We start from the raw sequence: 115343 nt of genomic DNA, 5'->3' as shown, positions 1-115343 counted from the left end.
AGTGTCTATCTGGCGGCAAGGTGAACCGTTGTGCCTGGCTCCCTTACCATCACGGCCAGCTTGGCAGGCTCCCCAGGGTAATCCGAGTGAGGAACAGCAGGCCATTTTGGCCCGCTTGTTGGCGGCCGAGTCTGGGATCTGGGTATTAACCGCTGCCCGTGGCCGGGGGAAATCAACGGTGGCGGGGATGTTGATGGCCAGCAGCCCGTTAACCTGCTGGATCACCGGCCCGAGCCGCGCCGCTACTGACGTTGCCAGCGAGTGGGCCGCAGGGCGGGCCCAGTTTTGGGCACCGGATGCTTTGCTACAGCATTGTGCTGAACAGGGTGCAGAGGGTGTTGGCTGGCTGCTGGTGGATGAGGCCGCCGCGATCCCTGGACCTTTACTGCAACAGTTAATGGACTATTTCCCACGCGTATTGCTGACAACTACGGTGCAGGGATATGAAGGAACGGGGCGCGGATTTTTACTCAAGTTCTGCGCCACCTTGCCACAGTGGCAGCCGCTAAGCTTGCAGCAACCGATGCGTTGGGCAGAAGGCGATGCCCTGGAGCGGATTATCGATCATGCCTTGCTGTTCAACGAGGAACCGGTATGGGCAGTGGCCGGGCAGTTAACCACTTTTGGTGCTATTGAACAGGCTGAACTGTGCGCCGATCCGCAACGGTTACGGCGTTTCTATGCGTTGCTTTGTAGCGCACACTATAGAACCTCACCGCTGGATTTACGCCGCCTGATGGATGCGCCCGGGATGCACTTCAGTACGGCGTCGCTGGGGGATGAGGTGGTCGGGGCGTTATGGTTGGTAGATGAGGGCGGCTTATCGGTTGAACTGGCCCACGAGGTGTGGGCGGGCCGCAGAAGGCCACGTGGCAATCTGGTCGTTCAATCTTTGGCGGCACATAGCGGCCAATGGTGGGCACCTACGTTGCGTTCCCGTCGCATTACCCGTATCGCCGTGTTGCCGGAGTTACGCCAGCAAGGGATCGCCAGCCAGTTGGTGAAACAGCAAAAACGTGACTCTCAGGGGGTGGATTTTCTTTCCGTTAGCTTCGGTTATACCGAGCCGCTGTGGCGGTTTTGGCAATCTTGTGGCTTCACCCTGGTGCGGATTGGCAACAAACCGGAGGCCAGCAGTGGCTGTTACACCGCCATGGCGGTGCTGGCCATTAGCGAGCAAGGAGAGGCACTGTGCCATGCGGCGCATAAGCACCTGGCACGGGATTGGCGCTGGTTGCGGCAACGTAGCGACCTGTTGCTGGAGCTCGACGATGATACCGATCCGCTATTAAATGAAGAAGACTGGCGCGAGCTGGCCGGTTTTGCCTTTGCCCATCGCCCCTTGGAGGCTAGCCTGGGGGCACTACAACGTCTGTTGTTGAACAGCTCATTGCCCTGTGCGGCATTGCGTGCGCATTTGCAGCAACAACAAACCGTGGCCCAGTGCGCTGCCCAATATGGCCTGAGTGGCCAAAAAGCCTTGCTGCGGCTTTGGCGGCAAGAGGCAGGGCAGGCGTTGCAACAGCTTAATGCGCAACAGTGCCGCTACTGGCAGGAGTGGGCGCAGTCGTTGCAATAAATGGAAAGAGTTGTTCAATAAAACCCGATTTTCCTGATTTCTCCGCGGCGTATAGTAAGGGCAGTTGCCGGGTCTGTCCCGGATGTCTCTAACCTGAGGAGTCCCCTATGAAACACTCGCATTTCGTTGTCCAAAGCCCCGCAACACCGGCAGAGCAACTGATACTGTTGTTTCATGGCGTGGGGGATAACCCGGTGGCGATGGGGGAGATCGGCAGTTACTTCGCCAAAGATTTCCCACAGGCCTTGGTGGTGAGTATTGGTGGCCCATTCGCTTTTGGCAACGGTGAGGGTCGCCAATGGTTCTCGGTTCAGGGGATCACCGAACACAACCGCACGCAGCGCATTGCCGAAGTGATGCCAACCTTTGTTGAAACCGTGCGCTACTGGCAGCAGCACAGTGGTGTGGGCTACGCGGGCACTGCGCTGGTTGGTTTTTCGCAGGGTTCGATCATGGCGCTGGAGGGGCTAAAAGCCGAAGCCAAGCTGGCCGGGCGGGTAGTGGCCTTCAGCGGTCGTTTTGCCCAGTTACCGCAAGCCGACGTTGGTGACAGCGTGGTACACCTGATCCATGGTGAGACAGACGGTGTGATTGCTGCGGAACATGCGCAAGCGGCTGAGGCTCAGTTACAGGCCGTTGGCGCAGATGTGACATTGGATATTGAACCAGGCGTCGGGCACGCAATCAGCTCGGGCATGATGAACGCTGCTCTGGAGCGTTTGCATTACTACGTGCCGCAGCGCTACTGGGAAGAGGCGATGTTTGGTAAACGGGGCGATCTGATCTCCTTTAAATAAACAGCAGGGCGCTATATGCGCCCTGAGCTTATGGCTTTTTCGGCCAGTCGTCTTCGTCGTCCCACTTGGCGTTGTTATCGCGGTGGGGCGGCAATTCAGGCTTGTTGGCCAGGAATTTTCGATGATCCAGGCGGCGTAATTCCTTGATCCCGCTAATGATAATACCTGCCAATATCACCAGGATTATCCACCAGTAGTCAGCTAACCAATGCATGTTTACACCTTTCCTTCAGGGCGAACAAAACGCGAGAATATCGCGGGCAGATGGCTTGCGAGCCAAGCTGCACCAGCAACGTCCTTATCTCGCCAGGCCGCCAGCAGCAGCTCGGGCGTCAGTAAATGCTCGGCCTCTTGCGCCAGCGGGCGATAACTTAAATGCCAGGGTTCCACCGCCACTCCACCTTGATCGGCGGTAAACGGGCGATAGAAGCCAAACTCGGCCATATGTGCAGTCAGCCAAAGATTTAGCGGATGGAAATAACCACCGGCTTCATATTCCCACGGCTCTAACTGCAACTTTTGCCCAACGGGCAGCAGCGACGGATCGTAAACATCCAGATCGCTGCCCCAGTGGTGACGGCTGGCACCCGGTAGGGCCGACCAACGCAAAATGGCTTCACAACGCTCGGCGGCAGATAGTGGCTGGATATCCATCGGTTGGCTATTGTGATCCAATACTGGCCGCTCTCCGCAGAACTTACCATTCCAGATCGCCAGCTGCCGGTCAAAATCGCGAAAGGTGCTGGCCGGTTGCAGATCGAAGCCTGCCGTTTTAGCCGCCTGTTGCATGGCCTGAAAGGCCACCACCGCAGCGGGTTGCAGCCGGTGATTGCCGCTCAGTACGGTAAGGTGCTCCGTCGAGCGCCCGGTGAGCATTTCTGCGCTGATCATGCGACCAGTTGCTCCATGATACGCTGATACATGCGGCTCAGTAACTGCAGATCGGCCGCATGTACGCATTCATTCACTTTATGGATGGTGGCGTTGACCGGCCCCAGCTCAACCACCTGTGCTCCCATCTGAGCGATAAAGCGGCCATCAGAAGTACCGCCGGTAGTCAGTAGTTGCGGGGTGAGCTCGGCATAGTGTTCTACCGCATTCACCACGGCATCGACCAAATCGCCTCGAGCGGTCAGGAAAGGCTGGCCAGACAGCCACCAGTCGATGCTGTAGTTCAAGTTATGGCGATCCAACAGTTCCTGCACCCGCTGCTTGATCAGGGTGTCGGTAAGCTCGGTGCTGAAGCGGAAGTTGAACTGCACGAACATTTCACCGGGGATCACGTTGTTGCTGCCGGTCCCGGCCTGCACATTGGCAATTTGCATGCTGGTTGGCGGGAAGAATTCGTTGCCCTGATCCCACTCAATGGCGACCAGTTCGTTTAACGCAGGCATAGCCCGGTGAACCGGATTATCGGCCAGATGTGGATAGGCGACGTGACCCTGGACGCCATGAATACGCAGATTGGCGGTGATCGAGCCACGGCGGCCATTTTTCACCACGTCTCCGACCCGTTCGGTGCTTGAAGGTTCGCCGACCAGGCAATAATCAAGGCGCTCGTTGCGAGCCATCAAGGCTTCCACTACCTTCACGGTACCATGAGTGGCGCTGGCCTCTTCGTCTGAGGTGATCAGAAACGCCAAGCGGCCCTGATGGTTGGGGTTGGCGGCCACGAAGCGTTCTGCGGCCACCACCATGGCGGCCAGGGAGCCTTTCATATCGGCGGCTCCACGACCATAAAGCATGCCGTCGCGGATGACGGGCTCAAACGGCGGGTTATCCCAATTTTTCTCGTCGCCGGTTGGCACCACATCGGTGTGACCAGCAAATGCCAGAGTACTGCCCTGACCGCGCCAGGCCCAGAAGTTTTGCGTATCGCCAAAGTTCATTGGTTCGACGGTAAAACCGATCGCTTTCAGGCGGGCGATCATCAACTCCTGACAGCCTTCGTCATGCGGGCTGAGGGAAGGGCGCTTGATAAGCTGTTGTGCCAGTTCGATAACAGGGCAGATCATGAGTTTACCTCGGTAATAAATTGCTGATAGCTTTCGCTGCTGAAGCCTAGCAGGGCATGTCCTTTACCATCATCCAGCAAAGGGCGTTTGATCATGGCCGGTTGCTCCAGCATAAGGGCGATGGCGGCATCAGCATTGTCGCAGGCATTGCGCTGGGCTTCATCCAGTTTACGCCAGGTGGTTCCACGAGTATTCAACAAGGGTTCCCAACCCAGGCGCGCGACAAAATCACGCAACAGCTGCTCGTCGAGCCCGTCTGCGCGATAGTCGTGGAATTGGTAAGCCACTCCCTGTTCTTCCAGCCAGCGGCGGGCTTTTTTGATGGTGTCACAATTTTTGATGCCGAACATGGTCAGCGAGGCGTGCTGCGGTTTGTCTGTCATGGCGTAAAAGCTACCTTTTAATCGTCAAAATCTGTACTGAGTGGCAGACTGGGTCACAATGTTATACCACTCGGTTATAGAACAGATAATGCGGGAAAATGGAGTTTAAATCCAGACAACGATGTGTTCATCATTGACAGGGAGATACCTGTATTTTCAGGTCCGCAGATGAGTAACACATTTGGTTTTGACCTTCTCTGTAAAGCGACGAGATACTGCCCCACTCAGTACTAATTGTTTGTCACAGACGGGGGAAAGTAATTATGCTGCGAATATTAATTTACCAAGACAACCTCCAACAATTTTTGATAATATCATCTGGGAATAGATGATGTAGTTTCGTATGACTTGTGCAACATATTATTCTTTATTTTATATTACAACATGGAAGTGAAAATGAATGCGAGAAAACTAATCCTAACAAGTTGCTTTTCATATAGGGATCTATTAGAAATAAAACGCTCGTATGCTAAAACCGTGCGTAAGGTTTATGGTGGAGAGGGTAGGGTTTCGAGTGAAGAGACATTTGAGAATTATATTTTTGTTCTTGCCGACATTGTAAGTAGCACTGTTTTCATCTTCTCGGCTTTAGGTATTTTAAATACAGGGATTCTTATATGCCTCCATGGCTTAACTAGAGGGCCATTTGTCATGTTTATTATAAGCATAGCATTCGTGGCTTGTGTGGTAATTAGGAATAGTAAAGCAAGTAAGTTACAGATAAAAACCACAATAAAGTTAATTAACTTAAGGTTGAGGGTTTTTATTTTAGGCTCAGCCTACCGTAGCACACAAATGAATATTGTTTTTTTGTTATTATGAATTATTCACTATCATGATATTTGTAGTCATTGTCATAAAGTGTGGCTTTAAGTGTATTAAGGGATAAGCCTGCTTGAAATGTCCTCATGGCAGTATTTTTATTTTCTCACTTAATAATTAGCAGTTTGATGTTCAACGCACATACCCGCTATTTTGTAACCTTTCCAGCGCGCTCCCATCGGCGTACACCATGCCGGTAGTCAGATCGTGGAAGCCATATCGCTTATAAAATGCCAATTTGTCCGGCACCGAGTAAATAAACACTTTACCTAATGGGGCCAGATCATGCATGACGCGATCCATCAACTGCTGACCATAACCTTGCCCCTGGAAGCGCGGATGGATGGCGACATCGGCCAGATAAGCTACCGAGGTCATGTCACTGATGGCATGGGCGGTGGCCATCAACTCACCCTCAATAAAGCCCCAATAGCAGAATTGGCTATTTTGGTATACCTTCTGTAAGACCTGTGGATCACGCTCGCCCAGTCCGGCAGCGGCCAGCAATTCGCCCAACTGTTGCCAGTCGATATTACAGTTACGCAGATCGGTGATGAGCTCCATCATTCTCCCCTTAACCAATACGATCCAAATCCGCAGCATATTGCTGGATCGCACGCTGGTAGCTGCTGATCTCCGTATGTGCCGAGGTCTCTGCCAACAGGATCAGCAGGTCCGATACCGCCTGTTTGGTTTCCCCCAGATTGTAGAGCGTCATGGCGCGGAACAGCGTGATCTCCTTGGCCTGCGGGAACTCGTTTAGCCCGTCGTCGAAAGCGGTTAGCGATTTCTGGTATTCCCCCAATGCGCGATAGGTGCTACCCAGGCCCAGCCAGGCTTCCTGGCGTAACTGTGCAGGCAGGCCGTGCTGCAAGGCGGCGAGATAGCAGGGGATCGCCTGCTGTTCAAAGCCCTGCACATCGTAAAGGCACGCCAGCTGGTAATGTAGCGAGCCATCCAACGGTGCCTGTTGCAGCATCTGTTGGGCCAGCTCGGTGGCTTCCGGATAGCGACCTTGTTGTTTCAACTGCTCGATGGTGATACTCGAAGACATGATTTTCCCTTTCAACGGTGTTTCGCTAAATCCTGTAGCAACGTTACTCCTTCACTATTCATCCGCAAAGAAATATATACCCGGATAGATCTCTGATGAGTTTGCAATGGTGAGTTCACTCATTCTGATGGATAATGTCCTATGATTAAACAGGTTTTTTTTGACGGTAACCCGTGATATTTTTCACAAAAAATGCCTGCGGGCATACCAGTGAGTAAAAAATGACACCCCACGTTCCATCATATGTTCGACAACTTTTCACCCTGCTGCTATGGGGGATCATCTATTACCTCGCCGGATTGATCTCATTAAAATTTGACGATCCCGATTCGCCGATCGCTATCGTGTGGTTTCCCTCCGGTGTTGCGGTTGCCGCCTTTCTTTTGACTCGCTGGCGCAGTTATTTATCCCTGTTCGTCATCTTGACGTTGGCGGACTTGTTGTTGACGGAAAGCTGGCAGAATAATCCACTGATATCGCTGATCTATACCCTGCTATCCATGCCAGCCAACGTCGCGATCGCCTGGGCCGTTCGCCGCTTTGCACGGCTTAATGACGATCTCCATACAATCTTAATTTGTATCACCGCAACCGTGGTCTTCAGCGGTCTGGATGCGCTAATTATCGGTGGAGGTTATGCACTAATCCACCAGCAGCCTTTGTTCAGCTTGTTCTGGCAGAATTTTATCGCTGATGTTACCGGTATTATCTTTGCCACAGCCGTTATCATGGGGGTTGTCAATCGGCGTTTGGTTGCCGCCAGTTGCAATCTGCAAATGGGCCTTCTGGGAGGGGCACTTTGGCTGCTGCTGTGTGCTTCGATCTGGTTTATCTTCGGCTACCCACTTCTCTGGCTGCAACACAACGCCGCTGCGCTCTACTTTGCCTTGGCATGCCTCCCCATTATTCTGGCTATTATGCTGTCTGTGGCCTGGGGGAATCGTGGGGGATCTCTAGCGCTTCTCACTCTTGGGTTGGGAGTGATTTATTATACCGATAATCAGCATGGACCATTTTTTATCAAGGGGTTACATCTCAATGAGTCTCTGTTATTAGCCTTGAGCTACCTTTCCGCGACGGCGTTGTTGATCGTGTTTATCAGGGTGTTGAAGCACTCTACCAACAGTTTTAACCCAGACACTGGCCGGATAACCGGCAAGGGGGTGATTTATAGCCTCAATCCGCGGACCGGGGTTTTGCACTGGGAGGATGAGCTCGGCAGTTTGTATGAGCAGAAGGTTCCCAGCAAGCTAGACACCGTAGATGACGTGATGCAATGGGTTCACCCGCATGATCAAGGCAAACTGCGTGACCATTGGCTCCTCAATGATAGTCCTCAACCCCGTGCCCCGTTGATATTCCGTATCCAGATGCCACAGGGAGAGTGGTTGACGTTGGTGGATAACAGCTGTGTTCTGCTGGATGAGGAAGAACAGAGCATTATTGTCGGCAATTGGCAAGCAAGCCACTATCACCAGGACAATTAAATGAACCTATTATTTGCGTATTGTGGAGAGTTGCAGCAGTGATCCAGATTGCCTTGTTATTATTCGGCGTTGATTTTGTGCGCTCCAAAGCCAAATTTTTGGGGGTAATCGGAATTATCTGGGGGCTTATGGGGATCGGTATCTTTATCGATGGCCTTGATGGTGTGCTCTATTTTCCCTTACAGGTTTTTGGTGCCCTGATGCTTCTGGAGAGCCTGGTCACGTTGAGTATTGCCTCCAGCGGGGTTGGGGCGCAGAAAGCCGTGCTCTACTTCAAGGGGGGGATCTTTTGTGTTGTCGCACTGTTGATTTTGGCGAACAAACCCTACAGTAATCTGCTCCTGGCAATTCTATTTGGTTTCTCCTATTTCGTTATCGGCTTGTTTATGGTCGCTTCTGCCTGGATCGTCCGGTTTCCACGTTGGAGGAATGCGCTGGTCAGCGGCATTGCTCAAATACTGTTCGCCATGCTCTTATTTAGCCCTTATCCGGCGCACTATAAGGCCACCATATCGTTTTTCCTGGGCACATTGATGGTTTTCAGTGGCATCAATATCCTGAAATTAGCCAGGCGGGCCAACCTGTTAAGGGAAGGCACCTCGGTGTTTGAATTGTTGGCACCCACCGAGATGTTATATGCCTTTGGAAAGAAATCGGCGGCTCGGCCAGCCGAGGTGGTTGCCCCCAGCATTGATTTTAAACAGCCTTTAACCGTCCATATCTGGACTCCGGAAGGAACGGCGAGTGCGGCCCCAATCCCCCGGCCAGTCATTAATCGCTATATCGCGGCAGTAGATGCTCAAGGGGTTATCTCTACCGGGCATGCTGCATTGGAACTGGTACCGAGCATCTACATCAGTCTGTATCCAGCGGCAGATATCGATCGTTCTCCTTCAGAGTTTCTCAATGTGTTGAAGGCGACGCGAGAAAATGACGTGCCCGGCACCTTCCAGCCGGACTATGTTACCGAGGCGGCCAACTGGTGCGATTCGAATCGGCAGATCCAGTTTCACCGTTATAACAGCTCGGCACTGCTACGTTTTTGGAGCGGCTATCAGCAGACAAAAGTCTACAACCTGACGTCGCGTAACTGCTCCAGTAGTGTTGCCTATGCCTTGGAAGCCTCACTGGATGGCGTGCTTGCCAAACAGAGTAAAAGCTGGCTGGGTACCTTACGTATTTTGACCATGCCGGAACTGTGGATTGCCGCGCAGGTACGCAGACGGGCACTCTCAATGGCCTGGACGCCGGGGCTGGTGATGGATTACGCCCGAGCGCTGCGACATATTGTTCACCCCGTGCCTCAGCCATGGTATCAGCGTATTCTCAAGCGCAGGCAGCCGGAAAAAGAGGGATAGCGACGCGTCATGATTATTTTACAACAATAATCAGCCACACAATTGTTTTGGCTAAGGCAGACCGCGGATCATCCAAATTATTCGGCGGGTTTCGTTAAAAAAGTAACATCCGGGTAGGTTTTTGATTAATCTGAAAATATGCTCCGCTCCTGGGTTTTGTTAACTGGCATCGTTCCCAAAAGGCTTCACTTGGTCAAAAAACAGGCGTAGAATCCCTGCATCCAATAACTGGAGGTTATGAAGTATCATGGTTGATCGAGAGTTAACAAATTGGAAAGACTTTATTGATGAGATGTTAGGTAACTAACACCATATAGGGTTTAAAGCTTGAATAAGGCTGTTGGGTTTGTTTTTATTTAAAGCACCTAGGGTAACAATATTAAGTCTTTAGCAAAGCAGCCTCGGTTTCCCGAAGCTGCTTTTTTTACGCCTGCTATTGGCTATCGTGATGGTGAGGCAGCGCCTTACCAGGGAACCGGCGGCGTACCAATACGAAGAACAGCGGCACAAAGAAAATTGCCAGAACGGTGGCTGAAATCATACCGCCCATCACTCCTGTACCTACTGCATGCTGGCTGCCAGAACCCGCACCGGAACTGATGGCCATTGGCAGAACGCCGAAGATAAACGCCAGTGAGGTCATCAGGATAGGGCGCAAACGCTGGCGCGAGGCTTCCAGCGTTGCCTCCAGCAAATCCTGGCCTTTACTGTTCAGTTCGTTGGCAAATTCCACGATCAGAATGGCGTTCTTGGCCGACAGCCCGATAATCGTCAATAGTCCCACCTGGAAGTACACATCGTTTTCCAGCCCGCGCAGCCAGGTGGCCGTGACGGCACCGATCACCCCCAGTGGTACCACCAACATGACCGAGAACGGGATCGACCAGCTTTCATACAGGGCCGCCAGACACAGGAATACCACTAACAGCGAGATGGCATACAGCGCCGGTGCCTGGGAACCGGACAGGCGTTCCTGGTAGGACATTGCGGTCCATTCCAGACCGAAACCGGTCGGTAGCTGGCTGACGAGTTTTTCCATTTCATCCATCGCGGTACCGGTACTGACGCCCGGGGCAGCCTCGCCCACGATTTCTACCGTGGAGTTACCGTTGTAGCGTTCCAGACGCGGTGAACCATATTCCCAATGGGAGGTAGCAAAGGCGGAGAAGGGCACCATCCCACCGCTGTTGTTACGTACATACCACTTGTTGATGTCCTCCGGCAGCATGCGGAAGGGCGCTCCGGCCTGGACGTACACTTTCTTCACTCGCCCGCGGTCTAAAAAGTCGTTGACGTAGGTGGAGCCCCAGGCGGTTGACAAGGTGCTGTTGATATCGTCAATCGACACGCCCAGCGCCTGCGCCTTGCGTTGGTCGATATCGATCTGCAACTGCGGGCTGTCATCAAGACCATTATGGCGCACGCGCGATAGCTGCGGGTTTTGCCCAGCCAACTGCAGTAATTGATCGCGAGCCTCCATCAGCTTGACGTGCCCCAGCCCGGCGTGGTCTTCCAACTGCATATCGAAGCCCGAAGAGTTCCCCAGCCCGGTGATTGCTGGCGGGCTGCTGGCAATAACGCGCGCTTCGTTGATATTGCTAAAGGCTTTGGTAGCTCGCTCGATGATATCGAACGAACTATTGGCTCCCGAACTGCGTAGATCCCAGTCCTTCAGGCGCAAGAACAGGCGTGCGACGTTCTGGCCGTTGCCGCCTGGCCCGGCACCGATGGTGGAGAACACTGACAGCACGTCGGCTTTCTCTTCGGTCAGGAAGTAGTGCTCGACCTTTTCCACCACCTTGGTGGTTTGCTGAAGTGTGGAGCCTGCTGGCAGCTGCACCTGCACGGTGAACACGCCACGGTCTTCCTGCGGCAGGAACGAGGTCGGCAGTTTGATAAATAGCACCGCCATACCGGCCAACAGCAACAGGTAGATCACCATGTAGCGGGCACTGTGGTGCAGCACGCGCGCTACCCCACGTTCATAGCGTTCGGTATTGCGGTTGAACATGCGGTTAAACCAGCCGAAGAAACCGCGCTTGCCGTGATGATGGCCTTTGGCGATCGGCTGGAGAATAGTGGCGCACAGCGCTGGGGTGAGGATCATGGCGACCAGCACCGAAAGCACCATTGCGGAAACGATAGTGATCGAGAACTGGCGATAAATGGCGCCGGTGGTGCCGCCGAAGAAGGCCATAGGAATAAATACCGCCGAAAGCACCATGGCAATCCCCACCAGCGCGCCCTGGATCTGCCCCATGGATTTACGGGTGGCGTCCCTGGGGGAGAGACCTTCCTTGCTCATCACGCGTTCCACGTTTTCCACCACCACGATGGCGTCATCCACCAATAGGCCGATCGCCAGCACCATGGCAAACATCGTCAGGGTGTTGATGCTGTAGCCGAAGGCCGAAAGGATGGCAAAGGTGCCCAACAGCACCACCGGAACGGCGATAGTGGGAATTAGCGTGGCGCGGAAGTTCTGCAAGAACAGGTACATGACTAAAAACACCAGCAAAATGGCTTCCAGCAGGGTTTTTACCACATCATGGATCGATGCCTGCACGAACGGCGTCGTCTCATAGGCGATCTTGGCTTCCAGCCCGTGGGGGAAATAGTGTGAAAGCTCGGCGATCTTGGCTTTCACCAACTGGTCGGTTTGCAATTCGTTGGCACCGGAAGCCAGCTTGATGTTCATCCCGGCGGCCTGCAATCCGTTGTAACGGCTAAGGTAGTTATAGTTTTCCCCGCCCAATTCCACCGTGGCAACGTCACCCAGGGTGACCAGCGAACCGTCCCGATTGACACGCAGCGTGATCTGGCGGAACTGCTCCGGCGTTTGCAACTGGGATTGAGCGTTGATGGTGGCGTTTAGCGCCTGCTGATCCACGGAAGGGGATCCGCCCAACTGGCCCACCGCGACCTGGGTGTTCTGCGAACTGATGGCGCTGACTACATCCTGAGTGGTCAGCTGATAGCTGGTGAGCTTGTTCGGATCCAGCCAGATACGCATGGCGTATTGTGAACCGTAAACGTCCATGCTGCCCACGCCGTTAATGCGGCTGAGGGGGTCTTGCAGATTGGAGACGATGTAGTCCGCGATGTCCTGCTTATCCATGCTGCCATCGTTGGAGACAAAGGCCACCATCATCAGCGTGGTATCACCCGATTTTGACACCGTTACGCCTTGTTGCTGTACCGCCTGTGGCAACCGCTTGATGGCGGCTTGCAGCTTGTTTTGTACTTGTTGCATTGCCTCGTTGGGATCGGTGCCGGCATCAAAGGTCAGCGTAACCGAGGCCTGGCCGGTATTGGTGCTCTGGGACGACATATACATCATGTTGTCGAGGCCGGTCATGTTCTGTTCGATAATCTGGGTAACGGTATTTTCCAGCGTCTGTGCCGATGCGCCTGGATAGGAGGCGCTGATACGCACGTTTGGCGGAGCGAGGTTCGGATATTGTTCGACAGGCAGAGAAAAAATCGCCAACGTCCCCGTCAGGCAAAGAATAATTGCCAGAACCCAGGCAAAAATCGGGCGATCAATAAAAAAATTGGCCATGCGGCATGAACCTCGTTGTGACTTATTCTATTTTTGACTGCATCAGTTATGCTTACGCCTGGCACTGACTGGTGGCCGGGCTGTCGCAGGATTTGATTGTACCCAAAGGTGCTACTGCACTTTACTCGTCGAGCGCAGATAAAGCGTGGAGAAAAAAAGGAGATAATGTAAATAACAGTAGTAGAAATCTACAGTTACACATTGCATCGCCACGAAACGCGCCATTATGGCGATTTTATTGCGTTACGGTGAAATAATCAGGATGTTTTCCTCAGCAGGAGTTAAGCATGGAAATTAACTCGGTATTTGCTCGTCGTCTTTATCTGTGTTGGCTGATCAGCAGCAATGAACGCCCTAACGTTCCGCGCCTGATGGAACTGACCGGTTGGCCGCGCCGTACGTTGCAGGATGTACTCAAAGCTTTGCCAGGCCTGGGCCTGGAGTTGCAGTTTGTGCAGCAGGGGAAGCGTAATAATGATGGCTATTACCAGTTGGTAAACTGGGGCCCGTTAAGCCAAAGCTGGGTTAATCAGCATCATGAGATGCTGCTGGCGGCCATTGGTTGAATGTTCCCCGGCGTGCCGGGGAAGCATTACTGGCTTTTCGCTTCCAGATACATCACGGTCGCTGCCACGCGTGAGCGCACGTTGAGCTTGCGCAGCATATTGCGGATGTGCACTTTCACCGTCTCTTCAGAAATATGCAACTGCGCCGCGACCTGCTTGTTTGACATGCCACGCGCCACTTCCTGCAACACATCCAGTTCACGCTCGGTGAGAGCGGCAAAGGGATCGTGTTGCTCGCTGCGTGACGAAAGATAGTCCGCTACCGCATCGCTAATCACGTTCTGGCCCTCGGCAGCCTGGCGAATATGCTCCAGCAACTGTTCTGGCTCGCTGTCTTTCAGCAGGTAGCCATCGGCGCCCGCATCGATCAGCGCATAGACGTCGCTGCGGGAGTCGGAAACGGTCAGCACGATAATGCGTGCATCTACCCCTTCATCGCGCAGTGCTTTCAGCGTATCCAGCCCGGAAAGACCCTTCATGTTCAGATCGAGCAGGATCACGTCTGGCGTGAACTGCACGGCCAGGGCGATCGCCTCAGCACCGCCGCTGGCTTCTGCCACCACGGTGAAAGTAGGATCTAGCCCCAGTAACTGTTTGATACCACGGCGCATCAATGGGTGATCGTCCACGATCATTACTCGGTAATTATTCATCACAATAAAACGTGCTCCCTGTAGCGAGTAAAGCCACTGCCTACTGCCGGCAGTAAAGCTGACTCTTAAAATATAGTAGTAATTAGCATTGTCGCTCGGCTCGAATGGCCGCCGTGCAATGCTGTTAGCCCTTATGGCGGGAAGCTAAGACAGACCTCCGTGCCCCCGGCATTGCCACGCCTGATATGTAACGTCCCGTTCAGGCGCGATGCGCGTTCGCTCATAATGGTTAGCCCGTAATGGCCTTCCGGTTCATCCAGGCTGTCGATGCCGCAGCCGTCGTCACAAATGGTGATCTCGTTGTCGCCGCTGGGGGAGACTTCGCAATGGATCACAATTTCCTGTGCATCGGCGTGTTTGATGGCATTAAGCACGGCTTCACGCACGATCTGTAGCGCGTGAACCTGTTGTTGGGCATTCAACGCCTGTGAGGCTAACCGACAGTGTAACTGAATCCGCGCGCTGGTCAGCAGTTTTAATGGTTCCAGTACCTGCTGCAACGCGGCGTTCAGATCGGCATCCTGAATGCTCAACCGGAAGGTGGCCAGCAGTTCGCGCAATTGGCGATAGGCATCCGCCAGCGCGCGATCAAAATCATCAATGATCTCATCTGCCTGCGATGAATGGCCTGTCAGGGTACGTTTGAGCAAGGTAAGCTGGATGCGCAGGAAAGTGAGGGCCTGGGCTAACGAATCGTGCAGTTCACGGGCAATGGTGGCGCGTTCCTCCATCAGCAGGAACTGCATATGCTGCTTTTGTGCGCGGTTAAAGTAAACCCCGCGGCTGAGCATATTGGTCACGCTTTGCATCAGGTGCGGGTGGGGCGGCTGTTGCTCATGTTGCCAGCTCAGGCTACCCAAGGGTTTGTTGTCTTGCATGATCACCTGTGAGTGCCAGGCCAGTTCCGCCACGGGTTCACCACTGCTGACCTGCCATTGGCTTAGGCTGTCTTCCACATTGAGCCGGATACAGTGTAATTGTTCGCTTAGCTTGATGATATGCAAGACCTTCTCAAACGCCCGCTGATCCAACTGCCCAACGCTCAGCGCCTGGGAGCAGCTGTAGAGCACCTCCAGCGTGCGGTTGGCCTGCTGTAGGCGCTCGGTTTTTTCCTGCACCTTTTGTTCCAGTGACTGGTAGAGCTTCGCCAATTCGCCAGACATGGTGGTGAAGGTTTGCGACAGGACGCCCAGTTCGTTTGGCAATGAAACGTCGAGCGGCGGATGATTAAAGTCACGTTGTTGCATACGCAGGCTGGCGTCCACCAGGCGTTTGAGCGGGGTGACCACTTGGCGGCGCATAAAGCGGATGCAGAACAGCACCAGGGCAATGATGGCGATGTAGCCCATCACGCTGATCGTCGCTACGATGGTCAGTTTTTGTTCGGAGTAGCGCTGCAAAGCCAAGACAAAATGGTCGATCTGGTTAACATAGCTGGCCACGTTGGCCTGATAGTTTTCCGGGTTCCCGGCCAGGATCTGTTTTTCCAGTATCAGCCAGGCCTGGCGCAGCGTCAGGTATTTTTGCCGCACATCGTCAGGCACATAAAATCGATCGAGTTTAAGCAAGGCCGGAGCCATCAGCGACTGCTGATACTGCACCAGGTGCTGCTGCACTTCAGCGGAACCGTTAGTGAGCTCATACGCCAACCGGTAGCTCTGCATGCGCAACGATCCCGCGATATTGATCGCTTCGGCATCTTGCAGGCTGCCGGCCACGGTAGTCAGTGCCAGTCCGGTGGACAGCACGGAAAGGATCACGATACTTATCAGCGCCTTCGCCAGGCTGCCGGTCACTGAGCGTTTGACGAGCAATTAAGCGTCCTTCTGGTTATAGGCCTGAGTGTTATGCGCCGTCAAATTATAACTTTTGCTGGCAAAAAGCATGGCGATTTTGAGCAAACGGCCGATTTAGCGCCAAACAAATCTTCGCTATATAATCAATTAAATAGCGATTTGGCGGTCTACCGTTGGCAAAATGCCCTATATCGGCTATCAGTGATTGATCTGGCGCAAGTAATACCTACTTTTACCTATTTAGGGTGATTATCTACCCCCTCCGATAAGCCTATTTTATCCTTGCCTCTTACCCGAGGTGCGAGACAAACAATAATAAAGTCACACTATAATAATTTTTTACACGCGCGCGTGTTGCCAACTTTGAAGGATAACCCGAATGGCCGAATTGTCGCGACGCAGATTGCTCAGCGGACAATGGCGTCATCAAACTGATGCGATCCGTCCCCCGTGGTCGCGTGAAGCCCCTCTCTTCCTTGCAGGTTGTACCCGGTGCCAGGCCTGCGTTAATGCCTGCGAAACCGGCGTATTGATCAGTGGCAGTGGCGGTTATCCCGAAATCGATTTCCAACGCGCGGAATGTACCTTTTGCCGACAATGCGCAGATGCCTGCGAAGCCCCACTGTTTTACCCACCCCAGCACCAACCCTGGCAACAAGTGGCCTCGTTTTCGGCCGTTTGCCTGGCGGTGCAGGGGGTAGAGTGTCGCAGCTGTCAGGACAGTTGTGAAACGCAGGCAATCCGTTTTCGGCCACGGTTAGGCGGCATAGCCCAACCGGCGCTCGAGGCGGCGGCGTGCAATGGTTGTGGTGCCTGCGTTGCCGGTTGCCCGACCTCGGCGATTGCAATAACCCGGAGTGAAAATAATGAGCAGTGAATGGCACGTAAGCGGGTTGATGGTGCAGGCCCGGCCTGACAAATTCCCGGCGCTGATCTCGGCGCTGCTGGCAATCCCTGATACGGAAATTCCGGCACAGGATCAACAGCAGGGCAAACTGGTCGTCGTTATGCAAGCAGCACGCTCCCAGGCGTTGCTGGAAAAAATTGAGTCGGCGCGCAATCTGGAAGGCGTGTTGGCAGTGTCGCTGGTTTATCACCAGCAGGATGAGCAAGGTGAGGTAATGCCATGAAACTCAGTCGTCGAGACTTCATGAAAGCGAACGCTGCCGCGGCTGCTGCCGCAGCTGCCGGGCTGACGATCCCAACGGTCGCCCAGGCCGTGGTCGGCAGCGGTGACGAAATCAAATGGGATAAAGCACCTTGCCGTTTCTGCGGCACCGGGTGTGGCGTTCTGGTCGGCACCCAAAATGGCCGCATCGTGGCTTCGCAGGGCGATCCGGATGCTCCGGTTAACCGGGGCCTGAACTGTATCAAAGGCTACTTCCTGCCTAAGATCATGTACGGCAAGGATCGACTGACACAGCCAATGCTGCGCATGAAGAACGGGCAGTATGACAAAGAAGGTGAATTTACTCCCATCACTTGGGAAAAAGCCTTCGATGTTATGGAAGAAAAATTCAAAGGGGCCCTGAAAGAAAAAGGGCCAGAGGCGGTAGGCATGTTCGGCTCCGGCCAGTGGACGGTATGGGAAGGCTATGCGGCCTCCAAACTGTTCAAAGCGGGTCTGCGTTCCAACAACCTCGATCCAAACGCTCGCCACTGTATGGCTTCTGCCGTGGTCGGCTTTATGCGCACCTTTGGCATGGATGAACCGATGGGCTGCTACGATGATATCGAGCAGGCCGACGCCTTCGTGCTGTGGGGCTCCAATATGGCGGAAATGCACCCGATCCTGTGGTCGCGCATTACCAACCGCCGCCTGGGCAACGATAAGGTCAACGTCTCGGTACTTTCCACCTTTGAACACCGCAGCTTCGAGCTGGCGGATAACGGCATGGTGTTCACCCCGCAGACCGATCTGGCGATCATGAACTACATCGCCAACTATATTATTCAGAACAACGCGGTTGACCAGGATTTCCTCAAGCAGCACGTCAATATCCGCAAAGGGGTGACCGATATCGGTTACGGCCTGCGCCCAACCCACCCGTTGGAGAAAGCGGCGAAGAACCCAGGCAGCGATGCTTCGGAGCCGATGAGCTTCGAAGATTACAAGGCCTTTGTGGCGGAATACACGCTGGAAAAGACCGCCGAAATGAGCGGCGTGCCAAAAGACCAACTGGAAGCGCTGGCAAAACTGTATGCCGACCCGAATGTGAAAGTCGTCTCTTACTGGACGATGGGTTTCAACCAGCATACCCGCGGGGTCTGGGCCAATAACCTGTGCTACAACCTGCACCTGCTGACCGGCAAGATCTCCAAGCCGGGCTGTGGGCCGTTCTCACTCACTGGCCAGCCTTCTGCCTGTGGTACCGCGCGTGAAGTGGGGACGTTCTCCCACCGCCTACCAGCGGACATGGTCGTGACCAACGAGAAGCATCGCCAGATTGCCGAACAGAAATGGCAACTGCCAGCTGGCACCATCCCGGAAAAAGTCGGGCTGCATGCGGTTGCACAGGACCGTGCGTTGAAAGACGGCAAGCTGAACGCCTACTGGGTGATGTGTAACAACAACATGCAGGCCGGGCCAAACATTAACGAAGATCGTATGCCGGGCTGGCGCGATCCGCGCAACTTTATCGTGGTTTCCGATCCGTACCCAACGGTGAGCGCATTGGCCGCCGACCTGATCCTGCCTACTGCGATGTGGGTAGAGAAAGAAGGGGCTTACGGTAACGCCGAGCGCCGTACTCAGTTCTGGCATCAGCAGGTGAAAGCGCCTGGCGAGGCCAAGTCTGACCTGTGGCAGTTGGTGGAATTTGCCAAACGCTTCAAGGTGGAAGAAGTGTGGCCTGCGGAGCTGATTAACCAGAAGCCGGAATACCGGGGTAAAACCTTGTACGACGTCCTGTTCGTTAACGGTGAAGTGAACAAGTACAAGCTGGAAGAGATCCCGGCCGACCAGTTGAACGACGAGTCGCGCGACTTCGGTTTTTACATCCAGAAAGGGCTGTTTGAAGAGTATGCCGGGTTTGGCCGTGGCCATGGTCACGATCTGGCGGCCTTTGATATGTACCATAAGGCGCGCGGTTTACGCTGGCCGGTGGTGGATGGCAAGGAAACCCTGTGGCGTTACCGTGAAGGGACCGATCCTTATGTGAAGGCCGGTGAAAGCGTGCGCTTCTATGGCAAGCCAGACGGCAAAGCCGTGATCTTCGCACTGCCGTTCGAGCCAGCGGCGGAAAGCCCGGATCAGGAGTTCGATCTGTGGTTGTCCACTGGCCGCGTGCTGGAACATTGGCACACCGGTTCGATGACTCGCCGGGTGCCAGAATTGCACAGAGCCTTCCCAGAGGCGGTGCTGTTTATCCATCCGCTGGACGCCAAGAGCCGCAATCTGCGCCGTGGTGACAAGGTGAAGGTAGTGTCACGCCGTGGTGAAGTGGTGAGCATCGTCGAAATCCGTGGCCGTAACCGTGTGCCGAAAGGCCTGGTGTATATGCCGTTCTTTGATGCCGCGCAACTGGTCAATAATCTGACGCTGGACGCTACCGATCCGCTGTCGAAAGAGACCGACTTCAAGAAGTGTGCGGTAAAACTGGAGAAGGTATAAGGCCAACGGAATGAGCCAGCAACGAGATAAAACACCGGCCCGGCGGCGCTTCCTGCGGGATGCTGCGCGCAGCGTGGCCGGGTTGGCAGGGATAGGCGTACTGCTGGGGTTGCAACAAAAGCAGTCTCAGGCACGTGATGGCCTGGCCCTGCGGCCGCCGGGAGCACTGGCCGAAGGGGCGTTTGATAGCGCCTGCATTCGTTGCGGTCAGTGTGTGCAAGCCTGCCCGTACCAGACGCTGAAACTGGCGACGCTGCTGTCGCCGAGAGCGGCGGGAACGCCGTACTTTGTGGCGCGGGATATCCCTTGCGAGATGTGTGAAGACATCCCGTGTGTGGTGGCCTGCCCGAGCGGTGCGCTGGATCCGAACCTGACGGATATCGATCAGGCGCGGATGGGGCTGGCGGTGTTGCTGGATCATGAAAACTGTCTGAATTGGCAAGGGCTGCGTTGCGATGTGTGTTACCGGGTTTGCCCGCAGATCGACAAGGCCATCACCTTGGATCTGCAACACAACGAGCGTACCGGCAAGCACGCCATGTTTCTGCCGACGGTTCACAGCCAGGATTGTACCGGCTGTGGTAAGTGTGAGCAGGCTTGTGTACTTGAGCAGGCGGCGATCAAGGTGTTACCGATGGAACTGGCGCGTGGCCAATTGGGTGAACACTATCGCTGGGGCTGGCAGGAAAAGCAGCGTGCAGGGCATTCACTGGTGCCGGAAGGCCTCACATTGCCGGCACGCGGCGTAAAGGGAGGTGAATGATGGCTAATCCAGTCGCTGAAGCGGGGCGTGATGCCCGTTCGCGCCATGGCTGGTTGCGTAGCAACCGCTTCCTGATCCTGCGCCGTTGTAGCCAACTGCTGATCTTGTTGATGTTTCTCTCCGGGCCGCTGTGGGGCATCTGGATCCTGCGTGGCAATTACAGCGCCAGCCTATTGGCGGAGACGGTACCGTTAACGGATCCGTTGATGATGCTGCAAAGCCTGTTGGCCGGGCATTGGCCAGCTTGGTTGGTGTGGGTAGGCGCGGTAGTGGTGCTGATCTACGGCCTGATCGGTAATCGGGTGTTTTGCGGCTGGGTTTGCCCGGTCAACCCGGTGACCGATCTGGCGGCCTGGCTGCGGCGCAAGTTAGGTTTGCGTCAATCGGCCAGCCTGCCTCGTTCCCTGCGCTATGGCATCTTGCTTGTCGTACTGGTTGGCAGTGCCGTGAGTGGCACGCTGATCTGGGAATGGATTAATCCGGTGGCCCTGATGGGGCGCGGGCTGATCCATGGCAGCAGCGGGGAAGGGGTATTAGCCTGGCTGAAAGGGCTGGGTGCCGCATTTGGTGCTGGCATCTGGCTGATTGTGGCGCTGTTCCTGTTCGACCTGCTGGTGGTCGAACACGGCTGGTGTGGCCATCTTTGCCCAATGGGAGCGCTGTATGGCGCCATTGGTAGCCAGGGTGTGGTGCAGATCAGCGCGGAGAAGCGTGACAACTGTACCCGCTGCATGGATTGTTTTCATGTTTGCCCAGAACCGCAGATCCTGCGTGAGCCGTTATTAGTTAAAAAAGGCACACCACGGGTTGCCAGTGATGCCTGTATTGCCTGCGGACGTTGTATCGACGTTTGTGCAGAAAACGTATTCGAAATTAAGAGCAAATTTCATTATTCGGGAGCCAAAAAATGACCAGCAATGTCCTGAAAAAGCAGCTTTCCCTGTGGGGCGCGCTGTTAACACTGGTAGTTGCCAGTGCCGCGTTTGCCGCCAGTGATGTCGATCTCAAGCAATCGCCAGAGGTTTCCGGCACGGCTGAAGGGCAGATCAAAATGCCCAAGCAGCAGGAAAAGATGGCGCTAAACTATGTCAACCAGCCGCCGATGATCCCACACAGCGTCGACGGCTACCAGATTAGCAAAAACACTAACCGCTGCTTGCAGTGCCACGGCGTGGAGCACTATCGCACCACCGGAGCACCGCGTATCAGCCCGACACACTTTATGGACAGCGATGGCAAAGTGCTGGGGGAAGTCGCTCCACGTCGTTATTTCTGTCTGCAATGCCACGTACCACAAACCGATGCGGCACCAATCATCGGCAATGATTTCAAGCCTATGCAGGGCTTTGGGCACTAAGCGGGGGAGCTATGGCCGAACGTAATACCACAACATCCGAGAAAAAGGCCGGACCGATCCGTCGTCTATGGCGCTGGTGGCGCAGGCCGAGCAGGCTGGCCCTGGGGACTTTGCTGCTGTTAGGCTTTGTCGCCGGGATCGTTTTCTGGGGCGGTTTCAACACCGGTATGGAAGCGGCCAACACCGAAAAATTCTGTATCAGCTGCCACGAGATGCGTGAAAACGTCTACGAAGAGTATATGGAGACGGTGCATTACAACAACCGCAGTGGCGTCCGTGCCACCTGCCCGGATTGCCACGTCCCGCATGAGTGGGGGCCGAAGATGCTGCGTAAGCTGAAGGCCAGCAAAGAGTTGTACGCCAAGGTGTTTGGCATCATCGACACGCCGCAGAAGTTCGAGGAGCATCGTCTGACCATGGCCAGCAACGAATGGGCGCGTATGAAAGCCAATAACTCGCAGGAGTGCCGTAACTGCCACAACTTCGAGTATATGGATTTCCCCGCGCAGAAAACCGTGGCGGCCAAGATGCATGACAAAGCCATCACCGAAGGCAAAACCTGTATCGATTGCCATAAAGGGATCGCACATAAACTGCCGGACATGCACGGAGTCCCTACCGGATTCTAACTCTGGTAGATATCAACCCCGCAGCGTTGCAAGGCCTGCGGGGTTTTTTGTTGCAAATCCGCCGTGGCTGCGCTTTGCTAGTGGCCAAAGGTTGCGGTGCGTTGGCTTACGGAAGAAGAGAATATGTCGTCAAAAATAGAAAATATCAGAAAGCAGCTGTTATCGGACAACTGGTACGTATTGAATAAATACACCTTTGAGTTAAAACGTAAAAACGGCGGAACCATCGAACAGGTGCGCGAGGTCTATGACCGCGGTAACGGGGCGACCATTTTGCTGTATAACCGGGCCAAGGGCACCGTGGTGCTGACCAACCAATTCCGTATGCCAACCTACGTCAACGGCAATGCCACAGGCATGTTGTTGGAAGCCTGCGCCGGGCTGCTGGATGACGATCAGCCCGAACAGTGCGCTCGCCGTGAAGCGGTAGAAGAAACCGGTTTTCAGGTTTCGAAGGTGCAAAAGATCTTTGAGGCCTACATGTCACCGGGCGGCGTGACGGAAATACTCCACTTCTTTATTGCTGAGTACCAGGATAACGAACGCCAAACCAGCGGGGGTGGCATTGAGGATGAAGATATTGAAGTGGTGGAATTGCCCTTTGGTGAGGCAATCGCGATGATCGCCGACGGCCGCATCAAGGATGGTAAAACCATCATGCTGTTGCAGTATTTGCAGATCCACCGGGTGATGGAGTAGTTTCCCTCACCCCAACCCTCTCCCACAGGGAGAGGGAGCTGTTAGCCCCTACTCGTTTGAAAATAAAGAAGTCATTTTAGCTAGCGTGATCGCCCTTAGCCAAAGTGAGTCACTACATTTAAAACACACTCGATCGGTCCCCTCTCCCACAGAGAGAGGGAGCTGTTAGCCCCTACTCGTTTGAAAATAAAGAAGTCATTTTAGCTAGCGTGATCGTCCTTAGCCAAAGTGAGTCACTACATTTAAAACACACTCGATCGGTCCTGAAAATAAAGCAGTCATTTTAGCTAGCTTGATCGTCCTTAGCCAAAGTGAGTCACTATCTTTAAAACACACTCGATCGGTCCCCTCTCCCTGTGGGAGAGGGTTAGGGTGAGGGGCAATTGCTTTGCCGATCTCACTTATTTATCATCGTCTTACAGCTGTGCGATCAGCATATCTTCCAGCTTCTGCTGGTCGACGGCGAACAGGCGAATGCCTTCGGCCAACTTCTCAACCGCCATGGCATCCTGGTTATGCAGCCAGCGGAACTCCGCCTCGGCCAGTGGTGCTGGCTGATAAAACCCTTCGGTAGACGGCGTCAGTTTACGTTCGATAGGCTGATTGCTTTGCTTCAACTCTTCCAACAGGTTTGGCGCAATGGTCAAACGGTCACAACCCGCCAACGCCAGGATCTGCTCAACCTTACGGAAGCTGGCGCCCATGATCACGGTCTGATAGCGGTGCTGTTTATAGTATTCATAAATGGTACGAACGGACTTCACGCCCGGATCCTGCTCGGCATCGTAATCGGTCATCGGCTGTCTGGCCTGATACCAGTCGTAGATACGGCCAACAAACGGCGAAATCAGATAGACACCGGCTTCGGCACAGGCACGGGCCTGAGCAAAGGAGAACAGTAGCGTCAGGTTGGTGTTGATGCCTTCTTTTTCCAGCTCTTCGGCCGCCTTGATCCCTTCCCAGGTGGCTGCCAGCTTGATCAGAATGCGGGATTTATCGATCCCCTGGTTTTGATACATGCCGATCAGCTTGCGTGCTTTAGCCACGCACATACCGCGATCGAAGGATAGACGGGCATCCACCTCGGTGGAGATTCGCCCTGGTACGCTTTTTAGAATTTCGACCCCAATATTCACCGCCAGTCTGTCACTGGCGTTAATCAGTTGGGTTTCTTTGCTGCCGCCTTGCTGGCGGGCGTACTCCAGCGCTTCGGTGATCAGTGACTTATACTGCGGCAGCGCCGCGGCCTTGAGGATCAACGAAGGGTTGGTGGTGGCATCCTGCGGTTCGAACTGGCGGATGGATTCGATATCACCGCTGTCGGCAACAACCACGGTCAACTGTTTGAGTGCGTCTAACTGGTTCATTTATAAGCTCCTTGCCCAAAGTCATAACAGTAAATGAGAACGTATTTCATTATGGTTAACACCATGCATCATATGGCTGATGAATGAAATACGCTTTTTCTGATTGTTGCGATGGATAGAAACAATGGGGGCAGAAATACCACATGGGCCCCCCAAGCCGTGACCCTCTGTCGACGTTGGTTCAGCGTTGGCCAACAACCTGTTCGTAATAGCCGATCCTTGCCACCTTAGGTGCCGATCCCCCTCCTTCAAATTCAGAGCTCAACCAGGCTTCGACGATCGATTTTGCCAGTTCCGGGCCAATGACGCGTGCGCCAAGCGTGATGATTTGTGCATCGTTGCTTTTACGTGCGCGCTGTGCCGAATAGGTATCATGGCACTGTGCTGCGCGGATCCCCGGGACCTTGTTGGCCACAATGCTCATGCCAATACCGGTGCCACACAGCAAAATGCCACGTTGGTGTTTCCCATCCTTAATGCCTTGCGCCACCTGAAAGGCGATATCGGGATAGCCGATGGGGGGCGTATCGCTTCCCGGTGAGTAGTCGGTAACCTGAATATCGCGCTGTTGCAGAAACGCAACGATCACATTCTTCAGTTCAATGGCGGCATCATCGGCGCCAATCGCAATAGGCTGCATAACACATCTCCTGTTGATCAAGGGTAAGGCTGACGATCCCCGCTGGCGCGTCATGGCGAATACCATAACCATGATTTATCAAATGTTCAATTGATGTTCATTTGTTTTTGTTTTGACTAAGGGATTATGGCCGATAAAGGTGATGAATATCACAAATAAATCGACTTTATGGCCTGTTAGGTGACTTTAAGGGGGCTTCTTGAGCAGGATCACAATTTCAAAGGTTGGTGGTGGGCAAACATGTTGAGAGTATGTAGTGTTTATTTGTTCTTTGTGTGTACTTATGATCATAAAAATAAACCCTACCCGAGGATAGAACTATGTGTCAGAACTGCGTAACAGCGGCAACCATGGCCGAAGGCATTCCTGAAACCATGAAAGCGGTGGTGGCTTATGCCCCGCAGGATTACCGCCTGGAGCTTGTGGAGGTACCGAAAATTGGCCCGCACGAGATCCTGGTGAAAGTTGAAGCCTGTGGCATCTGCGCCGGTGATGTTAAAGCGTTTGAAGGAGCGGCTAGTTTTTGGGGGGATGAAAAACAGCCGGCTTACATCAAAGCGCCGATGATCCCAGGCCACGAATTTATCGGCCACGTGGTGGGCTATGGGGAGGGCGTTGAAGGATTCAAGTTGGGCGATCGGGTGATTTCAGAACAGATCGTTCCCTGCTGGCAATGCCGTTTCTGTAACCGGGGCCAGTATTGGATGTGTGAGAAACACGATCTGTACGGCTTCCAGAATAACGTTAATGGCGGCATGGCGGAATACATGAAGTTCACCAAAGAGGCCATCAACTATCACGTTCCTGCGGATATGCCGATCGAAGACGCCATTCTGATCGAACCCTATGCCTGTTCTTTCCATGCGGTACAGCGCGCCAACATCAAGCTGGGGGACGTGGTGGTGCTGGCCGGGGCCGGAACGCTGGGCTTGGGGATGATCGGTGCGATTAAAAAATCCGGTCCATCGAAGCTGGTGGTGCTCGACCTGTCAGACGAACGCCTGGCGCTGGCGAAAGAATTTGGTGCTGACGTTGTGCTGAACCCACTGCGCGATGATGTGATGGCGATCGTTAAGGACATGACCGAAGGCTACGGCTGCGATATCTATATTGAAGCCACCGGCGCGCAGCAATCTGTCGAACAGGGGCTGATGCTGATCCGTAAGTTGGGCACCTTTGTCGAGTTCTCGGTATTTAAAGATCCGGTGACCGTCGATTGGAGCATTATCAGCGATCGTAAGGAGCTGGACGTATTGGGATCGCACCTGGGCCCTTATTGTTATCCGTTGGTGATTGAAGGGATACGCAATGGCGATCTGCCCACCAAAGGCGTCGTCACCCAAACGTTGCCGCTCGAACAGTTTGCTGAAGGCTTCGCCATGATGAAACGGGGCATCGGCTCAATCAAAGTGGTGCTCAACCCAAATCTGTAATGCCTGCATCATTCTTCGGGTGCGGGCTAGCCTGCACCTCCACAATTCAATGTGCTGGGGTGTTTTATGCTGAATGGACTGATTCATCGCATTGGTCTGTCACCAAAATTAATGCTCGGTTATGCCGGTGTGTTGGTCTTTATGATGGGGGAGGGGCTGGAACAAGGCTGGCTTTCACCTTATTTGATCGGCAAAGGCTTAACCATTCAGGAATCTGCGCTGCTGTTTAGCGTTTACGGTTTTGCTGCGGCAATCTCCGCCTGGTTTTCCGGCGTTTTGGCAGAAATCTTTACCGCTCGCCGCGTCATGCTGGCTGGATTGTTGTTGTTCCTGCTGGGCTCAGTGTGTTTTCTGGTGTGGGGATTACCCAGTAACAACCTGTCGGTGATGATACCGACCTATGCGCTGCGCGGGCTGGGCTATCCCCTGTTTGCCTATGGTTTTCTGGTATGGGTCGCCTATGAGGCTCCGCCGGAAAGGCTGGGTTCCGCCGTGGGGATTTTCTGGTTTGTCTATAGCGGTGGGTTGAGCGTACTGGGCGTGCTCTATTCCAGCATCATGCTGCCGTTCCTGGGGGAAATTCACACCTTATGGAGCGCATTAATCTTTGTGGTGCTCGGGGCGATGATCGCACTGATGCTTAACCGCACTCCTGGCCATAGCGACGTGGGGGACAGGCAAAAAGCCTCCCTCAGCTATGTGCTAAAGGGGATCACCATTGCGTTTGAGAACCCGAAAATCGGCCTGGGTGGCATTGTCCGCACCATCAATACCTCTGCGGCGTATGGCTTCGTGGTGTTTATGCCGATGTACATGATGGATATCGGGTTTAGCCGCACTGACTGGCTACAGATGTATGCGGCACTGTGGACGGTGAACATTATCTTCAACCTGATCTTTGGGGTGATCAGCGACGGCTTGGGCTGGCGTAACGTCGTCATGTGGTTCGGTTGCGTCGGCTGCGCTATCACCACGCTGATGTTCTATTACGTGCCTTACTTCCTCGGTCCCAATTATCTGCTGACCGTCGTGGCCGCCGGGCTATTCGGTGCTTGCCTGGCGGCCTTCGTGCCTCTTTCGGCCATTATGCCAACGTTGGCCCCGGAGAATAAAGGTGCCGCCATGTCGATCCTGAATCTTGGCGCGGGGTTGAGCACTTTCGTTGGCCCGGCAGTGGTAGGGTTATTTATCGGCAGCTTGGGGAGCAGCGGGGTGATTTGGATTTTCACCGGCCTGTATTTGTTCAGCGGCGTCTTGATGAAATATGTCACCTTGCCTAAAGCCGTGCCTGCCGCCGTGGAAGAAAATCATCACAGCTTGGCGTAACTAACCGTTTGAGGGAGTTTTCTATGATTACTGGTCAAAGCAAGGGAGCCTTGCAAGGGAAAGTGGCGTTGATAACCGGCGGCGCGGCGGGAATAGGTCTGGCTATTGCCAAATGCTATCTGCAAAACGGCGCGCAGGTCGTACTGTTGGATCGTGCTCCACAGGTGGTGCAGATTGCTCAGCAGCTGGATCAGCGACAGGCGTTAGGCATCGTGATGGACGTCACCGACAAAGCCTCTGTAGAACAGGCGGTTGCGCAGGCTAATGCCCATTTCGGGCGGCTGGATGTGCTGGTCAATAGCGCCGGGATTGTCGCGCTGTATCCGGCGGAAGAACTGCCCGAAGACGCTTGGGATAACACCATGGCGGTGAACCTGAAAGGGGTGTTTCTTACCAGCCAGGTCGTGGGCCACTATCTGATCCGTCAGGGCAGTGGCAGCATTATCAACCTGGCCTCGCAGGCCGGCGTGGTCGCCTTGCCCAATCATCTGGCTTACTGCGCCAGCAAAGCCGGCGTAATTGGCTTGACCCAGGTTCTGGCACTGGAATGGGGGCCGCACAACGTGCGGGTAAAAGCCATTTCGCCCACGGTGGTGCTGACCGAGTTGGGGCGCAAAGCATGGTCTGGCGAGGTTGCAGAACAAATGAAGCAGAAAATCCCCCTGAGGCGCTTTGCCGAACCCGAGGATATTGCCGCCAGCGCGCTGTTCCTGGCGAGCGATGCGGCCAGCATGATCACCGGCAGCAATCTGGTGGTTGACGGCGGTTACACCATTCAATAACTCGATACTCAGGCAAAAGAGAGGCCATGATGAACAGAATCATTAACGATCCCGATCGCGTCGTGGAAGATGCCATTCAGGGCTATCTGAAGGCTCATCCGGAATATTTCACCGCGACCGATAATGCACGAGTCCTCAAATACCCTGCCGCACCGATCAAAGGCAAGGTGGGTATTGTTACCGGTGGGGGCTCGGGGCATGAGCCTGCGTTTCTGGGCTATGTTGGCAAGAACATGCTCGATGCTGTGGCCATCGGTGAGATTTTCTCTTCGCCAACGGCGGGGGCATTTCTGGATGCGTTCAAGGCCGCGGACAGCGGGGCGGGGGTCGCCTGCCTGTATGGCAACTATGCTGGCGATAATATGAACGTCAAAATGGCGATGAAGAAGGCCAGCGCCGCCGGTATCACGGTAAAAACCGTGGTGGCAAATGATGATGTTGCTTCTGCGCCCGCCAGTGAAATTGAAAAACGTCGTGGCGTTGCCGGTGAGATTCTGATGTGGAAAATCGGGGCTGCTGCCGCAGCGCTGGGTTACGATCTTGACGGGGTGATCGCTGCTGCGCAAAAGGCGATTGGCAATTGCCGCTCGATCGGCGTCGGGCTCAGTTCTTGCACCATCCCGGCGGTAGGTAAGCCCAACTTCCATATCGCCGATGGCCACATGGAGATCGGGATTGGGCATCACGGTGAGCCTGGGATTGAGGTATCACCGATCCAGTCGGCGTCCGCGATGGCTGGCACCATGCTCGACTTTGTGCTCAATGATATGCCGTTGAACAAGGGGCAGGAAGTTGCCCTGTTGATTTCCGGCCTGGGGGCCACGCCGGTGATGGAGCTCTACATCTATTATGCCGAGATTGAAAAGCGGCTGACGGAGCGTGGTATCAAGGTTCACCGCCGTTATGTGGGTAACTATTTTACCTCGCTGGAAATGATGGGGGTGACGTTAACCTTGATGAAGCTCGACGACCAATTGAAAACGTTGCTCGATATGCCCGCTCATTCATTGGGCCTAACTCAGGTGGAGTGAATCATGACCACACAAATTTCTACGCAGTATGGCAATGAGATCGTCGCGGCGCTGATTGGCGTGATTGTCAGCAATCGCGAGTATCTCAGTGAAATAGATGGAGCGATTGGCGACGGCGATCACGGCATTAATATGTCAAAAGGCTTCACCTTATGTGGTGAGGCCATCAAGGGCCAAAAACTGACGTTGGCGCAGGCTTTTGACGCGGTAGCGGACGCGCTGATGGAAGGGATTGGTGGCTCGATGGGGCCGCTGTATGGCAGCCTGTTCATGGGCATGGCCGACAGCGTGCGTGATAAAATGGCGCTGGATAAACAGGTTTTTCTGGCCATGTTGCGCAATGGGCTCACTGAACTGCAGGACATCAGCAGCGCTGGCGTAGGCGACAAGTGCCTGATGGATACGCTGATCCCTGCTATCGAAGGGTTTGAGCAGGCGGTTCGGCGTGGCGATAGCTTCAGTGAGTCGCTGGAGCAGTTGAAACGGGCTGCCGTTGCCGGGCGTGATTCAACCCGCGATCTGGTTGCCAAGATTGGTCGCGCGAGCCGATTGGGGGAACGTTCGCGCGGCGTGCTGGATGCCGGTGCGGTATCCTGTTGTCTACTTTTATGCCAACTGGCTGATGCGGTGGAACAACGCTTGAATACCGTTGCCGCCTGAACAGGTTATACTAGCGGGCAATGCGATAAGATGGGTTCGGCATGCTGAACCCATCTTCTATTGAAAAAGACCAATCTGCCGTGGGGAAACGTGTAACGGATGGAAAAAAAAACAGGATCCCAGGATAACGAACTGCTGACTGAAATTGCCGTGGCGTATTATCAGGATGAAATCACTCAGGAAGAGATTGCAAAAAAGTTCGGTATTTCGCGGATTAAGGTCGGGCGTTTACTCAAGCGGGCCAAAGAAGAAGGCATTGTTGAGATCACCGTCCGCTATCATCCGGTATTCAGTACCCGGCTGGAGCAGCAAATGCTGGAGCGTTTCTCCCTCAGCCGTGCATTAATCGCGCTGGATCATCAGGATGAGGAAGAACAGCGGCGTCAGGTAGCAGCATTGGTTTCCGGTTATCTGGCCATGTCCCTGAAAGACGATATGGTCCTGGCGGTTGGCCAAGGGCGTAACGTGGCCGCGATCGCCGATCATGTGGGCAGCGTGGCCCCCAAAAATTGTAAGTTTATCTGTGGCATTGGGGGAACACATCGCCCCGGTGACGCCATCAATGCTGACCACATCAGCCGCCGTCTGGCGAAGAAGTTTGGTGGTAGCAGCGAGACGCTGTATGCCCCGGCATATGTAGAAAACCGGGCGCTGAAAGAAGCGTTTATGCAAAACGGCACCATCAAGGAAACCCTGGATCGGGCGCGCAAGGCCGATGTGGCCCTGGTGGGCATCGGTGATATGAATGAAAACAGCTATATGGTCAAGCTTGGCTGGTTTACTCCCCACGAGATCATTGATGCCAGTCTGAATCAGGGGGTGATCGGTGATATCGCCGGTTATGACTTTTTCAACGCGCAGGGGATGCATGTAGATACGGTGATGAACGATCGCGTCATTGGCCTGAGTATTGATGAGCTGCGGAAAATCCCTTGTGTGATCGCCATTGCTTCTGAGAATACCAAAGCGTTGGCTATTCTGGGCGCGCTGCGTACCGGGGCGATCGATATCATCGCGACTAGCGCCCTCAATATCCGCACCATTCTTAATATGTCACAGTAATCGCTGTGGTAAAAAAGGGTTTAACTGCGTCAGGTTGAGCCCTTTGCCATTTCCCCTCTCACTCACATACACCTACGAACCTTCGTGGTAAACGGTTGACGCAGGCATAATAAAACTGCTGCTTTTCTGTTCGCTTAACTTCCTTTTAACTTTTATTTACGAATTTTACCCAAGGTTATGGCACGCTTCAAAGTTTGTGACGATTCTCTCACTATACTGGTTCAGCGATAAAGCCTTACCTCAACATAAAAGAAGAAAGCAAAGGAACCCATAATGGACGAACAGCTCAAACAGAGTGCCCTTGATTTCCATCAGTTTCCGGTCCCAGGGAAGATCCAGGTATCGCCGACTAAACCGCTAGCGACACAGCGCGATCTGGCCTTGGCCTATTCGCCGGGTGTGGCTGCCCCCTGCCTGGAAATTGCCGCCGATCCGCTGGCCGCTTATAAATATACCGCCAAGGGTAACCTGGTGGCGGTGATCTCCAACGGCACCGCGGTGCTGGGATTGGGGAATATCGGGGCGCTAGCCGGTAAACCGGTCATGGAAGGTAAAGGGGTTCTGTTTAAGAAGTTTTCCGGTATTGACGTGTTCGATATCGAAGTCGATGAACTCGATCCTGACAAGCTGATTGACGTGATCGCCGCGCTGGAACCGACCTTCGGCGGCATTAACCTGGAAGATATCAAAGCGCCCGAGTGCTTCTATATTGAGAAGAAACTGCGTGAGCGCATGAAGATCCCGGTGTTCCATGACGATCAGCACGGCACGGCGATTATTACCACCGCTGCGGTGCTCAACGGCCTGCGGGTGGTGAAGAAAAACATCTCCGACGTACGCCTGGTGGTATCGGGAGCCGGTGCGGCCTCCATTGCCTGTTTGAACCTGCTGGTCGCGTTGGGTCTGAGCAAGCAGAATATCACCGTTTGCGACTCGAAAGGCGTGATCTATCAGGGCCGCGATGCCAAGATGGAAGAAACCAAGGCGGCGTATGCCATTGCGGATAACGGCCAGCGTACGCTAGGGGATGCCATTCCCGATGCCGATATTTTCCTGGGTTGCTCCGGCCCTGGCGTGCTGACGCAGGACATGGTGAAAACCATGGCCAGAGATCCGCTGATCATGGCGCTGGCTAACCCGGAACCGGAAATTCTGCCGCCGTTGGCGAAAGCGGTGCGCCCAGATGCGATCATCTGTACCGGCCGTTCTGATTACCCCAATCAGGTGAACAACGTGCTGTGCTTCCCGTTCATCTTCCGTGGCGCGCTGGATGTGGGGGCCACGACCATCAACGAAGAGATGAAGCTGGCCTGCGTGCACGCCATTGCCGATCTGGCGCTGGCAGAGCAGAGCGACGTGGTGGCTTCGGCGTATGGCGATCAGGACCTTTCCTTTGGCCCGGAATACATTATTCCCAAACCGTTCGATCCGCGCCTGATTGTCAAAATCGCCCCGGCGGTAGCCAAGGCAGCCATGGATTCTGGCGTGGCGATGCGCCCGATCGAAGACTTCGATGCCTACGTGGAGAAACTGACCGAGTTCGTTTACAAAACCAACTTGTTTATGAAGCCGATCTTCTCCCAGGCGAAGAAAGAAGTGAAACGCGTGGTAATGGCCGAAGGTGAAGAAGAGCGCGTCCTGCATGCTACCCAAGAGCTGGTATCGCAGGGGCTGGCTTACCCGATCCTGGTGGGTCGCCCAAGCGTGATTGAAATGCGCCTGAAGAAACTTGGCCTGCAGCTGACGCCGGGTAAAGACTTTGAAGTGGTGAATAACGAGTCCGATCCGCGTTTCAATGAATACTGGGGTGAGTATTACCAGATCATGAAGCGCCGTGGCGTCTCCCAGGAGCAGGCTCGCCGTGCGGTGATCGGTAACCCAACGCTGATTGCTGCCATCATGCTGCACCGTGGGGAAGCCGACGCCATGATCTGTGGCACCATCGGCAGCTACCACGAGCATTATGACGTGGTGGAAAAGGTATTCGGGTTCCGTGAAGGGGTACATGTGGCAGGAGCAATGAACGCCTTACTGCTGCCGAGCGGTAACACCTTCATCGCCGATACCTACGTCAACGATGATCCAACGCCGGAACAGCTGGCGGAAATCACCCTGATGGCGGCAGACACGGTAAGGCGCTTCGGGATTGAACCGAAGGTGGCGCTGTTGTCCCACTCCAGCTTTGGTTCTTCCAACTGCCCGTCGGCGAGCAAAATGCGTAAAACGCTGGAGCTGGTCAATCAGATGGCACCAGGATTGGAGATCGACGGTGAGATGCACGGTGACGCCGCGCTGGTGGAAAGTATCCGCCACGATTTGATGCCGGACAGCCCGCTGAAAGGCTCCGCCAACATCCTGATCATGCCAAGTATGGAAGCGGCGCGGATCAGCTACAACCTGCTGCGTGTCTCCTCTTCCGAAGGGGTGACGGTAGGGCCGGTATTGATGGGCGTGTCCAAGCCGGTACATATCCTGACGCCGATCGCTTCGGTGCGCCGTATCGTCAACATGGTGGCATTGGCCGTAGTGGAAGCACAAACCAAACCGCTGTAATAGCGTGAAAGTGACCCCCTGCGGCTTCGGCCACAGGGGGCTTTTTTATGCGTGGCAGCGTTCGGCAATTGCCTGAATGTCGGCAGGTGTGGTTCGGCAGCAGCCACCAATCAAGCGGGCACCGGCATGCTGCCAATCGGCCAACTGATTGATCAGATGCTGCTGGTGGTTACCGCAACTGTGCCAGGTTTTGCTCACCGCGTCGTAGTGTTCGCCGGAGTTTGGGTAAACCAGTAACGGTTTATCACTCAGGGCGGCAAGCTGCTGCAACGCCGGGGTGACGTTTTCCAACGCGATACAATTGACGCCCACTGCCAGCACCTGCGGGTTACTGTTAAGCTCAGCCATGACGACGGCCAGTGGCGTTCCATCGCTGAGATGCTGGCTATCGCGCAGAGTGAAAGAGAACCATCCACCCAGCGCTGGGAATTCCGTCAGCAGCGCCAGCAGGGCCTTTAATTCCGCGTACGAAGGCAGCGTTTCACATGCCAGCAGATCCACGCCAGCGTTGGCCAGAGCCGTGATGCGAGGGCGATGGAACGCGATCATTTCTGCTTGCGGCAGATGATAGTCGCCACGGTATTCAGAGCCGTCCGCCAGGTAGGCACCATAGGGGCCGACCGAACCGGCCACCAGCAAAGGCAATCGTTGTGGGTGCTGGGCCAGATAATCGGCGCGCGCCTGCTGCGCCAGGTGGACGCTTTGGGCGATCAGTGCCAACGATTGCGGCTCATCCAGACCCCGGCGTAAAAAACCTTGGGGCGTGGCCTGATAGCTGGCGGTAATAGCGCACTGTGCTCCTGCTTTGAAGTAATCCAGATGCACCTGATAAATCAGCTCCGGGTTTTCAATCAGCACCTTTGCCGACCATAGCGGATCGGTGAGATCGCAACCTCGGGCCTCCAGTTCGGTGGCCATTGCCCCGTCCAAAATCAACGTGCGGTTATCGGCCAGCAAGGCGGCCAGAGGGTTGTTAACCGACATGTTCTTCTCCGGTGTTCAGTAGATTTTTCTGCCCGGAACGCCGGGTCAGGTAATAGGCCAGATAGCAGATCGCCACAAACGGCAGGCCGCAATATAGCGCTACGCGTTGCTCTGGGTCGAATGCCAGACCGATACAGGCCAATAAACACAGCGCAAAGCCGACAATAGGCGTCAGCGGATAGCCTGGTGCTCGGTATTTCAGCCCTTCAATCGGTTGACCGCTGCGCAGGTAGCGGCGGCGAAAAACGTAGTGGGCGGCACAGATGCTCAGCCAGACGGCAACGACCGCAAAGCCGGAAATGGCAGACAGTGCCACAAACACCGTATCGGGCGCGATCACGCTGGTCAACAGGGCCAGCACGCCGCCGAGCATGCTGAACGTCAATGCATTCATCGGGATCCCGCGCGCATTCACCCGTGAAAAATAGGCAGGCAGGGTGCGCTGATTGGCCAGCGACCACAGCATGCGTCCCGAGGCATACAGCCCGGAGTTGGCGGCCGAGAGAATGGCGGTCAGGATCACGAAGTTGAAAATGTCGGCGGCATAAGGCACTCCAATGCGTTCAAAGACCAGGACAAACGGACTTTTCACAATCCCGGCCTGCTCCATAGGGATCAACGCTGCCAGGATAAATACCGTTCCGATAAAGAATACCATCAGGCGGATCACCGTGGTGCGGATGGCCCAGGGCACCACTTTTTCCGGATTTTCGGTTTCGCCCGCCGCAATGCCGATCAGTTCAGTACCGGAGAAGGCGAAATTGACCGCAACCATGGTCATCAGGATCGGTAACGTTCCATTGGGCAGCCAACCCGATGAGGTCAGGTTACTCAGGAAGGGCGCTGGCGTGCCGTCTTTCATCGGGATCAGGCCAAACATGGCCGCACCGCCCAGCACGATGAATGCCAGAATAGTGATCACCTTGATCAGCGAGAACCAGAATTCACTTTCGGCAAAGAAGCGGGTGGTAATGACGTTGAGCAGAAAAATGGCCAGACAGAAAATCAGACACCACAACCAGACCGGTGATTGTGGAAACCAGTATTGCATACAGAAACCGGCGGCGGTCAGGCTGGAGCCCAACGCAACGGTCCAGGTCAGCCAATACAGCCAGGCAACGGTATAGCCGGTTGCCGGGCCAAGATAGCGTGCCGCATAGACGTGAAATGCGCCGGTTTCCGGCATGGCAACGGCAAGTTCCCCCAGACACAGCATGACCAGATAGACCACGACAGCGCCAATCAAGTAGGCCAGCAGGGTGCCTAGTGCACCGGTCGTGGAGATGATATAGCCGGTGTTGAAAAACAGACCGGTACCGATCACGCCGCCCAGCGACAGCATCACCAAATGCCGGGCTTTCATGGTGCGTTTGAATTGCCCTTCAGCGGCAGGTTGCATAACAATCTATCCATATGGACGTCTAAATGGCTATCAGTTATACCGGTTCCATTACGCGAAATCAACGTAACTCAAAACAAGGTAACGAAAAAACAGCTGTCAGCCACCAGGTGCTGCCAATTTCTATATGCAAATGATAATTATTCTCTATAATGTCGCCACTTTTGTGTAAGGAAAGACGACATGAAATTTCTGATAGTGTTTGCAACGCTGGTGCTTACAGCCTGTAGCCAGGGGCCTGTCTCCCCCCCGAAAAGCGACATTACCACGCTAGGCAAGATTGTTGATTTACGCAGTGGCGAGACGTTGACGCCGCAGCAGTTACTGACGCGCCTGGCAGAACAGCCACGGGTGATCGTGGGTGAAAAACACGACAATCCTTATCACCACCAGATCGAACTGTGGCTGGTAGAGCAATTACCGCAACAGCGGCCACAGGGCAGCGTGCTGATGGAGATGATCACGCCCAGCCAGCAAGGCAAAGTGGATGAAGTAAAACAATGGCTGCAAACCGAACCTACGGTGCGTGATAGCCGCGTAGCTGAACTGACCGCCTGGCAAGCCAGTTGGAAGTGGTCACTGTATGGCGATGTGGTAATGGCGGCGATGCGCGCACCTTATCCTCTGTTGTCTGCCAACCTCGATCGCAGCGAAATCATGGCGTTTTATCAACGGCCCGAATTCCCCAAAGGCCAGCTTTCGGTGCGGCCAGAAGTCCAGCAGGCGCTCGCTGCCACCATCCGTGATTCCCATGACGGCAAAATTGATGCGGTGCAGCTGCATGCCATGCTGGCTATTCAGCAGCAACGCGATCGCCGTATGGCCGAAAGTTTACTGGCTGCACCCACCCCGGCACTGCTGATGGTGGGCGGTTATCACGCCTCCAGAACGGTCGGTGTGCCACTGCACATCCAGGATCTGCAGCCCGGTGCCAAATTTACGGTGCTGATGTTGGCAGAGCAGGGCGTGGCCATCGATCGGCCTATGGCGGATTACCTTTGGGTCACGCCAACCGCAAAATGATTACGTCAAGATAGCGAAAAGATCTGTCATTAACATTTACAAATGATTATCATTAGCAGATGTGATCTGCAATCATTCGCAATTAGGTAATCTACTATCCCTATGTTTAGTCAGCCTTGTGGCCCTCAGGCGGCAACTCTGCCGCAGCCGCGCTGGGGGCGTGGTTTACTGTATGCGCTAGGCATTCATCTGGCGCTGGTATGGCTGTTTTACTGGCCGCAAACTTCGCTGCCGCCGGTGCTGATGCCACCACCGGCGATCATGCTCAGTTGGGCGGCGAAGATCGAAGCGCCAAGCCAGCCCAAGCCGTTGCCGCTTGGGTTGCAGCAACAGGCGGATAGTTCGGCGGCACAGCCTGTGCAACAGCAGAGGGAGCCAGAGATGCCCGAACTGGCACGTGCCGAAGCGGCAAAAATTGTGGTGGCCGAGCGCAGTAAAAATGCGCATAAGCAACAGCGTAAAGCACCGCCAAAGCCGCTAACGCCTATGGAGAAAGAGCAAGACGTCACGCATTCCGCAGCGGCCAGCACGGCGGCACCCAAGGCGCAAAACCTGGCACAGCGGGTGGCGGCACCGTTAAACAGCGATTCTACCGCGCAGGCACAGGCCAAGCTTTCTTGGGAGAGTCAGGTTAAAGGGATGCTCAACCGCGTGAAGCGTTATCCGGCAGACGCCAAACGGTGTCAGCGTTCGGGGGCACCGGTGGTGAGTTTCGTGGTGGATGCTCAGGGGCGAGTGGCCGATGTCGCACTGAAAACGTCCTCAGCTACCGCGTCGTTAGATCGTGAAGCGCTGGCGGTGATATTGCGTGCGCAGCCGTTACCTACGCCACCGGCGGAGATGCTACGCCAAGGCAAGGTTGCCGTGACCATGGCAGTAGATTTTAACCTGGCGCTGTTGTAAGCCAGCCAAAACGTATTTACCCATCAGGCTTTATCTCTTGTTGTGCGCAACAGGAGAGGGGTTTGCTACGCTCAAATTATCGTGAGGGGTTATGACATTACCTGTTCAATCGGCTCGCTGCCGCAGGCCTTTGGTGACTTATTTACTGATTTTTATGGGGTTATTAAGCTTTACCACCAAGGCGGCCGTACAGCCGCCCCAGGCTGAAATTATTCCGCATAAATTAACCGCCCAGGGCGAAACGCGAATCGATAATTATTATTGGCTGCGCGATGATGGCCGCCAGAATAAACAGGTGTTGGCTTATCTGACGGCGGAAAACCGTTATACCGAACAAGTGATGCAGCCATATCAGACGCTGCGCGATCGGTTGTATCACGAGATGCTGGGCCGCATGAGTCCGGAAGATCGCTCGGTTCCCTATCAGCTCAACGGCTACCGCTATCAAGAACGCATTGATGCGGGTAAAGAGTTTGCCGTCTACCAGCGGCAGGCCGTGGCAGATGGCTCCGCCTGGCAGACGCTGCTGGATGGCAATCAGCGTGCCCAAGGCCAAGATTATTACCGCGTGGGGGGATTGGCAGTCAGTGAAGATAACCGCCGCCTGGCCGTCGCGGAGGATACTCAAGGGCGCAGGCAATACCGCATTTCCCTGCGCGATCTGGCTAGCGGCGCTTGGGCCAAAGAGGTGATTGAAAACACCTCGGGCAATATGGTGTGGGCCAACGATGGCAACAGCTTGTTCTACGTGCGCAATCATCCCCAAACGCTGTCACCCTATCAGGTCTATCGCCATCAATTCGGTACGCCGGTGGCTGCCGATAAGTTGGTGTATCAGGAAAACGATGGGGCCTTTTACCTGAGCCTGGATCGCTCCTCTTCGCGGGATTACGTGATTGTCACCATCAGCGGGAATACCACTTCCGAAGTGCGCCTGATCGACGCCAACCGGCAGCAAACTCCGGTGCAACTCTTTGCCCCGCGTCAGGCCGGGCGCGAATATTATCTCGACCATTATCGCGGTGAGTTTTATCTGCGTTCCAATCATCAAAGCCCGCACTTTGGTTTGTACCAGACGGCATCCGCGAACCTGCCTTGGAAGCCGCTGATCGGTCCTCAGGAAAACAGTGAGTTGGAAAGTTTTGCCCTGTTTCGTGACTGGCTGGTGGTGAAAGAGCGCAGCGAAGGCTTGGTGCATTTACGGCAGATTGCCTGGCAAGGGGGCGAGCAACGCAGCATTCCGTTTGATGATGCCAGCTATATGGCCTGGCTGGGCTACAACCCGGACCCGGAAAGTGACCGCCTGCGCTATGGCTATTCGGCCATGACCACGCCAACCAGCACCTATGAATGGGATCTCAACAGCGGTAAACGCGAGTTGCTGAAACGGCAGGAGGTGAAGGGCGTAGAACCAGGCTTGTATCACAGTGAGCGCTTGTGGATCACCGCCCGCGACGGGGTAAAGGTGCCGGTCTCGCTGGTATACAACAGTGCCAAATTCAAACCAGGCAAAAGTCCGCTGGTGGTGTACGGCTATGGTGCCTACGGCATGAGCATGGACCCGGCGTTCAGCGCCAACCGCATTAGCCTGTTGGATCGCGGTTTCGTCTATGCGCTCATCCACGTACGCGGCGGCGGTGAGCTTGGGCAAGACTGGTATCAGCAGGGCAAACTGGCGAACAAGGCAAACACCTTCAATGACTTTATCGATGCCACCCAGGCGTTGATCGAGCAGGGCTTTGGGCAGCCGGGGCGTGTCTATGCCATGGGGGGGAGCGCCGGTGGTCTGCTGGTGGGGGCGGTGATCAACCAGGCTCCCCGCCTATACAACGCTGTGGTGGCACAGGTGCCTTTTGTCGATGTGCTGACAACGATGCTGGATGACAGCATTCCGTTGACCGTCGGCGAATACGAAGAGTGGGGCAATCCCAATCAGCCGCAGCCCTATACGCTGATCAAGTCCTACAGTCCGTACGATAATGTGCGCGCGCAGCACTACCCGAATCTGTTGGTCACCAGTGGGCTCTATGATTCGCAGGTGCAGTATTGGGAACCCGCCAAATGGGTGGCGAAACTGCGCCAATTCCAGCAGGGGGATGCGGTGTTATTGCTGTCCACGGATATGTCGGCGGGCCACGGGGGGAAATCGGGCCGCTTGAGTCGGTTGGAAAATAGCGCGTTGGAATACAGCTTTATTTTAGCAATGGACGCAAAAACACAAAAATAAGGATCTTGGCCGCGCGGCTTAATGGCTGCGCGGCAGATAATAACCATAATTAATTTCCGCCTACCTGGCGGTATTTTCTGCTGAGCATTGATCACTCACTGATTTTGATAGCAATACTTTAGGGGATATATGAAATTTAAACTGCTTATTGGTGCGGTTGGCACCGGTATGGTTTTGGCTGGCCCGCTGTTGGCTGCAGAAAATAAAGGCCAGGCGGTATTCAGCCCGCTGAACGTTTCGGCGGCGGCTAATAACAGCGAACAGGAGGCATTGGAAAAGCCTGGGGCATTCAGTTCGCGCGATGAAAATAAAAATCTGCAGTCGATAGATAATATCCTGCGCAGCATGCCCGGCACTTTTACTCAAATCGATCCCAGCCAGGGGGCGGTCAGCGTCAATATCCGTGGGATGAGCGGTTTTGGCCGGGTAAATACCATGGTTGATGGTATTACCCAGAGCTATTTTGGCACCTCGACCTCTGGCGTGATGTCCCATGGTTCCACCAACAATCAATCCGGCGTGCTGATCGATCCGAATTTTATTGTTGGGGTCGATGTGGCGCGTGGTGAGAACAGCGGCGCATCTGGGGTGAACGCATTGGCGGGCAGCGCCAACTTCCGCACTATCGGCGTGGATGATGTGGTGTTTGCCGATAATCCGTTTGGCGTGCGCACCAAGTTCTCCGTGGGCAGTAACGGCATTGGCCGCAGCGGTATGATCGCCGTTGGGGCCAAAGGGGCGGCGTTCACCGATAGCGGCAGTTTGGGCGTGATGGCTGCCATTAGCGGCAGCTCCATCTATTCCAACTTTAACAACGGCGACGGCGTGAGCAGTGAGGACTTCGGCTACGACGAGTTTATGAAGCAAAACCCCAAATCGCAGCTGTTCAAGGTGGATATCAAGCCCAACGAATATCACAGCATTGAATTATCTGCCCGGACTTACCAGAATAAATTCTCGCGCCGCGATATCGCCAGCAACGATTTTTATCTCAAATATCACTATGCGCCATTTTCCGAGCTGGTGGATCTGAATATGACCGCCAGCCACAGCAAGGGTAATCAGAAGTATGACAGCGATTCACTGTTCACTTTCTTTAATACCAATGCGGAAAACCGCTCCGACGCGCTGGATATCAATAATACCAGCCGTTTCAGCCTGTGGCAGACCGACGTAGCGTTCACCTACGGCGGCAAACTGATGCGCAACCAGTACGACAAGCACGTCGAATCGCAGATTGAGGATCCGCAGACGGCGCATGAGGCGATCGAGAACAACACCTTTGCCCCTTCGGGCGACCAGCGTATCGCCAGCCTGTACACCGGATTGCAACTCAACCGTGATATCTACCAGCTCGATCTCAATCTCAATTATGCCAATAACAAGCTCACCGGCTTTAAACCGGCCTGTGATTTGCGGGTGGAGTGTTTTCCGCAGGGCAGTGCCAATATCGATCTGAAGGAGCACGGATTTAACCCGTCAGTGATGCTGTCTGCGCAGGTCACGCCTTGGCTACAACCTTTTGCCAGCTACAGTAAATCGATGCGCGCCCCCAACATCCAAGAGGTGTTTTTCTCTAATTCCGGCGGCGCTTCGATGAACCCGTTCCTGAAAGGCGAACGTTCAGAAACCTGGCAAGCGGGCTTTAACCTCAGCGGCAACGATCTGCTGTTCAAGCAGGACACCCTGCGCTTTAAGGCGGTGGTTTACACCAGTAAAATCAAAAACTATATCTTCAGCGAGTCTTACATGGTGTGCCGAAATGGCCGCAAGTGTAGTTTGGGTGAGAACTTGCAGAATGACTGGAGCGATGCCAGCGAAGCGTTCTCGGATAACATGTATATCTACGTCAACTCCCTAACGCCGGTGCGTACCCACGGGGTGGAGCTGGAAGCCAACTATGATGCTGGCCGCGGTTTTGCCCGTGCCTCATTTAGCAAACAGCACACCGACCAGCCTACCTCTATCGCCAGTAGCTACTTTGGCGCGGGAGATATCAACGAACTGCCGGATATGTATTTCACATTGGATAGCGGGTTACGTTTCTTTGACGAAGCGTTGACCGTGGGCAGCATCATCAAATATACCGGCAAGGCTCACCGCCTTTCTCCAGACTATGAAACCAGTGAGCAAACCGGGAAGCTGATGAAACAGGAGATGCCAAATATTCCCACCGTAATCGATCTGTACAGCACCTATCAGATCAACCGTAATGTTTTGCTGAAATTCAGCGTGCAAAACGTGATGGACAAAAGCTATTCCGACGCGCTTAACAAGCTGAATATGCTGCCGATCCAGGGAGATGAGGCAACCGCGGCCAACACCGCCCGCGGACGGACTTATCTGTTTGGCGGTGAGGTGCGCTTCTAAGCTGATGGAGGGGGCCCTCCGGTGCTAACTGGCCCGTTTCGCCTGCTGCAGCCACTTGTCCAGCTCATTGGCAAACTGCTGTCTATCGCGCTGGTTGAGAGTGTTCGGCCCTCCGGTCTGGATCCCGCTGGAGCGCAGGGTATCCATAAAATCACGCATGTTCAGGCGTTCACGTATGGTGTCTGGCGTATAACGCTCACCGCGAGGATTCAGGGCGATAGCGCCTTTTTCTATCACTTCGGCGGCCAGCGGGATATCCGCGGTGATCACCAGATCGCCTTTTTCACAGCGGCGCACGATTTCGTTATCCGCCACGTCAAATCCTGCAGCAACCTGCAAGGTGCGGATAAATTTCGAAGGGGGCGTGCGCAAAGGCTGATTAGCCACCAAGGTAACAGGCATTGCCGCACGGTCTGCGGCACGGAACAGCACTTCTTTGATCACGTTTGGACAGGCGTCAGCATCGACCCAAATCTGCATTATTGTTGCTCCTGTAGCCAGTCGCGCACCGGCAGAAAGTCACGGTATAGCGCGGCTTCCGGGCTGTCGGTTGCGGGCTGGAAGTTATATTCCCAACGCACCAAAGGCGGCATCGACATCAGGATCGATTCGGTGCGGCCACCGGTTTGCAGGCCGAACAGCGTACCGCGATCCCACACCAGATTAAACTCGACATAGCGGCCACGGCGATACAGCTGAAACTGGCGTTCGTTGTCGCCCCAAGGCTGTGCTTTACGTCTTTCCACGATCGGCAGATAGGCCTCCAGGAAGCCTTCACCTACCGCCTGGGTAAACGCGAAGCAGCTTTCGAAATCCGGGGTATTCAGATCGTCAAAGAATAAGCCGCCGATACCGCGGGCTTCGTTACGGTGTTTGATAAAGAAATAGTCATCGCACCACTTTTTGTATTTTGGGTACACATCGTCGCCGAAGGGGGCGCAGAGTTGTTGCGCGGTGCGGTGCCAGTGAACAGCGTCCTCGGTAAAACCATAGAAGGGCGTTAGGTCAAAGCCGCCGCCAAACCACCAAACCGGCTCTTCGCCGGGTTTTTCCGCGATAAAGAAGCGCACGTTGGCATGGCTGGTCGGTATATAGGGGCTGAGCGGATGGATCACCAGTGATACGCCCATCGCCTGAAAGCTGCGCCCGGCCAGTTCTGGACGATGCGCAGTAGCAGAGGCGGGCAGCGTGGCACCGGAAACGTGGGAAAAGTTTACTCCGGCCTGTTCGAATACCGCACCGTTAGTCAGCACCCGGCTACGGCCACCGCCGCCTTCTTCACGCGTCCAGCGATCTTCCTTAAAACCGGCGCCGCCATCGGCCTGGGCCAACTGCTCACAAATCTGGTCTTGCAACGCCAGCAGGAAGGATTTTACTGCGGCAATGGTGGGTAAACTCATACGGGATATTCGCAATGGGTAACTGAACAGGGCGGCAAGTATACCTTCTCGCCCCGTATTTTGCAGGTCTAGCGCGGCTTGCGTTGGTGAACGTCGTAATAGTGGAAAAAATTGATCACGCCGTCGGCGATGGCGCGGGCAATTTTTTCGCGAAAGGCGGTGGTACCTAACAGGCGCTCCTCACCGGGGTTGGTGATAAACGAGGTTTCTACCAGCACCGAAGGAATAGAAGGGGACTTTAATACGGCAAACGCCGCCTGTTCGGTGCTTTCGCTATGCAGGCGGTGAACCGGGCGGATCTGGCCCAGCACGTGGCGGCCCAGGGTCAGGCTGTTGTTGATGGTGTTGGTTTGCACCAGATCGAACAACACCTGCTGTAGATAGTTGTCCTGATTTTTGTATTTGCCCCCCGCAACGTCATCGGCGGCGTTTTCCTTATTGGAGAGATAGCGCGCCATCGCGCTGCTGGCTCCGCGATTGGAAAGGGCAAACACCGAAGCACCGGCGGCATCCGGGCTGGTAAATCCATCGGCATGGATCGAGATAAACAGATCGGCCTGGTGCTGGTGGGCGATCTCCACGCGCTGGAACAGCGGGATAAACTCATCCTCCTCACGTGTCAGGCGGGCTTCAACGTGCTCGTGCTCATGCAAAAAACGCCGCACATGGTTGGCAATTTCCAGCACCACGTGTTTTTCCTGTGAGCCTTCATGCCCCACTGCACCGGAGTCAATACCGCCGTGGCCGGGATCGATCATCACTACTCTTTTGCTCCCAGTGGCTTTGGGTAGCGGTTTGCTGTGCGGTTTTGGTTGCAGCATATTGGCCTGGGTGGCTGAGGTTTTGCCCCCAAGCAGGGCCAGAGCCAGGCCGGAGAGCAGCAGTTGGCGGCGGGTTGATGAAGCGGTGAGGGGGCTGAAATTGAGGTAGGTTTTGCTCTGTTTCTTCATCACGCGCGGCTCCAACTCGATCAATCTATTTCGCGACGTTATAGCGTATTGATCCTCATTAATCGACTTGATAACTATTGCCATTTATTACCTGGCAAAACGCTGCGGCTTGAAAGACTGTGGGTATCAGTTAATAATTACGCAATAATCAGAAAAAAGTTCAATTAACAGTAGCGAGCAACGATGGAAATTCGCGTATTTCGGCAAGACGACTTTGAAGAGGTCATCACCCTGTGGGAGCGTTGCGACCTGTTACGGCCATGGAACGATCCCGAGATGGATATTGAACGCAAACTGAACCACGATCCGGATCTGTTTTTAGTGGCGGAAGTGGGCGGTGAGGTGGTTGGCTCGGTGATGGGCGGTTACGACGGCCACCGTGGTTCTGCGTATTACCTGGGCGTTCACCCAGACTATCGCGGGCGCGGCATTGCCAATGCGTTGATTAGTCGGCTGGAGAAAAAGCTGATTGCGCGCGGCTGCCCGAAAATTCAGCTGATGGTGCGTGAAGACAACGACACCGTGATCGAAATGTATGAAAAGCTCGGCTACGAAATTCAGGCGATCACCAGTCTGGGGAAACGCCTGATCGAAGATCAAGAATATTGATCGTCAGGGCGGTGGTTGCCACCGCCCCAAGCCCTGGTTTAAGGCAGTTTTTTGATGTTTTTCACATCGACTTCCACGTTGTTCCAGTCCTTATCCACTTTCCCTTCCAACTGTACCTTGTCTTTTGGGGTGATGGTCTGGCCGTTCCAGCGCTTTCTGTCGATCTCTACCGTCAGCGTACCGGTGGCGTCGCGGAAGGTGTAGGTGTCATCACCCACGCGCTGTTCGATATTGCCCTGCAACATCACCCAGGTATCATCGCTCAACGATTTGACCTTATCTACCGTGGTCAGCGTGGCGCTAGGGCCGGAGAAACCACCTTGCGGGCTGGTTTGCGTTTGAGCCGGTGTCGCGTTGGGGTCGATGAACCCGCCCTGTTGAGCTAGAACCGGTGCGCTGCATAATGCGATGAGTGTAAGTAAAGCGATCTTTTTCATCTGGATTTTCCTTATCAGTGGTCTGAATGATTTCCCGTTAGCGGGACATGACCTGATTAAACCATAAGGATCTTAAGAGCTTCTTAAGCTGCAGATTGAAAATGGTGGCCAGCGTCGCCATTTGCAAGGGTAATCATAACATCGGCAAGGAAAAGTCTTTGAAGGCGTCAACACACCGGTTTTCACCGGACGATTACGATCAGCACGGTATGTTACGGTTGCCGCTGTGGTTTTGGGGCGTACTGATCTTACAGGCCCGTACCTGGCTACTGTTTGTGATGGCGGGTACCTCACGCGATCAGGGCGCTGGCTTGTTACAACTGTTCTATCCAGATACTCAGCGCTTTTGGTACGGTATTGCGCTTGGGCTGCCTGCGGCGCTGGCCTTTTTGATTGCTGGCCGCCGCCAGCATTGGCCCCGTCTATGGCGTTGTTGGCGTTGGGTACTGGTAGTGTCGCTGGCGGCAGCGCTGCTCGGATCGCTTTATAGCCTATGGCAGCAAGACAGCAATGAACCTCCGCTGGATCTCCTACTGGTGCTGTTGGATGTGCTGGCGATGGGGTATCTGTTAATGAATCGGCGCTTGAAAGCCTGTTTTATCCCGCAGGATGAGGCGGGTTAATTGTTAAAAGTTGCGGCACTTTTCCCAATTTACGTACTCCAAGCTGGCAATTGATGGCGCAGCCCCAGCGGTTATGAGAGGCTGCATATCGCCGATGTCTTTGATGTTAAGGAGCTATGAATGAATATTCGCCCACTGTTGTTAGGGCTACCGCTGTTGTTGACCGGGTGTTCGGCCATGTCAAACTTCTCCTGGTCCAGCCTGTCGCCGTTCAACTGGTTTGGCGGCAGCGTAGAGGTTAGTGCCAAAGGCGTCGGTGATGTGGGGGCAGGTACTCCCATGACGGAGGCGGCGATTGGCAAGGGCCTGAATAACAACTACCGCATGCGTGGTGGGATGGCGACCAACCAAGGGCAGATCGTTTCCTACTTCCAGGCATTGGACGGTGATGACGTTAAGCTGGTGATCACCGGAGAACCTAAAGGCCACGTGCAGCGCGTTGACGTAATGGACGCCAAGATCGCCACTGAATGGGGCAGCAAGCTGGGTACGCCGTTTAGCGAACTGTTCAGCAAGGCCTATGGTGCCTGTAAACCGGCCGACGGCGAGGATATTGGCAAGGTCGAGTGCGTGGCGCAGCAAAGCCGCAATGTCAGCTATATCTTCAGTGGCAAATGGGCTGGCCCACAGGGTCTGATCCCACCGGACGATACTCTGCAAAACTGGACGGTGAGTAAGATCGTCTGGCATGCCAAAGCACAATAATTCTTATTGCGGGCGCTCCTTGCGGTGTGCCTGCCTCGCTTGGCGTTAAATCCCTATTTTCTTTGCGTTCGGGCAAGGCAATCAGCCTGCTGTGCGTTATGATATTGCGCGTTTATAACAGGGCAACCTGTTACCCGATTCAGGTCTTGAGGAAATCAACATGACACAGGTTCAGAGCGGCATCCTGCTGGAACACTGCCGTTTTGGTATTTTTATGGAAGCTATGGTGCAGGGCGAATTCGTCGATCTGCGCCAGGGTTGCAAACAGTTCTGTCAGGCGCTCGGTGAGTTGCAGCAACAGTTTCCAGATGCCCACTTGGGCGCGGTTATCGCTTTTGGCTCCGACGTTTGGCATGACCTTTCCAATGGCCAGGGAGCCAAAGAACTGAAGCCTTTCGCACCGCTGGGCAAGGGGCTGGCACCGGCCACCCAACGCGATATGCTGATCCATATTCAATCGCTGCGTCATGACGTTAACTTTACCCTGGCGCAGGCCGCACTGGCCGCGTTTGGTAACACCATTCGTATTGAAGAAGAAACGCACGGTTTCCGCTGGGTAGAAGAGCGCGATCTGAGCGGCTTTATCGACGGTACCGAAAATCCACAGGGTGAACAACGCCCGGAAGTCGCGGTGATTGGTGCTGGCGAAGAAGACGAAGGTGGCAGCTACGTGCTGGTTCAGCGTTACGAGCACAACCTGCGCCAGTGGCAGCGTTTCACCACCGAACAGCAGGAACAGATCATTGGCCGTACCAAACAAGACAGTGAAGAACTGCCGCCGGATCAACGGCCAGATACCTCGCACGTCAGCCGTGTCGATCTGAAAGAGGACGGCAAAGGGCTGAAAATTTTGCGCCAGAGCCTGCCTTATGGCACCGCCAGCGGCAAACATGGCCTGTATTTCATCGCCTATTGTGCGCGCCTGCACAACATCGAACAGCAGCTGTTAAGCATGTTCGGCGAACTGGACGGCAAACACGACGCGATGCTGCGTTTCAGCCGTGCGGTGACCGGCAGCTACTACTTCGCACCTTCGTTGACGCGTCTGTTGTCACTTTGAGGCGTCTCCTGGGGCCAGTTCCTCTGGCTCCGGGCTTTCCTTCCCTCTGCGGTGAACCGCTCCCCTCTTGGCTTATAGCGTTTGATGCTTGAAAATCACTAAACGGTATATAAAAGCGTTACAGGTCTGCATCAAGTTATAAATACACTGGTCAATATCAGGGCATCAGCCCGGCGGTAAGACTCAGTGATAAGGTGCAGAATGAAACATTCCCGGGTTAAAAATACGCTGTTGCAAGGTTGGCTGGTGGCGGCATTGTTAGCCTGCGGTACGGCTTCGGCGGCAGAATTGCTCAACAGCTCTTATGACGTCTCCCGCGAACTGTTTGCCGCGCTGAACCCAGGCTTTGAAAAGCAGTGGGATCAGCAGCATCCGAACGACAAACTGACCATCAAACAGTCCCATGCCGGTTCTTCCAAACAGGCGTTGGCGATCTTGCAGGGGCTGCGTGCCGATGTGGTCACCTATAACCAGGTCAGTGACGTGCAAATCCTGCACGATCGCGGCCAACTGATCCCGGCAGATTGGCAGCAACGCCTGCCGAACAACAGCTCTCCATTCTATTCCACCATGGCGTTCCTGGTGCGCAAGGACAACCCGAAAGGCATCCACACCTGGAGCGATCTGGTGCGTGATGACGTGAAGCTGGTATTCCCGAACCCGAAAACCTCCGGCAATGGCCGCTACACCTATCTGGCCGCCTGGGGCGCGGCCAGCCAGGCTGATGGCAACGATCAGGCCAAGACCCGTGAGTTCATGACCCGTTTGCTGAAAAACGTGGTGGTGTTTGATACCGGTGGCCGTGGCGCAACGACGACCTTTGTCGAGCGTGGCCTGGGTGACGTGCTGATCAGCTTTGAATCCGAAGTGAACAATATCCGCAAGCAGTACGGTGCAGACAAGTATGAAGTGATCGTGCCGCCGGTCGATATTCTGGCGGAGTTCCCGGTGGCCTGGGTGGACAAAAACGTTGAGAAAAACGGCACCGAACAGGTGGCCAAAGAGTACCTGAACTATCTCTATAGCCCGGCGGCCCAGAAGCTGATCACCAGCTTCTATTATCGCGTCAATGATCCGCAGGTGATGGCGGCGGCCAAGAGCCAATTCCCTGAGACCAAGCTGTTCAGCGTGGAAGATCAGTTCGGCGGCTGGCCGCAGGTGATGAGTGCCCACTTTGCAACGGGCGGCGAATTGGACCAACTGTTAGCGGCAGGGCATAAGTAATGTTTTCAATGGCCAGCAAGCGGGTTCTGCCTGGGTTTACTCTCAGTCTGGGAAGCAGCCTGCTTTTCACCTGCCTGATTTTGCTGTTGCCGCTCAGCGCGCTGGTGATGCAGCTGGCGCAAATGAGCCTGGCACAGTATTGGGAAGTGATCACCAATCCGCAGGTCGTGGCCGCTTATAAGGTGACGCTGCTGGCGGCCGGAGTCGCCAGCGTTTTCAACGCGGTGTTTGGCATGCTGATGGCCTGGATCCTCACCCGTTACCAGTTTCCTGGCCGCTCCTTACTGGATGGCCTGATGGATTTGCCGTTTGCATTACCTACGGCGGTGGCCGGGCTGACCCTGGCGGGGCTGTTTTCTACCACCGGTTGGTACGGCCAATGGCTGGCTCATTTTGATATCAAGGTTTCCTTCACCTGGTTGGGGATTGCGGTGGCGATGGCCTTTACCAGCATTCCTTTCGTGGTGCGCACGGTGCAACCGGTACTGGAAGAGTTGGGGCCAGAATATGAAGAGGCCGCCGAAACCCTTGGGGCTACCCGCTGGCAAAGTTTCCGTCGCGTGGTGTTGCCAGAGGTTGCGCCAGCGCTGCTCGCCGGTACGGCGCTGTCGTTTACCCGTAGCCTGGGGGAGTTTGGGGCGGTGATATTTATTGCAGGCAACATTGCCTGGAAAACCGAAGTGACCTCATTGATGATTTTTGTGCGCTTACAGGAGTTCGATTACCCGGCCGCTAGTGCGATTGCCTCGGTGATCCTGGCAGCATCACTGCTGTTGCTGTTTGCCATTAACACCTTGCAGAGCCGCTTTGGCCGCCGTATTGGAGGGCACTGATGGCTGATGTTACCGCCCTGAACGGCGCAGAGCGCCCACGCGTGAATTGGGGGAAATGGACGCTGATTGCCATCGGCGCGCTGTTCTCCATCCTGTTGCTGGTCGTGCCGATGGTGATGATCTTTATCGAGGCATTCTCCTCTGGCGTGGGCGCCGTGTGGCATAACCTGTCGGACCCGGACATGCTGCACGCCATTTGGTTGACGGTGCTGGTGGCGCTGATCACCGTGCCGGTCAACCTGGTGTTCGGTACTTTGCTGGCCTGGCTGGTGACGCGCTTTACGTTCCCTGGCCGCCAACTGCTGCTCACGCTGTTCGATATGCCGTTTGCGGTGTCGCCGGTGGTGGCGGGGCTGCTGTATCTGCTGTTTTACGGCACCAACGGCCCGATCGGCGGCTGGCTGGATGCCCATGACATTCAACTGATGTTCGCCTGGCCCGGCATGGTGCTGGTGACGATATTCGTGACCTGCCCGTTTGTGGTCCGTGAACTGGTGCCGCTGATGATGAGCCAGGGCAGCCAGGAAGACGAGGCCGCGGTGCTGTTGGGCGCTTCCGGGTGGCAGATGTTCCGCCGCGTCACCTTACCGAACATCCGCTGGGCATTGCTGTATGGCGTGGTACTGACCAACGCCCGCGCGATTGGCGAGTTTGGTGCGGTATCGGTGGTGTCCGGCTCTATCCGTGGCGAAACCTATACCCTGCCACTGCAAGTGGAATTACTGCATCAGGATTACAACACCGCCGGGGCGTTTACCGCCGCGGCACTGTTGACCCTGATGGCGATAGTCACCCTATTTCTGAAAAGCGGACTGCAATGGCGCCTGGCGCGTCAGGATGCGCGTCTCGAGCGGGAGGAAAATCATGAGCATTGAGATTAACGGTATCAACAAGTCTTTTGGCCGTACCAAGGTATTGAACGATATCTCGCTCGATATTCCTTCCGGTGAGATGGTGGCGTTATTAGGCCCATCCGGTTCGGGCAAGACCACTTTGCTGCGGATTATCGCCGGGCTGGAAAGCCAGAGCAGCGGTAAGCTGGGCTTTCACGGCACCGACGTCAGCCGCGTGCATGCGCGCGATCGTCGCGTCGGCTTCGTGTTCCAACACTATGCGCTGTTCCGCCATATGACGGTTTTCGACAATATCGCCTTTGGCCTGAGCGTGCTGCCACGTCGCGAACGTCCGAATGCGGCGGCGATCAAACAGAAAGTGGAGCAGTTGCTGGAGATGGTGCAGTTGGGTCATCTGGCTAATCGCTACCCTTCACAGCTTTCCGGCGGCCAGAAGCAACGTGTCGCCTTGGCGCGCGCGCTGGCGGTGGAGCCTCAGATCCTGCTGCTGGACGAGCCGTTTGGTGCGCTGGACGCGCAAGTGCGTAAAGAACTGCGCCGCTGGCTGCGTCAACTACATGAAGAACTGAAGTTTACCAGCGTGTTCGTCACTCACGATCAGGAAGAAGCGATGGAAGTTGCCGATCGCATCGTGGTGATGAGCCAGGGGAATATCGAGCAGGTAGGTTCACCGACCGAGATCATGCGTGAACCCGCCACCCGCTTCGTGCTGGAGTTTATGGGCGAAGTTAACCGCCTGAACGGTGAAATCCGCGGTTCACAGCTGTTTGTGGGCGCTCACCAATGGCCGCTGTCGTTCCAGCCAATGCACCAAGGCAGCGTCGATCTGTTCCTGCGCCCGTGGGAAATGGAGATTGGCACCGATTGCAGTGCCCGTTGCCCATTACCGGTACAGGTGTTGGAAGTCAGCCCGCGTGGCCACTTCTGGCAGTTGACCGTGCAGCCGATTGGCTGGCATCAGGAGCCTATCAGCGTGATTATGTCGGAAGGCCATGCCGCACCGGCGCGCGGGGACCGTTACTACGTTGGCAGCCTGAATGCCCGCCTCTACGCCGGTGAACAACTGTTACAACCGGTTGCGTTAGCTAAAAGCGCCTGATAATTTCTAACCATTCCCATTTAAGGCAACCCTGGGTTGCCTTTTTACATTATACGCAGGCAAAGATTGTGACCACGCTGGAACAATGCATCGGTAATACACCGTTAGTAAAACTACAACGACTGGCCGAAGGGCTGGACAGTGAAATCTGGCTCAAGCTGGAGGGCAACAATCCGGCGGGGTCGGTCAAGGATCGGGCCGCGCTGGGGATGATCCAGCAGGCGGAGCTGCGCGGTGAAATCCAGCCGGGAGATACGCTGATCGAGGCCACCAGTGGCAATACCGGCATCGCGCTGGCGATGATTTGTGCGATGAAGGGCTACACGCTGAAGCTGCTGATGCCGGAAAACATGAGCATGGAACGCCAGGCGGCAATGCGTGCCTATGGTGCAGAACTGATCCTGGTCAGCCGTGAACAGGGGATGGAAGGGGCGCGTGACCTGGCGCTGGAGATGCAGCAGCAGGGTCAGGGCAAGGTGTTGGATCAGTTCAACAATCTGGATAACCCCTACGCGCATTTCACCACCACCGGCCCGGAAATCTGGCAGCAGACCGCTGGCCGTATCACCCATTTCGTTTCCAGCATGGGCACCACCGGCACCATTACCGGCGTTGGTGGCTACCTGAAAAGCCAAAATCCGCAGGTGAATATCATCGGTTTACAGCCTGCTGAAGGCAGCAGCATTCCGGGCATCCGCCGTTGGGCACCGGCCTATCTGCCGGGTATTTTCCGCCCTGAGCTGGTGGATCAGGTGTTGGATATGGCACAAAGCGAAGCCGAACAGACCATGCGCCAACTGGCTCAGTGGGAAGGTATTTTCTGCGGCGTCAGCTCCGGTGGTGCCGTAGCCGGGGCACTGCGCGTTGCTGCGGCCAATCCTGGCAGCGTCATTGTCGCCATTATCTGCGATCGCGGTGACCGCTACCTGTCTACCGGCGTATTTTCCTAGCTGAGTAATAATCGGTAGGGAGGAGCGTGACTCTCTACCTATTCCCCAACCTCTGCCATTTATTCCCTCAAGATCGATTATCCCCTGAGCCTTAAAGCCCCGTCTTTCATTTGTGTCGGGAGAATGTCAATGTGTAAGGATTAGGTAAAACCGGCTGCGTACAGCGACAATAGACGCGAAAATGGCGGCAAATCAGCGGAGGAGTGGGCATGAAAATTTTATTGGTCGATGACGATCTGGAACTTGGCACCATGCTGAGCGAATACCTGACGGCTGAAGGATTCAACGCGTCCCTGGTGCTGACCGGCAAGGCTGGAGTAGATGGTGCACTTTCTGGCGAGTATATCGCGATGATCCTCGACATCATGCTGCCGGACATGAGCGGTATCGACGTGCTGCGCGAGGTACGCAAAAAAAGCCGCTTGCCGATCATCATGCTGACGGCTAAAGGGGACAACATCGACCGGGTAATCGGGCTGGAGATGGGCGCCGACGACTATGTCCCCAAACCTTGTTACCCACGCGAACTGGTGGCACGCCTGCGTGCGGTGCTGCGCCGGTTTGAAGAGCAGCCGGAAGCGGTGGATAAGGTTTCTGTCCTGAGCTTTAACGAATTGACGCTCAACCCGTCCACCCGCAGCAGTGCCTGGCAGGGTAAGACGTTCGACCTCACCGCCTCAGAGTTCAACTTGTTGGAGTTACTGCTGCGTTCGCCAGAACGAGTGGTGTCGAAGGATGAACTGTCAGAGAAAGGTCTGGGGCGGCCACGTGAGGCTTACGATCGCAGCGTGGACGTGCATATCAGCAATATCCGCCAGAAGCTGGGCGCGCTAACCGATAACCGACTGAGCATTGAAACCGTGCGCAGTATCGGTTACCGCATCAGGTAATGCCGATGCGCGGAAGACTGTTCTGGAAAATCCTGCTCGGTTTCTGGCTGACGTTTATCATCATGACCCAGGCGCTGTGGGTGACGTTTACCTTTTATGGTAATCGCCATGAGGTCCCGGAAAACAGCATGACCTGGCGTATCGCTAATCTGCAACTGACCTCTGCGGCCTCGGTGTTGCGCAGCAGTGGGATGCCTGCGCTGAACGCAATGGTTGCCAAATGGCCTGAAACCGAACGCCGCTTCTTAAGCGTAACGCCAGCCATTAAGCCATCGGCTGATGAGTCAGGCCAAAACCCACAGACCAACCAGCCAGCGAAAATGATGGTGGAATGGGTAACCGGTGCAGATAACCAGAGCTACCGGTTGAGCTACGATCTGGCAGGACTGCGTGCCGAATATCGGCCACCCAAACGCTGGCGTCTGCTGAACATCCCGGAGCCAATGGTGTGGGTCGGTGGGCTGGGGGGCTTGCTGTTCAGCGCCATGTTGGCCTGGAACCTGACGCGCCCGATGCGCCAACTGCGCGCCGGTTTTGAGCGGGTAGCGCAGGGCGATCTGGCGGTGCGGCTGTTCCCGGCGATGCGGAGGCGCCATGACGAGCTTTCTGAGGTGGCTCGTGACTTTGACAGCATGGCGGAGCGGCTGGAGGTACTGGTCAGCGCCCGTGAGCAATTGCTGCATGATGTCTCCCATGAGTTGCGTTCGCCATTGGCCCGCTTGCAGCTAGCCATCGGCCTGGGGCGGCAAAATCCGGAGAACGTGGAGAACTCGTTGCAGCGTATCGAGCACGAAGCCGGGCGGTTGGACAAGATGATTGGCGAACTGCTGGCGCTGTCGCGCACCGAGAACAACGGCCTGTCCAATGATGAAGAGTATTTCGATCTCTATGGACTGGTGGAGGCGGTGGTTAACGATGCGCGCTATGAGGCGCAGATCCCTGGCGTAGAAATCGTGTTGCAGGCCAGTTCCGACGAGGAATACACCGTAAAAGGTAATGCCGAACTGATGCGCCGGGCGGTAGAGAATATTGTGCGTAATGCCCTGCGCTTTTCCAGCCACGGCCAACGGGTGACCGTGGTGCTGACGCGTATCGACCAGTTGTTCCAGATCCAGGTCAGCGATCAGGGGCCGGGCGTGGAGGAGTCGAAGCTGTCCAGCATCTTTGATCCTTTCGTCCGGGTAAAGTCGGCGATGTCTGGCAAAGGTTATGGCCTGGGTTTGGCGATCACGCGCAAAGTGGTGCTGGCCCATGGTGGGCAGGTTGAGGCACACAATGGCGAACAGGGTGGCCTGGTGATCACGCTTCGGGTACCGCGCTGGCACACTCAACGATAATGCTGCTTGTCCAGATCGTACTTTTTCATCCGCAGGTAGAGCTTTTTACGCGGGATCTGTAAATACTCGGACACCTCGTTAATCCGTCCCTGATGCAGGTTCAATGCCTCGGTAATGATCTGGCGCTCATAGTCTTCGATACGCTGATCCAGCGGAGCGGGATCGGAGCCGTGCAACAGCGGGTTGGCGGTCTCTGCCAGTGGCATCACCCCTACGGCAAACAGCTCTGCAGCATTGGCCAGCTCGCGCACGTTATTTGGCCATACCCTTTTGACCAAACGCTTAATCAGCTCGGCTGGCAGATCCGGCAGCGGATGGTTAAGGCGCAGGCAGGCCTGCTCCAGGTAATGGCGGAATAACGGCTCTATATCGTCAGGGCGCAGAGAAAGCGGCAGGCAGGCGATTTGGGTCATGGCAAAGCAGTAATAGAAATCGGGCAGGAGAGTATGCCCGGCGGCCAGTTCCACCAAGGGTGCAGTCCCAATGCCGATCAGCCGGAAGGGCAGAGGGTCTTGTCCCTGGAGCTGGATCAACCGCGCCTGCTGGGTGATAGACAAGTGCTCGAGGTGGCGTAAAATCAGCGTCCCGCCGCTTGCCTGCTCAATCCATTGTTCTAACGGTGCCTCACCCCCTGGCGTCAATTCACCTACGATCAACGGCTGTTCGCTGCGATGGCTCATGCGGTGTAAATAACGGGCTGCCAACGTCCTGCCGACGCCTAATTCCCCTTGCAGATAAACCGCTAAATCGGTTTCGGCTACCTGCTGCAAACGCACCCGCAGCTGTTTTATCCACTCACTACGCCCAATCAGATTGCTCTGCAACTGTTCCTGCTGCCAACGGCGACGGGCAATGTAAGAACGTCTCTGGGCCAGCGCGGTCGCGACCTGTTCGAGTAGCTGGGCCGGGTTGACCGGCTTTTGCAGAAAGTCCCAGGCCCCTTTTTTCACCGCTTCAACCGCCATCGGCACATCGCCATGGCCGGTGATCAACAACACCGGCAAACAGGCATCGTGAGCGAGCAGTAGCGCCATCAGCTCAATCCCGGAACAGCCAGGCATACAGACATCGCTGATAACGATCCCGGGCCACTCCTCCCCGAGCATTTCCTGTGCCTTAAGCGGGTTATTGCAGGCCTGAACCTGATAGCCTGCCTGGTTGAGCAGCATGGTATAGGCATCGAGGACGTCGGCATCGTCGTCGATTAACAGAATTTGCGCTTGTTGGCTTAACATGGTTGATCCACCGGTTGAAACTGTAAAACGACGCAGGCGTTCTGCGTCAGCGTAGAGGCCAGATGCAGGCTGCCGCCCATTTGCTGCATCAGCGAAAGCGAGATGGACAGGCCAATCCCCAAGCCCACCGATTTGCTGGTGGTGAAGGGTTTGAGTAACGATTCAGCCCGCGCCAGCGGCCAGCCAGGCCCATTATCCCACAGCAAGACCTGCCAACCGGACGCCTGGCGTTGCCAGCTTATCTGCAATAGTGGCCGCTCCTGGCAGGCATCCAGAGCGTTGCTCATCAGATTGACCAGCACCTGCTGAATGCGTACCTCGTCACCTAACACGTTTGGCGCACTGTCCGGTAGCCGCAGTTCCCCCCGCAGCGGTTGGTGGCGCAGAGCCAGCAACTCCCACGCGGCAATTAATGACTGGCGCAAATCAACGGGCTGAGAGGGGCTATCCTGTTCCGTTCGCCGGGCGAATTGCCGCAGCATACGGATGATGGCATCCATGCGGCCAATCAGACCGTCGGCTTTGGTCAGGGCCAGCGTGGCCGCCTCTGGCTGTTGTTTCTCCACCGCATGACGAGCGGTAAACAGATACATCGACAGGGCGTTCAGCGGTTGGTTGATCTCATGGGCCAGCGTGGTCATGGTCTGCCCAACCACGGCCAGTTTGGCGGCCTGCACCAGCTCATCCTGTGTGGCTCGCAAATGTTGCTCAATGCCCTTGCGCTCGGTGATTTCCTGCTCCAGTCGGGATTTTTGCTGGTTCAACTGGCCTAGGGTGCGCCGCAACAGACGGGCGATGCGGCCCAGTTCATCGCCACCGTAAACCGGGATCGCCGCGTTGGTTTCCCCAAGGCCGATACGCACCACCACCTGGTTTAGCAGGGTAAAGCGCTTGACCAGGCGGGAACGGATAAAATAGTGATTGAGCAAATATACCAATAACATCGCCAGCAGGGTGGCGATCACAATTAGCCTGCCGCTGACGCGGATAATCTGCTCCAGACGGTGGTTAAAGGTTTGCATCTGCCGGTGGCTGTTACTCAGTTGCGATTCCAGCTGTGTGCGGAAGCGTGCAAGCGTCGCCTCCTTGGCCTGAGTGGCCAACGTAAGTGCTCGTTGTGCCTGATGATAGTCTTTCATCGCCGCAGGCATACTGTTTTCGGCAATGCCGGTCTCCAGCAGTTCGTCGATGGTTTGCCGCAGCGTGATGGTGCTGGGGTGAGCCTGCAACCCCTGCATATTGTCGTTTGCCGTTTTTTTCAGGTAGGCGAGGTAACGTACGTGCTCGGCAACCGAAGTGGGCTCTTCAGCGCCGGATTGCAGCTCATTGAGGCGATCGCGCAGGGCATCGGCGATCTGGTTCTCGATGCGTGCCAGGGCGTAAACCTGCTGCTGTTCACTTTGCACCTCGCGCAAACTGGCCTGCAAGCGGGGGAGCGCCTGGCCAGAGCCTGTCTCCATCTGATCGAGCAAAGCTCCCTGCTGCCAGCTAAAATCCTGCACCAGCGAATTCAGCTCGGTGGTGAAGTCATCATGTAACCAACTGATGCGCGCGGCGACCTCATTGACCTTTTCCCTGGCGATAAACATGTTGTACAGCGCGTTGTCCAATCGGCCCAACAGTTGGCGGCTTTCTGCCAGCGTCGCCTGAATTTGCTGACGTTCAGGGTTATCCAACTGCATGCTGGCCTGCTCTATTTGCTCCAAATGACCGACGATCTGATTTCTTAACTGCAGGCGGGCATTGGTATTGGCGGCCTGCAAAAATTCATTGAGCTGATCGACCAGCGTGTTCAGATTGCTTTCGATCACGAACGAAGATTGGATACGCGGAAAGTAATCATCCAGCGCATAGCGGACCTGCGAGCTTTGCTCATGCCAGGAGTACAGGCTGACCCCGCTGACGGTAAGCGTCAGCAGCGCGCCGGTGAGAAAGGCACCCCGCAGGCAGGCGCTGATGGTCAGACGTTTGAAGAAGCGCGGCAATAAACGGCTCATTTTAACTCTTCCAGCGCCTTGATGGCCTTTCTCTGCTGTTGCTGAAAGAACAGTTGCCATTCCATGACCTGCTGCTCGCTCTCGCTACGTGCAGCAAACTGTTTAAGGTACTGCGGATCTTCGCTTTGGGCCTGGGTGACGGGAATGGCGGTCAACAGCGCACGGATCTCCGGCAAGGGTCGTTTGAGGCGGCTTTCAGCACCATGCAACGCTTTCCAGGCGTCCTTGAGTTGAGACAGGCGGAAACTGATGGCCGTATCAAACAGCTTTTGGACCAGGCGCTGGCGTTGCAATATTAGGGAGTAATTCAGCGGTGGCCGCTGTAACAGCTTTTGCTGCTGCGCGAAGCGTGGGTTGTCGGCCAGCAGTGAAACCACCGGGTATTTTCCCGTGCTGGTATCGGCCAGGACCCGCTGCCCCTGTGGGCTGAGGAGGAACTGAATAAAGCGCCGGGCCTCGGCGGGGTAATGGCTATTGCTTGTCACGGCAATATAGGTGGGGGAGGCCGCGGCCTGAGGGAAATAATGGAAGGCCAGGTGTGGATCGTCAAGCAGCAGATTGGCATAGTTATCGATAATCGGCCCGACCGAACCCAGGCCGCTTTTGACTTTATCCGCCACGCCAAAGCTGCGCGAAGAGATGGTGATCAGGTTACCGGCCGCCGATAACATCGTTTGCCAGCCAGATTGCCACCCCCTCTGTTGCAACAGCGACTCCACCATCAGGTGGCTGGTATCCGAGCGGGAAGGGCTGCTCATCAGCAGTGCCCCCTGGTAGCGGGCATCGGTCAGATCGTCCCAATCGTCTGGCAGCGGCAGCCGTTTCTCTGCCAGATTGGTGCGGTTGATCAGCAGGCCAAAACCCGAAATGGCCACCGCCACGGCGGTATTGCGGATAGGTTCAGGCACCAGCCGCTGTGATTGTTCCGGAGCACCCTCATAGTTTGCCAGGCGCTGATGCTGTTGCAGGTGCTGGAGCAGCATGGGGGAGGAGGTCAGCACCAGATCGACGTTGTCACTGCCGGTGCTGTCGAGCAGTTGTTCCAGGGAGGTGCTGGTGCGGTTCAGCGTGCGGATGACTACAGACTGGGGCTGGCCTTGCCAACGGCTAATGAGGTAGGCGGTTGCCTCTGGTGAAAAGGTGGTGGCCATCACCAGTTCATTTCTTTTGGCGCAGGCAGCAGTGGATAACAGCCAGCAGGCCATTGCCGCAAAAACGAGCGTTGCACGCATAATAAAACTCTCCCTAGACCTCATCGATTGTGATCTTATTCATAAAATCGCAATAACGATAAAAATAACCCGCAAAGCATTTGGGACAAAAATATTTTTCGTCAACCAACAGAATTTAGCCGGGGTTATAACGTTGATGAAGTCAGAATATTACCATCGATAGCCCATCAATACTGTTAACGCCTTCAAAAACATCACCACTTGTGGGCTGGCTTTGTGCGCAACCTTAGTGCTGTGGCGCTCTGACGCGGGGAGGTGAGCGAGCTGGTTTTTGGTTAATAACGGTAATGTTAATTGATGAGTCAAAACTGGGCTTATTTGTTCTGGGTTTGAGTCAATTTTGACACATATTACGGGGCTTGTCTTATTAATGAATTAATTACACCATCCGCTGCGAGCGTTATTAATAAATAGCAGGCGCATCGAGCCAGTACAGATAAACCTCACAGGGGAATAACATGTTTTCATTATTAAAACCTAGCGCGGCGGCGAAGCGTGTTCCGCCAGAACAGGTGCAGGCAACCTACCAGCGTTATCGCATGCAAGCGTTACTGAGCGTCTTTTTGGGCTACCTGGCCTATTACATCGTGCGTAACAACTTCACCCTTTCGACGCCCTACCTGAAAGAGCATCTGGATCTGAGTGCGACGCAGATCGGCATGTTGAGCAGTTGCATGCTGATTGCCTACGGCATCAGCAAAGGGGTGATGAGCAGCCTGGCCGATAAGGCCAACCCTAAAGTGTTTATGGCTTGTGGCCTGGTGCTGTGTGCCATCGTCAACGTCGGTTTGGGGTTCAGCACTGCCTTCTGGGTCTTTGCCGCATTGGTGGTGTTTAACGGCCTGTTTCAGGGGATGGGAGTAGGGCCTTCGTTCATTACCATTGCCAACTGGTTCCCACGCCGTGAGCGTGGCCGCGTTGGCGCATTTTGGAATATATCCCACAATATCGGCGGTGGGGTAGTTGCCCCCATCGTCGGCGTGGCTTTTGCGGTATTGGGTAGTGAACACTGGCAGAGCGCCAGCTACATCGTCCCAGCAGGTGTAGCAGTGTTGTTTGCGTTGGTGGTGCTATGGCTGGGTAAAGGTTCCCCGCGCAGCGAAGGTCTGCCTGCCTTGGAACAAATGATGCCGGAAGAAACCGTCAGGGTGAAAACCGGTGTACAGGAACAGGCTCCGGAAAATATGAGCGCCTTCCAGATCTTCTGTACCTATGTTCTGCGTAATAAAAATGCCTGGTATGTCTCGCTGGTGGACGTATTTGTCTACATGGTGCGCTTTGGCATGATCAGCTGGCTGCCTATTTACCTGCTCACCGAAAAACATTTCTCCAAAGAGCAGATGAGTATAGCGTTTCTGTTCTTCGAATGGGCGGCGATCCCGTCCACACTGTTGGCTGGGTGGCTGTCGGATAAGCTGTTCAAGGGACGCCGTATGCCGCTGGCGATGATCTGCATGGTGATGATTTTCATCTGCCTGATTGGTTACTGGAAGAGTGACTCGCTGTTGATGGTCACCATCTTTGCTGCGATCGTCGGTTGCCTGATCTATGTGCCACAGTTCCTGGCTTCGGTACAGACGATGGAGATCGTTCCCAGCTTTGCTGTCGGCTCCGCCGTTGGCCTGCGCGGCTTTATGAGCTATATCTTTGGGGCTACGCTGGGCACCAGCCTGTTTGGCGTGATGGTCGATAACATGGGATGGCATGGCGGCTTTTATCTGCTGATGGGCGGCGTGGTGTGCTGCATCTTGTTCTGCTATCTGTCACATCGTGGCGTATTGGCCTTGGAGCGTGAAAGACAGCAACAGGAGCTACAAGCGGAACCGCTGGTAGCGCAGTAGGGCTTAGAAGTCTTGGATAAAAAAATGGCGCCGATAAAGGCGCCATTTTTACGATCGAACCGCGATTACTTCTTGATGCGGATGATCGGGGTCTCGCCAACGGTGACGCTGCCGGACAGTTTGATCAGCTCTTTGATCTCGTCCATGTTGGAGATAACCACCGGAGTCAGGGTAGACTTGGCTTTCTCCTCCAGCAGGGCCAGATTGAACTCGATAACCACATCGCCTTTCTTGACGCGTTGGCCTTCTTCCGCGATGCGTTTGAAGCCTTCGCCTTTCAGTTCAACGGTGTCGATACCAAAGTGCACGAACAGCTCAATGCCGCTATCAGATTCGATAGAGAACGCATGGTTGGTTTCAAAAATTTTACCGATAGTGCCGTCAACCGGAGCAACCATTTTGTTGCCAGCTGGTTTGATAGCAATGCCGTCGCCAACGATCTTCTCGGCGAATACGACGTCCGGTACATCTTCGATATTGACGATTTCGCCAGAAAGTGGAGCGACGATCTCGATAGTGCCCATGTCTTTCTTGTCATCAGAAACCAGAGACTTCAGTTTATCGAACAAACCCATGATCTTCTCCTAAGCATTAAATTGGGCGGCGTTCCAGTGTCGTGGAATTTTAGCAGAGCGTTTTTTCTTCGATGAACTTATTGACGCAGTTCATCAAATCCTGTGCCGTTGGTTGTTCCAAGGCCTGCGCTGCCAATGCCTTCACATCTTCGAAATTGGTATTACGAATAATTTTCTTGATGCGCGGGATTGCAATCGCACTCATGCTGAACTCATCCAGCCCCATGCCCAAAAGCAACAGTGTAGCACGCTCATCGCCAGCCAGCTCGCCGCACATACCGGTCCACTTGCCTTCTGCGTGAGATGCATCAATAACCTGTTTGATCAGGCCAAGCACTGATGGGGACATCGGGTTATAGAGATGAGAAATCAGCTCGTTGCCGCGATCTACTGCCAGAGTATACTGGGTTAAATCGTTTGTCCCAATACTAAAGAAGTCGACTTCTTTCGCCAGGTGGCGAGCAATCACTGCTGCGGCCGGTGTTTCCACCATTACGCCCACTTCAATGCTCTCGTCAAAGGCTTTGCCTTCTTCACGCAGCTGCGCTTTCAGCGTTTCCAGCTCGCCCTTCAGATCGCGCACTTCTTCCACCGAGATGATCATCGGGAACATGATGCGCAGTTTACCGAAAGCAGAAGCACGCAGGATGGCGCGCAGCTGAGCGTGCAGGATTTCCCGGCGGTCCATCGCGATACGGATCGCGCGCCAGCCCAGGAACGGGTTCTCTTCTTTTGGCAGGTTCATGTACGGCAGGTCTTTATCGCCGCCGATGTCCATGGTACGGACGATGACTGCCTGTGAGCCCATGGCTTCCGCAACGGCCTTGTAAGCCGAGAACTGCTCGTCTTCGGTTGGCAGTGAGTCGCGGTCCATGAACAGGAATTCGGTACGATACAGGCCGACACCTTCGGCGCCATTGCGCTCTGCACCGGCGACGTCGCGCACGGTACCGATGTTGGCACAGACTTCAACCTGATGCCCGTCCAGCGTGATCGCCGGCAGGTCTTTCAGCTTGGCCAGATCGTTTTTCTCGGTGACGTATTGGGTATGAACCGCTTTCAGCTGCTCAATCACCTCGGCCGTCGGGTTGACATAAATCTTGTTGTTAACCGCATCCAGGATCAGGTAATCGCCGTTTTTTACCTGGGTGGTCACGTCGCTGGTGCCAACGATAGCGGGCAGTTCCAGGGAGCGAGCCATGATCGAGGTGTGGGAAGTACGGCCACCCAGATCGGTGATGAAGCCCAGCACTTTGTCCAGGTTCAACTGTGCGGTTTCTGACGGTGTCAGGTCCTTCGCGACCAGGATCACCTCATCCTGAATGGCGGTCAGATCGACAATTGCCATGCCCAGGATGTTTTGCAACAGACGCTTACCGATATCACGCACGTCAGCCGCGCGCTCTTTCAGGTATTCGTCGTCTAATTCTTCCAGCGCTTTCGCCTGGCCTTCGATCACGGTGTAGGCTGCCGCATCGGCAGACGCCAGATCGTCTTTGATGAGGGCTATGATTTCCTGCTCAAGCTCTTCGTCTTCCAACAGCATGATGTGGCCTTCGAAGATCGCTTCTTTTTCTTCGCCGAAGGTCTCGCCTGCCTTGGTTTTGATTACTTCCAGCTGTTCAGACGCTTTGGCGCGGCCTGCCAGAAAACGTGAGATTTCCTGCTCTACATGGTCTGCAGAGATTTTTTTCCGGTTGATGACAATTTCATCTTCCTTCAGCAAGAGAGCCTTACCAAAAGCGATACCCGGTGATACTAAAATGCCTGAAATCATAACCCTACCTTACTCTTGACTGGTGTTAACTAAAAAGACGGGCCGATTACTCAAGCTCTGCCATCAGTTTTACCAAGTGCTCAACGGCTTTCTGCTCGTCTTCACCAACGGCTTCGATGGTGACTACTGTTCCTTGGGTCAGGCCCAGAGTTTGCAGCTTAAACAGGCTTTTGGCGCTAGCGCTCTTGCCGTTGGAAGTCACGGTGATGTCAGACGCGAAGCCTTTGGCTTCTTTTACGAACTGAGCGGCAGGGCGAGTGTGCAGACCATTCGGAGCGGTGATAGTCACTTCTTGCTGGAACATTGATGTTTCCCCAACTTATCGGATTTAAGGTTGTGGAGCTAAAGTTTAGCCTAACGGCGTGATTTTAGCTTGTCTGGTTAGCGCCTGACTATGGTACAGGGGCGAGCATGGATGCAACATAAAACGACGCTTTAAGCATTTCAGATCAAAAAATCCGAGCATCTGGCGTTGTTTCAATCAGCTCCCCATTATGCCGTGTTTTTCGCTGGAGCAACAAATGAGTAAATCGATTCAGCTCAAACAATGGCAGGAAGGTGATTAATTTTGCGCATCGAAATAATTGACCGGTTAAATACTAAAGCCAGCGGTGAAAATCAATCGTTGAGTGGTGTAAACTTTGATCCAGTCCACAAAAAAAGCACCTGAATAGGTGCTTTTTTAGCTATTTGTGCACTGTTTGCGCTATTGCTGCAGTTCCTGTTCGGTGAACAGATCGGCAAACAAAGCGGTGCTCAAGTAGCGCTCACCTGAAGAAGGCAGAATAACCACAATTGTCTTGTCGGTAAAGTCGGCTTCTTCGGAAAGTTTGACGGCGGCCGCCACGGCGGCACCGGAAGAAATCCCGGCCAGGATGCCTTCTTCTTCCATCAGGCGGCGTGCCATGCTGATGGCTTCGTCGTTGGTGATCTGCGCGACGCGGTCAACCAGGCTCAGATCCAGGTTGCCCGGAATGAAACCGGCACCAATGCCCTGGATTTTGTGCGGGCCGGGTTTGATTTCCTGGCCTGCCAATGCCTGGCTGATGACCGGTGAGTCGGTTGGTTCAACCGCCACTGTGGTGATAGCCTTGCCCTTGGTGTTCTTGATAAAGCGGCTGACGCCGGTCAGTGTACCGCCAGTGCCGACGCCCGCGATAAAGACATCGACCTCGCCATCGGTATCTTCCCAGATTTCCGGGCCGGTGGTTTGTTCGTGGATTTCCGGGTTGGCCGGGTTGCTGAACTGTTGCAGCAGGATGTAGCGGTTCGGATCGGTGGCCACAATCTCTTCGGCCTTGGCGATCGCCCCTTTCATGCCTTTGGCACCTTCGGTCAGCACCAGATTGGCACCCAGCGCCTTGAGCAGTTTACGACGTTCGATGCTCATGGTTTCCGGCATGGTCAGCGTGAGCTTGTAACCCCGCGCCGCGGCGACAAACGCCAGAGCGATACCGGTGTTGCCGCTGGTTGGCTCCACCAGCTCTTTGCCTGCGCTCAGAATGCCACGCTTTTCGGCATCCCAAATCATATTGGCACCGATGCGGCATTTGACGCTGAAGCTCGGGTTGCGAGATTCAACCTTGGCGAGAATGCGTCCGTTGCCGATACGGTTCAGACGAACCAGCGGCGTATGGCCGATTGTTAATGAGTTGTCTTGGTAAATCTTGCTCATGGCCCGTCCTTATAACTCTATGAAATGTAGGGAACATCGAAAGCATACGCTAACGGTCTCGGCAGGGAAGTAAAGAATTGGTATATAGATATGTTATTAGAGAATAAGTTTTAATCACAATAGCAAGGGCGCACGAAGCGCCCCCAAATAAAGCCGTTAGTGACGAACAAATTGTGCACGATAACGGTCGACCCACATCGCCGTGGCACCGCAGACCGCCACCGGCAGGATCACCAGATTGAGGATGGGGATCATGGTGAACAGGCTGACCAACGCACCAAACTGCAGGTTGTCGGTTTTGTGCTGCCGCAACGCCTGGCGCATCTCGGCGAAGCTGACCTTGTGGTTATCAAACGGATAATCGCAGTATTGAATGGCCAGCATCCAGGCGCTGAACAGGAACCACAGCAGCGGTGCCAGCGTTTGGCCGATGCCCGGAATAAAGTAGAGCAACAGCAGGCCCAGCGCGCGTGGCAGGTAATACATCAGCTTGCGCCATTCACGGGACATGATGCGCGGCAGATCTTTGACCACGCCGAGCATACCGGTATCCGGCAACGGTTTGCCGGTCAGGCTGCCTTCGAGCTGTTCCGCCAGCAGCCCGCAAAACGGGGCGGCGATCAGGTTGGTGATGGTACTGAACAGGTAACTGAACACCAACAGCACGGAAATGACCGCCATCGGCCAGAGTAAATAACTTAGCCACTGTAGCCAGCTTGGCACATGGCTCATCATGCTCGGGATCCAGTCGCCCAGTTGGCTGAACAGCCACCAGAAGGCAGAGCCCATCAGCAGCACGTTCACCAGCAACGGCAGGACGACATAGCGTTTAATACCCGGGCGCGAAATCAGGCGCCATCCTTGGGCAAAATAATGGAAGCCGTTGGTGGATCCGACAGGGGGAGGCACATAGGACATATCTTAAGATTTTCTCTTTGGCTAAACAGGCCAAGCTATCATATAGGGTTGATTTTCCACTGGCTAGAGCCACATTGGCTGAAAAAACAGCAAAAAAATGCCGAATAATCATCTTTATTGGCATAAAGTTCAGCACGGACTTGCACTTGTGCCTGTGGGCAAATAGAGTTAAAGAGTGAATGTTTGCCGCGGTGGCAATGTCTTGGAACAACAGAGATAGCAATGATGCAGGATTTGCGTCTGATATTAATCGTTGTTGGCGCGATCGCCATAATAGCGTTGTTATTACATGGTCTTTGGACCAGCCGTAAGGAACGCTCGTCCCTTTTTCGCGATCGCCCAGCCAAACGCTCGAAAAATGAGCGTGAACCTACTCCACTTGATGATCCTGCCGAAAGCGTGGGAGAGGTACGTATCCGTGCCACTCGCGCAGAAGTTGAGGATGAGCCATCAATGGGCCATATCGATGTCGCACGCGAAGAGCCGGTGATTGCACCAAGGCCAGCTCCAGCAGCTCAACCTGCGCCTCGGCCAGCCCAGCCCGCGCCGCTCTCCCAGCGGCCGGATTACGATGACATCCTGCTGGATAACTATGCCCAGGACGAGGACGAAGAGCCGCAGCAACCTGTTGTGCGTCGTGAGCCGCGCGTTGACGATATGCCTCCGGCTACCGCTCCTTCACCAGAGCCAGCCTTCCAGCATGCAGAGCCTGTGCGTGAACCGCAGCCAGCGCCGGAACCGTTGAAACCGGCAAAACTGCAGGAGACCGTATTGGTGCTGCACGTTGCAGCTCATCAAGGCGGTGTGATCGGGGGGGAGGTGTTGCTGCAGAGCGTACTGCAGGCGGGCTTCCAATTTGGTGAAATGGGGATCTTCCATCGCCATATCAGCCCGGCAGGCAGTGGCCCCGTGCTGTTCAGCCTGGCCAATATGGTCAAGCCTGGCTCATTCGATCCGGAAATGATGTCCGATTTCTCCACGCCGGGCGTATCGATGTTTATGATGGTGCCGTCTTACGGCGACGCCAATCAGAACTTCAAGCTGATGCTGCAATCGGCACAACGTATTGCCGACGATGTGGGCGGCGTGGTGCTTGACGACGAGCGCCGCATGATGACCCCGCAAAAGCTGGAAACCTATAAAGCACGCATCCGCGAAGTGTTGGAAAACAACGCCTGACCGGTTGCCTGTGCACTGCATAATCCGTAATCCAGAACCCCCGCCAGCCGGGGGTTTTTTATCTTTGATGGTGAGCCATGGCATCGATTAACGAAACAATCAATCAACTACGCACCTCATTGCGCCATCACGAATATCAGTATCACGTACTCGATGCGCCGGAGATCCCGGATGTGGAATACGATCGCCTGATGCGTGAGCTGCGTGAGCTGGAAGAAGCCCATCCTGAGCTGATCACCGCCGATTCTCCGACTCAGCGCGTCGGGGCCGCCCCCTTGGCGGCGTTTGATCAGGTGCGTCATGAAGTGCCGATGCTGTCGTTGGACAACGTCTTTGATGAAGAGAGCTATCTGGCGTTTTACAAGCGCGTGCAGGATCGCCTGAAAAGCAACGAGCCACTGACCTTCTGCTGTGAGCTGAAGCTGGACGGGTTGGCCGTCAGCCTGCTGTATGAAGATGGTGAGCTGGTGCGTGCCTCCACGCGTGGTGATGGTACCACCGGGGAAAATATCACCTCTAATGTGCGCACTATCCGCGCCATCCCGCTGCGCCTGACCGGCGACAATATCCCGCGCCGGGTGGAAGTGCGTGGTGAAGTCTTTATGCCGCATGCCGGCTTTGAGCAGATGAACGAAGAGGCGCGCCGCAAAGACGGCAAAATCTTCGCCAACCCGCGTAACGCCGCAGCAGGCTCCCTGCGTCAGCTTGATCCGCGTATCACGGCCAAGCGTCCGCTGACCTTCTTCTGCTATGGCGTTGGCCTGCTGGAAGGGGGCGAATTGCCGCGCAGCCATTGGCAACGCCTGATGCAGTTCAAAGCCTGGGGCTTGCCGGTGAGCGATCGCGTCAAGCTTTGCACCGGTAGCGATGAGGTGCTGGCGTTTTATCGTCAGGTAGAGCAGGACCGCATCAACCTTGGCTTTGATATCGACGGCGTGGTGGTGAAGATCGACGATATCGATCTGCAAGAATCTCTGGGCTTTGTTGCTCGCGCACCGCGTTGGGCTACGGCGTTCAAATTCCCGGCACAAGAGCAGATCACCGTGGTGCGGGAAGTGGAGTTCCAGGTCGGGCGTACCGGTGCGATTACGCCGGTCGCGCGCCTTGAGCCAGTTTTGGTCGCCGGGGTGATAGTCAGTAACGCCACGCTGCATAATGCTGATGAAATCGAACGCCTTGGCCTGCGCATCGGCGACACGGTGATCGTACGCCGTGCCGGGGATGTGATCCCGAAAGTGGTCGGGGTGATCGAAGATCGCCGCCCGCAGGACGCGCGTGAAGTGGTATTCCCACTGCATTGCCCTGTGTGCGGTTCCGATGTGGAACGGGTGGAAGGCGAAGCCATTGCGCGTTGTACCGGCGGGCTGATCTGCGGTGCCCAGCGTAAAGAGGCGCTGAAGCACTTCGTTTCCCGCCGGGCGATGGACGTTGACGGCATGGGCGATAAAATTATCGAACAGCTGGTCGATAAAGAATATGTCAAAACGCCAGCCGATCTGTTCCGTCTTTCCGCCGGTATTCTCACCGGGCTGGATCGCATGGGGCCCAAATCGGCACAGAATCTGGTCAATGCCTTGACCAACGCCAAACAGACTACCTTTGCCCGATTCCTGTATGCGTTGGGTATTCGTGAGGTAGGAGAGGCTACAGCTGCCGGTCTGGCGGCGCATTTTGGCTCGTTGGAGAAGCTGCGAGAGGCCGATCTGGACGCGTTAAAACAGGTGCCGGACGTGGGCGAGGTGGTGGCCAGTCACGTGGTGAACTTCTTTGCTGAAGCACATAACCAGCAGGTGATAGCAGAGCTGACCAGCCCGGAAATCGGCATTAACTGGCCTGCGCCGGTGGTGGTAGTTGCCGAAGAGATCGACAGCCCATTTGCCGGTAAAACCGTGGTGCTGACCGGATCTCTCAGCCAGCTCTCCCGCGATGAAGCCAAAGATCGGCTGACGGCGCTGGGGGCCAAGGTCAGCGGCAGCGTATCCAAGAAAACCGATCTGGTGATTGCCGGTGAGGCTGCCGGCTCCAAGCTGGTCAAGGCACAGGAACTGGGGATCGAGGTGATCGACGAGGCGGAGATGATCCGCCTGCTGGGGGCCTGATGGAAAAAGAGAACCTGATCGAAATCGCCAACACCGTGATGCCCTTTGGCAAATACCAGGGCAGGGTGCTGATCGACCTGCCGGAAGAGTATCTGCTATGGTTCGCCCGTAAGGGCGAATTCCCCAACGGCAGGTTGGGAATGCTGATGGAAATGACGTTGGCGATAAAAATTGAAGGGCTGGATCACCTGATCAAACCCCTGAAGAAAAGCTGAGTCGATGGGCGTAACGCCCTGTTGCGCCCTTCATCTCAGATATAAACGTCCACGGCGTTGGCGGCGGTTGGGCGGTTCACGCCATCACCGCTCATGGCCTTGGCCATCTGCTCTTGCTGCTGTTTTTCCATTTCTTGTTTCTGAATGCGCGCGATCTCAGCCTGGAGCATTTCGATCTGGCTCATGATCAGCTGTTTTTGTTGTTCGATCTCTTGAGTGTCGCCACCCGAGTCTTTCAGTTCGATCAGCTTTTGCTGCAGGTTCTGGATCTGCTTATACAGCGCTGCAATACGTGACGCCGCGCTGCTATCTTTTGGGGTCACTGGCGCATCATTATCGGATTTCTTGGATTTCTCCCCTTCAGGGGCATTGTTAACCGGTGCCGACATCAGTGCAGCCCCGCCTTTACCCGTGGCGGTAAACACCTCACGGACTCCGGCAATCGGGTTCTTGATGGGCACCATCATGGTAATGTTGGTCGACATGCGATCCTCCCAGGTAGCTTGTCAGAGGTATCGGCAAATCGCGGCAAAACTTTACCTTGGCGCCAGCTTTAGCTGCGGCCAGAGTTCGAGCCACTGCTTCTCCACCACGCGTTGTTCGAAAGCGGCCAGGTTATTGCTCTTGGGGTTGAAGGTGATGCTGCGGTTGAACAGCGCCTGTAGGCCAAAAGGCGCGACGAGTTGGATGCTGCCATCGGCCTGCAATCTGGCACCCACGGCGGTTTCGATCTCCGTCCAGTAACTGATGGCGTCTTCGCTGTCGAGATAGGGCGCGCGATGACTACGCAGGTGCATACGCGCCTGATTCTTTACCGACCAAGGGTGTGCCGACCATTCCAGCAGGCGCGATTCCAGCATCTGGTCGCGCTCGGCATCGCTATGGCGCGCATCGAAATGGATCACATCGATATCGTTGAGCGGCGTGCTGGTTGTAAAACCATGCAGCCGGTCCCACACCAGATTACGCACAAAGCCTGCGCCAAGGCACCAATCGTTCAGCCCGAGCCGCCGGGCGGTGGCTAATGTCTGCATACGTTCGCTGTCTTGGCGTAACCAATCAATAATTTGTTGCTGTGGATCCATCATTTCTCCTTTGTCACCGTTACTCTAACCCGAAATGGGCAGCAGCGGGATCGGGATGAGTGTGGAAAACGGCAAAAAAAAGCGCGGCATAAGCGCCGCGCTGAGATTGGCTCGGTAGCATACATTTAGAACTGGGTATTCAGGCTCATAAAGTAAGTCCGGCCCGGTTCGTTATAGGTTGCCGCCCCGGCTCCATAGATATTGACGGCCCCGGTGACTGGGTTACCCACGTTTTGCGAGTTACCGGAACGGAACTGGCGTTTGTCGAACAGGTTCTCGATCCCCGTTGTTACGCTGATATTTTTAGTCAACGCATAGGTGCCGCTCAGGCCAAAGATTGCGTAAGGGCTGACCTCACGAGTTTCCGGCCCGGTGGTTGGCTCCCCACGGTAGTTGTATTTCTTCGGCTTTTGACGGCCATACCAGGTCGCGGTGGTCTGCAAAGACAGATCCTGCGTGGCCTGCCAGCTCAGGGTAGAGTTGATGGTGAACTTGGGAATAATCGACAGGTAATCACCGGTGGTTTTATTCTCGTTCTCAATCATATAGGTGGCGTTATTATTCCAGGCTACCGTTTCGCTCACCGGCACGTTCAACGTACCTTCCAGACCCTGGATCACCGCTTTCGGCACGTTCTCCCAGCGATAGATATCGGTTTTACTGGTGTTAGAGGCCGTTGGCGAATAGCCCGCTTCGATCTTGTTGCGGTAATCGTTACGGAAGTAGGTGATACCTGCCAGCCAGCCTTCATGGTGGAATTCCAGCCCGATCTCTTTGTTGATGCTGTTCTCGGCCTTAAGATCGTCATTACCCATCAGATAGCAGCCGGTTCCCGTTGCGCTGGCGGCACAGCCCTGGCCTTTGCTGTAGAGAATGTAATCGCCGTTGCTCTGGAACAGGTTAGGTGCTTTGTAGGCGCGAGCGATACCCATTTTCAGGGTAAACAGATCGCCCAATTCCTGTGACAGGTTAAGCGACGGGCTCCAGTTGTTACCGGCCATGGAGTGATGATCGTAACGAAGGCCTGGAGTCAGCATTGTGGTATCGGTCAGCTCGATATTATCTTCGGCAAATAGCGAGAAGATATCCGCGGAGGAATACGGGCTGCGGTTGCTACTATCGGTACCTGGGATCGCTCCCCCGGTATTAGTGCCGGTTAGCGATTGGGTGGTCGAAGAAGGATCTTTCATCTTCTGCTGGTTCCACTCGGTACCCAGCGTGGCGGTTTGTGGCACCCACATATCGAATGGAATGCTGATTTCACTGTGGGCCAGGAAATCGTCCAGACGGGTGGTGTTGTAACTGTCGCTGGCGAAGATCCCTTCCAGGCCCCCGGCCAACCCTTCGGCTAAACGAGTATTGCGCGTGCGCTCAAACTGGACATAGTTGTTGGTGCTGACGCCGCTATCCCATGCGCCACGATAATTGACCGCATAGGTTTCACGATACATACGGTTGGTTTCTTTACCGTAGTTGCTCTGCACCAGCGCATTGGTGTTGGTGTTCTGGGTATCCCCGGCGTACAGGTTACCCTGGCGGCCATAGGCATATTGGAAATCCAAGGTCTGCAGGTGGGCGAATTCCCAGCTCAGCAAGGCATCGATATTTTTGTCGATCACCCCTTCGCGACCGGCAGGTAAAGTATTGGCATAGGTGCCGGTACGCTCGGACTGATGCCCCTGGTTGATATCCCAGGCGTCGGCCTGCGTTTTGCTGTAGCCACCGAACAGACGGAAGCTCAACTGATCGCTTAACGGACCGGAAAGGCTGAAATCAGTACGCTTGGTGGCGCCTTCTTCCTTATGTTGCGGTACGTTGAAATAACCGTTCAGTGTACCGTGCAGGTCCTGGCCAGCTTTTTTGGTGATGATGTTGACCACGCCACCTGCCGCGCCGTTACCATAGCGGGCAGCCGCTGGGCCACGCAGCACCTCGATACGCTCGATCATCTCCGGCGGTACCCAGGCAGTATCGCCACGGGTATCACGCTCGCCGCGCCAGCCTTGGCGCACCGAGTTACGGCTGCTGGCCGGTTTGCCGTCGATCAGGATCAGGGTATTTTCTGGCCCCATGCCACGAATATCGAGTTGGCGGTTGTTGCCCCGCTGGCCGCTGGTGGAGTTACCGGTCAGGTTGACCCCTGGCATGGTACGGATCAGCTCATTGATATCACGGGCGGGAGGGCGTCTTTGGATTTCTTCGGCAGTGATGGTGGAAACGCCGGGAGCTTGAAGGTTTTGTTTGGCGGCGGTGACGACGATGACATCTTCAGAGGCGGATTCTTTTTTGCTTTTCTCAGCCAGCGCGGCGCTGTCTGAGGTGGTGGCCGTTTGCTCGGCATTGACCGTAACGGAAAATGCAGATGTGCCCAATCCTAACCCGATGAGTGTGGCTAAAGAATAACGAGATAACTTCCGATTCATTTTGAGGTTCCTACCTAACAACCCTTCCTGATGCGGCGCTGTGTGACAACCGGTAACGGAACGGTTTGTTGTAGTTTTATTGTGTAGTCGAAAATAGTAACGAAACCCGGAGGCCAGGCTGACTGGCAGCAAGATCCCGCTCAATAATTCGGCATCCATCCCTGTTGAAGAATGCCCGCTCTATTTCGAGCCTGTATACACTATTGCAAATGCAAATAATTATCAATAGTATTCCTTGTGCCGTTTGGCATTTGGGAACCGGTGAGTCGCACGGCGTGCCTTGCCAACAACACAATGAGTGGGCGTTTTGAAAACTGAACAACAATCAGCAAGCAGTACGTTATTGGCGAGCAAGCATGCAGGGAGCCACGGTTGGTGGCTGGATATCGCCCGGCGTGGTACCCCCTTGGTGGAACCGCAGGATAATGGGCGATGGAAGGTGACGTTCTTGTGGCGCGACCCTCAGGGTGGCGAACTGACCTCGGCTTATCAACGAGTCTGGATCCATATCAACTGCCTCACCGATCATCACCAAGCGTCGCCCCCGCAGAGCCTGCAACGGCTTGCAGGTTCGGACGTCTGGTATTGGCAAACCGAGCTGCAAGGCGACTGGCGCGGCAGCTACTGCTTTATCCCCTGCATGGAGGATCGTCCCTTCGAACCGCAGGGGGACAATTCTCACGCCAACATGCTTTCTATTCGCCACTGGTGGCACCAGGTGTTTGCCCACGCAACTCACGATCTGCTTAATCCTTACCGCGCCTGGCCTGGAGTCGGGGAGCACACGCTTTCCGGCTTGCATATGCCACAGGCTCCCCAACAACCGGCCTGGCGGGACTTTGACAACTATGCCGTGACCAGCGGCCGCTGTACGCCAGCACCGCCTGCCAAACTGCAACGGCATACCTGGCATAGCCAGCGATTGGGAACCTCCCGCCACGTCTGGATCTACTCCACCGGTGAAAGTAACCCGGCGGCGCGGCCATTGGCTATTTTGCTGGACGGCCAATTCTGGGCCAATCAGATGCCGGTCTGGGATCCGCTGATGCAACTGACGCGTACTGGCCAACTGCCGGAGGCGGTCTATCTGCTGATCGACGTGATTGACCAGCAACACCGCGCACGGGAACTGACCTGCAACGATGAGTTTTGGTTGGCCCTACAGGAAGAGTTATTACCGCAATTGGCCGACTGGGCTCCGCACAGCCGTGAGGCTGCCAACACCGTAGTTGCAGGGCAAAGCTTTGGTGGCTTGGGTTCGCTCTATGCTGGCCTGCGCTGGCCGGAATATTTTGGTGCCACAATCAGCCAATCGGGCTCGTTCTGGTGGCCACGCCGCGATATGTTGCAACTGCCCACCGTGCCCGAGGATGCCTGCTGGTTGATCCGCCAGGTAGAAGACGGGCAGTTGGGTGCGCGCGGCAAGCTGAAGGTATTTTTAGAGGCCGGGGCGCATGAAAAGCTGGTCCACCGGGTGAATGACCGTATGGCGGCCCTGTTAAGTGAAACCGGACATCAGGTGCAGTATCGGCTGGTGGAGGGCGGGCACGATGCGTTGTGCTGGCGCGGCGGTTTACTCGATGGTCTGCAGGCGCATTGGTCGGAGCTGGTCAACCGCCGTGCCGAATGGAAGCCGTCCGCCAACCCTCTTCATGCTTAAGGATCAAGTAATGGAAACCTTAAACCCGTTCGATGACGAGCAGCAAATTTGCTACGTCCTGCGTAATGAAGAACTGCTTTACAGCCTGTGGCCGGATTTCAGCGCCATACCGGCCGGTTGGGTCAGCGTTTTTGGCCCGGCTTCCCGGGAGCACTGCGTCAACTGGCTAGAACAGAATTGGCAGGATATGCGGCCCGCATCACTGCGTAAGGCGTGATGGAGACGCAGCAAGAACCGACAACAGGAGCGAACGTCGTGTCAGAAACCTCTATTTTACCCACCGGGCAACAGGTTACCGTTGAGTTGCCATTGGTGGCGGCGCAGCCCGGTATTTGGGTTGCCGATCAAATTTCACCGTACGGCAATGCCTATGCGGTCGCCCATTATATCGAACTGAACGGCCCGCTGGATAAAGAGCACCTGTTACAGGCGATCTCACTGGGACTGGCCGAAGTGGACACCTTAAGGCTGCGTTTCGTCGAGCGTGATGGTGTGCCGATGCAGTATTACGACGCCACGATGCCGTTGGCTGCGCCGGAATGGGTTGATTTAAGCGACTCGGCGGATGCAGAGGCGGCGGCCCACGCGCTGATGCAGATCGACCTTGGTGCCGAATTACGGGTGAGCAGCGGCAAACCGCTGTATCGCCATATCCTGATGCGTCTGGCCGACGATCGCTGGTTCTGGTATCAGCGTTACCATCATCTGGTGGTCGATGGCTTCAGCTTTACCGCCATCGCTCGCCGTATCGCCAATATTTATACCCGCCTATATCAGCACGAGCAGCCGGAGCCGACGCCGTTCACGCCTTTTAGCGATGTGGTGGCGGAATATCAGCAATACCAGCAATCCCCAGGTTATCAGCGCGATGCCGATTTTTGGTTGAACAAGGCACGGCAGTTGCCCACGCCAGCTACCCTATGCCCGCAACCGTTGGCCGGGCAGGCACCTTCGACGCGTATTCACCGCTTGGCACAGCGCTGTGCCGCGCAGGATCTTGCGCCACTGGTCAGTCTGGGCCAGCAACAGCAGCTCAGCGCAGCCGATATGGCGATGGCGCTGGTGGCCGTGTGGGTGGCTCGTCTGACAGGTCAAACCCGCTACAGCGCCGGGTTTATTTTTATGCGCCGCATGGGCTCGGCTGCGCTTTGTGCCACCGGGCCGGTGATTAACGTATTGCCGGTGGAGATGCACGTCGCGCCGCAGGCAACGCTGGCCGATATCGCCGCACAAATCAGCCGTGAACTGAAGTTTGCCCGCCGCCATCAGCGCTATGATGCTGAGCAGGTACAGCGCGATCTGGGGCGTATTGGCGACAGCCAGCCGCTGTATGGCACCGTCTTCAACTTCAAGATGTTCGACTACCAGCTCGATTTTGCCGGTATCAAAGGGATCACCCACGACCTGGCCTCTGGCCCGGTGCGAGATCTGGAAATCGCCTTGTTTATCGATGAGGCGGGCACGCTGAAGATTGAGCTATTAGCCAATGCCGAGCGTTATCAGTTGGCCGAATTGACGGAGCACTTACAGCGCTTGCCGCTGCTGCTGCGGCAGTTTGCGGCCCAACCGACATTGCCGGTGAGCGAAGCCGATTTGCTGAGTGAAAAAGATCATGCGCTGCTGGCCAAGGTGAACGACACCGCTTATCCGGTGGCAGCCCAGACCCTCAGCGGTCTGCTGGCCGAGCAGGCGAAAAAGACCCCGAATGCCCCGGCGCTGGCAGATGAGCACCACCGGTTCAACTACCGCGAAACTCGCGAACAGGTGATCGCCTTGGCCCAGCATTTGGTGGCTCAGGGGGTGCAGCCGGGCGACATCGTGGCGGTGGCATTGCCGCGTTCGGTCTTCCTGTCGCTGGCGTTAATGGCGATAGTGGAAGCGGGAGCGGCCTATTTACCACTGGATACCGGCTATCCCGATGAGCGCCTCAGCATGATGCTGGAAGACGCGGCCCCACGCCTGATTATCACCGATGCTTCCCAACAGGCGCGTTTTGTGGGGCAGGGGGAAGTGCTGTTATACGATGCGCCACGGGTAGCCACCGCTGCTGCACCGAGCGTGATCCAAGGCCCGACGCCGCATCATCCGGCTTATATCATCTTTACATCCGGCTCAACCGGGCGGCCAAAGGGCGTGCTGGTTGGGCATCAGGCCATCGTTAACCGTTTATTGTGGATGCAGCACCAGTACCCGCTGGCGGCAGATGATGTGGTGCTGCAAAAAACGCCGTGCAGCTTTGACGTCTCGGTGTGGGAATTCTTCTGGCCATTGATGGTGGGCGCGCAGCTAGTGATGGCTCCGCCGGAGGCGCACCGCGACCCTCAGCAACTGCAAACGCTAATCGATCGGCATAAAGTCACTACCCTGCACTTTGTTCCTTCGATGCTGGCGGCATTCGTTGGTGCCTTGGACAGCACAACCGCCATCGCCCATTGCCAGCCACTGCGTCAGGTGTTCTGCAGCGGAGAAGCGTTACCTGCAGAGCTGTGCCGCCTGTGGCAGAGCCGCACTCAGGTGCCGTTGCATAACCTCTACGGCCCTACCGAGGCGGCGGTGGACGTGACTTGGCATCCGGCCTATGGTGACGCCCTCGCTGCTGTCACCGGTGCTAACGTCCCTATTGGTCTGCCGGTGTGGAATACCGGTTTACGTATTCTCGACGCTCGCTTACGCCCAGTGCCACCGGGTGTAGCTGGCGATCTATATCTGACCGGCGTGCAGCTGGCTCATGGTTATCTGGCCAGGCCGGACCTGACCGCCAGCCGCTTCGTCGCCGATCCGCAGGGCAACGGTGGCCGGATGTATCGCACCGGTGACGTCGCCCGCTGGCTGCCAGACGGTGCGGCGGAATATCTGGGCCGCAGCGACGACCAACTGAAAATTCGCGGCCAGCGGATTGAACTCAGTGAGATCGACCACGCTCTGCTGTCATTGCCGGGCGTGAGTCAGGCGGTGGCTCATGCCTTGGTATTGGAGGGCACGGTCGTTGATGCGATGGGAGGCGATGCCCGGCAACTGGTAGGCTACCTGGTCCCTCAGCCCGGCGTGCATCTGGATAGCGAAGCCCTACGTGCCGCGCTAGCCGATCGCTTGCCGCCGCATATGGTGCCGATCGCCCTGGTCGAAATGGCCGAGTTGCCGCTTAGTGCCAACGGCAAGCTCGATCGCAAAGCCTTACCACAGCCGCAAACCGGGGCTGGAAAGGCCGGGCGCGAGCCGGAACCCGGGTTGGAAAGCGAGATTGCTGCCGTTTTCGCTCGTTTGCTTCAGCGCGAGCAGGTATTTGCGGATGATGATTTCTTTGCCTTGGGCGGGCATTCATTGCTGGCCATGCGCCTGGCCGCCGAGTTGCGGCGCGATCTGGGTAAAGCGGTGTCGGTTGGTCAGGTGATGGTCGCTTCGAAAGTAGAGCAACTGGCTCAGCTATTGGCAGAAGAACGTACGCAGGAAGAGGCCGATCAATGCGGTTTTGACAGCGTGTTGCCGCTGCGCGTTACCGAAGGCCCAACGCTGTTCTGCCTACACCCGGCTTCCGGTTTCTCCTGGCAGTTCAGCGTGCTGCCGCGTTATATCGATCAGCATTGGTCGCTGGTAGGCATTCAGTCTCCACGCCCGGATGGCCCATTGGCGCTGGGTGAGGATATGGATCAGGTCTGCGATGCGCATCTGGCCACGGTATTACAGGTACAGCCACACGGCCCGTATCACTTTATCGGTTACTCCTTGGGGGGAACGTTGGCTCAAGGTATCGCAGCACGTTTGCAGGCGCGTGGGGAGGAGGTGGCTTTCCTTGGCTTGCTGGATACCTATCCGCCAGAAACCCAGAACTGGGACGTGATGCTGGACGACAACGTGCTCAAAGAGGTACAGCGCGAGCGCGAGCAGTTCCTGGCGGTATCAGAAGATACGCTCGATCCTGCGTTGGGAGAGGCGCGGGTCGCGATGTTTGACAATATCGAAGCCAACTATGCGGATTCGGTCAGGCTGTTGTCACACACCCATACGGCGCATTTCCAGGGGCAAGCGACGCTGTTTGTGGCCAAGCGCACCTTGCAACCAGGCATGGATGTGCAGCAGACCTGGGCGGAATATGTCGATGCGTTGCAGGTGTTTGAGCTGGATTGTGCGCATGTGGATATCGTTTCACCGGCTTCGTTCAAGGTGCTAGGCCCCTTGTTGAACCGGGTGTTGCGGGCACTGTAACTGTAAGCCTGGTGCAAACTGCAGGTTAAAAACGACGGTGAGCCGTCCTCGTTGAAAAAACATTTCCTGGTGGAGTGTCTGCGATAAGTGGCAGGAGATCTAACGCGGCACTTGCCCTGTTGCTGTTGCCACCAAGTATGACCTGTCTTATCATCCCAACCGGGCAATCGCAATATTGCCCGTCAATGGAGGCGATCCGCGTGCGCACGGGCAGCGGTGACGGACATTATCCAGTCAGGAAGGAATAAAATTTGAAACAGCTTCAGAAACCCCGTGGATACCGGCAGCCACTGCTTGCCTGTCTGATCATCAGCAATGTCCTGCTGATGGCTGGCTGCGCGAATGAACGCCCGGTCACCTCGTCTGTCACACCGACTGCGGAGCCTACGCCCGTTGTCGTTGAAACCCCGCCATCCCCGCAAGAACCGACGCCTATAAGCAGGTGTCAGAGCGATCTTGCCGCGTTGCAAACCGTTAGTCCTCGGACCTATGCCGTCAGGAAGGCTAATTTTGACAGTCTGCTAGCCAACGTCTCGTTTTACAGCGGGGTACGCGGTGATGTGAACGCATTGACCAAAAATACGGTAGACGCACTGTATAAATATAAAACCAATCAGTTGTGCACACAGATCGGGCAGGACTTGCTTAACGGACTGATCCGCAAAATGGAGAGCGTGAAATGAAGTTGGGGTTAAAGTATGGTTTGGCCTTGAGCCTGACGTTGCCGGTGGGCTGCGCATTGGGTGCAGAGCAACTCAAGGATGACAGGGCCAGCACCATCAATGCCTTGGAAGCGATCACCAGCCAAGAGAGCGAGGCTCCGGCGTTGTTGCTGTTGAGCCCTTCTCAACTCAATGAGATCAGCCCTCCCGCAGAAAGGAAAGTGAGTAAACCTTCCACCAATACCAAGACCCAGACCCGCGAGTCAGCGCCCCTGCAAGCGCAAATCAAACAGCTAAATGCAGCCCTTGCCCAACGGGACCAAGAGCTGCAGCAGCTGCGTCAGGCAGCACAGCAGGATGCGGATGCTCGCGCCGAGATTAGCCAGTTGAAAAAGACCCTGCAGGAGAATTTGCAGGCGACGGAGCAGATGCAGCAGGATATGGTGGCTGCGGCGACGGCTAAAGGTGAGAACTCCAACGAAAACGGTAGGCTACAGCAGGCGCTGGACCAAAGCCGCCAACAGAGTTCGGCGTTGCAGAAACAGTTGGCTGCCCTGGCCAAAGCACACACCGATAATAGCGAGGAAAACAAGGCGTTGCAGGCAGAGTTGAACGATAGCCGTCAACAGGCCGAGCAAGCGAAAAAGGCGTTGGCCGAGTTAACGGCGAAGACTGAAGCTAAACCTATCTTGCAGCTTGCGCTGGACGAAAGCCTGCACAACCAACTGACGATGCTGAAAGTAGCCAACGAACAGCAACAGGCGGAAAACAGCCGGCTGCAGCAACAGCTGGCTACGCAGCCACGAGAAATCATCGAGCCGAAGTCAGAGCGTGAGATCCGTGATTATGCCATCGGCAGTTCCCTGGCAGAAGACATGTTGGCCTTGCTCAAACAGCGAGCGGCTCAGGGAGTTGAAGTGGATAGCCGTCTGGCGCTGGCGGGGGTGCAAGATACCTTCGCGGGCAAGCTCAAGCTGCAACCGGAGCAGATCGACAAGGCCTTGGATGCCAGCGAAAAGTTGGTGCAACGTAATGCACAGCAGCAAAAGTTGGACACCGAAAAGGCAGGGGCAGCTTACATTGAGCAGTTCGCCAAGCAAAAACAGGTGAAGAAAGAGGCTTTAGGTTACTTTTACCGGATCGATAAGGTCGGTAAAGGAACTATTGGCGCGAACAACATGGTCAGCGTGGCGGTAAAAGAGAGCCTGATTAACGGTAAAGTCGTCAAGGATATGCAGGCGGCAGGCACCTCGGTCACCCAGCTACTGAGCAGCTATCCACCGATATTCAGAACGGCGATCTCGAAGCTGCAAAATCACGGCAGTATCACGATGGTCGTCCCGCCAAGCTTGGCTTACGGCGATAAAGGTCTGCCCCCTGATATCCTGCCGGGATCGACCATGGTCTATAACGTAACGGTATTGGATGTCGCACCTGCCAAGTAAATGGAGCACGGCTGTGGCTACCTGCGTAACGGTTTTTCAACCTTGCACGGCCATAGTTAGTAACAGCTCACGGTGATGAAGTCTCAGTAGAGCCATCGGCTATCAGCCGGTGGCCTGATTTTTCATTGTGGGTTTGCTGGCCGCTATTTCCCCAATGGCACCACCAGCGGCGTATGCGAAACCGGATCGTCGATGATCACGCACTTCAGCCCGTAAACTTCCTCGATCAATTCCGGCGTCACAATGTCTTTTGGTGCCCCCTCGGCCACCACTTTACCGTCGCGCATGGCGATCAGATGGGTGGCATAGCGGCAGGCATGGTTGAGATCGTGCAGCACCACCACCAGCGTGTAATGATTCACCCGATTCAACTGGCGCAGCAGTTCCAGCAGATCGATTTGGTGAGTGATGTCCAGCCAGGTGGTCGGTTCATCCAGCAGCAGCAGCGGCGTTTGCTGGGCCAACACCATGGCGATCCACACCCGCTGGCGTTGGCCACCGGAAAGGGTGTCGACGGGTTGATCGGCCAACTGCGCCACGCCGGTTGAGCGCATGGCCTGCTCCACTGCCTGTTGGTCTTCTTCGCGCCAGCGGCTGAACAGGCTCTGATGAGGGTAGCGGCCACGGGCAACCAGATCGAACACCGTGATATCGCCTGGGGCAATTGAGCTTTGCGGTAACAGGCCCAGTTGGCGTGCGACTTCTTTGGTGGGATATTCGCGGATTTGTCGGCCATTTAGCCATACTGAGCCCGCCTGGGGTTGCATCAGGCGGCTGAGGGTGCGCAGCAGCGTGGATTTACCGCAGGCGTTTGGCCCGATAATGACCGTCAGTTCGCCGTGAGGAATAGACACTGAAAGATCGCGTGCGACGATTTTCTTGTCGTAGCTCAGCGTCAGGTTTTCGGCACGCAATGGTGCGGTTAACGGGGTTTCAGCATTCATTTTTTTCGTGACTCACGGATTAGTAACCAAATCAGATAGATGCCACCGATGCTGACGGTCAACACGCCGACCGGCAACTGATAAGGCATAAACAGGCGCTGCGCTGCCACATCGGCCGCCAGCAATAATAGGGCACCGGTCAGCGCGGTGAGCAGCAAGACATGCTGGTTGGCGCACAGGCGGCGGGCGATTTGTGGGGCGACCAGAGCAATAAAGGAAATCGGCCCGGCCACGGCGGTGGCGGCAGCGGTTAGTATCACGCCGACCAGCAACAATAACAGCCTGGAGCGTTCAACCCCAACGCCGAGCGCACAGGCGGTGTCATCTCCCATTTCCAGCAACCGCATACGCCTCGTTAACGTCAGTAATACCAGTAACGCCAGCAATAACACCGCCAGCACTGGCAGGCTTTTCGCCCAGGTGATGCCGTTGAGGGATCCGGCATACCATAGCCCAGCGGTCATGGACGCTTCCAATGAGGCGCTGATGATCATCCAGGTATTGGCGGCCAGCAGCAGGGCGCGAACGGCAATCCCGACAATAATCAGGCGGAAGGTTTCTACCCCGTTACTCCAGGCCAACAGATAAACTACCCCGGCGGTAAGCAGGCCACCGGCCAACGCCCCAGAGGTAATGCTGATAACGTTGCTGTTAAACAGCACGATGGCGACCAGTACGCCGCTATAGGCTCCCGTATTGAAACCAATCACGTCAGGGCTGCCGAGCGGGTTACGCAAGAGTGACTGGAAAATCGCACCGCTGAGGCCGAGCGCCGCCCCTAACAGTAAAGCCATGGCGACGCGTGGTAAACGCCACTGGGTGACGATCACCGCAAGATTGGCCGGGCCTTCACCGCGTAACGCGTCGATCACTTGCGCAGCGCTGAGCTGCAAGGTACCAGAACCGAGGGCATAAACCGCCAGAGCCAGACAGGAGAAAAACAGCAGCAGGGCAGTTGCCAACGGGCGCGCCAGCCGAAACGGCTTTTTGGCGAGGATCGGGCGGGAAACCAACAGGCTCATCTTATCCTCCCCGCCGGAACATACGGCGCTGACGCACCAACATAATCAACATCGGCGCGCCGATCAGGGAGAGTACGATAGAGACCCGCAGTTCTCCCGCGACCAGAAAGCGGCCCAGTAAATCAGCGCTCAGTAGCAGGATCGGCGTTAAAACCAGCGTCCAGGGCAGCATCCAGTTGAGTTCTGATCCCGCCAGCCGCCGGGCAATGTGGGGCATCATCAGCCCGACAAAGGCGATAGGGCCAACGGCGGCGGTAGCTCCGCCACACAGCAGCGTAATAGCTAACAGGCCAAGCAGTTGGGTGCGAATAATTCCGGTGCCGAGCGCCGCTGCAAGCTCACTCCCCATACTTAAGCTGTTCAACGCCTTGCTAAGCCACAGGGTAATCAACGTGCCCAGCAGGATTGGCAATGCGACGTTGCGCACTACCGCCATATTCTGAATGTCCAGTGTGCCAGCCTGCCAAAAACGCAGCTGATCGAACACCAAAGGATTGAGCAGAGCGATGCCGGTGGTCATCCCTTCCAGCACGGCGGCCAGCGCTACCCCGGCCAAGGTCAGGCGCACTGGATTAACGCGGCTGCCGCCCATTGCGCCTACCAGCGCCACCAACAGCGAGGCAAACAGCGCACCGGCAAAGGCGAACCACAGATATTGGCTGACGTTGGTCGCACCAAAGAAGGTAATGCCCAACACCACGGCGAAACCGGCTCCGGAGTTAACCCCCAAGATACCAGGGTCTGCCAGCGGGTTGCGGGTGAGGGTTTGCATCAGCGCGCCAGCCAGCCCAAGTGCGATGCCAGCCAACACGCCGATCAGCGTGCGTGGCAGGCGTGCTTCGGTAATGATGACGCAGTCTGCGCCGCTGCATTGGCCATTCAGCGCGGCAACGACGTTACTGAAAGGAATGGATTTAGCCCCCAGCGACAGGCTGAGCATCATCACCAGCAGCAGCACGACAAAGGCGCATAGCAGGCCAAACAGACGCAGCCAGAAGGAGGGGGATAACCCCATAAACAGAGTGCCCCTGCGGTCAGGAAGCGGAGGAGAGCAATTAGGTGTAAGCCGGAACATGACAGCCCATTATTAACTGAATATCAATGATATCTATTATCATTATTGATTGTATTTATCTATGGTAGCATGGCAGCCTGACCAGCACTAGCGCTGAGCCTCTCGAATATCGTGTCGTTGTTTGTGGAAGATCAAGGATATAAGTTGTGGTGATAACAAAATGAATAAACCCTCTATTTTGCTCGATTTTAGCCTGCTTAGGACCAACCCCGCTTTTCGTGCCGTATTCTGCGCCCGTTTTATTTCGATCCTGGCATTGGGCCTGATGGCGATCGCCATTCCGGTGCAGATCCAGGCGCTGACTGGGTCAACTCTGTTGGTTGGGCTTGCGGTGACCCTGGCGGGCGGCGGAATGTTTGCCGGTTTGCTGATGGGCGGGGTGCTGGCCGATCGCTATGAACGCCGTCGGTTGATCCTGTTTGCGCGCTCAACCTGCGGTGTGGGCTTTCTGGGGTTGTGCCTCAATGCTGCGCTGCCTGCACCTTCGCTAACGGCGATTTATCTGCTAGCGGTATGGGACGGATTTTTTGGTGCGGTAGGCGTGACGGCGTTGCTGGCGGCGACACCGGCGATCGTTGGCCGTGAGAATATCGTGCAGGCCGGGGCCATCAGCATGCTGACCGTACGCTTTGGGTCGATCCTGTCTCCCGCTATCGGCGGGGTGGTGATCGCTGGGGCAGGTATCAGCTGGAACTATGCGCTGGCGGCTTTGGGGACGCTGATCACTTTGATCCCGCTATTAAAATTGCCTCAGTTGCCACCACCACCGCAGCCGCGTGAACATCCGTTGCGGGCGCTGATCGGCGGCTTCACCTTCCTGTTCCAGAACAAGGTGATTGGCATGGTGGCGCTGATTGGTGCGTTGATGACCATGGCCAGCGCGGTGCGTGTGTTATATCCGGCCATCTCCGGTATGTGGCAGGTCACTACCCAGAGCCTGGGGATCATGTATGCGGCGGTGCCATTAGGGGCAGCGATTGGCGCATTTACCAGTGGCCGGGTGGCTCAGGTGGCACGGCCGGGCTGGATGATGTTGATAACGGCGATAGCGGCTTTCGTGGCCGTGGGGCTGTTTGGCCTGATGCCTTGGTACGGTATGGCGCTGTTGTGCCTGGTGGTGTTTGGCTACCTCAGCGCGCTGAACTCGCTGCTGCAATATGGCCTGATACAGAACCTGACGCCGGACGCGTTTCTGGGGCGGATTAACGGCCTGTGGACCGCGCAGAACGTAGTAGGGGATGCGCTTGGTGCCTTGCTGCTCGGCGCGATGGGGGCATTTATGCTGCCAGCGATGAGCTCTACCAGCTTCGGTTTTGGTGCGGCGCTGCTGGCCGTGGTGCTGGCGTTTGCCATGCGTGGTTTGCGCAACGTGAGCATGGGCGGGCAGAGCGATAAACTCCAACCCGCCACTACGGCTACGGAGAAATAAACAGCTTTTCCAGACGCGTCAGCAAGTTGCTGGCGCTGTAATAATCCAGGCGGAAGGTGTCGTTCCCCAATGGGTAAACCCGCTTATTCTCCACCGCTGGCAGATGAGCCAGGAAACTGTTGCTCATCAGCCGCTGTGCATCACTTTCATCGTTGGCGAATAACAGCAGCGTTTGTCCATTCAAGCCTTCTGCCAGGTTTTCACCGCCGAGCTGCACGATGTCTTTACGCGCCCCTTGGCTGGTGCTGGCGTTGAGCTTTGGCGGCAAAGTGGCTAGGGTAAAGCCTAGCTGTTGCAGCAGTTGCCCTTGAGATGAATCGGCGGTCCACAGGTTGGCATTCTTGCCATCGCTGCGAAATACCAGTGCCGTTATGGGCTGTGGTGGCAATGTCATTTGCTGTTTCAGCGTTTTCTCACGGCGATCAAACTCGCTGACGATCTTCTCCGCTTGTGCTTCATGGCCAGTTGCTTCGCCGAGGATGTTGGCCAGTTCCTGCCAGCTTTTATCGTCGTAGTTCACCACCAGCACCGGAGCGATGGCCGACAGCTGATCGTACAGGCGCACCGCAGAATCGGCCCCGGTAGCGGACATCACGATCAGGTCCGGTGCTTCACCGGCGATCGCCTCGGCGTTGGGTTCACCAATATATAACCGCTTCACTCCACGCTTGGCCGCAATCTCTCCCCACTGGTGGAAAAAACCTTGCCGATCCGACAGCCGATTGTTTGGGCTGGTGGCTCCGCTGGCGATCACCGGGGCGTCGATCGCTAACAGCGTACCGGTGACCGTCACGCTAGTGGAAACGATGCGCTGTGGGGGTTGGTTAAGGGTGATAACGCCGTGCGAGGTTTCGATATTGCGCGGCCAGGCTTTAGTCTCGGCTTGGGCAACGCTCAACGCCAGCAGGCCAAACAGCGCCAGGCTGAGCCGCAGGGGGATTGACATCGGTGAGATCCTTTTAATCCGAATGATTATCATTCATTGGTCATAAACCACCAAGTTTACCCCTTAATGTGGGTTAGCAGAAGAGGTTACGTTTATTGACATGGTCAGTTCTGGCAGGTACTTTATCGCGGATGCAATACAAATGATAATCATTATTATATTGGTTATTGTTAATGAAACAAGAGGAAGTACCTATGGACGTAGCCGTTAAGGGCGCTGCGCAAAAGGACCTGCAACAGGGTGTAGATCTGGCACAGGCCGCCACAATATCCCCGACTTCAGGTTTCTTTTTTACCTCGCCTTTTCGCAGTCTGAGCACCCAGGGATGCTTTGCCCGCATCACCTTGCCAGCGGTGGATGGCGATGACCTGCAGGGCCAATTCCAGCAGGCGATACAGCAGACATTTGCGCAGGCCCGCAAGGCAGGCATCAAGGATCCGCTGCTGTGCGGCGCAATCCCTTTCGATACTCGTCAACCCTCGTCACTGTTTATCCCGCAACAGACGCAATGGTTCGAACGTGAAACCCTGCTGACCAGCTTGGCGCCTGCTGCTGGACCGATCCCTGAGATTGTCCGCCAAACCGAGTTGCCAGCGCAGCCGCAGTTTATGCAGATGGTTAGCGATGCCGTACAGGCAACTAGCGGTGATCGATTGGACAAGGTAGTGCTCGCCCGCCTGTTGGACATTGAAACCAGCAAGCCGGTAGACCACGCAGCGCTGATGGCGCGCATCATTGCCCAGAATCCGCACGGCTTCCATTTCCACGTGCCGCTGGCAGAGGGGGCATTGGTGGGAGCCAGCCCGGAGCTGCTGCTGCGTAAATTTGGCGACCAGTTCCATTCCAACCCGCTGGCAGGTTCGGCTCGGCGCGAAAGCGATCCGCTGCAGGATCGGGCCGTCAGCGAACAACTGTTGGTTTCGGGTAAAGACCGCTATGAACACCAGATCGTGACCGAAGGCATGCGCCAGGTCTTGGCTGGGCGTTGCAGTCATTTGCATATTCCCGCAACCCCTGAACTGCTCAGTACCACCACGCTGTGGCATCTTTCGACGCCAATCGACGGTGAAGTGGCCGACCGGGCAGAGAATGCCCTGTCGCTGGCCTGCCTGTTGCACCCTACGCCGGCATTATGCGGTACCCCAACGCTGGCAGCTCGCGATCTCATCGAACAGCTTGAGCCGTTTGACCGGCAGCTGTTTGGTGGCATCGTCGGCTGGTGTGACGCCGAGGGCAACGGAGAATGGGTCGTCACCATCCGTTGCGGCACCGTGAAGGGTAATCAGGTACGCCTGTTTGCCGGTGCGGGCATCGTGCAGGACTCTTCCCCGCAGTCCGAATGGCACGAAACTGGTACCAAACTCAGCACCATTCTGCGTGCGTTTGGCCTTAATCAAGGATAGAGAGTCCCCCATGACTATTGCTTTTACCCCCTGGCCTGAAGAGTTCGCGCGCCGTTACCGCGAACGCGGCTATTGGATCGATCGACCGTTGACCGACATCTTGGCCCGTCAGGCAGATAACGACGCTATTGCCATGATCGACCCGCAACGCAGCTTAAGCTATCGCCAACTGGAACAGCTTTCCGATCGTCTAGCCGCCGCCCTGTTACGGCGCGGGCTACAATCCGGTGATACCGCGTTGGTTCAACTAGGCAACGTGGTTGAATTCTATGTGGTGTTCTTTGCCCTGTTGAAAATCGGCGTGGTGCCGGTGAATGCCCTGTTCAGCCATCAACGTAGCGAACTGAACGCCTATGCCAGTCAAATCAAGCCTGCGCTGCTGATTGCCGATCGCGAACATGCCCTGTTCGCGCAGGAGCCGTTCCTGGATACGTTCAGAGAACAGCATCCTTCGCTACGGGTGGTTGGGCTGCGTAATCAGGCCGAAGGTGAACAGGCGTTGGCTGCTTGGCTGGAAGAGGAGCCAGGTGCTTTTGAACCGACGCCAACGGCCGCCGATCGGGTGGCGTTTTTCCAGCTTTCCGGTGGCAGCACCGGTACGCCGAAGCTGATCCCGCGCACCCATAACGATTATTACTACAGCATTCGCCGCAGCGTAGAGATTTGCCGTTTTGACAGTGCTACCCGCTATCTGTGTGCGTTGCCGGTGGCCCACAACTATCCAATGAGTTCTCCGGGCGTGTTGGGGGTGTTTTACGGTGCCGGGCTGGTGGTATTTGCCAGCGATCCTGCGGCTGCCCAATGTTTCAAACTGATCGAACAGCATCAGATCACGGTCACCGCGTTGGTGCCGCCTGCGGTTACCCTGTGGTTGCAGGCGATCGAAGAGTGGGGCAGTAATCAGCCGTTAGCCAGCCTGACGCTGCTGCAGGTTGGCGGAGCCAAATTGGGGGAAACCCTGGCGGCCCGCATACGCAATGAGATCGGCTGCCAGTTGCAGCAGGTGTTTGGCATGGCCGAAGGGCTGGTGAACTACACATTGCTGGATGACGACGACCAACACATTCTCACCACCCAAGGCACGCCAATGTGTCCGGACGACGAGTTGTGGGTGGCAGATGAACAAGGTAATCCGCTGCCTGTAGGGGAAACGGGCCGCTTGATGACGCGTGGGCCATACACCTTCCGCGGCTATTACCAAAGCCCTGAGCATAATGCCGAAGCCTTTGACGAGAACGGTTTCTACTGTTCCGGCGATCTGATCAGCCTGACGGCGGACGGTTATGTGCAGGTACAAGGGCGGCAGAAAGACCAAATCAACCGTGGTGGTGAAAAGATTGCTGCAGAAGAAATTGAAAACCTGCTGCTGCGCCACCCGGCGGTGATTAACGCCGCGCTGGTGTCGATGCCGGACGAGCTGATGGGTGAAAAAAGCTGCGCCTTTGTCATCGCGCTCGAGGCCGTCAAACCCGTGTTACTGCGCCGCCATTTGCGTGAGCAGGGCGTGGCCGAATTTAAATTGCCCGACCGCTTTATTCAGGTGGAGTCACTACCGTTAACCCCGGTCGGTAAAGTCGATAAAAAACTGCTGCGTGAACGCCTGGAAGCGCAACAACTGGCTCAGGCCAAAGGAGAATAAGTCATGGCGATCCCTAAACTTAACGATTATGCGTTGCCAACGCCGAGCGAACTGCCGGTTAACAAGGTTAACTGGGCCTTCGAGCCACAGCGCGCAGCACTGCTGATCCACGACATGCAGCAATATTTCCTCAATTTCTGGGGTGAAGATAGCCCGCTGATCACACAGGTGGTCGAGAACATCGCCGCTCTGCGCCGCTACTGCAAGCAGCAGGGTATCCCGGTGTTTTATACCGCGCAGCCTAATCAGCAAAGCGATGAAGACCGTGCCTTGTTGAATGATATGTGGGGGCCGGGGCTGAACAAGCACCCAGATCAGCAGGCGGTGGTCAGCGAATTGGCGCCGGATGCTGACGACACGGTGTTGGTGAAGTGGCGTTACAGCGCGTTCCACCGCTCGCCGCTGCAAGAGATCCTGCAAGAAAGTGGGCGCGATCAGCTGATTATCTGCGGCGTTTACGCGCATATTGGCTGTATGACCACGGCTATCGACGCCTTTATGCGTAACATCAAGCCGTTTATGGTGGCCGACGGTCTGGCGGACTTCTCCCGTGAGGAACATCTGATGGCCCTGCGTTACACCGCCGGGCGCTGTGGTCGGGTGGTGACTACCGCCGATCTGCTCCCTGGTATTGCCAGCATCGATGCGTTGCGCCAGCAAATTATCCCATTGCTCGATGAAGATAGCGAAGACATCGGCAATGATGAAAACTTGATCGATTACGGTCTGGACTCGGTGCGTATCATGGAGTTGGCAACCCGCTGGCGTAAAATTCGTGAAGATATCGATTTTATCGCGCTGGCCAAATCACCGACGATCGATAGCTGGTGGGCGTTGCTTTCCGAGAGGAAATCCTGATGGGTAGAGAACAGGAATTTAGTGGTAAACGCGTTTGGGTGACCGGTGCCGGGGCGGGGATTGGTTATCAAACCGCATTGGCATTTGCACAGAGTGGGGCCGAGGTTATCGGCTTCGATCTGCATTTTGGCGATCTGGACTACCCGTTCCGCACCGAGGTACTGGATATCACTGATGCCGATGCGGTAGAGAGCGTTTGTCAGCGTTTATTGGCGGAACATGAGCGGTTGGACGTGTTGGTCAATGGGGCTGGCGTTCTGCGCATGGGGCTGACCGATGAAACCAGCAATGCGGACTGGCTGGCCTGCATGGCGGTGAACGCCGGTGGTGCCTTTAACCTGTTCCGTCATACCTTGCCGGTGTTCCGCCGTCAGAAGCAGGGGGCCATCGTGAGCATTGCCTCTAACGCGGCCCATGTGCCACGTGTTGGCATGGCGGCCTACTGCGCCTCCAAGGCCGCTATGCGCAGCCTGTGCCAAACCGTGGGGTTGGAAATGGCGCCTTATGGTGTACGCAGTAACCTGGTTTCCCCCGGTTCGACCAATACCCCGATGCTGCGCGGGATGTGGCAGGATGAACACGGAGAAAGCAATATGATCAAGGGTTTCCCCGACCAGTTTAAGTTGGGGATCCCGTTGGGCAAGATTGCCCAACCGCAGGAGATTGCCGATGCGATTCTGTTCCTGGCGTCTGACCGGGCTAGCCATATCACGATGCAGGATATTGTGATCGATGGTGGGGCGACGTTGGCGGCTTGAGTTATTGCCAATGCGTTAAAACCGTAGGGAGCCGAGTTGGGCTCCCTTTTTGTTTTTGATAGTTAGTAACTAATTGCCTTTAAAGTATTTATTTCTTTGCGGCGGCTAGGTTAATGGCGGAATAACCGGTAGCACGGACTGTTCCCTCTCCCTGTGGGAGAGGGTTAGGGTGAGGGGACATCACCGTGGGCTAAGGGGGCGGTTGCCAGGTAGGTCAAAAGAGTAGCAGGGGGCGAGCATTTGGCACCTGTACGGTGGGTCGTGCAGGATGACCGGCCGCCGCCGTTGTCTCGCAAGCGAGACTCGAACCTGAACGCAGGTTCTCACCCACACGACCCTTCTTTGCGTATGTGGTGAAGGAGATGGCACTGTTGTGGGGAGCACATATGCGAAAAAGGCGCCTAAAGGCGCCTTTTTCTAAATGGTGGTGGGTCGTGCAGGATTCGAACCTGCGACCAATTGATTAAAAGTCAACTGCTCTACCAACTGAGCTAACGACCCACGAATGTGGTGTACTGCTTTCTGAAGCTGAAATGGTGGGTGATGACGGGCTCGAACCGCCGACCCCCTCCGTGTAAAGGAGATGCTCTACCAACTGAGCTAATCACCCACTTCAGGACTTCCAGATACTACCCAATGAGAGAATGATGGTGGGTGATGACGGGCTCGAACCGCCGACCCCCTCCGTGTAAAGGAGATGCTCTACCAACTGAGCTAATCACCCTCATTGTTCTCATTTTTTACTGCGTTAACAAGATGGTGGGTGATGACGGGCTCGAACCGCCGACCCCCTCCGTGTAAAGGAGATGCTCTACCAACTGAGCTAATCACCCCGTCTTGTTGGAGTCGCATTATAGGGATAGTTGAAAGTGAGTCAACGGTTTTTAAAATGATTTCAATCGTTCGCCGCAAATTTAGACAGGATGCGATATTTATCGCCGACCAGGACGATTCTTTGCACAGTATCCTGCGTAGTGGGCCGCAAAGCGTAGTGGCCGATAGCGCGTCGGCGTTGAGGAATTAGCATGGAGTGGTAGAATGTCGTCCACTATTTTACATTCCGAGCAATCGTCGGCACTCCGCTGACACGCGTTGCGTAATAAGGCAGTGAACCCAATGAAAATCAAAACCCGTTTCGCCCCAAGCCCGACCGGCTATCTGCACGTCGGCGGCGCCCGTACTGCGCTCTATTCCTGGTTGTTCAGCCGCCATTTCGGCGGTGAGTTTGTATTGCGTATCGAAGATACCGATCTCGAACGTTCAACCCAGGAAGCTATCGACGCAATTATGGATGGCATGAACTGGTTAAACCTGGATTGGGATGAAGGCCCGTACTTCCAGACCAAGCGTTTCGATCGCTACAACGCGGTGATTGATGACATGCTGCAACAGGGAACGGCCTATAAGTGCTATTGCTCGAAAGAACGCCTGGAAGCGCTGCGCGAGAAGCAAATGGAAAACGGCGAGAAGCCACGCTATGACGGCCATTGCCGCGATAGCCAGTGCAGCCACACTGCCGATGAGCCACACGTAGTGCGTTTTCGTAACCCGCAGGAAGGTTCGGTCATCTTCGACGATAAAATCCGTGGCCCGATCGAATTCAGCAACCAGGAGCTGGACGATCTGATCATTCGCCGTACCGACGGTGCGCCAACCTATAACTTCTGCGTAGTGATCGATGACTGGGATATGGAAATCACCCACGTGATCCGTGGTGAAGACCATATCAACAACACGCCGCGCCAGATCAACATCCTGAAAGCGCTGGGGGCACCGGTGCCGGAATATGCTCACGTGTCGATGATCCTGGGTGATGACGGTAAAAAACTGTCTAAACGCCACGGTGCCGTTGGCGTGATGCAATACCGCGATGACGGCTACCTGCCGCAGGCGTTGTTGAACTATCTGGTGCGTCTGGGCTGGTCCCATGGCGATCAGGAAATCTTCTCTATTGATGAGATGAAAGAGTTCTTCACTCTGGATGCGATCAACAAATCCGCCAGCGCCTTCAACACTGAAAAGCTGCAGTGGTTGAACCATCACTACATTAACCATATGCCAGCGGAAGAAGTGGCGGTGTATCTGGCATGGCATGTTGAGCAGCAGGGGATTGAAACCCGCAACGGTCCAGAATTGAAAGATCTGGTCAAACTGCTGGGCGAGCGTTGTAAAACCCTCAAGGAGATGGCGGAGTCTTGCCATTACTTCTACCAGGACTTCAGCGAGTTTGACGCCGATGCGGCGAAGAAACACCTGCGTCCGGTCGCACGCCAGCCGCTGGAAGCCGTACGCGCCAAATTGGCCGCTATTACCAACTGGACGCCAGAGAACGTGCACGACGCCATTCAGGGCACTGCAGACGAACTGGGCGTGGGTATGGGCAAAGTAGGGATGCCACTGCGCGTCGCGGTCACTGGCGCTGGCCAGTCACCGGGCATGGACGTTACCGTACATGCTATCGGCCAGGCTCGCTCCCTCAAGCGTATTGATCAGGCGTTGGCTTATATTGCCGAGCGCGAAGCGCAAGCCTGACCGTTAGTTGCCCGCTAAACCGACAAAGCCCTGCGAAGCGATTCGCGGGGCTTTTTTCTTGCCGGTTTGTTTTGTACCCAAAGCGGCGGTTTTTTAGCATTAAACGCGCTGATTTGGCGGCTTTTTCAGCGCTTGATCGAGGAATTCAATTTAGCCGTTGACAGGGTTTCTGGGGTTTCATATCATGCGCACCGTTCACAGGATTTCGTGATTGTGGATTGGGGCTATAGCTCAGCTGGGAGAGCGCTTGCATGGCATGCAAGAGGTCGACGGTTCGATCCCGTCTAGCTCCACCAACCTTTTATCTCAGGAAGGTTGGGGAATACCGTAACGCACGGTTAACGCGTACCACTTTTGTGGGGCTATAGCTCAGCTGGGAGAGCGCTTGCATGGCATGCAAGAGGTCGACGGTTCGATCCCGTCTAGCTCCACCACCATTTGAAAAGCCGACCCAAGGGTCGGCTTTTTGCATTCTAAGGCTTTACCTCTGGACTGAATTGTTGTTATCAGTTTTTATATAGACTATATTTGGTCTTTTACTGGCAATAATTTACTGCTGGAGACATTATGAAAACAGAAACTATCAGCTATCTGAAACAAAATGCCGCCAAGCTCGATCTGTCGGAACCTTTGATTGTGACGCAAAACGGTCTTCCTGCTTATGTTATCGAGTCCTACGGAGATCGTATGCGCAGGGATGAAAGTATTGCTTTGCTCAAGCTTATGACGCTGTCTGAGAAAGATATTGAGCTAGGGCGAACCTTCTCCCGTGAACAAATCTTGGATTCACTCTGATGACTGCGAAAGCGGTAACTTTCATTTATTCAGGGACCGCGAAAATGACGATGCAAACCATCGCGTATTTTTTGCGCTCTCACCAGATTGACCCGAAACCGGCTATAAAAAGAGCATTGGTTGAGTTTGAAGAGAAAACCGGTGTTTTTCCTGAAGGAAGTCCTGTCTGTGATGAATTGCTAGCTCTTGGGTGCGCTAAATACCGGGAATGTAATACAGCTGACGGATACCGAGTGCTCTATAGCACCACGTTTGGCAAAGAGGATACGCGGATTTACGTCCACGCGATGTTGTCCCAAAAGCAAGACATTGCAAGCTTACTTTTCAACCGCATACTTGAATGGCAGTAAGATTTTCTGAGCGTCATGCCAGCAATAACTATGTCCTCCTCAAAAAATAGAATCGCATGCTTTATCGGCATCAAATAAAAAACGCCCGATAAACTTCATCGGGCGTCTTAAGACTAGAACTTGTCGGTGCTAAAGCTGTTAGCCCAGAACCAAGCCTGTGATGGCCGCTGACAGCAGGCTAACCAGGGTAGAGCCGTAAACCAGCTTAAGGCCGAAACGTGAAACCACGTTGCCCTGATGCTCGTTCAACCCTTTAATCGCACCGGCTACGATACCGATAGAAGAGAAGTTGGCGAAGGACACCAGGAACACGGACAGGATACCCATGCTGCGTGGAGACAGCTCAGCACCGATTTTCTGCAGTTCCATCATGGCAACGAATTCGTTGGAAACCAGCTTGGTCGCCATGATGCTGCCAACCTGTAACGCTTCATGCTTAGGCACGCCAAGGACCCAGGCAAATGGATAGAAGAAGTAACCCAGGATTTCCTGGAAGCTCAGGCCGAAGATGGCGCTGAACAGGCCGTTAAGCGCGGCAATCAGGGCGATAAAGCCAATCAGCATCGCGGCAACGATAATCGCCACCTTGAAGCCTGCCAGAATGTATTCACCCAGCATTTCAAAGAAGCTTTGGCCTTCGTGCAGATTGCCGAGGTGCAGCTCTTCTTCTTTACTGGTGTCATAAGGGTTGACCAGTGACAGGACGATAAAGGTGCTGAACATGTTCAGTACCAGTGCCGCCACGACATACTTGGCATCCAGCATGGTCATGTATGCGCCAACGATGGACATGGAAACTGTCGACATCGCGGTAGCGGCCATGGTGTACATGCGTTTTTCTGACATCTTGCCCAGCACATCTTTGTAGGCAATGAAGTTCTCAGACTGGCCCAGGATCAACGAACTGACGGCGTTGAAGGATTCCAGTTTACCCATACCGTTCACTTTAGACAGCACGGTCCCGATGATGCGGATGATAAACGGCAGCACTTTGATGTATTGCAGAATACCGATCAGGGCAGAGATGAACACGATTGGGCACAGCACCTTCAGGAAGAAGAAGGCCAGACCTTTGTCACCCATCCCGCCGAACACAAAATCAGTCCCTTGCCCCGCAAACCCGAGCAACTTGTCGAACATTGCTGCAAAGCCTTTTACAAAGCCTAAACCTGCTTCCGAGTTCAGGAAGAAATAGGCCAGTAACACTTCAATAACCAACAACTGAATAACATAGCGGATGCGGATGTTTTTACGATCGCGGCACACTAACAGGGCCAGGATTGCAACCACCACTAACGCTAACGCAAAGTGCGCAATATGGGACATGTTTGCTCCAAATTTGAGGCAGGCTGAATTTCGGTTGTCATTTTATGTAACGCCAAGTTTAAAAACGAGACATTCATAGCAAATATGGAAAATCATAGTGGAGATAGTCCTAATCTATGACGGCAAAGCACCAAAGATCAAGATGTTAATAAATATGCGTGTTCGTGGCATTTTTGTGCTATTTTTATTATCAAGCGTGATCCGCTCTGAACCTTGTGATCTAGAGTAGATGGAAACGCCAGGATTTCATGCGATCTGTTCGATAAAACCTTCGTTTTTGGCTATCGCAGAGATAACCATTATCGCTGCAAATGCACTTGATAATCATTATCACTTAAGTAAAGATGAAGGTGAGCTAAATTAGTAAGGGTTTTCGCTATGCTGAACAGTCGCGCGGTTAACAATACTTCCTCCAGCCGCCCGTCCAGAAAGATCAAACTTTCTCTGATGGGGCCTGCCTTTATCGCCGCCATCGGCTATATCGACCCCGGTAATTTTGCCACTAATATTCAAGCTGGCGCTTCTTTTGGTTACACGCTGCTGTGGGTGGTGGTATGGGCCAACGTCATGGCGATGCTGATCCAATTGCTGTCTGCCAAACTCGGCATCGCTACCGGTAAAAACCTTGCTGAGCATATCCGCGATCGCTTCCCGCGCCCGGCCGTCTGGGCTTATTGGGTGCAGGCGGAGATTATCGCGATGGCCACTGACTTGGCCGAGTTTATCGGTGCCGCGATCGGTTTCAAACTGCTGCTGGGAGTAACGTTGTTGCAGGGGGCAGTCCTCACCGGCATTGCCACCTTCCTGATCCTGATGCTGCAAAAACGCGGGCAAAAGCCGCTGGAACTGGTGATTGGCGGCCTGCTGCTGTTTGTGGCAATGGCCTATATCGTGGAGCTGGTATTTTCTCAGCCGCAGTTGAGTGGGTTGATTAGAGGGATGGCGATCCCGGATTTGCCGAATGGTGACGCGGTGTTTCTTGCTGCGGGGGTGTTAGGGGCAACCATCATGCCGCATGTGATTTATTTGCACTCCTCGCTGACGCAGACTGCCGGTAAAGACTCTAAAGCCGAACGTTATTCGGCCACCAAGCTGGACGTGGCGATCGCCATGACCATTGCCGGTTTTGTTAACCTGGCGATGATGGCCACCGCCGCTGCCGCATTCCATTTCAACGGCCACAGCGGCATTACCGATCTTGACCAAGCTTACCTGACGTTGCAGCCGTTGCTCGGCAATGCGGCGGCCACCATTTTTGGCCTGAGCCTGGTTGCAGCAGGTCTTTCTTCTACCGTGGTAGGCACCTTGGCGGGGCAGGTGGTGATGCAGGGCTTTGTCCGCTTCTATATCCCTATCTGGGTACGGCGGGTGGTCACCATGATGCCATCGTTTATTGTCATCATGATGGGGATGGATGCGACGCGTATTCTGGTTTTGAGCCAGGTGCTGCTGAGCTTTGGTATCGCCCTGGCGTTGGTGCCGCTGCTGGCGTTTACCGGCAACCGTGAACTGATGGGGGATATGGTCAACGGTCGTCTAATCCAGAATCTCGGTAAACTGATTGTGTTGGTGGTGGTTGGGCTCAACGGTTATCTGCTGATCAGTAACTTGCTTTAGGATCGTTCCTCTCACCCTAGCTTATGTAGAGGGGTTAAACGTGCTACAGACTGACTTCTGCACCTGATTACTATACCGAACAGCTCCCTCGCCCTGTGGGAGTGTATAGACCGGGGGCATGTTGAACACTTAGCATCCTTTACTCAGCCTTTTTTCTTCTTACATCACTTTCCGAAGCAGTACGAGCTAATCAAAAGCTCCAGACAGCTCCCTCTCCCTGTGGGAGAGGGTTGGGGTGAGGGGTCAATCATCATGATCGTGATGATTATTTTTGTGATGGTGCTTATTCTTATGGTGCTGCTTTTTATACTGTTTGTAATAATATTTATCAGCCTTGCGGTAGCGGCCATCATGGTAGTAATAATTTTTATGCCAGTAATCGCGGTCCCGCCAGCGATAGCCATCCCAATAGTAGCCACGGCGGCTGCGCTCCCCTAAATCACGCCCCTGATGGCCATGCCACCAATCGCGATCGCGCCAATCGTAACCGTCCCAGTAATTGCCGCGTTTGTCCTGGTCACCAATCTGCAGCGAGACCCCCGGCAGCAAATCAATATTGACGCTGCTGGCATGGGCGATGTGGGCGATGGGCATGAAAAGCGCCGCCAGAATGGCTGCGGTAAACAGAGGTTTAAACATTTAGGCTCCCTTGGCCGAATACCGATAATGAAGCACGTTCATCGTTATAGGTTTTGGCCATGCAAACGGTTGTTATCCCTCGTTCTTTAACGCTGTGCGTAAAATCCCTGAGGTATTTATCTGAGAGATGTTAACGCCGTGGAGCGACCGCGCCTTTGGGCAAATTCTGAAAGCCATGGAGAACACCGGGGATTGGGAGTTATCTGAGGAGAACGGTGAGAAAACCGCCGATACCCTACCGGCGGCTTGTAAGCGATTACATCAGGATCTGCTCTATCTTGGCGATCTCTTCTGCGCTGAATTTACGGTTGGCCAACATACCGACCGCATCTTCAATCTGGCTGACTTTGCTAGCACCGATCAAAACGGAAGTGACGCGATCGTTACGCAACACCCACGCTAGCGCCATCTGCGAAAGCTTTTGGCCACGCTGCTCTGCTAGCGCGTTCAGTTGGCGAACCTTTTGCAGTTTCGTTTCGGTAATCTGTTCGGGAGTGAGGGATCGGCTACCGCTCGCTGCGCGGGAATCAGGCGGAATGCCTTGCAAATAGCGATCTGTCAGTATGCCTCCGGCCAGCGGCGAAAAGGCGATGGACCCTACGCCATGTTCTTCCAGCGTATCCAGCAACTCGGGTTCGACCCAGCGTTCAAACATCGAGTACTTTGGCTGGTGGATCACACAAGGAGTGCCAAGCTGCTGCAGAATGGCAAATGCCTGCCGCGCCCGTTCGGCCGGGTAATTCGATAATCCGACATACAGCGCTTTCCCTTGGCGGACTATCAAATCCAACGCCGCCATGGTTTCTTCCAGCGGCGTATCCGGGTCAGGGCGGTGATGGTAGAAGATATCCACATAGTCGAGCTGCATGCGTTGCAGGCTCTGGTTCAGGCTGGCGACCAGGTATTTCTTCGATCCCCAGTCACCGTAGGGGCCAGGCCACATGGTGTAGCCCGCTTTGGAGGAGATAATCAACTCATCGCGATAAGGCTGGAGATCCTGATGCAAAATGCGGCCGAAATTCTCCTCTGCAGAACCCGGCGGTGGCCCGTAGTTATTGGCCAGATCGAAGTGGGTAATGCCAAGATCGAAGGCACGATGCACCAGATTGCGTGCATTGTCATACAGCGTGCTATCGCCAAAGTTGTGCCACATACCGAGTGAAACGGCCGGCAGTTGCAGCCCGCTGCGTCCGCAACGGCGATATTCCATATTCTGGTAGCGGGCAGGCTCAGCTTGATAAACCATAAGATCCTCATCGACAGCGGGGAAGGGTATTCAGTGTATGCGCTTCCACATGGGTTGTCAGAGTGTGAGATCACGCTAATTGTTCGCCATTTATTCAAACTGCTTATGGATGATCCCTGCTGCATGCTGCTGGTGCGTAGATGTAAAGCAGAGTTTCCAGTTCATCTCTGGTGATAAAGTTCGAGATTTCGGCTAAATCTCTAATACTTAATGCTAACCATTCTTCCGTTACCTAGGTGATGATCATGAGCAAGAGCTATACGGTGGCAGATTACCTTCTCGATCGGTTAGCCCAGATTGGCATTCGCCACTTTTTTGGCGTACCGGGAGATTACAACCTGCAGTTTCTCGATCATGTTATTGATCATCAGCAGATAACCTGGGTAGGCTGCGCCAACGAGCTAAACGCCGCCTATGCTGCCGATGGTTATGCCCGCTGTAAGCCAGCCGCGGCACTGTTGACCACCTTTGGTGTGGGTGAATTAAGTGCGATAAACGGCATTGCCGGCAGCTATGCCGAGTACCTACCGGTGATCCACATTGTTGGCGCCCCGGCTTTGCGAGCACAGCGTGCCGGGGATTTGCTGCACCATTCGTTGGGGGATGGGGACTTCGGCCATTTTGCTCGTATGGCGAAAGAGGTAACCATCGCCCAGGCCAGCCTGACGGCCAGCAATGCGGAAGCGGAAATCGATCGCCTATTGACCACCGCACTCTACGAGCGCCGCCCGGTGTACCTGCTGTTACCAAGTGACGTTGCTGAAGCGCCGTTGGCTTCGCGTCCGGCACCTTTGGTGTTGCGTCAACCCAATCTGTCCGACGTTTCCCTACAGGCATTTATCGCTGCCGCACGGGCAAAACTGCAGGCCGCCCATCGGGTTTCCCTGCTGGCGGATTTTCTGGCCGAACGCTTCGGTGCCGAACTCGTGCTGGAACAATGGATGAATGAGGTCAATATTCCCCATTCAACAATGTTGTTAGGCAAAAGCGTGTTGAATGAAACTCATGCCTGCTTCACCGGAACCTATGCCGGAGCCGTCAGCGATCCGCAGGTCAAGCAGCAGATTGAGGGTGCCGATGTGGTGATTAACGTTGGGGTGCGTTTCACCGATGCCATCACCGCCGGTTTTAGTCATAACCTGCCGGTGGATAAATGCATCGATATTCAGCCGTTCGAGGCGCGTGTAGGCCAGCAGGTATTCAGCCAAATCCCTATGCGCGAAGCCGTGAAGGCTCTGCACCAACTGACGTTATCGTTAGCCAGCAAGTGGCCGCTGCCGTCGATAAAACGGCCAGCATTGCCGGAGCCGAGTGCCAGCGGTCTGGATCAACATGGTTTCTGGCGGCAAATCCAAGACTTCTTGCAGCCGGGAGATATCCTGATTGCTGAGCAGGGCACCGCCTGCTTTGGCGCGGCATCGTTGACGCTGCCGCAGGGGTGCCGGTTTATCGTACAGTCCTTATGGGGTTCGATCGGCTATACCTTACCGGCTGCATTTGGCGCGCAGACTGCTGAGCCTCAGCGTCGGGTTATATTATTGATTGGCGATGGAGCCGCTCAGCTTACCGTGCAGGAGTTGGGCAGCATGTTGCGCGATGGGCAAAAGCCAGTGATTTTGCTGCTGAATAATGACGGTTACACCATCGAGCGAGCCATCCACGGGCCAGAACAGCGCTATAACGATATCGCGCAATGGAATTGGACGCGGTTATCGCAGGCTTTTTCGCTCGATCGTCAGTTGAAATGCCTGCGCGTCACCGAATCTGAGCAGTTGCGTGCGGCGCTTGATGAGGTCGGTGGTAGCGATCAACTGGCCTTTATCGAGGTAGTGTTGCCGAAAATGGACATACCCGAACTGCTCGATTGCGTGTCGCGGGCTATTCAATTGCGTAATGCGGCGGCTTGATCGGCAGCGTTTTCCAGTAAGCGATCCAATAACCACAGCCCCGCCGGCCCCGGCGGGGTAAGCTTGGACCATACGGCGTCGACCGAGATGGTTTGCGGCCAGCCACGCATTTTCAGCTCTGTCAGACGTTGCCGCCCGTACTGTTTGACCAGCCAGTGCGGTAGTATCGCCCAACCCGCCCCTTGTTCCGCCATCTCCAACAGCATCAGATAACTGGGCGCCGACCAGGTTCGCCCGCGCGGTTTGGTTGCGTTGTTACTGGTATAGGTGTTGAGGTAAAGTTGGCGGCTGCTGGCAAGGTGGGCCTGTGTCAGGGCCGGGAGACGGGTCAGCGGATGGTCATGAGCGACAAACAGCCCCATCTCAGTCTGTTCTGGTAGCCTGGAGACGGCAATCTCGGGGGGATAGTTAGGTTGTACCGCCAGCATCCCCAGGTGAGCGCGGCCAGTCTGTAGCAGATCCAGTACATCCTCCCCTTCGGCGATCATGCATTCCAGCTCAATATCCTGATAACGCCGCTCGAAATGTTTCAGCAGGTTATCGTGATGGTTGGGTTGATAGGTATCGGAAAATACGATGGTTAGTCGCGGTTCGATATTGTCCCCCAAGCGGATGCTCAGCGCATCGAGTCGCTCGCTGGCTGCGAGGATTTCCTGCACGTGGCCCAGCACCTTGCGGCCAGCTTCCGTCAATACAGGCTGGCGCGCCTGGCGATCGAACAGCGTCAGCCCAAGGTCCGCCTCCAGATTGGCAATGGCGGTGCTGATGGTGGACTGGCTTTTGCGCAGTCTGCGTGCGGCAGCAGAAAACGAGCCTAACGCGGCAGCCTCAACAAAGGCCAGTAGGGCTTCTGGGGAATAGCGCATGATGTATCTACTTTATCGATGGAACCTATTTTTAATCTACGCAAAAAACCGATGATAATCACCTGACATTTTCAATAACGGTCACAAAACAGGTGAAGTATGCAGTTGCAAAACAAGTCGTTGGTTGAACGTATCGTTCACGCCGTGGGGTTCGAAGCTATCGCCGTGATGATCTGTGCCCCTTTGGGGGCGTGGCTGCTTAACCGCTCGATGGCGCAGGTCGGGGCGCTGGCGGTCATGTTATCTACCGTCGCCATGCTGTGGAACATCGTCTATAACTCGATCTTTGATCGGCTGTGGCCGGTGAGCCGAGTGGTCAGAACGCTGAAAGTGCGTATTGGCCACGCCTTTGGCTTTGAAGCCGGGTTTGTACTGATTGGTCTGCCGATAGCCGCCTTTATGCTCAATATTTCGTTGTGGCAGGCTTTTGTGCTGGAGATCGGTTTCTTCCTGTTCTTCCTGCCTTATACCATGGCGTATAACTGGGTCTACGATACCCTGCGCCAGCGTTGGTTTGAGCCGCGCCAGGCGAAGGTTAGCAGTTCGCACAGCAAATAATTGCTTCGTCAGTCAGGTCGTTCTCGGGTAATGTCTGGTTGATAGTGAGTCACAGCCAAGGAGAACCGAATGAAAGTGTTGGGATTATTGGGCGGGATGAGTTGGGAATCCACCATCCCCTATTACCGAATGATCAACGAGCAGGTGAAACAGCGGCTTGGTGGCCTGCATTCAGCCAAAATCGTGCTCTACAGCGTGGATTTTCATGAAGTGGAGCGCTTGCAGCACCAAGGTGATTGGGAAGGCGCTGGTCGTTTGCTGGCAGCGGCCGCCGCTTCGCTGCGTGCTGCCGGTGCCGAGGCCATTGTGATTTGTACCAACACTATGCATAAGGTAGCTGATGCGGTGGAACAGGCCAGCGGCCTGCCGCTGATCCATATTGCCGATGCCACAGCATTGCAGGTACGCCAGCAAAATATCCGCCGTATCGGCTTGCTCGGCACGCGCTTTACCATGGAACAGGATTTTTACCGTGGGCGTTTGCAGGACAAATTTGCTATCGACGTAGTTACGCCGGATGCTGCCGATCGCGATATCGTACACCGCATCATTTATGAAGAGCTATGCCTGGGCAAAATCGTTGATACTTCACGCAATGAATATCGCCGGATTATTGCCAAGCTGGAACAGCAGGGCGCCGAGGGGATCATCTTTGGCTGCACTGAAATTGGCCTGTTGGTTAGCGCACAAGATGCCACCGTGCCGGTGTTCGACACCACGGCCATTCATGCGCATGCCGCTGCCGAGTATGCTCTGGCCTAGTCTTCATGTGGAGGCTGGTATTTTACTACCAGCATCAAAGGTTTGCCCGCCAGCATCAACCAGGCGGGCAACATTACAATACACAGTATCGGTAACAGGTGCAGCTCTGGCACCACCGCTACGGCCATAAACAGGCTCAGCCAGCCGTCGCGAGTTACCACCAGCACCAACCCCATAATGGCACAGGAAACGGTGATCGCTGCCGGAACCGCCGGGACATGCTGATGCAACATCAACCCCAGCGCGACGCCGATAAATACCGCCGGGAAAATACGCCCGCCGCGGAATCCGCACGCCGCTGCGACCACCAGGGCGGCCAGCTTGGTCAGAGTGATCACCAGCAGTTGGCTGGTGGTGAAACTGCCGTCGACCACCAACAGTTTCATCTCATCCAACCCTTTGAATAGGGTGATATCTCCGCCAATGACCCCAAGGATACCTAGCAGCAGGCCACCTAGCCCGAGCATCAATACCGGGTTTTTCAGCGAATGGAACATGTGGTGCATGCGTGGGAAGCACCAGATCGCCACCATCCCCAGGGCAATAGCGATCAGCGCGACCACCGAGCCGCTGAAGATATCGCGTAGCCGGGTCACATTGTAAGCATCAAGCTGTAGGGTAAAGTTCGGGGTAAAGAACATCTGGGTAGTGACGGCACCGGCGGCAGCGGCCATCAGCGGGGCAAACAGCCGATCCCACAAGGGGACTTCGTTATTTCCCCCTAGCGTTTGCGAGAAAATCAGAGCGGCGGCAACCGGTGTACCAAACATTGCGCCAATCGTGCCAGCGGCAGCGAGGATGATCCAATCCATCTTCGGCACCTTTGGCAATAACCTGGCACCCAGTGCGACCACCAGGGCAATATTGATGGCGGTGATCGGGTTTTCCGGCCCCAAACTGACGCCACCCGCCAGGCCCACCATCAAGGCTAACGCCAACCCCGGCACGGCGGCCAGCGGCAAAGGCATGCCGATCAGTGATTCGGTAGCCGGATCTGGCCCGGCATGGCCCGGCACGAAGCGTACGATTAGCCCAACGGCGATACCGGTCAGTGTAAGCATGCCGATGGTCCACCAAGGGGAATGGCTATCGATATTGAGCAGATCCGGGAGGCGAACCCACAGCCAATTCTGCAGCACGTTGGCACTTTCCATCAGCAAGATAAGGATCAGGCTGGAGGCGGAACCGATAACGATCGCGGGCAGGGCGAAGGCCAACATAGCATTGGCGCGCGGATGCAGCATGCGGGATCCCTTGTTGTCACGTCCCTGATTGGCAGGGAAAACAGAGAGTAAAGCCAGCAGAATCGCCAGGCCTCAGAGAAATGGTTTGCATAGTATATAGCTCCAACGGAGCGATTTCGCTAATGGTAGCCGCACGCGATCGCTTTCATCTCATGTTTTTTGCACCAATCTGTAACCGACGGTATAAATCGGTGAAATAGGGTCTGGCTGAAACGTTTTTTGTGATCCGGATCGCTATTGAGCAGCGGGCCGCAGAATGCCGATTGTTGTTTGGGCGGCGTGATTTTACAGTGTACCCAATTTCGCATTTTTCATTTTAGGGAGAAACACCGATGACCTATGCCCTCGTAGGTGATGTTGGCGGCACCAATGCCCGCCTGGCGCTGTGCACTGTCGAGACGGGCGAGATCGCCCAGGCGAAAACCTATTCTGGTCTGGAGTTCGATAGCCTGGAAGCGGTGATCCGCCAATACCTGGCCGAGCTGCAACTGGAGGTTCAGGATGCCTGTATCGCCATCGCCTGCCCGGTAACCGAGGATTGGGTCGCCATGACCAATCACACCTGGGCCTTCTCTATCAAAGCGATGAAAGAGAACCTGGGCTTAAAGCACCTGGAAGTGATTAACGATTTTACTGCGGTTTCGATGGCGATTCCGATGCTGTCCGAAGATGACGTGTTGCAGTTTGGCGGGGGCAAAGCGCAAAAGGATAGACCGATTGCCGTTTACGGTGCGGGTACGGGGCTGGGGGTATCACACCTGGTACACGTAAACCGTCGTTGGGTGAGTTTGCCGGGTGAAGGTGGTCACGTAGATTTTGCACCGAACAGTGAAGAGGAGGACATCATCCTGGAGGTGCTGCGTGGCGAAGTGGGGCACGTCTCTGCGGAACGCGTGCTGTCTGGCCCTGGGCTGGTGAATCTGTACCGTGCCATCGTCAAGGCAGACAAGCGCCTGCCGGAGAAGCTGCAACCCAAAGATATCACCGAGCGCGCGCTGGCGGACAGCTGTACCGATTGCCGCCGTGCCCTGTCCCTGTTCTGCGTGATCATGGGTCGGTTTGGCGGCAACCTGGCGTTGAATCTGGGGACGTTTGGCGGGGTGTATATCGCCGGGGGCATCGTGCCGCGCTTTATGGAGTTCTTCAAGGCCTCCGGGTTCCGCGCTGCTTTTGAAGACAAGGGCCGCTTTAAAGACTACGTGCGAGAAATTCCGGTGTTTATGATCACCCATTCCCAACCGGGGCTGCTGGGGGCTGGCGCTCATCTGCGGCAGACGCTGGGTATGCATCTGTAATCAACACAATAAAAAAAGGCGCTACCGGTTTGGCAGCGCCCTTTTTTTTACTCGCCTCTTAGCCGTTGGCTTTGGCCAACACAGGCTCTGCGTGAGACTCTTCTTCCTGCTCAACCGCTTTCGGCGCTTTGATAAACAGGGTAATCAGCAGTGAAATCACCGACAGCACACCCATCACCATGAAAGTCGCGTGGAAGCCGCCGAAGTGGTTGGCCACAAACGACCCAGCCAGCGCGCCCAGACCAAAGCCCTGATAAATGATGCCGTAGTTTTTGCTGTGGTTTTTCAGGCCGAAAAAGTCACCGACAATCGCCGGGAAGACGGTAATGTTGCCACCGAAACAGAAGGCAACCGCGCCGACGCAGATAAAGAACAGCGTATGGCTCAGCGTCACGAAGCTCAGTGCGGCAATCGCCAGAATAGTGACCAGCATGGTGAAGCTGATGACGCGCATACGACCTACTTTATCGGACAGGGTGCCTAGAATGATGCGGCCTGCGGTATTGAAGATTGCTACGGCGGAAACGGTGTTGGCGGCGGTGGCCAAATCCATCCCGGCCAGCTGTACGCCCATGTCTTTAACGATACCAATCAGATACAAGCCGCTCATGCAGGCCGCGAAGAAAATCACGAACAGCATATAGGCCTCTTTGCTGGCCAGCATCTGGCGCACGGTGTAATCGTTGCCCAGCGTACCGTGGTTAGCCTGTTGGTTAACCTGTACCGGTTCTTTGAGCAACATGGAACCCAGCACAATCAGCGCCATCACGATCACGCCCCAGTAGAAGAAGGCGGCAGAGACACCGGCACCGCTAATCAGGGCGGCGTTAACGTATTTGAACAACAGGCTGCCGCTGCCGAACGCCCCGACGGAGATGCCGGAAATCAGCCCCTTGTTGTCCGGGAACCATTTGATCAGGTTGGACAGGGTAGAGATGTAAGCGATACCCACCGCAAAACCGACCACCACGCCCGCTAACAGATAAATCATATCCAGCGATTGCACGTGGGCACTGGCAATCAGCCCCAGGCCGACCAGCACGCCGGAAACCAGCGTCAGATTACGAATACCAAAACGTTCTTGCAGCTTACCGGCGAACAGCGTGGCGAAGGCCAGGAAGAAGCTGGTGATCGAGAAGGTAGTAGCGACATCGCCAAGGCCCCAGTGGAACTTGTCTACCAGCGGCTGGTTGAACAGGCTCCAGGTATAGATAGTGCCGAGGCCCATCTGGCAGATGATGGTGCCGAGAACGATTAAGCTGCGATTTGCCGGTTTGCTGTTCATGGCCGGTCTCCTTCCTGTATTGGCGTTGCCCATTGGCAAAATTAGCAAGGCAACCAGAGCCCTGCGGTATGGGCTTATTATAAAGGGGGCGATCGTTGCCAATGGCGGATCGGGAATGAACTGCCGCTGCCGAGGAATGAAATGCCGTTATCTCTGCATGAGTTGCCGAATAAGGGCTAAAAAGCCGTTGGAATGCGGCCTGCCGGGCGTGATCTACATCAAAGATATGTCAGAAAGATGGCCAAAGCGCTGCGGCAAACTGTGTGGTAATTGTGAAGGATATGCCTGAAAGGCGTAATTGGGCTTTCGTCCTATAGAGAACGTACCGGTGCGGAACTACTGTGATCGGTAAATGGATCCGTTCCATGCTCTGGGAGAGACCTGATGAAAAAAGTGCTGTTGTTATTGGCTGCGTTGTTGCCGCTTTCATTGCCTGCGGTGAGCCATGCGGATATTTCTGTCGGCATCAACGTGCCTGGAATGTCGCTGCATATTGGCGATCGTGATGACCGTGGCCATTACTGGGATGGTTATCGCTGGCGTGAACCGCGCTGGTGGCACGAGCATTATGGCCCACGCGGATATTACGGCCCACCGCCAAGGGCGGTTTATTACGGCCCCCCACGTCGTGAATGGCGTGATGGCCCACGTTATTACCGCATGCCACCACCACCGCCACGCTATTACCAACGGGAACACGGCCCGCGAGGCCCACGCTGGTAACTATAACCGCATCAGTTGGCGAAACGCTTTGACCTTGCTGCGGCTGACCGGGACTTCAAAATCCAGATCGCTCAGCCGCAGAATATAGGTGTTGTTGAACCAGGGAACGATTTCCCGGATCTTGGATAGATTGACGCAATACGAACGGTGGCAGCGGAAGAAAAACTCTTCCGGCAGCCGCTGGTAAAACTCGGTGATATTCATCGGCATTACAAACTCTTCGCGCCGGGTATACACCCGCGTGACTTTCTCATCGGCGGCGGCGTAGTAGATGTCGTTGATCTCCGTGACGATGATGCGCTCGTCTTTGATCAGGTTAATGCTGTGGCTGGTACGATTCGCCGGTGCGCTAGGCTCTGGCGTCTGCGCTGGTCGGTTATGCAATGCCTCCAGCTTTTGCAGCATGGTGATGATGCGTGCCTCATGATACGGCTTGAGGATATAGTCGAACGCCTCGATCTCAAACGCCTCCACCGCATGCTCTTTATAGGCAGTGATAAACACGATTGACGGACGATGCGCAAACTTGCTGATGTTCTGTGCCAACAATACGCCGTCTAACGACGGAATATTGATATCGAGGAAAATGGCGTCAACCTGATGGGTTTGCAGATATTTCAGCACGTCCAAGCCGTCTTCAACGGTGGCTTCGATGGTGATATTGCTGTGTTTGTTAATCAGATAAGTCAGCTCTTGCTGGGCGAGAAACTCATCTTCCACAATGATGGCTTTCATAGTTGTTCCCCGGCAGGTTGTGGGCTGTTTTCGCTATGCAGTTTATTGCCGTTTTTGGTGACGTAGAAGGCGATCTCCGTTCCCGGCTCCAGCCGTCGGATGCGTAATCCTTCACCGTACAGCAGGGAAACCCGGTGGTGCACATTGAGCAGGCCGATATTGTGGCCAGGCATTTCATTGCGTTCAACGCGTTCGATCACCAGCGGATCGATGCCGTTGCCAGTATCTTTCACCGAAATCCTGACGCGATCGCCCCGATCTTTCACCGAGATCACCACCACGCCTTTCCCTTTACAGGGTTGAATACCGTGCACGATGGCATTTTCCACCAGCGGCTGGATCAGCAAGCTAGGGATGCGTACGGCAATATCGTCGTCGATGTCATAAATCACCGTCAGCTTACTGCCGAAGCGCGCCTGCTCGATGGCGATATAGTCCTGGATCTGATGCAGTTCCTTACGGATATCGATCAGTTCGTCGTTCAGTTCCAGGTTATAGCGCAGGTAACGCGACAGGTTGATGATCAACTGGCGGGCGGTATCCTGATTTAGCCGGATCGACGACGAGATGGCGTTCAGCGCATTAAACAGGAAATGCGGATTGATTTTGCTTTGTAGCGCGCGCATTTCGGCCTTGTCCGCCATTTGGCGCAGATGCTCGATGCGCGAAACCTCCATCTGGGTGGAGATAATCTGCGACAGGCCAACCGCCATCACCTTCAGCGTATTAGTGATCTGATGGGCATGGCAGTAGTAAATTTTCAGCGCCCCGGTCACCTCACCTTTTTCCCATAGCGGGATCACCAGTTGGGAATGGATCTGCGGTGCGGTCTGGTTCTCGAGGTTGTTTTTGATGATGATTTTGCCCTGCTGGATGCTTTCCAGCGTGACTCGGCTCAGCCCTGCGCGCCCGAGTGGGTAATGTTCTGCTCCCACGCCAACGTAGGCCAGCACTTGTTGGGTATCGGTGATGGCGACCGCATCGGCATTAATATCGTGGCGGATAATTTCGCAAATGGTGGCCAGCGATTCGCTATTGATATTACGGAAATAGGGCAGCGTTTTGCGGGCAATATCTAGCGCCAGCTTGGCCTGCCGTGCCGCAATAACCTCTTTTTCGTCTTCGACGCTTTGCACCAGCAGCACGATCAGGCCGATACACACCGTGCCGAGGATCATCGGCAGGGCAATTTTAGACACGATATCCAGCCCGAGTTCGGTGGGTTTGGCCCAGACAACAATCAGCAGCATGGTGAGTGATTCGCATAGCATGCCCCCCAAGATCCCGGCACGCCAGCGCTGGCCTTTCTTCACCTTCAGGTTGATATAACCGGCGCCGATCCCGGCAATAATGCTGGTGATCAGGCAGGGAACCGAGGTGATACCGTCGATATCGATCAGATAGCGGTGCAATCCGGCGATAATGCCGGTAATGATGCCAACCCAGGGGCCAAACAGGATCCCCCCGGCCATGATGGCGATCACCCGTACGTTAACCAGAGAACCTTCGACATTGATGCCAGAATAGGTACTGAACAGGGCGAACAGAGAGAAGATGGCCGTGACTGCGGCCAGTTCCAGCGGAGTATGATCTTCCTTTTGCAACAGCTGGCGAAACAGCCGGGTGCGGGTGAGGAAAAACAGGCAGATCAACATCAGGGCGGCACGATCGAATACCGCTAACAACATTTCAAAAACAGGGTGCACAACGGCGGCTCACTGCGACGAACGGGAGACCACAGTATATCACAGCGTGGCAATGACCGCGGTGGCCGGAGCACACCGCGGTCATCAGGGTTATTTAAACCCCAACTGTTCCTTGCCGAGCGGCGTCAGCAGTTCAACGGTGGCGCGGCCAATGAAATCCACTTCGAAATCATCCGCAGCAAAATCCACCGGGCTTTTACCTGACAGGAAGCTTGGCAACTGCCGTTGCAGATAGGCATCGTTCTTCTCGCAACCCGGCGCGGCGGCAATGTACATCACGTTGCTGTCGAACTCGCCGTTATGCTCGTTTTCTACCGAATGGATCACGTCACAGTGCCAGAATACCGTATCTCCCGGCTCCAGATCGGGAATAGGGGATAACCCACTTAATAAAAGGGGATGCCACTGTTCCGAGATTGATAACGCCCGGCCTGGGGCGGCCCCACACAGATCGTCATCCGCCACATCGTCTTGCAGGGCGCGCAGCAGGATATAGGCCATGGCGTTGGCGATCGGTACTACGTTCAGCGTTCCTGCATGGGTACGTTGCGGCGTCAGCGCTGTCCAGCCCTGGAAAGTGCGGAACATGGAACAAACCGCCGGTGAGGCGATCTCGCGCACTTCGGTGCGGCCATCGGCGGCAAAGGGATCGTATTGCTGCCAGTTGCCGGAGAACACGTGACGATAGACGTAGCGGAAATTCTCATCCAACCAGCGTTCGATGGTGCCGCTATCCACATGCGGAGAAAGGCCCAGTGAAGAGGAGTTTGGCGGACGGCGGCGGGTACGATCGGCATAGGTAGCAACGCGCGTTGGGTCAAAGTGCTGTTTGCCGTTGCTCTCGGTTGCCCACAGGCTGTTGAGGAACACCTGCACCGCATGCATGCGCTGATCTTGACGAGCCTCGACCTGAGGCTTCGACCAGTAAATGCCGTAGATCTGTGGCTTACTGGCGGCCAGTTTGCCAAAGTAGTTATCTTCGGCGGCATTTTTTAACCGCTCGACGAAGTTATTGCGTTCGAGATAGTCGCCAATCTCCTGATTCCAGGCCTCGGCTTTGCTGCGTGGGAATACGCCTCGAATAGCGCACACGCCGCGCTGTTTAATCAGGGCAATTTGTTGTTCGGTAACGCGTTGTTGCAGAATATCTTCGGCGTCCACCTGCGGCACCGGGTCCTGGCCGTTGGCCAGTTCCTGACGGATTTGCTCCACCTGCTGGCGAATATTGTCTTCCAGTTCCAGGAAGACTTCGCGATAGTTGGGTAAAGCCTGGCGTAACTGCTGCTTGACGCTTTTTATTGCGGTAGGCACATCATCGATAAGTAATGAAGCCATGGTGTTCTCCTTGGCCCGCCGGTGGGCGAGGATGTTAGTGGTAGGGTAGCGTTATATAGTTGCTGTTTTGTTGTAACCTGGTTAATGATTATCTGGATTTAATAGGGGAAAATAAAGGGATATCTTTCATTCGTAACTTCCTCTTTTTCGTTTTTCGGAGATTTTCCTGATGAAATTGGAAACACCTCGCTTGCTGCTGACATCGCTAACCGCGGATGACTGGCCGTTATTCCTACGTCTGTTCCAGGATCCCCAGGTGATCCGTTACATTGCCGATCCGCTGCCGGAACACGAGATCCGCGAACGTTTCGAAGCACGCTTGCCCACATGGGATAAGCATTGCGATCGCTGGCTATGCCTGGTGATGAGAGAAAAAAGCAGCGGTCAAGCGGTGGGAATGACCGGGTTTCGCCCTGAGTGGTCCCCTTGCCAGCAGGCCGAAGTGGGCTTTGGCAGCCTGCCGGAAGGGCAGGGGAAAGGTTATGGCAAAGAGTCGCTGCCCGTGATCTTGGACTTTGCCTTCAATGCCTGCGGGTTTCACAAAGTGTATGCCACGGTGACAGAGGGGAATTTAGCCTCACGGGGTCTGTTGGAGAGCTGTGGTTTTCAACTGGAAGGGACGCTGCGTGACAATTTCCGCCTGGCGGACCGGTGGTGTAATGACTGGCGGTTGGGGTTGTTGGCGACGGAATTTGCGGCTGCCGAACGGTAAAAAAATTGTTATGCGAGGGGCTCGACAGCCTGACAAGGCTGAGTTATGTTCGATGTTCGGCCATTCTGTGGCCAACGTCGCTCGGATGGTCCGGGCGCTAACGTCTCTTCGAGGTAACTATGTCTGATAACAACCCGCGCCGTTTCACGCGCATCGAACGCCTGCCCCCTTATGTGTTTAATATCACCTCTGAACTGAAGATGGCTGCACGCCGTCGCGGGGAAGATATTATCGATTTCAGCATGGGTAACCCGGATGGCCCGACGCCGCCGCATATCGTAGAGAAACTCTGTACCGTAGCCCAGCGTGATGATACACATGGCTACTCAACCTCTCGCGGTATTCCGCGCCTACGCCGTGCTATTTCGCACTGGTATCAGGAACGCTATCAGGTCGATATCGATCCCGAGAGCGAAGCCATTGTGACCATCGGCTCGAAAGAGGGCCTGGCGCACCTGATGCTGGCAACGCTCGATCATGGGGATACGGTGCTGGTGCCGAATCCAAGTTACCCGATCCATATCTATGGCGCGGTGATCGCCGGTGCGCAGGTGCGTTCCGTGCCGCTGGTGGACGGCGTGGATTTCTTTGGTGAGCTAGAGCGCGCCATTCGTGAAAGTATTCCGCGGCCAAAAATGATGATCCTGGGCTTCCCATCCAACCCGACTGCGCAGTGTGTAGAACTGGATTTCTTTGAGCGGGTAGTGGTACTGGCGAAGCAGTATGACGTGCTGGTGATACACGATCTGGCCTACGCCGATATCGTCTATGACGGCTGGAAAGCGCCTTCGATCATGCAGGTGCCGGGAGCCAAAGACATTGCGGTAGAATTCTTCACCCTGTCGAAAAGCTACAATATGGCCGGCTGGCGTATTGGCTTTATGGTGGGGAATCCTGAGCTGGTTAGCGCATTGGCACGTATTAAAAGCTACCACGACTACGGCACCTTTACGCCGCTGCAGGTGGCCGCTATCGCCGCATTGGAAGGCGATCAGCAGTGCGTGTTGGACATTGCCGAGCAGTATCGCCAGCGCCGTAACGTGCTGGTGAAAGGGCTGCACGAAGCTGGCTGGATGGTAGAGAATCCGAAAGCCTCGATGTATGTGTGGGCAAAAATTCCTGAGCCTTACGCGCACTTGGGGTCGCTGGAGTTCGCCAAGCGTCTGTTGGCGGAGGCTAAAGTGTGCGTATCGCCAGGGATCGGCTTTGGCGATTACGGCGATACCCATGTGCGTTTTGCCTTGATTGAAAACCAGGATCGTATCCGCCAGGCGGTGCGCGGTATCAAGGCGATGTTCCGTGCCGATGGATTAATCAAGCCAGCTAAAACGGCGACTCCTCCTACCAAATAACACCCCATCTTGAGGGGACTGATGTGTTGCCTGAGATTAGGCAATCGCTGTTGCCCCTAACCCTCTCCCTGTGGGCTGAGTGATCCCCAGTAATATGGTCAGCATCCCATGACCATATTACTGTACTCATTCCCTAACTTTTTCAGCATATTAACTATATTCATCCGTCTCACTATTCCCGCTCTGTCTCTCAGGACCT

Annotated in this window: 104 protein-coding genes and 6 tRNA genes (1 of these 110 running past the window's edge); 65 read left to right on the top strand and 45 right to left on the bottom strand. The window is 55.2% G+C overall.

The window, feature by feature from the left end; translation table 11 throughout:
• Nucleotides 1-1579, top strand: partial view of a tRNA(Met) cytidine acetyltransferase TmcA gene (locus tag ACMV5H_RS09150; RefSeq protein WP_115159524.1) — the 3' portion only. Its footprint begins 431 nt before the window's first position; only the last 1579 of its 2010 coding nucleotides appear in the window; the start codon falls outside the window, past its left edge; it ends in the stop codon at nt 1577-1579.
• Between the two features lie 107 nt (nt 1580-1686).
• The gene (gene ypfH, locus ACMV5H_RS09145) at nt 1687-2376 is read left to right on the top strand and encodes an esterase (protein WP_414821726.1); all 690 of its coding nucleotides are present in this window, start codon (nt 1687-1689) and stop codon (nt 2374-2376) included.
• A 28-nt stretch (nt 2377-2404) separates the two neighbouring features.
• Here the strand turns inward: ypfH and ACMV5H_RS09140 are convergent, their stop codons facing one another.
• From ACMV5H_RS09140 to ACMV5H_RS09115, 6 genes are all read right to left on the bottom strand, one after another.
• A complete protein-coding gene (locus tag ACMV5H_RS09140; RefSeq protein ID WP_021178743.1) occupies nt 2405-2590 on the bottom strand; it encodes a YpfN family protein in 186 nt (61 codons plus the stop codon).
• Nucleotides 2591-2592: 2 nt separating this feature from the next.
• Nucleotides 2593-3267, bottom strand: coding sequence for a M15 family metallopeptidase (locus ACMV5H_RS09135; protein ID WP_059201475.1), 675 nt, complete (start codon nt 3265-3267; stop codon nt 2593-2595).
• Complete coding sequence (gene dapE, locus ACMV5H_RS09130) at nt 3264-4391, bottom strand: succinyl-diaminopimelate desuccinylase (RefSeq protein WP_179247676.1); 1128 nt, start codon at nt 4389-4391, stop codon at nt 3264-3266. The genes ACMV5H_RS09135 and dapE overlap by 4 nt, the downstream gene beginning before the upstream one ends.
• Entirely contained in the window at nt 4388-4774 is a 387-nt protein-coding gene (locus ACMV5H_RS09125) for an ArsC family reductase (protein WP_121607502.1), read from the bottom strand. Before ACMV5H_RS09125 ends, dapE begins: the two co-directional genes overlap by 4 nt.
• 954 nt (nt 4775-5728) lie before the next feature.
• Nucleotides 5729-6160, bottom strand: a complete 432-nt coding sequence (locus tag ACMV5H_RS09120; protein WP_094982798.1) for a GNAT family N-acetyltransferase — start codon at nt 6158-6160, stop codon at nt 5729-5731.
• Between the two features lie 10 nt (nt 6161-6170).
• Nucleotides 6171-6650: a tetratricopeptide repeat protein gene (locus tag ACMV5H_RS09115; protein ID WP_115159520.1), complete on the bottom strand. Its 480-nt coding sequence runs from the start codon at nt 6648-6650 to the stop codon at nt 6171-6173.
• A gap of 221 nt (nt 6651-6871) precedes the next feature.
• Between ACMV5H_RS09115 and ACMV5H_RS09110 the strand changes: the two genes are divergently transcribed.
• The 3 genes from ACMV5H_RS09110 to ypfM all read left to right on the top strand — a co-directional run bounded on the left by ACMV5H_RS09110 (nt 6872) and on the right by ypfM (nt 9802).
• Nucleotides 6872-8137, top strand: coding sequence for an MASE1 domain-containing protein (locus ACMV5H_RS09110; RefSeq protein WP_115159519.1), 1266 nt, complete (start codon nt 6872-6874; stop codon nt 8135-8137).
• 38 nt (nt 8138-8175) lie between these two features.
• Nucleotides 8176-9495, top strand: a complete 1320-nt coding sequence (locus tag ACMV5H_RS09105; protein WP_115159518.1) for an HdeD family acid-resistance protein — start codon at nt 8176-8178, stop codon at nt 9493-9495.
• Between the two features lie 247 nt (nt 9496-9742).
• Nucleotides 9743-9802 (top strand): protein YpfM, encoded by a 60-nt coding sequence (gene ypfM / locus ACMV5H_RS09100; RefSeq protein WP_138106377.1) that lies wholly within the window; start codon nt 9743-9745, stop codon nt 9800-9802.
• A gap of 126 nt (nt 9803-9928) precedes the next feature.
• Here ypfM and acrD read toward each other — a convergent pair whose 3' ends face one another.
• Nucleotides 9929-13057 carry a multidrug efflux RND transporter permease AcrD gene (acrD, locus tag ACMV5H_RS09095; protein WP_414821725.1) on the bottom strand — a complete coding sequence of 1043 codons (3129 nt, stop codon included), beginning with the start codon at nt 13055-13057 and terminating at the stop codon, nt 9929-9931.
• Nucleotides 13058-13344: 287 nt separating this feature from the next.
• Here acrD and ACMV5H_RS09090 point away from each other — a divergent pair, with 287 nt between their 5' ends.
• Entirely contained in the window at nt 13345-13623 is a 279-nt protein-coding gene (locus ACMV5H_RS09090) for a winged helix-turn-helix domain-containing protein (RefSeq protein ID WP_414821724.1), read from the top strand.
• 26 nt (nt 13624-13649) lie between these two features.
• Here the strand turns inward: ACMV5H_RS09090 and narP are convergent, their stop codons facing one another.
• Together narP and narQ are read right to left on the bottom strand one after the other, a co-directional pair.
• A complete protein-coding gene (gene narP, locus ACMV5H_RS09085; RefSeq protein WP_115159516.1) occupies nt 13650-14282 on the bottom strand; it encodes a nitrate/nitrite response regulator protein NarP in 633 nt (210 codons plus the stop codon).
• A gap of 125 nt (nt 14283-14407) precedes the next feature.
• On the bottom strand, nt 14408-16090 hold the full coding sequence (narQ, locus tag ACMV5H_RS09080; RefSeq protein WP_414821723.1) for a nitrate/nitrite two-component system sensor histidine kinase NarQ: 1683 nt from the start codon (nt 16088-16090) through the stop codon (nt 14408-14410).
• Nucleotides 16091-16123: 33 nt separating this feature from the next.
• Between narQ and ACMV5H_RS09075 the strand changes: the two genes are divergently transcribed.
• The 9 genes from ACMV5H_RS09075 (at nt 16124) to nudK (ending at nt 23133) form a co-directional block, all read left to right on the top strand.
• Nucleotides 16124-16321 (top strand): hypothetical protein, encoded by a 198-nt coding sequence (locus ACMV5H_RS09075; protein WP_147281017.1) that lies wholly within the window; start codon nt 16124-16126, stop codon nt 16319-16321.
• Between the two features lie 130 nt (nt 16322-16451).
• A complete protein-coding gene (gene napF / locus ACMV5H_RS09070; protein WP_115159515.1) occupies nt 16452-16949 on the top strand; it encodes a ferredoxin-type protein NapF in 498 nt (165 codons plus the stop codon).
• Nucleotides 16936-17202 carry a chaperone NapD gene (gene napD, locus ACMV5H_RS09065; RefSeq protein WP_166735081.1) on the top strand — a complete coding sequence of 89 codons (267 nt, stop codon included), beginning with the start codon at nt 16936-16938 and terminating at the stop codon, nt 17200-17202. Before napF ends, napD begins: the two co-directional genes overlap by 14 nt.
• A complete protein-coding gene (napA, locus tag ACMV5H_RS09060; RefSeq protein WP_414821722.1) occupies nt 17199-19685 on the top strand; it encodes a nitrate reductase catalytic subunit NapA in 2487 nt (828 codons plus the stop codon). Before napD ends, napA begins: the two co-directional genes overlap by 4 nt.
• Nucleotides 19686-19695: 10 nt before the next feature.
• Nucleotides 19696-20448: a ferredoxin-type protein NapG gene (gene napG / locus ACMV5H_RS09055; protein ID WP_021807091.1), complete on the top strand. Its 753-nt coding sequence runs from the start codon at nt 19696-19698 to the stop codon at nt 20446-20448.
• A complete protein-coding gene (napH, locus tag ACMV5H_RS09050) occupies nt 20448-21359 on the top strand; it encodes a quinol dehydrogenase ferredoxin subunit NapH (protein ID WP_115159565.1) in 912 nt (303 codons plus the stop codon). Before napG ends, napH begins: the two co-directional genes overlap by 1 nt.
• Complete coding sequence (napB, locus tag ACMV5H_RS09045; protein WP_021178725.1) at nt 21356-21805, top strand: nitrate reductase cytochrome c-type subunit; 450 nt, start codon at nt 21356-21358, stop codon at nt 21803-21805. The genes napH and napB overlap by 4 nt, the downstream gene beginning before the upstream one ends.
• Before the next feature lie 11 nt (nt 21806-21816).
• A complete protein-coding gene (napC, locus tag ACMV5H_RS09040) occupies nt 21817-22434 on the top strand; it encodes a cytochrome c-type protein NapC (protein WP_414821721.1) in 618 nt (205 codons plus the stop codon).
• Nucleotides 22435-22557: 123 nt separating this feature from the next.
• Nucleotides 22558-23133, top strand: coding sequence for a GDP-mannose pyrophosphatase NudK (gene nudK / locus ACMV5H_RS09035; RefSeq protein ID WP_037376378.1), 576 nt, complete (start codon nt 22558-22560; stop codon nt 23131-23133).
• A 416-nt stretch (nt 23134-23549) separates the two neighbouring features.
• Here the strand turns inward: nudK and tal are convergent, their stop codons facing one another.
• Complete coding sequence (gene tal, locus ACMV5H_RS09030; protein ID WP_024484505.1) at nt 23550-24500, bottom strand: transaldolase; 951 nt, start codon at nt 24498-24500, stop codon at nt 23550-23552.
• A gap of 181 nt (nt 24501-24681) precedes the next feature.
• Nucleotides 24682-25140, bottom strand: coding sequence for a ribose 5-phosphate isomerase B (gene rpiB / locus ACMV5H_RS09025; RefSeq protein ID WP_021178721.1), 459 nt, complete (start codon nt 25138-25140; stop codon nt 24682-24684).
• Between the two features lie 320 nt (nt 25141-25460).
• Here rpiB and ACMV5H_RS09020 point away from each other — a divergent pair, with 320 nt between their 5' ends.
• The 7 genes from ACMV5H_RS09020 to maeB all read left to right on the top strand — a co-directional run bounded on the left by ACMV5H_RS09020 (nt 25461) and on the right by maeB (nt 33987).
• Complete coding sequence (locus ACMV5H_RS09020) at nt 25461-26573, top strand: MDR/zinc-dependent alcohol dehydrogenase-like family protein (RefSeq protein WP_021807087.1); 1113 nt, start codon at nt 25461-25463, stop codon at nt 26571-26573.
• Between the two features lie 66 nt (nt 26574-26639).
• Nucleotides 26640-27899: an MFS transporter gene (locus tag ACMV5H_RS09015; RefSeq protein WP_021178719.1), complete on the top strand. Its 1260-nt coding sequence runs from the start codon at nt 26640-26642 to the stop codon at nt 27897-27899.
• Between the two features lie 23 nt (nt 27900-27922).
• Nucleotides 27923-28681 carry an SDR family oxidoreductase gene (locus ACMV5H_RS09010; protein ID WP_414821720.1) on the top strand — a complete coding sequence of 253 codons (759 nt, stop codon included), beginning with the start codon at nt 27923-27925 and terminating at the stop codon, nt 28679-28681.
• A 29-nt stretch (nt 28682-28710) separates the two neighbouring features.
• Nucleotides 28711-29712, top strand: a complete 1002-nt coding sequence (locus ACMV5H_RS09005; RefSeq protein ID WP_094982062.1) for a dihydroxyacetone kinase subunit DhaK — start codon at nt 28711-28713, stop codon at nt 29710-29712.
• A gap of 3 nt (nt 29713-29715) precedes the next feature.
• The gene (gene dhaL, locus ACMV5H_RS09000; protein WP_059201461.1) at nt 29716-30372 is read left to right on the top strand and encodes a dihydroxyacetone kinase subunit DhaL; all 657 of its coding nucleotides are present in this window, start codon (nt 29716-29718) and stop codon (nt 30370-30372) included.
• Between the two features lie 99 nt (nt 30373-30471).
• Nucleotides 30472-31434 carry a sugar-binding transcriptional regulator gene (locus ACMV5H_RS08995; protein WP_021178715.1) on the top strand — a complete coding sequence of 321 codons (963 nt, stop codon included), beginning with the start codon at nt 30472-30474 and terminating at the stop codon, nt 31432-31434.
• 273 nt (nt 31435-31707) lie between these two features.
• On the top strand, nt 31708-33987 hold the full coding sequence (maeB, locus tag ACMV5H_RS08990; protein ID WP_115159511.1) for an NADP-dependent oxaloacetate-decarboxylating malate dehydrogenase: 2280 nt from the start codon (nt 31708-31710) through the stop codon (nt 33985-33987).
• A 45-nt stretch (nt 33988-34032) separates the two neighbouring features.
• Here maeB and mmuM read toward each other — a convergent pair whose 3' ends face one another.
• Nucleotides 34033-34971: a homocysteine S-methyltransferase gene (mmuM, locus tag ACMV5H_RS08985; RefSeq protein WP_115159510.1), complete on the bottom strand. Its 939-nt coding sequence runs from the start codon at nt 34969-34971 to the stop codon at nt 34033-34035.
• A complete protein-coding gene (gene mmuP / locus ACMV5H_RS08980; RefSeq protein WP_021807081.1) occupies nt 34961-36370 on the bottom strand; it encodes an S-methylmethionine permease in 1410 nt (469 codons plus the stop codon). The genes mmuM and mmuP overlap by 11 nt, the downstream gene beginning before the upstream one ends.
• Nucleotides 36371-36553: 183 nt before the next feature.
• Here mmuP and ACMV5H_RS08975 point away from each other — a divergent pair, with 183 nt between their 5' ends.
• The 4 genes from ACMV5H_RS08975 to ACMV5H_RS08960 all read left to right on the top strand — a co-directional run bounded on the left by ACMV5H_RS08975 (nt 36554) and on the right by ACMV5H_RS08960 (nt 42893).
• Nucleotides 36554-37393, top strand: a complete 840-nt coding sequence (locus ACMV5H_RS08975; RefSeq protein WP_166733101.1) for a ChaN family lipoprotein — start codon at nt 36554-36556, stop codon at nt 37391-37393.
• A gap of 102 nt (nt 37394-37495) precedes the next feature.
• Complete coding sequence (locus ACMV5H_RS08970; RefSeq protein ID WP_414821719.1) at nt 37496-38296, top strand: energy transducer TonB; 801 nt, start codon at nt 37496-37498, stop codon at nt 38294-38296.
• 154 nt (nt 38297-38450) lie between these two features.
• The gene (locus ACMV5H_RS08965) at nt 38451-40523 is read left to right on the top strand and encodes a S9 family peptidase (RefSeq protein WP_414821738.1); all 2073 of its coding nucleotides are present in this window, start codon (nt 38451-38453) and stop codon (nt 40521-40523) included.
• Between the two features lie 129 nt (nt 40524-40652).
• Nucleotides 40653-42893: a TonB-dependent receptor domain-containing protein gene (locus tag ACMV5H_RS08960; RefSeq protein ID WP_414821718.1), complete on the top strand. Its 2241-nt coding sequence runs from the start codon at nt 40653-40655 to the stop codon at nt 42891-42893.
• Between the two features lie 24 nt (nt 42894-42917).
• On the opposite strand, the gene ACMV5H_RS08955 is transcribed toward ACMV5H_RS08960, so the two are convergent.
• The 3 genes from ACMV5H_RS08955 to amiA all read right to left on the bottom strand — a co-directional run bounded on the left by ACMV5H_RS08955 (nt 42918) and on the right by amiA (nt 45243).
• Complete coding sequence (locus ACMV5H_RS08955; RefSeq protein WP_414821717.1) at nt 42918-43373, bottom strand: YaiI/YqxD family protein; 456 nt, start codon at nt 43371-43373, stop codon at nt 42918-42920.
• The gene (hemF, locus tag ACMV5H_RS08950) at nt 43373-44293 is read right to left on the bottom strand and encodes an oxygen-dependent coproporphyrinogen oxidase (RefSeq protein ID WP_414821716.1); all 921 of its coding nucleotides are present in this window, start codon (nt 44291-44293) and stop codon (nt 43373-43375) included. Before hemF ends, ACMV5H_RS08955 begins: the two co-directional genes overlap by 1 nt.
• A 68-nt stretch (nt 44294-44361) precedes the next feature.
• Complete coding sequence (gene amiA / locus ACMV5H_RS08945) at nt 44362-45243, bottom strand: N-acetylmuramoyl-L-alanine amidase AmiA (RefSeq protein ID WP_414821737.1); 882 nt, start codon at nt 45241-45243, stop codon at nt 44362-44364.
• A gap of 183 nt (nt 45244-45426) precedes the next feature.
• Between amiA and ACMV5H_RS08940 the strand changes: the two genes are divergently transcribed.
• Entirely contained in the window at nt 45427-45852 is a 426-nt protein-coding gene (locus ACMV5H_RS08940) for a GNAT family acetyltransferase (RefSeq protein ID WP_021807072.1), read from the top strand.
• 38 nt (nt 45853-45890) lie between these two features.
• On the opposite strand, the gene ACMV5H_RS08935 is transcribed toward ACMV5H_RS08940, so the two are convergent.
• Nucleotides 45891-46289 carry a YgiW/YdeI family stress tolerance OB fold protein gene (locus ACMV5H_RS08935; protein WP_021178705.1) on the bottom strand — a complete coding sequence of 133 codons (399 nt, stop codon included), beginning with the start codon at nt 46287-46289 and terminating at the stop codon, nt 45891-45893.
• Nucleotides 46290-46447: 158 nt separating this feature from the next.
• On the opposite strand from ACMV5H_RS08935, the gene ACMV5H_RS08930 reads away from it, so the two are divergent.
• The 10 genes from ACMV5H_RS08930 (at nt 46448) to ACMV5H_RS08885 (ending at nt 55864) form a co-directional block, all read left to right on the top strand.
• Nucleotides 46448-46912 (top strand): DUF2919 domain-containing protein, encoded by a 465-nt coding sequence (locus ACMV5H_RS08930; RefSeq protein WP_115159932.1) that lies wholly within the window; start codon nt 46448-46450, stop codon nt 46910-46912.
• A gap of 120 nt (nt 46913-47032) precedes the next feature.
• Nucleotides 47033-47617, top strand: coding sequence for an RpoE-regulated lipoprotein (locus ACMV5H_RS08925; RefSeq protein WP_414821715.1), 585 nt, complete (start codon nt 47033-47035; stop codon nt 47615-47617).
• 160 nt (nt 47618-47777) lie between these two features.
• The gene (locus tag ACMV5H_RS08920; protein ID WP_021807069.1) at nt 47778-48677 is read left to right on the top strand and encodes a Dyp-type peroxidase; all 900 of its coding nucleotides are present in this window, start codon (nt 47778-47780) and stop codon (nt 48675-48677) included.
• A 201-nt stretch (nt 48678-48878) separates the two neighbouring features.
• Nucleotides 48879-49901 (top strand): sulfate ABC transporter substrate-binding protein, encoded by a 1023-nt coding sequence (locus ACMV5H_RS08915; protein WP_414821714.1) that lies wholly within the window; start codon nt 48879-48881, stop codon nt 49899-49901.
• Nucleotides 49901-50734 (top strand): sulfate/thiosulfate ABC transporter permease CysT, encoded by an 834-nt coding sequence (cysT, locus tag ACMV5H_RS08910; protein ID WP_021178700.1) that lies wholly within the window; start codon nt 49901-49903, stop codon nt 50732-50734. Before ACMV5H_RS08915 ends, cysT begins: the two co-directional genes overlap by 1 nt.
• Nucleotides 50734-51609, top strand: a complete 876-nt coding sequence (cysW, locus tag ACMV5H_RS08905) for a sulfate/thiosulfate ABC transporter permease CysW (protein ID WP_021807067.1) — start codon at nt 50734-50736, stop codon at nt 51607-51609. The genes cysT and cysW overlap by 1 nt, the downstream gene beginning before the upstream one ends.
• Nucleotides 51599-52687, top strand: coding sequence for a sulfate/thiosulfate ABC transporter ATP-binding protein CysA (cysA, locus tag ACMV5H_RS08900; protein WP_021178698.1), 1089 nt, complete (start codon nt 51599-51601; stop codon nt 52685-52687). The genes cysW and cysA overlap by 11 nt, the downstream gene beginning before the upstream one ends.
• A 68-nt stretch (nt 52688-52755) precedes the next feature.
• Nucleotides 52756-53637, top strand: a complete 882-nt coding sequence (cysM, locus tag ACMV5H_RS08895; RefSeq protein ID WP_115159925.1) for a cysteine synthase CysM — start codon at nt 52756-52758, stop codon at nt 53635-53637.
• A gap of 209 nt (nt 53638-53846) precedes the next feature.
• Complete coding sequence (locus ACMV5H_RS08890) at nt 53847-54527, top strand: response regulator transcription factor (protein WP_021807065.1); 681 nt, start codon at nt 53847-53849, stop codon at nt 54525-54527.
• Between the two features lie 5 nt (nt 54528-54532).
• Nucleotides 54533-55864, top strand: coding sequence for an ATP-binding protein (locus ACMV5H_RS08885; RefSeq protein WP_115159924.1), 1332 nt, complete (start codon nt 54533-54535; stop codon nt 55862-55864).
• Here the strand turns inward: ACMV5H_RS08885 and pgtA are convergent.
• From pgtA to ACMV5H_RS08870, 3 genes are read right to left on the bottom strand one after another with little or no spacing between them, the layout of a single operon-like run.
• Nucleotides 55855-57099, bottom strand: a complete 1245-nt coding sequence (gene pgtA, locus ACMV5H_RS08880) for a two-component system response regulator PgtA (RefSeq protein ID WP_166733091.1) — start codon at nt 57097-57099, stop codon at nt 55855-55857. The two genes, ACMV5H_RS08885 and pgtA, sit on opposite strands and share 10 nt — an antisense overlap.
• On the bottom strand, nt 57093-59096 hold the full coding sequence (gene pgtB, locus ACMV5H_RS08875; RefSeq protein ID WP_414821713.1) for a two-component system sensor histidine kinase PgtB: 2004 nt from the start codon (nt 59094-59096) through the stop codon (nt 57093-57095). Before pgtB ends, pgtA begins: the two co-directional genes overlap by 7 nt.
• Complete coding sequence (locus ACMV5H_RS08870) at nt 59093-60328, bottom strand: ABC transporter substrate-binding protein (protein ID WP_414821712.1); 1236 nt, start codon at nt 60326-60328, stop codon at nt 59093-59095. Before ACMV5H_RS08870 ends, pgtB begins: the two co-directional genes overlap by 4 nt.
• Nucleotides 60329-60786: 458 nt before the next feature.
• Between ACMV5H_RS08870 and pgtP the strand changes: the two genes are divergently transcribed.
• Nucleotides 60787-62169 (top strand): phosphoglycerate transporter PgtP, encoded by a 1383-nt coding sequence (pgtP, locus tag ACMV5H_RS08865; protein ID WP_021807058.1) that lies wholly within the window; start codon nt 60787-60789, stop codon nt 62167-62169.
• 65 nt (nt 62170-62234) lie between these two features.
• Here the strand turns inward: pgtP and crr are convergent, their stop codons facing one another.
• The 5 genes from crr to cysZ form a co-directional block, all read right to left on the bottom strand.
• Nucleotides 62235-62744 carry a PTS glucose transporter subunit IIA gene (crr, locus tag ACMV5H_RS08860; RefSeq protein WP_021178690.1) on the bottom strand — a complete coding sequence of 170 codons (510 nt, stop codon included), beginning with the start codon at nt 62742-62744 and terminating at the stop codon, nt 62235-62237.
• Between the two features lie 49 nt (nt 62745-62793).
• Nucleotides 62794-64521 carry a phosphoenolpyruvate-protein phosphotransferase PtsI gene (gene ptsI / locus ACMV5H_RS08855; RefSeq protein WP_021807056.1) on the bottom strand — a complete coding sequence of 576 codons (1728 nt, stop codon included), beginning with the start codon at nt 64519-64521 and terminating at the stop codon, nt 62794-62796.
• A gap of 46 nt (nt 64522-64567) precedes the next feature.
• Nucleotides 64568-64825, bottom strand: coding sequence for a phosphocarrier protein Hpr (gene ptsH, locus ACMV5H_RS08850; RefSeq protein ID WP_021178688.1), 258 nt, complete (start codon nt 64823-64825; stop codon nt 64568-64570).
• Between the two features lie 402 nt (nt 64826-65227).
• Entirely contained in the window at nt 65228-66196 is a 969-nt protein-coding gene (gene cysK, locus ACMV5H_RS08845; protein WP_021178687.1) for a cysteine synthase A, read from the bottom strand.
• A gap of 156 nt (nt 66197-66352) precedes the next feature.
• Nucleotides 66353-67114, bottom strand: a complete 762-nt coding sequence (cysZ, locus tag ACMV5H_RS08840; RefSeq protein ID WP_115159921.1) for a sulfate transporter CysZ — start codon at nt 67112-67114, stop codon at nt 66353-66355.
• 222 nt (nt 67115-67336) lie between these two features.
• Between cysZ and zipA the strand changes: the two genes are divergently transcribed.
• The 3 genes from zipA to ACMV5H_RS08825 all read left to right on the top strand — a co-directional run bounded on the left by zipA (nt 67337) and on the right by ACMV5H_RS08825 (nt 70607).
• The gene (zipA, locus tag ACMV5H_RS08835; RefSeq protein ID WP_115159920.1) at nt 67337-68293 is read left to right on the top strand and encodes a cell division protein ZipA; all 957 of its coding nucleotides are present in this window, start codon (nt 67337-67339) and stop codon (nt 68291-68293) included.
• A gap of 77 nt (nt 68294-68370) precedes the next feature.
• Nucleotides 68371-70392, top strand: coding sequence for an NAD-dependent DNA ligase LigA (ligA, locus tag ACMV5H_RS08830; RefSeq protein ID WP_021807054.1), 2022 nt, complete (start codon nt 68371-68373; stop codon nt 70390-70392).
• On the top strand, nt 70392-70607 hold the full coding sequence (locus tag ACMV5H_RS08825; protein WP_021178683.1) for a DUF3820 family protein: 216 nt from the start codon (nt 70392-70394) through the stop codon (nt 70605-70607). Before ligA ends, ACMV5H_RS08825 begins: the two co-directional genes overlap by 1 nt.
• Nucleotides 70608-70642: 35 nt before the next feature.
• Here ACMV5H_RS08825 and ACMV5H_RS08820 read toward each other — a convergent pair whose 3' ends face one another.
• From ACMV5H_RS08820 to ACMV5H_RS08810, 3 genes are all read right to left on the bottom strand, one after another.
• The gene (locus ACMV5H_RS08820; protein ID WP_115159918.1) at nt 70643-71092 is read right to left on the bottom strand and encodes a FlxA-like family protein; all 450 of its coding nucleotides are present in this window, start codon (nt 71090-71092) and stop codon (nt 70643-70645) included.
• A gap of 51 nt (nt 71093-71143) precedes the next feature.
• On the bottom strand, nt 71144-71692 hold the full coding sequence (locus ACMV5H_RS08815; RefSeq protein WP_179251807.1) for a nucleotidyltransferase family protein: 549 nt from the start codon (nt 71690-71692) through the stop codon (nt 71144-71146).
• A 125-nt stretch (nt 71693-71817) separates the two neighbouring features.
• Nucleotides 71818-74115 (bottom strand): TonB-dependent siderophore receptor, encoded by a 2298-nt coding sequence (locus tag ACMV5H_RS08810; protein ID WP_179251700.1) that lies wholly within the window; start codon nt 74113-74115, stop codon nt 71818-71820.
• A gap of 307 nt (nt 74116-74422) precedes the next feature.
• Here ACMV5H_RS08810 and fes point away from each other — a divergent pair, with 307 nt between their 5' ends.
• The 5 genes from fes (at nt 74423) to ACMV5H_RS08785 (ending at nt 82085) form a co-directional block, all read left to right on the top strand.
• Nucleotides 74423-75775 carry an enterochelin esterase gene (fes, locus tag ACMV5H_RS08805; protein ID WP_414821711.1) on the top strand — a complete coding sequence of 451 codons (1353 nt, stop codon included), beginning with the start codon at nt 74423-74425 and terminating at the stop codon, nt 75773-75775.
• Between the two features lie 10 nt (nt 75776-75785).
• Nucleotides 75786-75992, top strand: a complete 207-nt coding sequence (locus ACMV5H_RS08800) for an MbtH family protein (RefSeq protein ID WP_021807049.1) — start codon at nt 75786-75788, stop codon at nt 75990-75992.
• A 38-nt stretch (nt 75993-76030) separates the two neighbouring features.
• Entirely contained in the window at nt 76031-79978 is a 3948-nt protein-coding gene (locus ACMV5H_RS08795) for an enterobactin synthase subunit F (protein WP_414821710.1), read from the top strand.
• Between the two features lie 251 nt (nt 79979-80229).
• Entirely contained in the window at nt 80230-80661 is a 432-nt protein-coding gene (locus ACMV5H_RS08790) for a hypothetical protein (RefSeq protein ID WP_115159913.1), read from the top strand.
• Nucleotides 80658-82085 carry an FKBP-type peptidyl-prolyl cis-trans isomerase N-terminal domain-containing protein gene (locus ACMV5H_RS08785; protein ID WP_179251702.1) on the top strand — a complete coding sequence of 476 codons (1428 nt, stop codon included), beginning with the start codon at nt 80658-80660 and terminating at the stop codon, nt 82083-82085. The genes ACMV5H_RS08790 and ACMV5H_RS08785 overlap by 4 nt, the downstream gene beginning before the upstream one ends.
• 143 nt (nt 82086-82228) lie before the next feature.
• Here ACMV5H_RS08785 and ACMV5H_RS08780 read toward each other — a convergent pair whose 3' ends face one another.
• Genes ACMV5H_RS08780 through fepD form a run of 3 tightly spaced genes read right to left on the bottom strand, consistent with a single transcriptional unit; the run spans nt 82229 to nt 85126 of the window.
• A complete protein-coding gene (locus ACMV5H_RS08780) occupies nt 82229-83029 on the bottom strand; it encodes an ATP-binding cassette domain-containing protein (protein WP_021178674.1) in 801 nt (266 codons plus the stop codon).
• A complete protein-coding gene (gene fepG / locus ACMV5H_RS08775) occupies nt 83026-84051 on the bottom strand; it encodes an iron-enterobactin ABC transporter permease (RefSeq protein ID WP_115159912.1) in 1026 nt (341 codons plus the stop codon). The genes ACMV5H_RS08780 and fepG overlap by 4 nt, the downstream gene beginning before the upstream one ends.
• A gap of 1 nt (nt 84052) precedes the next feature.
• On the bottom strand, nt 84053-85126 hold the full coding sequence (fepD, locus tag ACMV5H_RS08770; protein ID WP_115159911.1) for a Fe(3+)-siderophore ABC transporter permease: 1074 nt from the start codon (nt 85124-85126) through the stop codon (nt 84053-84055).
• Nucleotides 85127-85286: 160 nt separating this feature from the next.
• On the opposite strand from fepD, the gene entS reads away from it, so the two are divergent.
• Nucleotides 85287-86555 (top strand): enterobactin transporter EntS, encoded by a 1269-nt coding sequence (entS, locus tag ACMV5H_RS08765; protein WP_179251705.1) that lies wholly within the window; start codon nt 85287-85289, stop codon nt 86553-86555.
• Here the strand turns inward: entS and fepB are convergent.
• Nucleotides 86542-87501 carry a Fe2+-enterobactin ABC transporter substrate-binding protein gene (gene fepB / locus ACMV5H_RS08760; RefSeq protein WP_115159909.1) on the bottom strand — a complete coding sequence of 320 codons (960 nt, stop codon included), beginning with the start codon at nt 87499-87501 and terminating at the stop codon, nt 86542-86544. The two genes, entS and fepB, sit on opposite strands and share 14 nt — an antisense overlap.
• A gap of 194 nt (nt 87502-87695) precedes the next feature.
• Between fepB and ACMV5H_RS08755 the strand changes: the two genes are divergently transcribed.
• Genes ACMV5H_RS08755 through dhbA form a run of 4 tightly spaced genes read left to right on the top strand, consistent with a single transcriptional unit; the run spans nt 87696 to nt 92159 of the window.
• Complete coding sequence (locus ACMV5H_RS08755) at nt 87696-88904, top strand: isochorismate synthase (RefSeq protein WP_094982033.1); 1209 nt, start codon at nt 87696-87698, stop codon at nt 88902-88904.
• A gap of 10 nt (nt 88905-88914) precedes the next feature.
• Entirely contained in the window at nt 88915-90543 is a 1629-nt protein-coding gene (locus ACMV5H_RS08750; RefSeq protein ID WP_115159908.1) for a (2,3-dihydroxybenzoyl)adenylate synthase, read from the top strand.
• Nucleotides 90544-90546: 3 nt separating this feature from the next.
• Nucleotides 90547-91401, top strand: a complete 855-nt coding sequence (locus ACMV5H_RS08745; RefSeq protein WP_115159907.1) for an isochorismatase — start codon at nt 90547-90549, stop codon at nt 91399-91401.
• Nucleotides 91401-92159, top strand: coding sequence for a 2,3-dihydro-2,3-dihydroxybenzoate dehydrogenase (gene dhbA, locus ACMV5H_RS08740; RefSeq protein ID WP_021807038.1), 759 nt, complete (start codon nt 91401-91403; stop codon nt 92157-92159). The genes ACMV5H_RS08745 and dhbA overlap by 1 nt, the downstream gene beginning before the upstream one ends.
• 425 nt (nt 92160-92584) lie before the next feature.
• Here the strand turns inward: dhbA and ACMV5H_RS08735 are convergent.
• The 4 genes from ACMV5H_RS08735 to ACMV5H_RS08720 all read right to left on the bottom strand — a co-directional run bounded on the left by ACMV5H_RS08735 (nt 92585) and on the right by ACMV5H_RS08720 (nt 92992).
• Nucleotides 92585-92660, bottom strand: a tRNA-Lys gene (locus ACMV5H_RS08735).
• A gap of 33 nt (nt 92661-92693) precedes the next feature.
• Nucleotides 92694-92769, bottom strand: a tRNA-Val gene (locus ACMV5H_RS08730).
• 38 nt (nt 92770-92807) lie between these two features.
• Nucleotides 92808-92883 (bottom strand) — tRNA-Val (locus ACMV5H_RS08725).
• A gap of 33 nt (nt 92884-92916) precedes the next feature.
• Nucleotides 92917-92992 (bottom strand) — tRNA-Val (locus ACMV5H_RS08720).
• A gap of 56 nt (nt 92993-93048) precedes the next feature.
• On the opposite strand from ACMV5H_RS08720, the gene ACMV5H_RS08715 reads away from it, so the two are divergent.
• The 6 genes from ACMV5H_RS08715 (at nt 93049) to ACMV5H_RS08690 (ending at nt 95836) form a co-directional block, all read left to right on the top strand.
• Nucleotides 93049-93183 carry a hypothetical protein gene (locus ACMV5H_RS08715; protein ID WP_021178665.1) on the top strand — a complete coding sequence of 45 codons (135 nt, stop codon included), beginning with the start codon at nt 93049-93051 and terminating at the stop codon, nt 93181-93183.
• 92 nt (nt 93184-93275) lie between these two features.
• On the top strand, nt 93276-94691 hold the full coding sequence (gene gltX, locus ACMV5H_RS08710) for a glutamate--tRNA ligase (protein WP_059201432.1): 1416 nt from the start codon (nt 93276-93278) through the stop codon (nt 94689-94691).
• Between the two features lie 220 nt (nt 94692-94911).
• Nucleotides 94912-94987 (top strand) — tRNA-Ala (locus tag ACMV5H_RS08705).
• Nucleotides 94988-95049: 62 nt separating this feature from the next.
• A tRNA-Ala gene (locus ACMV5H_RS08700) sits at nt 95050-95125 on the top strand.
• A 133-nt stretch (nt 95126-95258) separates the two neighbouring features.
• Entirely contained in the window at nt 95259-95486 is a 228-nt protein-coding gene (locus ACMV5H_RS08695) for a type II toxin-antitoxin system Phd/YefM family antitoxin (protein ID WP_021178663.1), read from the top strand.
• A gap of 44 nt (nt 95487-95530) precedes the next feature.
• A complete protein-coding gene (locus ACMV5H_RS08690) occupies nt 95531-95836 on the top strand; it encodes a type II toxin-antitoxin system RelE/ParE family toxin (protein ID WP_223500180.1) in 306 nt (101 codons plus the stop codon).
• 138 nt (nt 95837-95974) lie between these two features.
• Here ACMV5H_RS08690 and ACMV5H_RS08685 read toward each other — a convergent pair whose 3' ends face one another.
• Complete coding sequence (locus ACMV5H_RS08685) at nt 95975-97162, bottom strand: NupC/NupG family nucleoside CNT transporter (RefSeq protein WP_021178662.1); 1188 nt, start codon at nt 97160-97162, stop codon at nt 95975-95977.
• 378 nt (nt 97163-97540) lie between these two features.
• On the opposite strand from ACMV5H_RS08685, the gene ACMV5H_RS08680 reads away from it, so the two are divergent.
• Nucleotides 97541-98779: an Nramp family divalent metal transporter gene (locus tag ACMV5H_RS08680; RefSeq protein ID WP_021807035.1), complete on the top strand. Its 1239-nt coding sequence runs from the start codon at nt 97541-97543 to the stop codon at nt 98777-98779.
• Between the two features lie 243 nt (nt 98780-99022).
• Here ACMV5H_RS08680 and ACMV5H_RS08675 read toward each other — a convergent pair whose 3' ends face one another.
• Entirely contained in the window at nt 99023-99418 is a 396-nt protein-coding gene (locus tag ACMV5H_RS08675; RefSeq protein ID WP_414821709.1) for a DUF2502 domain-containing protein, read from the bottom strand.
• A 256-nt stretch (nt 99419-99674) separates the two neighbouring features.
• Entirely contained in the window at nt 99675-100664 is a 990-nt protein-coding gene (gene mgrA / locus ACMV5H_RS08670) for an L-glyceraldehyde 3-phosphate reductase (protein ID WP_414821708.1), read from the bottom strand.
• A 245-nt stretch (nt 100665-100909) separates the two neighbouring features.
• Between mgrA and ACMV5H_RS08665 the strand changes: the two genes are divergently transcribed.
• Complete coding sequence (locus ACMV5H_RS08665) at nt 100910-102571, top strand: alpha-keto acid decarboxylase family protein (protein WP_414821707.1); 1662 nt, start codon at nt 100910-100912, stop codon at nt 102569-102571.
• On the opposite strand, the gene ACMV5H_RS08660 is transcribed toward ACMV5H_RS08665, so the two are convergent.
• Nucleotides 102547-103437: a LysR family transcriptional regulator gene (locus ACMV5H_RS08660; protein WP_115159901.1), complete on the bottom strand. Its 891-nt coding sequence runs from the start codon at nt 103435-103437 to the stop codon at nt 102547-102549. The two genes, ACMV5H_RS08665 and ACMV5H_RS08660, sit on opposite strands and share 25 nt — an antisense overlap.
• Before the next feature lie 99 nt (nt 103438-103536).
• Here ACMV5H_RS08660 and ACMV5H_RS08655 point away from each other — a divergent pair, with 99 nt between their 5' ends.
• Together ACMV5H_RS08655 and ACMV5H_RS08650 are read left to right on the top strand one after the other, a co-directional pair.
• Entirely contained in the window at nt 103537-103995 is a 459-nt protein-coding gene (locus tag ACMV5H_RS08655; protein WP_021807030.1) for a multidrug/biocide efflux PACE transporter, read from the top strand.
• 69 nt (nt 103996-104064) lie between these two features.
• A complete protein-coding gene (locus tag ACMV5H_RS08650; RefSeq protein WP_209524214.1) occupies nt 104065-104757 on the top strand; it encodes an aspartate/glutamate racemase family protein in 693 nt (230 codons plus the stop codon).
• Here ACMV5H_RS08650 and ACMV5H_RS08645 read toward each other — a convergent pair.
• Nucleotides 104754-106001, bottom strand: a complete 1248-nt coding sequence (locus ACMV5H_RS08645; RefSeq protein ID WP_179251714.1) for an ion channel protein — start codon at nt 105999-106001, stop codon at nt 104754-104756. The two genes, ACMV5H_RS08650 and ACMV5H_RS08645, sit on opposite strands and share 4 nt — an antisense overlap.
• Nucleotides 106002-106333: 332 nt before the next feature.
• Between ACMV5H_RS08645 and glk the strand changes: the two genes are divergently transcribed.
• Complete coding sequence (gene glk / locus ACMV5H_RS08640) at nt 106334-107296, top strand: glucokinase (RefSeq protein ID WP_021807027.1); 963 nt, start codon at nt 106334-106336, stop codon at nt 107294-107296.
• 58 nt (nt 107297-107354) lie between these two features.
• Here the strand turns inward: glk and ACMV5H_RS08635 are convergent, their stop codons facing one another.
• A complete protein-coding gene (locus tag ACMV5H_RS08635; RefSeq protein WP_024486104.1) occupies nt 107355-108581 on the bottom strand; it encodes an OFA family MFS transporter in 1227 nt (408 codons plus the stop codon).
• Between the two features lie 384 nt (nt 108582-108965).
• Here ACMV5H_RS08635 and ACMV5H_RS08630 point away from each other — a divergent pair, with 384 nt between their 5' ends.
• A complete protein-coding gene (locus ACMV5H_RS08630; RefSeq protein WP_179251715.1) occupies nt 108966-109304 on the top strand; it encodes a DUF2502 domain-containing protein in 339 nt (112 codons plus the stop codon).
• On the opposite strand, the gene ACMV5H_RS08625 is transcribed toward ACMV5H_RS08630, so the two are convergent.
• From ACMV5H_RS08625 to ACMV5H_RS08615, 3 genes are all read right to left on the bottom strand, one after another.
• The gene (locus tag ACMV5H_RS08625) at nt 109305-110039 is read right to left on the bottom strand and encodes a LytR/AlgR family response regulator transcription factor (RefSeq protein ID WP_414821706.1); all 735 of its coding nucleotides are present in this window, start codon (nt 110037-110039) and stop codon (nt 109305-109307) included. It abuts the gene before it with no gap.
• A complete protein-coding gene (locus ACMV5H_RS08620) occupies nt 110036-111727 on the bottom strand; it encodes a sensor histidine kinase (protein WP_115159893.1) in 1692 nt (563 codons plus the stop codon). The genes ACMV5H_RS08625 and ACMV5H_RS08620 overlap by 4 nt, the downstream gene beginning before the upstream one ends.
• A gap of 108 nt (nt 111728-111835) precedes the next feature.
• Nucleotides 111836-113080, bottom strand: a complete 1245-nt coding sequence (locus tag ACMV5H_RS08615) for a DUF1479 domain-containing protein (protein WP_021807021.1) — start codon at nt 113078-113080, stop codon at nt 111836-111838.
• Between the two features lie 169 nt (nt 113081-113249).
• Here ACMV5H_RS08615 and ACMV5H_RS08610 point away from each other — a divergent pair, with 169 nt between their 5' ends.
• Together ACMV5H_RS08610 and alaC are read left to right on the top strand one after the other, a co-directional pair.
• On the top strand, nt 113250-113792 hold the full coding sequence (locus tag ACMV5H_RS08610; protein WP_021807020.1) for a GNAT family N-acetyltransferase: 543 nt from the start codon (nt 113250-113252) through the stop codon (nt 113790-113792).
• 119 nt (nt 113793-113911) lie between these two features.
• Entirely contained in the window at nt 113912-115144 is a 1233-nt protein-coding gene (gene alaC, locus ACMV5H_RS08605) for an alanine transaminase (RefSeq protein WP_115159892.1), read from the top strand.
• Nucleotides 115145-115343: the final 199 nt, after the last annotated feature.

This window comes from Serratia sp. N21D137 (genome assembly GCF_047530005.1).
Classification (GTDB): Bacteria; Pseudomonadota; Gammaproteobacteria; order Enterobacterales; family Enterobacteriaceae; genus Chania; species Chania fonticola_B.
Note: the sequence above shows the minus strand (reverse complement) of the source record. Positions and strands in the feature narration are given on the sequence as shown.

Coding starts and splice junctions, on each gene's coding strand:
- ACMV5H_RS08935 (WP_021178705.1), bottom strand. CDS start 46,289: ATGAAAAAGATCGCTTTACTTACACTCATCGCATTATGCAGCGCACCG.
- fepB (WP_115159909.1), bottom strand. CDS start 87,501: ATGTCAATCCCCCTGCGGCTCAGCCTGGCGCTGTTTGGCCTGCTGGCG.
- ACMV5H_RS08755 (WP_094982033.1), top strand. CDS start 87,696: ATGGACGTAGCCGTTAAGGGCGCTGCGCAAAAGGACCTGCAACAGGGT.
- fepD (WP_115159911.1), bottom strand. CDS start 85,126: ATGTTCCGGCTTACACCTAATTGCTCTCCTCCGCTTCCTGACCGCAGG.
- ACMV5H_RS08995 (WP_021178715.1), top strand. CDS start 30,472: ATGGAAAAAAAAACAGGATCCCAGGATAACGAACTGCTGACTGAAATT.
- ACMV5H_RS08920 (WP_021807069.1), top strand. CDS start 47,778: ATGACACAGGTTCAGAGCGGCATCCTGCTGGAACACTGCCGTTTTGGT.
- cysW (WP_021807067.1), top strand. CDS start 50,734: ATGGCTGATGTTACCGCCCTGAACGGCGCAGAGCGCCCACGCGTGAAT.
- ACMV5H_RS09015 (WP_021178719.1), top strand. CDS start 26,640: ATGCTGAATGGACTGATTCATCGCATTGGTCTGTCACCAAAATTAATG.
- napC (WP_414821721.1), top strand. CDS start 21,817: ATGGCCGAACGTAATACCACAACATCCGAGAAAAAGGCCGGACCGATC.
- napA (WP_414821722.1), top strand. CDS start 17,199: ATGAAACTCAGTCGTCGAGACTTCATGAAAGCGAACGCTGCCGCGGCT.
- ACMV5H_RS08810 (WP_179251700.1), bottom strand. CDS start 74,115: ATGAATCGGAAGTTATCTCGTTATTCTTTAGCCACACTCATCGGGTTA.
- pgtA (WP_166733091.1), bottom strand. CDS start 57,099: ATGTTAAGCCAACAAGCGCAAATTCTGTTAATCGACGACGATGCCGAC.
- ACMV5H_RS08870 (WP_414821712.1), bottom strand. CDS start 60,328: ATGCGTGCAACGCTCGTTTTTGCGGCAATGGCCTGCTGGCTGTTATCC.
- ACMV5H_RS09140 (WP_021178743.1), bottom strand. CDS start 2,590: ATGCATTGGTTAGCTGACTACTGGTGGATAATCCTGGTGATATTGGCA.
- nudK (WP_037376378.1), top strand. CDS start 22,558: ATGTCGTCAAAAATAGAAAATATCAGAAAGCAGCTGTTATCGGACAAC.
- ACMV5H_RS08620 (WP_115159893.1), bottom strand. CDS start 111,727: ATGTTGTTAGCGGTATTCGATCGTGCCGCCCTGATGTTGATCTGCCTG.
- ACMV5H_RS08635 (WP_024486104.1), bottom strand. CDS start 108,581: ATGAACAGCAAACCGGCAAATCGCAGCTTAATCGTTCTCGGCACCATC.
- ACMV5H_RS08665 (WP_414821707.1), top strand. CDS start 100,910: ATGAGCAAGAGCTATACGGTGGCAGATTACCTTCTCGATCGGTTAGCC.
- pgtB (WP_414821713.1), bottom strand. CDS start 59,096: ATGAGCCGTTTATTGCCGCGCTTCTTCAAACGTCTGACCATCAGCGCC.
- crr (WP_021178690.1), bottom strand. CDS start 62,744: ATGGGTTTGTTCGATAAACTGAAGTCTCTGGTTTCTGATGACAAGAAA.
- ACMV5H_RS08745 (WP_115159907.1), top strand. CDS start 90,547: ATGGCGATCCCTAAACTTAACGATTATGCGTTGCCAACGCCGAGCGAA.
- cysK (WP_021178687.1), bottom strand. CDS start 66,196: ATGAGCAAGATTTACCAAGACAACTCATTAACAATCGGCCATACGCCG.
- cysZ (WP_115159921.1), bottom strand. CDS start 67,114: ATGTCCTATGTGCCTCCCCCTGTCGGATCCACCAACGGCTTCCATTAT.
- ACMV5H_RS08815 (WP_179251807.1), bottom strand. CDS start 71,692: ATGGATCCACAGCAACAAATTATTGATTGGTTACGCCAAGACAGCGAA.
- ACMV5H_RS08625 (WP_414821706.1), bottom strand. CDS start 110,039: ATGAAAGCCATCATTGTGGAAGATGAGTTTCTCGCCCAGCAAGAGCTG.
- ACMV5H_RS08660 (WP_115159901.1), bottom strand. CDS start 103,437: ATGCGCTATTCCCCAGAAGCCCTACTGGCCTTTGTTGAGGCTGCCGCG.
- ACMV5H_RS08685 (WP_021178662.1), bottom strand. CDS start 97,162: ATGTCCCATATTGCGCACTTTGCGTTAGCGTTAGTGGTGGTTGCAATC.
- ACMV5H_RS09125 (WP_121607502.1), bottom strand. CDS start 4,774: ATGACAGACAAACCGCAGCACGCCTCGCTGACCATGTTCGGCATCAAA.
- dhaL (WP_059201461.1), top strand. CDS start 29,716: ATGACCACACAAATTTCTACGCAGTATGGCAATGAGATCGTCGCGGCG.
- ACMV5H_RS08800 (WP_021807049.1), top strand. CDS start 75,786: ATGGAAACCTTAAACCCGTTCGATGACGAGCAGCAAATTTGCTACGTC.
- ACMV5H_RS08750 (WP_115159908.1), top strand. CDS start 88,915: ATGACTATTGCTTTTACCCCCTGGCCTGAAGAGTTCGCGCGCCGTTAC.
- ptsH (WP_021178688.1), bottom strand. CDS start 64,825: ATGTTCCAGCAAGAAGTGACTATCACCGCTCCGAATGGTCTGCACACT.
- ACMV5H_RS08885 (WP_115159924.1), top strand. CDS start 54,533: ATGCGCGGAAGACTGTTCTGGAAAATCCTGCTCGGTTTCTGGCTGACG.
- ACMV5H_RS09120 (WP_094982798.1), bottom strand. CDS start 6,160: ATGGAGCTCATCACCGATCTGCGTAACTGTAATATCGACTGGCAACAG.
- ACMV5H_RS09020 (WP_021807087.1), top strand. CDS start 25,461: ATGTGTCAGAACTGCGTAACAGCGGCAACCATGGCCGAAGGCATTCCT.
- ACMV5H_RS08915 (WP_414821714.1), top strand. CDS start 48,879: ATGAAACATTCCCGGGTTAAAAATACGCTGTTGCAAGGTTGGCTGGTG.
- ACMV5H_RS09005 (WP_094982062.1), top strand. CDS start 28,711: ATGAACAGAATCATTAACGATCCCGATCGCGTCGTGGAAGATGCCATT.
- cysT (WP_021178700.1), top strand. CDS start 49,901: ATGTTTTCAATGGCCAGCAAGCGGGTTCTGCCTGGGTTTACTCTCAGT.
- hemF (WP_414821716.1), bottom strand. CDS start 44,293: ATGAGTTTACCCACCATTGCCGCAGTAAAATCCTTCCTGCTGGCGTTG.
- ACMV5H_RS09115 (WP_115159520.1), bottom strand. CDS start 6,650: ATGTCTTCGAGTATCACCATCGAGCAGTTGAAACAACAAGGTCGCTAT.
- ACMV5H_RS08615 (WP_021807021.1), bottom strand. CDS start 113,080: ATGGCTTCATTACTTATCGATGATGTGCCTACCGCAATAAAAAGCGTC.
- napF (WP_115159515.1), top strand. CDS start 16,452: ATGGCCGAATTGTCGCGACGCAGATTGCTCAGCGGACAATGGCGTCAT.
- ACMV5H_RS08960 (WP_414821718.1), top strand. CDS start 40,653: ATGAAATTTAAACTGCTTATTGGTGCGGTTGGCACCGGTATGGTTTTG.
- ACMV5H_RS08690 (WP_223500180.1), top strand. CDS start 95,531: ATGACGATGCAAACCATCGCGTATTTTTTGCGCTCTCACCAGATTGAC.
- zipA (WP_115159920.1), top strand. CDS start 67,337: ATGATGCAGGATTTGCGTCTGATATTAATCGTTGTTGGCGCGATCGCC.
- napH (WP_115159565.1), top strand. CDS start 20,448: ATGGCTAATCCAGTCGCTGAAGCGGGGCGTGATGCCCGTTCGCGCCAT.
- ACMV5H_RS08940 (WP_021807072.1), top strand. CDS start 45,427: ATGGAAATTCGCGTATTTCGGCAAGACGACTTTGAAGAGGTCATCACC.
- dapE (WP_179247676.1), bottom strand. CDS start 4,391: ATGATCTGCCCTGTTATCGAACTGGCACAACAGCTTATCAAGCGCCCT.
- ACMV5H_RS08780 (WP_021178674.1), bottom strand. CDS start 83,029: ATGAATGCTGAAACCCCGTTAACCGCACCATTGCGTGCCGAAAACCTG.
- ACMV5H_RS09110 (WP_115159519.1), top strand. CDS start 6,872: ATGACACCCCACGTTCCATCATATGTTCGACAACTTTTCACCCTGCTG.
- ACMV5H_RS08975 (WP_166733101.1), top strand. CDS start 36,554: ATGAAATTTCTGATAGTGTTTGCAACGCTGGTGCTTACAGCCTGTAGC.
- ACMV5H_RS08695 (WP_021178663.1), top strand. CDS start 95,259: ATGAAAACAGAAACTATCAGCTATCTGAAACAAAATGCCGCCAAGCTC.
- alaC (WP_115159892.1), top strand. CDS start 113,912: ATGTCTGATAACAACCCGCGCCGTTTCACGCGCATCGAACGCCTGCCC.
- ACMV5H_RS08925 (WP_414821715.1), top strand. CDS start 47,033: ATGAATATTCGCCCACTGTTGTTAGGGCTACCGCTGTTGTTGACCGGG.
- ligA (WP_021807054.1), top strand. CDS start 68,371: ATGGCATCGATTAACGAAACAATCAATCAACTACGCACCTCATTGCGC.
- amiA (WP_414821737.1), bottom strand. CDS start 45,243: ATGAAGAAACAGAGCAAAACCTACCTCAATTTCAGCCCCCTCACCGCT.
- ACMV5H_RS08655 (WP_021807030.1), top strand. CDS start 103,537: ATGCAGTTGCAAAACAAGTCGTTGGTTGAACGTATCGTTCACGCCGTG.
- maeB (WP_115159511.1), top strand. CDS start 31,708: ATGGACGAACAGCTCAAACAGAGTGCCCTTGATTTCCATCAGTTTCCG.
- ACMV5H_RS08955 (WP_414821717.1), bottom strand. CDS start 43,373: ATGCAGATTTGGGTCGATGCTGACGCCTGTCCAAACGTGATCAAAGAA.
- ACMV5H_RS08785 (WP_179251702.1), top strand. CDS start 80,658: ATGAAGTTGGGGTTAAAGTATGGTTTGGCCTTGAGCCTGACGTTGCCG.
- ACMV5H_RS08715 (WP_021178665.1), top strand. CDS start 93,049: ATGATTTCAATCGTTCGCCGCAAATTTAGACAGGATGCGATATTTATC.
- gltX (WP_059201432.1), top strand. CDS start 93,276: ATGAAAATCAAAACCCGTTTCGCCCCAAGCCCGACCGGCTATCTGCAC.
- ACMV5H_RS08645 (WP_179251714.1), bottom strand. CDS start 106,001: ATGCTGCATCCGCGCGCCAATGCTATGTTGGCCTTCGCCCTGCCCGCG.
- napB (WP_021178725.1), top strand. CDS start 21,356: ATGACCAGCAATGTCCTGAAAAAGCAGCTTTCCCTGTGGGGCGCGCTG.
- mgrA (WP_414821708.1), bottom strand. CDS start 100,664: ATGGTTTATCAAGCTGAGCCTGCCCGCTACCAGAATATGGAATATCGC.
- mmuM (WP_115159510.1), bottom strand. CDS start 34,971: ATGTCGGTTAACAACCCTCTGGCCGCCTTGCTGGCCGATAACCGCACG.
- fepG (WP_115159912.1), bottom strand. CDS start 84,051: ATGAGCCTGTTGGTTTCCCGCCCGATCCTCGCCAAAAAGCCGTTTCGG.
- entS (WP_179251705.1), top strand. CDS start 85,287: ATGAATAAACCCTCTATTTTGCTCGATTTTAGCCTGCTTAGGACCAAC.
- ACMV5H_RS08820 (WP_115159918.1), bottom strand. CDS start 71,092: ATGTCGACCAACATTACCATGATGGTGCCCATCAAGAACCCGATTGCC.
- ACMV5H_RS08610 (WP_021807020.1), top strand. CDS start 113,250: ATGAAATTGGAAACACCTCGCTTGCTGCTGACATCGCTAACCGCGGAT.
- ypfH (WP_414821726.1), top strand. CDS start 1,687: ATGAAACACTCGCATTTCGTTGTCCAAAGCCCCGCAACACCGGCAGAG.
- ACMV5H_RS08650 (WP_209524214.1), top strand. CDS start 104,065: ATGAAAGTGTTGGGATTATTGGGCGGGATGAGTTGGGAATCCACCATC.
- pgtP (WP_021807058.1), top strand. CDS start 60,787: ATGTTTTCATTATTAAAACCTAGCGCGGCGGCGAAGCGTGTTCCGCCA.
- mmuP (WP_021807081.1), bottom strand. CDS start 36,370: ATGCAACCTGCCGCTGAAGGGCAATTCAAACGCACCATGAAAGCCCGG.
- ACMV5H_RS08970 (WP_414821719.1), top strand. CDS start 37,496: ATGTTTAGTCAGCCTTGTGGCCCTCAGGCGGCAACTCTGCCGCAGCCG.
- cysA (WP_021178698.1), top strand. CDS start 51,599: ATGAGCATTGAGATTAACGGTATCAACAAGTCTTTTGGCCGTACCAAG.
- glk (WP_021807027.1), top strand. CDS start 106,334: ATGACCTATGCCCTCGTAGGTGATGTTGGCGGCACCAATGCCCGCCTG.
- ACMV5H_RS08890 (WP_021807065.1), top strand. CDS start 53,847: ATGAAAATTTTATTGGTCGATGACGATCTGGAACTTGGCACCATGCTG.
- acrD (WP_414821725.1), bottom strand. CDS start 13,057: ATGGCCAATTTTTTTATTGATCGCCCGATTTTTGCCTGGGTTCTGGCA.
- ACMV5H_RS08630 (WP_179251715.1), top strand. CDS start 108,966: ATGAAAAAAGTGCTGTTGTTATTGGCTGCGTTGTTGCCGCTTTCATTG.
- ptsI (WP_021807056.1), bottom strand. CDS start 64,521: ATGATTTCAGGCATTTTAGTATCACCGGGTATCGCTTTTGGTAAGGCT.
- ACMV5H_RS08825 (WP_021178683.1), top strand. CDS start 70,392: ATGGAAAAAGAGAACCTGATCGAAATCGCCAACACCGTGATGCCCTTT.
- ACMV5H_RS09075 (WP_147281017.1), top strand. CDS start 16,124: ATGCGCCGTCAAATTATAACTTTTGCTGGCAAAAAGCATGGCGATTTT.
- napG (WP_021807091.1), top strand. CDS start 19,696: ATGAGCCAGCAACGAGATAAAACACCGGCCCGGCGGCGCTTCCTGCGG.
- ACMV5H_RS09090 (WP_414821724.1), top strand. CDS start 13,345: ATGGAAATTAACTCGGTATTTGCTCGTCGTCTTTATCTGTGTTGGCTG.
- ACMV5H_RS08965 (WP_414821738.1), top strand. CDS start 38,451: ATGGGGTTATTAAGCTTTACCACCAAGGCGGCCGTACAGCCGCCCCAG.
- dhbA (WP_021807038.1), top strand. CDS start 91,401: ATGGGTAGAGAACAGGAATTTAGTGGTAAACGCGTTTGGGTGACCGGT.
- ACMV5H_RS08680 (WP_021807035.1), top strand. CDS start 97,541: ATGCTGAACAGTCGCGCGGTTAACAATACTTCCTCCAGCCGCCCGTCC.
- rpiB (WP_021178721.1), bottom strand. CDS start 25,140: ATGCAGCCTATTGCGATTGGCGCCGATGATGCCGCCATTGAACTGAAG.
- ACMV5H_RS09010 (WP_414821720.1), top strand. CDS start 27,923: ATGATTACTGGTCAAAGCAAGGGAGCCTTGCAAGGGAAAGTGGCGTTG.
- tal (WP_024484505.1), bottom strand. CDS start 24,500: ATGAACCAGTTAGACGCACTCAAACAGTTGACCGTGGTTGTTGCCGAC.
- ACMV5H_RS08675 (WP_414821709.1), bottom strand. CDS start 99,418: ATGTTTAAACCTCTGTTTACCGCAGCCATTCTGGCGGCGCTTTTCATG.
- ACMV5H_RS09135 (WP_059201475.1), bottom strand. CDS start 3,267: ATGATCAGCGCAGAAATGCTCACCGGGCGCTCGACGGAGCACCTTACC.